Annotated in this window: 87 protein-coding genes and 1 riboswitch (2 of these 88 running past the window's edge); of the genes, 42 read left to right on the top strand and 45 right to left on the bottom strand. The window is 67.1% G+C overall.

Going from position 1 to position 115343, the window contains the following annotated elements; translation table 11 throughout:
• Both AAF481_01745 and AAF481_01740 read right to left on the bottom strand, forming a co-directional pair.
• Positions 1-929, bottom strand: the 5' portion of a protein-coding gene (locus AAF481_01745) for an outer membrane protein transport protein (GenBank protein MEM7479871.1). Its footprint begins 367 nt before the window's first position; only the first 929 of its 1296 coding nucleotides appear in the window; the start codon lies at positions 927-929; the stop codon falls past the left edge of the window.
• Between the two features lie 43 nt (positions 930-972).
• Positions 973-1431: a metallophosphoesterase family protein gene (locus tag AAF481_01740; protein ID MEM7479870.1), complete on the bottom strand. Its 459-nt coding sequence runs from the start codon at positions 1429-1431 to the stop codon at positions 973-975.
• Between the two features lie 196 nt (positions 1432-1627).
• Between AAF481_01740 and AAF481_01735 the strand changes: the two genes are divergently transcribed.
• The 3 genes from AAF481_01735 to AAF481_01725 all read left to right on the top strand — a co-directional run bounded on the left by AAF481_01735 (position 1628) and on the right by AAF481_01725 (position 5034).
• A complete protein-coding gene (locus AAF481_01735) occupies positions 1628-2680 on the top strand; it encodes an asparaginase (GenBank protein ID MEM7479869.1) in 1053 nt (350 codons plus the stop codon).
• 105 nt (positions 2681-2785) lie between these two features.
• On the top strand, positions 2786-4240 hold the full coding sequence (locus tag AAF481_01730; GenBank protein ID MEM7479868.1) for an FAD-binding protein: 1455 nt from the start codon (positions 2786-2788) through the stop codon (positions 4238-4240).
• Between the two features lie 254 nt (positions 4241-4494).
• Positions 4495-5034: a DUF2911 domain-containing protein gene (locus AAF481_01725; protein ID MEM7479867.1), complete on the top strand. Its 540-nt coding sequence runs from the start codon at positions 4495-4497 to the stop codon at positions 5032-5034.
• Here AAF481_01725 and AAF481_01720 read toward each other — a convergent pair.
• The 6 genes from AAF481_01720 to AAF481_01695 form a co-directional block, all read right to left on the bottom strand.
• Positions 5031-9461, bottom strand: coding sequence for an efflux RND transporter permease subunit (locus tag AAF481_01720; GenBank protein ID MEM7479866.1), 4431 nt, complete (start codon positions 9459-9461; stop codon positions 5031-5033). The genes AAF481_01725 and AAF481_01720 overlap by 4 nt on opposite strands.
• A complete protein-coding gene (locus tag AAF481_01715; GenBank protein ID MEM7479865.1) occupies positions 9458-10558 on the bottom strand; it encodes an efflux RND transporter periplasmic adaptor subunit in 1101 nt (366 codons plus the stop codon). Before AAF481_01715 ends, AAF481_01720 begins: the two co-directional genes overlap by 4 nt.
• Positions 10555-11160, bottom strand: coding sequence for a TetR family transcriptional regulator (locus tag AAF481_01710; protein ID MEM7479864.1), 606 nt, complete (start codon positions 11158-11160; stop codon positions 10555-10557). Before AAF481_01710 ends, AAF481_01715 begins: the two co-directional genes overlap by 4 nt.
• A gap of 141 nt (positions 11161-11301) precedes the next feature.
• The gene (locus AAF481_01705) at positions 11302-12513 is read right to left on the bottom strand and encodes a hypothetical protein (GenBank protein MEM7479863.1); all 1212 of its coding nucleotides are present in this window, start codon (positions 12511-12513) and stop codon (positions 11302-11304) included.
• Positions 12514-12653: 140 nt separating this feature from the next.
• Positions 12654-13886, bottom strand: a complete 1233-nt coding sequence (locus AAF481_01700; GenBank protein MEM7479862.1) for an MFS transporter — start codon at positions 13884-13886, stop codon at positions 12654-12656.
• A 189-nt stretch (positions 13887-14075) separates the two neighbouring features.
• Positions 14076-15155 carry a DUF1028 domain-containing protein gene (locus tag AAF481_01695; protein MEM7479861.1) on the bottom strand — a complete coding sequence of 360 codons (1080 nt, stop codon included), beginning with the start codon at positions 15153-15155 and terminating at the stop codon, positions 14076-14078.
• A gap of 101 nt (positions 15156-15256) precedes the next feature.
• On the opposite strand from AAF481_01695, the gene AAF481_01690 reads away from it, so the two are divergent.
• The gene (locus AAF481_01690) at positions 15257-16129 is read left to right on the top strand and encodes an MqnA/MqnD/SBP family protein (protein MEM7479860.1); all 873 of its coding nucleotides are present in this window, start codon (positions 15257-15259) and stop codon (positions 16127-16129) included.
• On the opposite strand, the gene AAF481_01685 is transcribed toward AAF481_01690, so the two are convergent.
• Positions 16116-17381, bottom strand: a complete 1266-nt coding sequence (locus tag AAF481_01685; GenBank protein MEM7479859.1) for a hypothetical protein — start codon at positions 17379-17381, stop codon at positions 16116-16118. The two genes, AAF481_01690 and AAF481_01685, sit on opposite strands and share 14 nt — an antisense overlap.
• 220 nt (positions 17382-17601) lie before the next feature.
• Here AAF481_01685 and AAF481_01680 point away from each other — a divergent pair, with 220 nt between their 5' ends.
• Positions 17602-19353 (top strand): N-acetylmuramoyl-L-alanine amidase, encoded by a 1752-nt coding sequence (locus AAF481_01680; protein ID MEM7479858.1) that lies wholly within the window; start codon positions 17602-17604, stop codon positions 19351-19353.
• A gap of 16 nt (positions 19354-19369) precedes the next feature.
• On the opposite strand, the gene AAF481_01675 is transcribed toward AAF481_01680, so the two are convergent.
• From AAF481_01675 to AAF481_01665, 3 genes are all read right to left on the bottom strand, one after another.
• Positions 19370-22549 (bottom strand): error-prone DNA polymerase, encoded by a 3180-nt coding sequence (locus AAF481_01675; protein MEM7479857.1) that lies wholly within the window; start codon positions 22547-22549, stop codon positions 19370-19372.
• Positions 22550-22613: 64 nt separating this feature from the next.
• Complete coding sequence (locus AAF481_01670; GenBank protein ID MEM7479856.1) at positions 22614-23144, bottom strand: DUF3465 domain-containing protein; 531 nt, start codon at positions 23142-23144, stop codon at positions 22614-22616.
• A gap of 6 nt (positions 23145-23150) precedes the next feature.
• Positions 23151-25613: a prolyl oligopeptidase family serine peptidase gene (locus AAF481_01665; protein ID MEM7479855.1), complete on the bottom strand. Its 2463-nt coding sequence runs from the start codon at positions 25611-25613 to the stop codon at positions 23151-23153.
• A gap of 155 nt (positions 25614-25768) precedes the next feature.
• On the opposite strand from AAF481_01665, the gene AAF481_01660 reads away from it, so the two are divergent.
• Positions 25769-26152, top strand: a complete 384-nt coding sequence (locus AAF481_01660) for a RidA family protein (protein ID MEM7479854.1) — start codon at positions 25769-25771, stop codon at positions 26150-26152.
• A gap of 6 nt (positions 26153-26158) precedes the next feature.
• On the opposite strand, the gene AAF481_01655 is transcribed toward AAF481_01660, so the two are convergent.
• From AAF481_01655 to AAF481_01645, 3 genes are read right to left on the bottom strand one after another with little or no spacing between them, the layout of a single operon-like run.
• Positions 26159-26620 (bottom strand): GNAT family N-acetyltransferase, encoded by a 462-nt coding sequence (locus AAF481_01655; protein ID MEM7479853.1) that lies wholly within the window; start codon positions 26618-26620, stop codon positions 26159-26161.
• Positions 26617-27291: a class I SAM-dependent methyltransferase gene (locus AAF481_01650; GenBank protein MEM7479852.1), complete on the bottom strand. Its 675-nt coding sequence runs from the start codon at positions 27289-27291 to the stop codon at positions 26617-26619. Before AAF481_01650 ends, AAF481_01655 begins: the two co-directional genes overlap by 4 nt.
• A 45-nt stretch (positions 27292-27336) precedes the next feature.
• Complete coding sequence (locus AAF481_01645) at positions 27337-27993, bottom strand: alpha/beta hydrolase-fold protein (GenBank protein ID MEM7479851.1); 657 nt, start codon at positions 27991-27993, stop codon at positions 27337-27339.
• Positions 27994-28051: 58 nt separating this feature from the next.
• On the opposite strand from AAF481_01645, the gene AAF481_01640 reads away from it, so the two are divergent.
• Positions 28052-28507 carry a hypothetical protein gene (locus AAF481_01640; GenBank protein MEM7479850.1) on the top strand — a complete coding sequence of 152 codons (456 nt, stop codon included), beginning with the start codon at positions 28052-28054 and terminating at the stop codon, positions 28505-28507.
• Positions 28508-28544: 37 nt separating this feature from the next.
• Positions 28545-29063, top strand: a complete 519-nt coding sequence (locus tag AAF481_01635; GenBank protein MEM7479849.1) for an ankyrin repeat domain-containing protein — start codon at positions 28545-28547, stop codon at positions 29061-29063.
• Here AAF481_01635 and AAF481_01630 read toward each other — a convergent pair.
• Positions 29038-30369, bottom strand: a complete 1332-nt coding sequence (locus AAF481_01630; GenBank protein MEM7479848.1) for a saccharopine dehydrogenase C-terminal domain-containing protein — start codon at positions 30367-30369, stop codon at positions 29038-29040. The genes AAF481_01635 and AAF481_01630 overlap by 26 nt on opposite strands.
• Before the next feature lie 109 nt (positions 30370-30478).
• On the opposite strand from AAF481_01630, the gene AAF481_01625 reads away from it, so the two are divergent.
• Complete coding sequence (locus AAF481_01625) at positions 30479-31072, top strand: outer membrane beta-barrel protein (protein ID MEM7479847.1); 594 nt, start codon at positions 30479-30481, stop codon at positions 31070-31072.
• A gap of 47 nt (positions 31073-31119) precedes the next feature.
• Here the strand turns inward: AAF481_01625 and AAF481_01620 are convergent, their stop codons facing one another.
• From AAF481_01620 to AAF481_01610, 3 genes are all read right to left on the bottom strand, one after another.
• Positions 31120-31848 (bottom strand): energy transducer TonB, encoded by a 729-nt coding sequence (locus AAF481_01620; protein MEM7479846.1) that lies wholly within the window; start codon positions 31846-31848, stop codon positions 31120-31122.
• 305 nt (positions 31849-32153) lie between these two features.
• Positions 32154-33644, bottom strand: a complete 1491-nt coding sequence (gene thiC / locus AAF481_01615) for a phosphomethylpyrimidine synthase ThiC (protein MEM7479845.1) — start codon at positions 33642-33644, stop codon at positions 32154-32156.
• A 30-nt stretch (positions 33645-33674) separates the two neighbouring features.
• Positions 33675-33792, bottom strand: a riboswitch (TPP riboswitch).
• Between the two features lie 34 nt (positions 33793-33826).
• Positions 33827-34954 (bottom strand): bifunctional chorismate mutase/prephenate dehydrogenase, encoded by a 1128-nt coding sequence (locus tag AAF481_01610; GenBank protein ID MEM7479844.1) that lies wholly within the window; start codon positions 34952-34954, stop codon positions 33827-33829.
• Positions 34955-35100: 146 nt separating this feature from the next.
• Here AAF481_01610 and AAF481_01605 point away from each other — a divergent pair, with 146 nt between their 5' ends.
• The gene (locus tag AAF481_01605) at positions 35101-37005 is read left to right on the top strand and encodes an ATP-binding cassette domain-containing protein (GenBank protein ID MEM7479843.1); all 1905 of its coding nucleotides are present in this window, start codon (positions 35101-35103) and stop codon (positions 37003-37005) included.
• 171 nt (positions 37006-37176) lie between these two features.
• On the opposite strand, the gene AAF481_01600 is transcribed toward AAF481_01605, so the two are convergent.
• Positions 37177-38619 (bottom strand): heme peroxidase family protein, encoded by a 1443-nt coding sequence (locus AAF481_01600; GenBank protein ID MEM7479842.1) that lies wholly within the window; start codon positions 38617-38619, stop codon positions 37177-37179.
• A gap of 252 nt (positions 38620-38871) precedes the next feature.
• On the opposite strand from AAF481_01600, the gene AAF481_01595 reads away from it, so the two are divergent.
• The 4 genes from AAF481_01595 to AAF481_01580 all read left to right on the top strand — a co-directional run bounded on the left by AAF481_01595 (position 38872) and on the right by AAF481_01580 (position 41086).
• The gene (locus AAF481_01595) at positions 38872-39324 is read left to right on the top strand and encodes a hypothetical protein (protein MEM7479841.1); all 453 of its coding nucleotides are present in this window, start codon (positions 38872-38874) and stop codon (positions 39322-39324) included.
• A gap of 254 nt (positions 39325-39578) precedes the next feature.
• Entirely contained in the window at positions 39579-39980 is a 402-nt protein-coding gene (locus AAF481_01590) for a thioredoxin family protein (protein ID MEM7479840.1), read from the top strand.
• Between the two features lie 60 nt (positions 39981-40040).
• Complete coding sequence (locus tag AAF481_01585; GenBank protein MEM7479839.1) at positions 40041-40505, top strand: RNA polymerase sigma factor; 465 nt, start codon at positions 40041-40043, stop codon at positions 40503-40505.
• Entirely contained in the window at positions 40502-41086 is a 585-nt protein-coding gene (locus AAF481_01580) for a hypothetical protein (GenBank protein ID MEM7479838.1), read from the top strand. The genes AAF481_01585 and AAF481_01580 overlap by 4 nt, the downstream gene beginning before the upstream one ends.
• Here the strand turns inward: AAF481_01580 and AAF481_01575 are convergent.
• From AAF481_01575 to AAF481_01565, 3 genes are all read right to left on the bottom strand, one after another.
• The gene (locus AAF481_01575; GenBank protein ID MEM7479837.1) at positions 41072-43726 is read right to left on the bottom strand and encodes a serine/threonine-protein kinase; all 2655 of its coding nucleotides are present in this window, start codon (positions 43724-43726) and stop codon (positions 41072-41074) included. The genes AAF481_01580 and AAF481_01575 overlap by 15 nt on opposite strands.
• A 7-nt stretch (positions 43727-43733) precedes the next feature.
• Positions 43734-44297, bottom strand: coding sequence for a sigma-70 family RNA polymerase sigma factor (locus AAF481_01570; GenBank protein ID MEM7479836.1), 564 nt, complete (start codon positions 44295-44297; stop codon positions 43734-43736).
• A gap of 167 nt (positions 44298-44464) precedes the next feature.
• Complete coding sequence (locus AAF481_01565; protein MEM7479835.1) at positions 44465-46669, bottom strand: Rne/Rng family ribonuclease; 2205 nt, start codon at positions 46667-46669, stop codon at positions 44465-44467.
• A gap of 241 nt (positions 46670-46910) precedes the next feature.
• Here AAF481_01565 and AAF481_01560 point away from each other — a divergent pair, with 241 nt between their 5' ends.
• Positions 46911-47675: a 5-formyltetrahydrofolate cyclo-ligase gene (locus AAF481_01560; GenBank protein MEM7479834.1), complete on the top strand. Its 765-nt coding sequence runs from the start codon at positions 46911-46913 to the stop codon at positions 47673-47675.
• Between the two features lie 349 nt (positions 47676-48024).
• Positions 48025-48699 carry a lipoyl(octanoyl) transferase LipB gene (gene lipB / locus AAF481_01555; GenBank protein ID MEM7479833.1) on the top strand — a complete coding sequence of 225 codons (675 nt, stop codon included), beginning with the start codon at positions 48025-48027 and terminating at the stop codon, positions 48697-48699.
• A 1-nt stretch (position 48700) separates the two neighbouring features.
• On the opposite strand, the gene AAF481_01550 is transcribed toward lipB, so the two are convergent.
• Both AAF481_01550 and AAF481_01545 read right to left on the bottom strand, forming a co-directional pair.
• Entirely contained in the window at positions 48701-49123 is a 423-nt protein-coding gene (locus tag AAF481_01550) for a hypothetical protein (GenBank protein ID MEM7479832.1), read from the bottom strand.
• Positions 49120-49404, bottom strand: coding sequence for a hypothetical protein (locus AAF481_01545; protein ID MEM7479831.1), 285 nt, complete (start codon positions 49402-49404; stop codon positions 49120-49122). The genes AAF481_01550 and AAF481_01545 overlap by 4 nt, the downstream gene beginning before the upstream one ends.
• A gap of 109 nt (positions 49405-49513) precedes the next feature.
• On the opposite strand from AAF481_01545, the gene AAF481_01540 reads away from it, so the two are divergent.
• On the top strand, positions 49514-50476 hold the full coding sequence (locus AAF481_01540; GenBank protein ID MEM7479830.1) for an NUDIX domain-containing protein: 963 nt from the start codon (positions 49514-49516) through the stop codon (positions 50474-50476).
• Between the two features lie 10 nt (positions 50477-50486).
• Here the strand turns inward: AAF481_01540 and AAF481_01535 are convergent, their stop codons facing one another.
• Together AAF481_01535 and AAF481_01530 are read right to left on the bottom strand one after the other, a co-directional pair.
• Positions 50487-51584, bottom strand: coding sequence for a hypothetical protein (locus tag AAF481_01535; GenBank protein MEM7479829.1), 1098 nt, complete (start codon positions 51582-51584; stop codon positions 50487-50489).
• A gap of 10 nt (positions 51585-51594) precedes the next feature.
• Complete coding sequence (locus tag AAF481_01530) at positions 51595-53694, bottom strand: M1 family metallopeptidase (protein ID MEM7479828.1); 2100 nt, start codon at positions 53692-53694, stop codon at positions 51595-51597.
• A gap of 93 nt (positions 53695-53787) precedes the next feature.
• On the opposite strand from AAF481_01530, the gene AAF481_01525 reads away from it, so the two are divergent.
• From AAF481_01525 to AAF481_01490, 8 genes are all read left to right on the top strand, one after another.
• Positions 53788-55233, top strand: coding sequence for a nodulation protein NfeD (locus tag AAF481_01525; GenBank protein MEM7479827.1), 1446 nt, complete (start codon positions 53788-53790; stop codon positions 55231-55233).
• On the top strand, positions 55230-55994 hold the full coding sequence (locus tag AAF481_01520; GenBank protein MEM7479826.1) for a slipin family protein: 765 nt from the start codon (positions 55230-55232) through the stop codon (positions 55992-55994). Before AAF481_01525 ends, AAF481_01520 begins: the two co-directional genes overlap by 4 nt.
• A 52-nt stretch (positions 55995-56046) precedes the next feature.
• Positions 56047-56760 carry an SPOR domain-containing protein gene (locus tag AAF481_01515; GenBank protein ID MEM7479825.1) on the top strand — a complete coding sequence of 238 codons (714 nt, stop codon included), beginning with the start codon at positions 56047-56049 and terminating at the stop codon, positions 56758-56760.
• A gap of 226 nt (positions 56761-56986) precedes the next feature.
• Positions 56987-58534 (top strand): apolipoprotein N-acyltransferase, encoded by a 1548-nt coding sequence (gene lnt, locus AAF481_01510; GenBank protein MEM7479824.1) that lies wholly within the window; start codon positions 56987-56989, stop codon positions 58532-58534.
• An 86-nt stretch (positions 58535-58620) separates the two neighbouring features.
• A protein-coding gene (gene prfB / locus AAF481_01505) for a peptide chain release factor 2 (protein MEM7479823.1) occupies positions 58621-59731 on the top strand; the annotation gives its coding sequence in 2 pieces (ribosomal slippage) (positions 58621-58689 and positions 58691-59731; 1110 coding nt in all).
• 203 nt (positions 59732-59934) lie between these two features.
• Positions 59935-61524, top strand: a complete 1590-nt coding sequence (locus AAF481_01500) for a glycosyltransferase family 4 protein (protein ID MEM7479822.1) — start codon at positions 59935-59937, stop codon at positions 61522-61524.
• 17 nt (positions 61525-61541) lie between these two features.
• A complete protein-coding gene (locus AAF481_01495) occupies positions 61542-63341 on the top strand; it encodes a hypothetical protein (GenBank protein MEM7479821.1) in 1800 nt (599 codons plus the stop codon).
• A gap of 2 nt (positions 63342-63343) precedes the next feature.
• Entirely contained in the window at positions 63344-63904 is a 561-nt protein-coding gene (locus tag AAF481_01490; GenBank protein MEM7479820.1) for an NUDIX domain-containing protein, read from the top strand.
• A gap of 239 nt (positions 63905-64143) precedes the next feature.
• Here the strand turns inward: AAF481_01490 and AAF481_01485 are convergent, their stop codons facing one another.
• Positions 64144-65061, bottom strand: a complete 918-nt coding sequence (locus AAF481_01485; GenBank protein ID MEM7479819.1) for a zinc metalloprotease — start codon at positions 65059-65061, stop codon at positions 64144-64146.
• A 157-nt stretch (positions 65062-65218) separates the two neighbouring features.
• Positions 65219-66388 (bottom strand): aminotransferase, encoded by a 1170-nt coding sequence (locus tag AAF481_01480; protein ID MEM7479818.1) that lies wholly within the window; start codon positions 66386-66388, stop codon positions 65219-65221.
• A 118-nt stretch (positions 66389-66506) separates the two neighbouring features.
• On the opposite strand from AAF481_01480, the gene AAF481_01475 reads away from it, so the two are divergent.
• Positions 66507-68075 (top strand): benzoate-CoA ligase family protein, encoded by a 1569-nt coding sequence (locus AAF481_01475; protein ID MEM7479817.1) that lies wholly within the window; start codon positions 66507-66509, stop codon positions 68073-68075.
• A 200-nt stretch (positions 68076-68275) separates the two neighbouring features.
• Here the strand turns inward: AAF481_01475 and AAF481_01470 are convergent, their stop codons facing one another.
• The 4 genes from AAF481_01470 to AAF481_01455 form a co-directional block, all read right to left on the bottom strand.
• Positions 68276-69454 (bottom strand): VWA domain-containing protein, encoded by a 1179-nt coding sequence (locus AAF481_01470; protein ID MEM7479816.1) that lies wholly within the window; start codon positions 69452-69454, stop codon positions 68276-68278.
• Positions 69455-69492: 38 nt separating this feature from the next.
• Positions 69493-71628, bottom strand: a complete 2136-nt coding sequence (locus AAF481_01465; protein MEM7479815.1) for a tetratricopeptide repeat protein — start codon at positions 71626-71628, stop codon at positions 69493-69495.
• A complete protein-coding gene (locus tag AAF481_01460) occupies positions 71625-73397 on the bottom strand; it encodes a VWA domain-containing protein (GenBank protein ID MEM7479814.1) in 1773 nt (590 codons plus the stop codon). Before AAF481_01460 ends, AAF481_01465 begins: the two co-directional genes overlap by 4 nt.
• A gap of 193 nt (positions 73398-73590) precedes the next feature.
• Positions 73591-76596 (bottom strand): TonB-dependent receptor, encoded by a 3006-nt coding sequence (locus AAF481_01455; GenBank protein ID MEM7479813.1) that lies wholly within the window; start codon positions 76594-76596, stop codon positions 73591-73593.
• 649 nt (positions 76597-77245) lie between these two features.
• On the opposite strand from AAF481_01455, the gene AAF481_01450 reads away from it, so the two are divergent.
• The 3 genes from AAF481_01450 to AAF481_01440 are packed head-to-tail and all read left to right on the top strand — an operon-like array spanning position 77246 to position 82793.
• The gene (locus AAF481_01450) at positions 77246-79042 is read left to right on the top strand and encodes a CRTAC1 family protein (protein MEM7479812.1); all 1797 of its coding nucleotides are present in this window, start codon (positions 77246-77248) and stop codon (positions 79040-79042) included.
• Positions 79039-80769 carry a CRTAC1 family protein gene (locus AAF481_01445; GenBank protein MEM7479811.1) on the top strand — a complete coding sequence of 577 codons (1731 nt, stop codon included), beginning with the start codon at positions 79039-79041 and terminating at the stop codon, positions 80767-80769. Before AAF481_01450 ends, AAF481_01445 begins: the two co-directional genes overlap by 4 nt.
• Positions 80766-82793 carry a tetratricopeptide repeat protein gene (locus tag AAF481_01440; GenBank protein MEM7479810.1) on the top strand — a complete coding sequence of 676 codons (2028 nt, stop codon included), beginning with the start codon at positions 80766-80768 and terminating at the stop codon, positions 82791-82793. The genes AAF481_01445 and AAF481_01440 overlap by 4 nt, the downstream gene beginning before the upstream one ends.
• A 16-nt stretch (positions 82794-82809) precedes the next feature.
• Here AAF481_01440 and AAF481_01435 read toward each other — a convergent pair whose 3' ends face one another.
• A complete protein-coding gene (locus AAF481_01435) occupies positions 82810-83643 on the bottom strand; it encodes a tetratricopeptide repeat protein (GenBank protein MEM7479809.1) in 834 nt (277 codons plus the stop codon).
• A gap of 62 nt (positions 83644-83705) precedes the next feature.
• Between AAF481_01435 and AAF481_01430 the strand changes: the two genes are divergently transcribed.
• Positions 83706-85457 (top strand): VWA domain-containing protein, encoded by a 1752-nt coding sequence (locus tag AAF481_01430; GenBank protein ID MEM7479808.1) that lies wholly within the window; start codon positions 83706-83708, stop codon positions 85455-85457.
• Positions 85458-85598: 141 nt separating this feature from the next.
• Positions 85599-86438 (top strand): PDZ domain-containing protein, encoded by an 840-nt coding sequence (locus tag AAF481_01425; protein ID MEM7479807.1) that lies wholly within the window; start codon positions 85599-85601, stop codon positions 86436-86438.
• A gap of 302 nt (positions 86439-86740) precedes the next feature.
• Here the strand turns inward: AAF481_01425 and AAF481_01420 are convergent, their stop codons facing one another.
• The 3 genes from AAF481_01420 to AAF481_01410 all read right to left on the bottom strand — a co-directional run bounded on the left by AAF481_01420 (position 86741) and on the right by AAF481_01410 (position 89795).
• A complete protein-coding gene (locus AAF481_01420) occupies positions 86741-87403 on the bottom strand; it encodes a spondin domain-containing protein (protein MEM7479806.1) in 663 nt (220 codons plus the stop codon).
• Positions 87404-87579: 176 nt separating this feature from the next.
• Positions 87580-89043: an ATP-binding protein gene (locus tag AAF481_01415; GenBank protein MEM7479805.1), complete on the bottom strand. Its 1464-nt coding sequence runs from the start codon at positions 89041-89043 to the stop codon at positions 87580-87582.
• Positions 89040-89795: a response regulator transcription factor gene (locus AAF481_01410; GenBank protein MEM7479804.1), complete on the bottom strand. Its 756-nt coding sequence runs from the start codon at positions 89793-89795 to the stop codon at positions 89040-89042. The genes AAF481_01415 and AAF481_01410 overlap by 4 nt, the downstream gene beginning before the upstream one ends.
• Positions 89796-89911: 116 nt before the next feature.
• Between AAF481_01410 and AAF481_01405 the strand changes: the two genes are divergently transcribed.
• A complete protein-coding gene (locus AAF481_01405; protein MEM7479803.1) occupies positions 89912-90661 on the top strand; it encodes an alpha/beta fold hydrolase in 750 nt (249 codons plus the stop codon).
• 63 nt (positions 90662-90724) lie between these two features.
• Entirely contained in the window at positions 90725-91135 is a 411-nt protein-coding gene (arfB, locus tag AAF481_01400; protein MEM7479802.1) for an alternative ribosome rescue aminoacyl-tRNA hydrolase ArfB, read from the top strand.
• A gap of 50 nt (positions 91136-91185) precedes the next feature.
• Here arfB and AAF481_01395 read toward each other — a convergent pair whose 3' ends face one another.
• Genes AAF481_01395 through AAF481_01385 form a run of 3 tightly spaced genes read right to left on the bottom strand, consistent with a single transcriptional unit; the run spans position 91186 to position 94719 of the window.
• Complete coding sequence (locus tag AAF481_01395; protein ID MEM7479801.1) at positions 91186-91776, bottom strand: hypothetical protein; 591 nt, start codon at positions 91774-91776, stop codon at positions 91186-91188.
• Positions 91773-93350 carry a HAMP domain-containing sensor histidine kinase gene (locus AAF481_01390; GenBank protein ID MEM7479800.1) on the bottom strand — a complete coding sequence of 526 codons (1578 nt, stop codon included), beginning with the start codon at positions 93348-93350 and terminating at the stop codon, positions 91773-91775. The genes AAF481_01395 and AAF481_01390 overlap by 4 nt, the downstream gene beginning before the upstream one ends.
• A gap of 7 nt (positions 93351-93357) precedes the next feature.
• Positions 93358-94719 carry a sigma-54 dependent transcriptional regulator gene (locus AAF481_01385; GenBank protein ID MEM7479799.1) on the bottom strand — a complete coding sequence of 454 codons (1362 nt, stop codon included), beginning with the start codon at positions 94717-94719 and terminating at the stop codon, positions 93358-93360.
• A gap of 316 nt (positions 94720-95035) precedes the next feature.
• On the opposite strand from AAF481_01385, the gene AAF481_01380 reads away from it, so the two are divergent.
• Positions 95036-95416: a hypothetical protein gene (locus AAF481_01380; protein MEM7479798.1), complete on the top strand. Its 381-nt coding sequence runs from the start codon at positions 95036-95038 to the stop codon at positions 95414-95416.
• 596 nt (positions 95417-96012) lie between these two features.
• Positions 96013-97725 carry an RICIN domain-containing protein gene (locus tag AAF481_01375; GenBank protein ID MEM7479797.1) on the top strand — a complete coding sequence of 571 codons (1713 nt, stop codon included), beginning with the start codon at positions 96013-96015 and terminating at the stop codon, positions 97723-97725.
• Here AAF481_01375 and AAF481_01370 read toward each other — a convergent pair whose 3' ends face one another.
• Both AAF481_01370 and AAF481_01365 read right to left on the bottom strand, forming a co-directional pair.
• Complete coding sequence (locus AAF481_01370; protein MEM7479796.1) at positions 97726-98619, bottom strand: alpha/beta fold hydrolase; 894 nt, start codon at positions 98617-98619, stop codon at positions 97726-97728.
• A 4-nt stretch (positions 98620-98623) separates the two neighbouring features.
• Positions 98624-103051: a DEAD/DEAH box helicase gene (locus tag AAF481_01365; protein MEM7479795.1), complete on the bottom strand. Its 4428-nt coding sequence runs from the start codon at positions 103049-103051 to the stop codon at positions 98624-98626.
• A 138-nt stretch (positions 103052-103189) separates the two neighbouring features.
• Between AAF481_01365 and AAF481_01360 the strand changes: the two genes are divergently transcribed.
• The 6 genes from AAF481_01360 to AAF481_01335 all read left to right on the top strand — a co-directional run bounded on the left by AAF481_01360 (position 103190) and on the right by AAF481_01335 (position 110502).
• Positions 103190-104347 carry a GGDEF domain-containing protein gene (locus tag AAF481_01360; protein ID MEM7479794.1) on the top strand — a complete coding sequence of 386 codons (1158 nt, stop codon included), beginning with the start codon at positions 103190-103192 and terminating at the stop codon, positions 104345-104347.
• Positions 104348-104413: 66 nt separating this feature from the next.
• Positions 104414-106720, top strand: coding sequence for a hydantoinase/oxoprolinase family protein (locus AAF481_01355; protein ID MEM7479793.1), 2307 nt, complete (start codon positions 104414-104416; stop codon positions 106718-106720).
• Positions 106717-108270 carry a hydantoinase B/oxoprolinase family protein gene (locus tag AAF481_01350; GenBank protein ID MEM7479792.1) on the top strand — a complete coding sequence of 518 codons (1554 nt, stop codon included), beginning with the start codon at positions 106717-106719 and terminating at the stop codon, positions 108268-108270. Before AAF481_01355 ends, AAF481_01350 begins: the two co-directional genes overlap by 4 nt.
• Positions 108267-109571 (top strand): divalent metal cation transporter, encoded by a 1305-nt coding sequence (locus AAF481_01345; protein ID MEM7479791.1) that lies wholly within the window; start codon positions 108267-108269, stop codon positions 109569-109571. Before AAF481_01350 ends, AAF481_01345 begins: the two co-directional genes overlap by 4 nt.
• Before the next feature lie 186 nt (positions 109572-109757).
• Positions 109758-110036: a hypothetical protein gene (locus AAF481_01340; protein MEM7479790.1), complete on the top strand. Its 279-nt coding sequence runs from the start codon at positions 109758-109760 to the stop codon at positions 110034-110036.
• Positions 110026-110502: a PIN domain-containing protein gene (locus tag AAF481_01335; protein MEM7479789.1), complete on the top strand. Its 477-nt coding sequence runs from the start codon at positions 110026-110028 to the stop codon at positions 110500-110502. Before AAF481_01340 ends, AAF481_01335 begins: the two co-directional genes overlap by 11 nt.
• Positions 110503-110514: 12 nt before the next feature.
• Here AAF481_01335 and AAF481_01330 read toward each other — a convergent pair whose 3' ends face one another.
• The gene (locus AAF481_01330) at positions 110515-112605 is read right to left on the bottom strand and encodes an NAD(+) synthase (GenBank protein ID MEM7479788.1); all 2091 of its coding nucleotides are present in this window, start codon (positions 112603-112605) and stop codon (positions 110515-110517) included.
• A 146-nt stretch (positions 112606-112751) separates the two neighbouring features.
• On the opposite strand from AAF481_01330, the gene AAF481_01325 reads away from it, so the two are divergent.
• Entirely contained in the window at positions 112752-114023 is a 1272-nt protein-coding gene (locus AAF481_01325) for a DUF418 domain-containing protein (GenBank protein MEM7479787.1), read from the top strand.
• A gap of 65 nt (positions 114024-114088) precedes the next feature.
• Here AAF481_01325 and AAF481_01320 read toward each other — a convergent pair whose 3' ends face one another.
• Together AAF481_01320 and AAF481_01315 are read right to left on the bottom strand one after the other, a co-directional pair.
• A complete protein-coding gene (locus tag AAF481_01320) occupies positions 114089-115195 on the bottom strand; it encodes a hypothetical protein (GenBank protein ID MEM7479786.1) in 1107 nt (368 codons plus the stop codon).
• A 2-nt stretch (positions 115196-115197) separates the two neighbouring features.
• Positions 115198-115343 carry the 3' portion of a hypothetical protein gene (locus AAF481_01315; protein MEM7479785.1) on the bottom strand. 535 nt of this gene lie beyond the right edge of the window, so 146 of the gene's 681 nt are visible here — the last part of the coding sequence; its start codon lies beyond the right edge, outside the window; the stop codon is at positions 115198-115200.

The raw sequence follows: 115343 nt of genomic DNA, 5'->3' as shown, positions 1-115343 counted from the left end.
TCAAAGCGCTGTTCGAAATCCGACCAGGCCTGATACGAGGCGTTGATCTCGACCTTCAATTCCGGATACGGGGCGAACCACACGCCGCCGCGCAGCTCCGCCGGCAGGTCGAGGGTCTGGCGGAAGCTCTCGCCGCCGAAGTCGTCGAGGAGGATCGCGAGAAGGGCTTGAGCGTCCGGTGAAAACGGCTGGTCGCGCACGGCTCGGCTCACGCGGTCGTCGCCCTCGAGTTCGATGGCGCTGCGGTAGACGGCGCCCCAACCCCACAGGTTGGAGGTCCAGTGCGCGGCGAGATCGAAGCCCAGGCCGTCCACGCTCGCCTCGGCGTCGGCGGTGATCTCGGCGGGATCGAGGGTGCCCGGTTCCTCGTCGTCGCCGAACACGATGCGGGTATTGGCCCCTTGGTCGAAGGAGCCGAACTGGTAGCGAATTCCACCGCCGACGCTGAACGCTTCGTTGACCTTCCAGGCGACCACCGGATGGACCTCCCACAGGCGCAGCTCGGTGAGCCGGTTGCGGAAGCGCGGCTCGAAGAACACCGGATCCCAATCCACCCGGTACCAGTAGGCGGTGTCGATGCCCAGGCCGAAGGACAGGTTGGCAAAGCGCGAGCGGTCCGTCCAGGTGGCATAGATCGCCGGCGGAAAATTGATCACGTGATCCGCCGACTGGATGCCGGAGGTCGCGCTCGAATAGTCGTCCGTGGCGTTGTTGAAGTCGAGGCCGCCGAGGAGTTGGAAACCGTCGAGCTGGGTGATGCCGGCAGGGTTGTAGAACACCGCCGAGGGGTCGTCGGCGCGGGCGGTCATGGCGCCCACCTGAGCGGTGGCGCGGCCGCCGTGTTGAAAACGGTAGAAGCCCGACGCGAAGGCCGGCGCGGTGGTGGTGATGAGCACGAGAACAACGATCAAGGCGCGGGCGATGGGCATGAAGTCTCCGGCAGGTGGATTTTCACGGGGTTTTTCGGTTGGATCAGGCGTCCGGCACGGTGCGGAATTCCGGTTCGATCCGGCCGTCCTCGATGTGCAGGATAGCGAGAGTGAGCGGAAGCTGAAAGCGCCGCCGCCCGCAGGCCCCCGGATTGAGCAGCAGGCAGGAGCCGCGCCACTCCATCTCCGGCCGGTGGGAGTGGCCGAAGACAATCAGCCGGGCGGATCGGGTCCAGACCTCCTCGACGTCCTGCCGGCGATGGACCATGCGGTAGGCCAGGCCGTCGAACTCGCCGGTCAAGACGTCCGGCAGGGAAGCCCAGGCCGGCCCGCGATCGTTGTTGCCGCGCACCGCCGCTACCGGCGCGATCTGCCGCAAACGCTCCAGGATCTCCGCCTCGCCGATATCCCCAGCGTGCAAGATTTGGTCGCAGCCGGCCAGCAGCTCCGGAACTTCCGGGCGGAGCAGGCCGTGGGTGTCGGAGAGGACGCCGATCTTCATGGCCCCGGCGGCGCCAGCGGGCGCTCCCCCTCTCGTTCCTGCGGCTCGGAGCCCGCGGTTCGGGAGAATTTCCCGATAGGGACCGGGTCTTTATTCTTCGCCTTCATAACGCGCCAAGCATAGCGTTGAACCGAATCGAACCGGCGAAGCTCCGTGCTACGCTCCCGGCGCCCCGTTTCGTTGTGGGATCTCTGCCATGGAAACTTCCTCTCTCGACCTTGTGCTCTGTGCCCGGACGCTGCGCGGTGGGTTGGTGGAGTCCATGCACTTCGGCGCGGCGGCGGCGATGACGGCGGACGGTACCCGCCTGGGCGCGGCCGGCGATCCCCGCTGGACCACCTTCGCCCGCTCCTCGGCCAAGCCCTTTCAGGCGCTGCCGCTGGTGCTGGCCGGCGGGATCGAAGCGTTCGATCTCTCGGCGGAAGATCTAGCGCTGATCTGCGCCTCCCACGGCGGTTTCCCGGAGCACGAAGAGCGGGCGCGGGAGCTGCTGGCGCGGGCCGGCTGCGGGTTGGAAGATTTAGAATGCGGTGCCCATTCGCCCCTCGACCGCCGGGCCGCCCGGGACCTGCGGGCCGGCGGCGGCGAACCCGGCCCGGCCCACAACAACTGCTCCGGCAAGCACGCCGGCATGCTGATGACCTGCCGTCTCAAGAACTGGCCGACGGCAGGCTACTCGCGGCCGGAGCATCCGCTTCAGCAGGAGATCCTGCGCTGGATGGCGACCTTCTGCCGGGTCGGCGCGGCGGATCTCGGTCTCGCCGTCGATGGCTGTAGTGTGCCGACCTTCCACCTGCCGCTGGAGGCGCTGGCGGTGGGCTACGCCACCCTGGTGGAGCCGGAAACCGCCGGCCTGGCGCCGAAGGTGGCGCGGGCCGCCCACCGGATTCTCTCCGCCATGGCCGGGGCACCGGCGATGGTGGCCGGGCCGGGGCGCTTCACCACCCGCCTGATCGAGGTCACCGGTGGGCGGGTGATCGGCAAAGAGGGAGCCGAAGGGATGTACGCCATGGCCGTTCGGCAGCCTTCCGACCAGTCTCCGGCCTGCGGCATCGCCCTCAAGGTTGTCGACGGTGCGGATCGGGCGTGGGCCGGCGTGGCGATCGAGTTGCTCCTGGCCCATGGCTTCCTTTCCGCAGCCGAGGTGGAAGCGCTTTCCGCGTTCCGCTGGCCGGTGCTCTCCAACCATCGCAATCTCGAAGTAGGGCACATCGTTCCGGAGCCCCAGCCGGCCTTCGCGATGCGTTAGAATCGAGGTTCCGGCCGGCTTCTTCGGCCAGCAGATGCATGACTTCGGCAGCCGTCCGTTCCGGTCGCCATTTCCGAGTAGATTCCCCGACGTAGGGAGGTTCCCATGGCCGTTCATTCACCCATCGACAAGACCGAGGCTCTGCTCGAGCTGAAAGAGAAGCTGGGCGATGCCCTGCTTCTCGACGAGGAAGTGCGGCGCGAATTCGATACCGATTTCGGCCGCGTCGTGCGCCAGATGCCCGGTGCTGTCGCCCGCTGCGCCTCGGCCGAAGAAGTGGCGGAGATCGTGCGCTTCTGCCGCGACCACGGCATCGTGGTGGTGGCCCGCGGCCAAGGCCACACCCAGACCGGCCAATCCACCACCGACGGCGGCGTGGTGATCGACACCGCCTCCATGCAGCGCATCCATGAGATTTCCCACGAGGGCAACTACGCCGACTGCGACGGCGGGCTGGTGTGGCGCGAACTGGTGGCGGCGACGGTGCCCTTGGGCCTCGTGCCGCGGGTGCTGACCAACAATCTCGGCGTGTCCCTGGCGGGCACCATCTCGGTGGCCGGCCTGGGGGTGGCGAGCTATCGCTACGGCACCCAGGCGGACAACGTCATCGAACTCGAAGTGGTCACCGGCACTGGTGAGATCGTGGTCTGCTCGCGGCAGGAGAACACCGATCTGTTCAACGCCGTGCGCTGCGGCTTCGGCCAGTTCGGCATCATCACCCGCGCCAAGGTGATGCTCCGCCGCTGCAAAGAGAAGGTGCGCATGTACCACCTTCTCTACGACGACCTGGAGACCTTCATGGAGGATGCCTCCTTCGTGATGGAGCCGGAGAACCACGACCGCTTCCACACCCTGGAGTCACGCTGCGCGCCGTGTCCCATCTTCACCCAGCGCATCGGCGAGGGCCTGACCCTCGGTGAGGGCATGCAGCTCTATGCCCACTGGATGTATCCGATGTTCCTGACGGTGGAATACAACGAAGGCGAAGATCCGGACGACGCGGCGATTCTCGACGGCCTCAAGTACTACAAGCACCTGCGGGACGAGGAGTACACGCAGCTCGAGTTCTGCAACCGCCTGGTGCCGATTTTCGATCTCTGGCACCGCTCCGGCAACTGGGAAATGCACCACCCGTGGGTGGAGACCACCCTCACCTGGGACGTCGCCAAGGAGCTCATTCCGACGGTGCTTTCGGGCTTCCCGCCGCAGGCTCTAGGGCCCGGCGGCCACATCCTGCTGTGGCCGGCGCGCAACGACAACTCCGATGTGCCGCTCTTTATGTATCCGGAGAGCGAGTCGAAGAACCTGATGGGCTTCGGCATCCTGCCGGCGGTGCCGACTCAGTTCCTCGACCAGGCCCTCTCCCAGCTCGAGATGTTCCACGAACTCACCGTCGCCTACGGCGGCAAGCGGTACCTCTCCGGCTGGATCAGCTTCAAGACCGTCGAGGAGTGGGAGAACCACTTCGGCAGTGAATTGTGGGGGACCATCAAAGAGGCGAAGAAGCGCTTCGATCCGGACGGCATCTTGAATCCGGGCTTCTTCATGCTGGACGCCTAACCCTCCGGCATCGGAGCCACCAAGGCCGGTCCCCCCCGCGGGTGACCGGCCTTTTCTTCTTGGTGCAGGCTGTCGCTCCCGGCCCGAGGATTGCAAGCGTTTGCGCCTGGTCGTCTCCAGGCGACTCCGTAGGGGAGTCACCGTAGATCCGGAAGGGTTTGGGGGATCTACTATGATTGTAGGAGACGTATTGCAATAGAACCCTACGCATCCCGACTCTCGGGAGCGAGACAACACCCGGAGGAGATTCTGAAATGAACTTCAAGCTTTCGAAGAGCACCTTTGCGCTGATCGCCTGTCTGTTGATGGTGCTGGTGGCGGTGGCGCCGGCCTTCGCCGAACGCGGCGACGACAGCAGCCGCAAGAGCAAGAACGGCAAGGTCGAAGGCACCGTCGACGGCGTGGCGGTGACCGTGGAGTACGGCAGTCCGCAGGTGCGCGATCGCGAGATCTGGGGCGCTCTGGTGCCCTACGGCAAGGTGTGGCGCACCGGCGCCGACGAGGCCACCACGGTGACCTTCGGTTCCGCTGCGAAGGTCGGCGGCAAGGCCGTTGCGGCGGGCACGTACTCGCTGTTCACCATCCCCGGCGAGGGCTCCTGGACGGTGATCCTCAACAAGGTGGCGGAGCAGTGGGGCGCCTACGACTATGCGGAGGCGGAGGACGTGGTGCGGTTCGAGGTCGAGCCGCGCGGCGGCGACCACGTGGAAGCGATGGACTTCGTGATCGAAGGCGACGAACTGGTGCTGCGCTGGGTCAAGACCCAGGTGCCGGTCACCATTTCGGCGGGCTAACCGTCGCCGAAGCGCTCACGATAGATCTCCAGGGGGCTCTTCGGGGCTCCCTGGAGCAGTTCCCCTCCCCGCAGCACCAGTTCCGGATCCCCTACGGCAAGTCCCAGCAGCACCCAGCCGCGGACGATGTCCAGCCGCGCAAGTTCCTCCCTCGTCCGCTGATCGCGGAGCGCCGCCTCCGCCTCCAGCAGGTCGTTGGTGGTGGAACGGCCGGCCTCCTGGCGCCGCCGCTCCACCCGCAGCGTCTCGCCCGCTTGATCGACCCCGGTGATGGCGGTGGCGAGGGCCTGGTCCGCCACTCGGATGGCCGCCAGCGCCTGGCGAATGTCGATCTCCACCACCCGCTCCGCTTCCCTGCGCTCCGCCTGGATGGACGCCAGGCGGCTCTCGGCGGCCACCCGCCGCGGGCCGCGGGTGGCGCGGTCGAAGGGGGTCCAGCGGATCTGGAGGCCGCCTTCGACCTGATCCTTTGGATCGAAGGGACTGCCGCTGTCCCAACTCCACCGACCGTAGCCGTTCAAACGGGGGAGCAGCTCCGCCCGTACCGCCTCGCGGCGCAGGGTGGCGCCTCGCTCCCGCTCCGTGTAGGTGCGGTAGTCCGGGCGGTGGGCCAGCCCCGCTTCGAAGAGGACTTCGAAGGAGGCCGGTGACGGCAGTTCCGGCACGCCATCCCACGCCGCTGCGACGCCGCCCTGGTAAGCGATGGCGCGGCCCAATTCAAAGCGCAGCACCTCTTGCTGTGCCTCTAGGGCGACGCGATCCTGAAGGGCGCTGTCGAGGGCGAGGCGGACCTTGAGTACATCGCTCTCGAGGGCTCGTCCCCGGTCGAAACGGGCGTTCGCTTCTGCCAGGCGGTTCTCCAGGCTGTCGATGAACGTTGCCGTGGTCTCGAGGCGGGCGGCCACTCCTTGGAGATCGACAAACACCAGTCCCGCCTGGGCCACCGCCTGATGGCCGATGCGCAGAGCGTCGAAACCGAGAGACTCGGCGTCGGTGCGGGCGGCCGGCGCCAGAAAGCGGCGCCGGCGCAGGTCGAGCAGCGGCTGGCTCACCACCACCTCTGCCGTTTCGTTGCTGCGCTCGACAAAGGTCAGCTCGCCGATCGGCGTGTCGAAGGCCAGGGCCTGGCTGCGGGTGACCGCCGAGGCGAAGACGTCAAGGAGCGGCAGCCATCCTTCGCGGCGCTCCGCTTCGGCGTTCCAGCCGGCGGCGATGGCCTGCTCCATGGCCGCCTCGGCGCCCGGCCGGGAGAAGGCTTGGTCCATCGCCTCGGCTAGGGTGACTTCGATCGGCGAGGCGACAACGGTCGGGTCCGTCCGCGGATCGTCGTCGGTCTCCTCCGCCCGCAGGGCCGGAGCGGCGAGGACCGCCGACAGCGCGAGCACCAGGGTGGTCGCGGTGGCGGCGCGCCGGAAGGGCAGATCGTTCCAGCGCGAGAACAGCAGGGTGTAGAGGGCCGGCACCACCAACAGGGTGAGGAGCGTCGACGCGAGCAGGCCGGAGATCATCGACCAGGCCATCGGCGGCCACAGAGAGGTGGACGAAAAGGCCAGCGGCAGCAAACCGGCGATGGTAGTGCCGGTGGTCAGCAGGATGGGCCGGGTGCGCCGCTCGACGGCGGAGGCGAGGGCCTCTGCGATGGGCGCCCCGGCGCGGCGGCGTTTCTCCACCACGTCGAGCAGTACGATGGCATTGTTGACCACGATGCCCACCAGGGCGATCAGCCCGAGGGTCGAGGTGAAGCCGAAGGGTTGGCCACCGATCAGCAGCCCAGGCACCACGCCGGCCGCCGCCAGCGGCACCGTCACCATCACGATGGCGATGCGCCGGAAGGAGTTGAACTCCGCCAGCAGGATGCCCATCAGCAGCAGCAGGCCGAGGGGCACCATCCGCACCAGGGCGGCGTTGGCGTCGCCGGAGCCTTCGCTTTCGCCGCCGAGTGCCCATTCGACCCCCGGCGGCAGGGTCATTTCGGCGAGAGCCGGCTGCAGCTCGGCGAGCACCTGATTGTAGGAGGCACCGAAGGCGAGCTGCGAGGTGACCGAGACGACCCGCCGGCCGTTGCGGTGGTAGATCGCCGCCGGCCGCCACTCCAGACCGACGGTGGCGACCTGCTCTAGCGGTACGGTGTCGCCGTCGGCGGTGGCGATCTGCAGTCCGCCGAGGGAGTCCACCGGCAGGTCCTCGCCGGCCGACGAACGCACCACGATTGGCACCGGATCCTCGCCGGCCCGGTACTCGCCGGCGGGTAGGCCGCGGGTGCGCCCGAACAGGGCGTGGGCGACGTCGGCGCGGCTGATCCCCCGGCGGGCGGCGGCTGCGTCGTCGATTCGGAAGTCCACCGTCGGCGAGCCGAGGGAGAGATCGTGGCGTACGTCAACGGCCTGCGGAATGCCCCGCAGCTCGGCGACCACCCGGCCGACGGCCTCCTCCAGGTGCTCTGGGTCTTCACCGAACAGGCGTACCTCGATGGGCGCCTTCACCGGCGGCCCCTGCTCCAGCCGCCGGGCGGTGATCTCCACCGCCGGCATCTCCTGGGCAACGAACTCCCGGCTCCAGGTGAGGACTGTCTCCACGTCGTCCAGATTGCGCGTCTCGACGGCGAGCTGAGCGAAGTTCGGGGCCAGGGGAATGCGCGGCAGGTTGTAGTAGAAGTGCGGGCTCGAGCGCCCCACCAGGGTGGTTACGCCGGCCACCTCCGGCCGCGCCAACAGGGCGCGCTCATAGCGAGCGGTGATCTCGTTGGTCGCTTCGAGGTGGGCGCCTTCCGGCAGCTTCAGGTCGACCATCAACTGGTTGCGGTCCGACTGCGGGAAGAACCCCCGCCGCACGAAGCTCGAGGCATAGAAGGACAGCCCGACGAGCAGCGCGGCACAGGCCAGCACCAGTAGCGGCCGGCCGACGGCCAGGGCGCCGAAGCGGTGGCTGATCGACTGCAGCCAGGGAGGCTTCTGGGTCTCGCGCCGGCGGAGCACCATCTGCGAAAGGATCGGGGTCACGAACACCGCGTACAAGTAGCTCATGGCGAGGGTGAGCATCACCAACTGGGGGATGGCGCGGGTGAACTCCGCCGTCGGCCCGGCGGCGGCGAGCATCGGCACGAAGGCCGCCAGGGTGGTGCCGGTGGCGCCGGCCAGGGGAACGGCGAGGGCGCGGATGGCGGAGGGTGCCGCCACCGCCGCCGGCTCGCCGCGGTCGAGGCGATCCTGGACGTTCTCGGCCACCACGATGGCGTTGTCCACCAGCATGCCGAGGGCGATCACCAGGGCGGCGATGGAGATCTGGTGGAGCTGGCCGCCCAGCAGCGCATAGAGAGCGAGGGACGAGAACACCACCAGCGGCACGATCACCGTTACCACCGCGCCGAGCCGGGCGCCCATGGCGCCGATCAGGAAACAGGCGACGATCACCATCGATAGGAGCAGCGACCGGCCGAGATCGGAAATGCGCCAGGCCACTCGATCCGGCTGGAAGATCGCCTCGTGCAGCTCCAGCGGAGCGATGTCCGCTTGGATCCCCGCCAGTCGCTCGCGCACCGCCTCACCGAATTTCACCACGTTGATCCCCTTGCGCGGCACCACGCCGAGACCGACGGCGGTTTCACCGTTGAAGCGCATGCGGTTGGGGGTGGGTTCCTTGGCGCCGTAACGCACCGTGGCGACCTCGGACAGGGGAATGGCCGCGCCGGAGACCAGAAGAATGGGGGTGGCGGCGATCTCGTCGAGATCGCGGAAATCCGTGTGAGGTCGCAGAGTGACCTGCTGGTCGCCCACCTTGAGGGTGCCGCCGGCGAGGATGCCGTTGCGCGCCTGGAGCTGCCGGGCGAGGTACCCCGGAGCCAGGCCGAGGCGTGCGGCGGCGGCATCGTCCAGCTCCACCGTCACCTGCTCTTCCGGGTCGCCCACGATCTCCACCCGGGAGACCGAAGGCAGTCCTAGAAGGGAATCCTTCACCCGCTCGGCGGCGCGGGCGAGGGCCCAGCGATCAGAGCTGCCGGTGATCGCCACCACCACCGACTCCTGGTCCGTCGTGTCGTCCTTGAAGGTCGGCTCCAAGACGCCGGCGGGAAAGTCTCGCCGCGCTTCGGCGATCACTTCCCGGGTGTCGTCCCAGGCTTCGTCGACGTCCTTGACGTTCGGCCGCAGCTCCAGCTCGAAGACGGCGATTTCGGCGCGGGCGAAGGACTCGATCAGGTAGAGGTCGTTCACCTCCGCCAAATGCTCCTCCAGGGGCTCCACCACCAGCCGTTCGACGGTGCGCGCGTCGGCCCCGGGGAAAGGCACGATGATCTGTCCCCAGTAGGAGAGAAACTCCGGATCCTCTTGCCGCGGCATGGTGCCCCAGGCGAGGCCGCCGGCGAGCGCCAGCAGCGCGACGGAAGTGAGAATCATCCGTCGCCGGCCGAGGAGATCGAGCAGGAAGCTCACGGCGCGACCTCGCTAGGGCGCACGCCGTCACCGTCCCGCAGGGATCCCTGGCCGCCGACCACCACCCGGTCGGCGAGGGCGAGCGGCGGTTTCGCGGATGCGACGATCACTCGGTCGCCCACTAGGCCTCCCACTTCCAGGGTGACCCGCTCGGCGACCTCGTTGCGCACCCGGAAGAGGGCCGGGCGGCCGCCGCTGGGGTCGATCACCGACGCCAGCGGTACCGAAAGGGCTTGCGGGTCGCCCGCTTCCACCACCAGTTCGGCGGTCACTCCGGGCAGCACCCCGGGGCCCGGCGGCAGGTCCACCCGCACCGGGAACAGTCCCGAGCTGCCGGCAGCGGTGCCGACGGACAGCACTTCGCCGACTACCCGGCGCCCCTGGAGGGGCAGCTCCACGGTCACCTCCTGGCCGGCGGCAAAGTAGGGCAGCAGCGTCTCCGGCGCCTCGGCGCGCAGCTCTACGGCGCCCTCACCGTCGAGGGTCACCACCGGCGAGCCGGCGCCGATCTGCTCGCCAGCGGACGCTTTGACGGCGCTCACCACGCCATCGAAGGGGGCGGTGAGAACCGTCTCGCGCTGCGCCCGCCGGGCGTTTTCGAGGGCCGTCTTGGCGGCGTCGCGGGCCGCCGTTAGGGCCGCCGCTCCGGCGGTGACCTGCTCGACCTCCTCGCGCGTCGCGGCGCCGTCGGCGGCCAATTCCTCGCTCCGCTGGCGGTCGCGCTGGAGCTGCGTCAGCCTTTCTTCCGCCTCCACCAGCCGGGCGGCGGCGGCGCTGACGGCCAGTTCGAAGGGACTCGCGTCGAGGCGGGCCACCACCTGGCCGCGGCGCACCGCATCGCCCAGATCGACCCGGCGTTCGACGATCCGGCCGCTCGATTCGAAGGCCAGGTGAGCCCGCCGGCCGGCGCGGGTGGTGCCGGGCAGATGCACCGCCCGGGCGGCCGAGAGGGTCTCCACCGGCGCGGTGAGCACTCGGGCGGCTCCGCTACCGGGCCGCTCGCTCAGGGCCGGAGTGGCGGCCGGGTCGGCGAGAAAGATAGCGGCGGCCACGGCGGCCACCAGGATGGCGAAGGGAATCCAAAGTCTAGGCTTCATCGCGGCAGCACTCCTTCGAAGAAAATCTTGAGCATGTCTTGCAGGTAGCGCTCGTCTTCGGAGCCGTCCGCCGGCGAGCAGCACAGAGCGGTCAGGTAAGGGTCTCGGGCCTGGAACCAGTGCTCCGAGGCGGCGAGGAAGAGAAACAGGATGGAACGAGCGGAGACATCCGAGCGCAGCTCGCCCGCCTCCTGCGACGCCTCGATGGTGCGCACGCCGGCCTGGGTCATTTGCTCGAAGGTCTCGGCGGTCGGATCGCGCTCCAGGTGCCGCCACAACATCAGCCGCACCAGCTCCGGGTTGTCTTGGAGAAAGCGAAAGTAGAACTCCAGGGACTGCCGCAGCAGTTCGGCGCTCGGGCTCGATCTCTCGATCATCGCGTGCTGCTCTTCGGCGTAGCGCGAGAAGCGGCGGGTCTTGATCTCCTCCCACAGCGCCTCCTTCGAGCCGAAGTGGTGGTGGATCAAGCTCTTGGTCACCCCCGCCTGGCGGGCGATGGCGGAGGTGGCGGTGTCGGCGAAGCCCTTCTCCACGAACACCGCCTCGGCGGCGTCGAGAATGGCGGCGCGGGTGGCTTCGGGATCGCGTTTGGCGGCGGACATCGAGGGCTCTCCTTCTCCGGCAGAAGTTATGAACTGGCCGGCCGGTCAATTATTGAGAAGAGAGCGAATCCTGTCAAGCAAGAAGTCCGAGAAGTCGCCGACTCCTCCTCTCGGAGGGATGCCCAGGAAGGCTGATAGCGGCTAGGGTCGCGAGGGGGAGGCCGGTTCGAGGTCCCGGCGCTCGACCTGAATCTGAGGGTAGTGTTCGGCGGCCAACTCTAGGTATTTACGCAGCTTTCCCTTCCAGATCCAGAAAAAGGCGAGGCCGTACAGATAAACCTTGAAGACGAGCGCGAAGATCAAGAGCGGCGCCGAGAGCTGAGGATCTTCTCCGATGCTGCCCCAGCTCATTTGGATGACGGCATAAGCGTAAAGCGGCGCCAGCGTGAGCAGGTTGGTTCCCAGGTAATGGCTGTCCAGACGACCGAAGAAGTAGCACATGCTGACGGCGACGAAGGACGACTGGATGAAGAGCCCCAAGATGCCGACGATGGTCGGCTCCGAATCGACGCTGGCGGTCCAGATCCGACCGAGGATCGAGAACCCGGCGACGAACAGGCTAACCAGCAGTACAACGGACCGGTGGTGGTAGTACCGCCGGCTGCGGTGCTTGTCGCGGTCCGTGTCGACGCTGGGGAACTGGAGGGCGAGAAAGAGATAGAAGAAAGCTGTGCCGGTGGCGATGTTGATCAGGTCGGCCACGGACCAGAAGAGAACACCTGGGATCTCGAATCCCCGGAACTTGCAGAGGACGGCAACGGTGAACCAGCCGTAGAGCGCGAGCCACAACAGCCACACTCCCAGCCAGCCCTTGGTGAGCTGGGCGACGGTGCCGATGTACTCGGCGTCTCGATCCTCTTTCTTCACCAGAGAAATCTTCGAGGTCGAGGCCAGCAGAATGATGATGACGCCGACGTGGGCGATGGACAACCAGAGAGTGCGGGTGCCGAAGAACTCCTGTGGCGCGGCGTCTGTGCCGACCGCCACGTCCGCAGTGAGGGTCATCAGCACACCGATGACGCCGACGATCATCGAGAACGTGGCGACGGCGCTGTAGACCGGCGAAGGGGAGCGACCGTTCTGTAGCTCGAGGGCGCGCCGGAGCTCGAACTTTCGGCCGGCTTCGCAGAGGGAAACGACCAGAGCGCGGATTCTGGCGCTCGAACTCTTCTTCTGAAGCGCTTGCTGGAGGTTCTTGGTCGAATCTCGGACATCCCAGTCTGGATGGAGATTCTGAATCGCCGGAAAGACCCAGGGATTCGAGTCGAGGATTTCGACCAGAGCGTCGTCGTCGGGCTCTTTCTCGGCGCGAGACGCGATGAACTCGACAGCGGTTCTCGGCTTTCCTTCCATCGCCCTTCCCTCCCAAATGACCGTCCATCATGCCGCTGCCGAAGCGCTGGCCCAGTATTCCCAAGTTGCTTCAAATGAACAGCTTGTGGTCTCTCTTTTAAGTAGTGAGTCGAAGGGAAAGATCCGAGACGAGGGAGACCTCAGGCCCGTTCCTTCGGCGCGATGACCAACCACCAGGCGATGCCGGTGACGATCTGCACCGCGGCGAAAGCGAGGATCGCCTGGCGGAGGGTGACGAGATCGGCTTCGAGGAGGAGAGAGGCGAGGAGGATGACGACGGTGTCGACCAGGGTGAGGATCAACCACTCGGTGGCGAAAACGCGGCCGCGAAAGCGGTCTTCGGTGCGCTGCTGGAGGAGGACCGTCGAGAGCACCCAGTTGGCGCCGGAGGGGGTGTGGGCGAGAAACACCGGAATCAGGATCCACAGGGTCCAGGGCAGGTAGGCGAAGGCGGTGTAGACCAGTCCTGAGGCGATGATGCCGACGGCGATCGCCGTCGGCCAGGTGCGCTCGTTGGGCAGGAAGCGCCGGGCGGCGATGGGGCCGGCGCCGGTGCCCAGCCCGCGGGCGGCGTAGAGCAGGCCGATGCCCACCGCCGGGGCCGCCGGCATCAGCTCTTCTCCGACCAGCGCCAGCGAGTAAACGATGCCGGCGCCGCCCAGCGCCCAGGCGGGCTTGGTCAAGGCGATGCGGCCGATGCGCGGCCGATGCCGCATGTGCCGCCAGCCGGCGGCGATGTCCTTCAAGGCGGTGCGAATCACCGGGCCGACGGCCGCCGCTTCGGTCTTTTGCGGGATCACCGTGCGGAAGATGAAGAAGGCCGAGATCAGGTAGGTGGCCGCGTCGAGCAGGAACACCGTGTCGGTCCCCAGGCGGTCGGTGGCGAAGCCGCCGAGGGCGGCGCCCAGGGCCAACAGCGTCGACCAGGTAGCGGACGACAGGGCATTGGCCGTCAGCAGCTCCTTCGGCGTGGTGATGTTGGGGAGGGCCGCCGAGCGAGCCGGTATGAAGAAGGCACCGATCATCACCTGCAGGGCCGATAGGGCGAAGAGAAGGGGCAGATCCTCCGGCCCGTCGACCAGCAGGAAGCCGCACACTACCGCCGCCCGCGAGAGATCCGCGCCGATCATCAGCCGCCGGCGATTCCAGCGATCCGTCAACAGCCCGGCGACCGGCGACATCAAGGCGAAGGGCAGCATCTTGGTGACGAACACGAGCCCTAGGGCGAGGGTCGAGCCGGTCAGCTCTCGCACCAAGGTGTACTGGGCGATGGTGTTGAACCAGTCGCCCAGCAGCGAGGCGATCTCGCCACACCACAGCCGCCGGAAATTGCGGTTGCTGCGGAGGAGCCGGAGGTAGGGGTTGCGGAGCATGGCGGCGGAGGGGCGGATTTCTGTTGACGACTTGGTCCGGAGAAGCGGCGATCTGCTCTTTCCAGCAGATCGCAACGGAGGTCGAAGACCGAGGCGGCGGGCGTAGCCCGCCGAGGGTGGGGTGAGTCGCCAAGAATGGCACTTCTTGGCGACGAGGGGGCGCCTGCGCGGCCCGGCCTAGCCCCCCTGCTAGTTCCGGCCGCCTGCTCCACCTACACGAGAGGTGGCCTGCGACAGGATCTCCTCCAGCACCTCCGGGTCGTCCGGCAGCAATCCGGCGGCCGGCAGGCGGCGCACCACCTCGGCCCAGCGCGACTCGGCGGCGAACACCTGGCGGAAGATCGGCAGGGCCTCCTCGCGGCGTCCGGAGTCGTAGAGGGTGACCGCCTGCCAGAAGGGCAGCTCGACGATGTCCGGCGCCATCTTCGCGGCGGCGGTGTAGTGCTTCACCGCCTCTTCGACCTTGTCCTCGGCCATCTTTTCGTCGCCGGCGTTCATCTCCTCGTAGGCCAGATGGAGGTTGTATAGGCGGCGCATTTCACCGAGCGGGTCTGCGTGGTCGTCTATCCGCAGGTCGACCAGCCGGTCCTTCCAGACGTCGCCGGTGGCCTCGGCGGCCACCACCAGCAGGGCGGCGCTCTGCTGGCCGCGGATGTCGCCGCCTTGCTTTTCGGCCGCTTCCAGGGCGATCAGCAAGCGCTCCGCGAAGGGCTTGTCGGCAGAGTCCTCGTAGGCCGCCGCCATCGCCGGCCATACGGTCTTCCGGTCCATCAAGTTGGCTTGCACCGAGTAGCCCTCGCCCATCTTGTGACCGGCCTCGGCGATGCAGCGCTCGCCGGTCCAGGCGACGACGGTGCCCTTGGCGTCCACCATGGCGACCTGCCGCACCCCCTGCTGGCTGTCGAGGCCGAGGAGCTCGTTGAGCGCCTGGCGGGCGGTCTTGCCCTGCTTCATCAGCGCCAAGCCCTTCGGTCCGTAGCCCGGATCGACGAAGGACTGGGTGGCGACGGCGCCCACGCCCGCCTCCGCCCAGGGCACGATCGGTCCCACCTGGAACCAGTGGCTCTGGACGGCGACGCCGAGCTGGCCGGTGGCCGGGTCGCGAGCGACGATGGAGTAAGTGTGGGCGAGGGAGCCCAGTTCGGCGCGCGAGGGAGAGGCTGCTGCGTCGGTCTCGTGGGCGGTCGGTGTCGCCAGGGTCGGAAGCGAGCCGAAAATGATGAGGAAGGCGGCGAAGGCGAGGGCGAGGCGATACCGGGTGGTATTCATGATCGTTCCTCCAGGGCAAAGGTGGAAGGCTCATTCTACGGCCAACGCTGGGTGGTTCTCTTTCGCCGGGTGGGGAGAACGGTGATACCCTGCCCGGCGCCATGAACAAGCCTCAGAACGCCGCCGCGAGCGGCTTGCAGACCATCCGTATCGCCCACAGTCCGGACTCGGACGATGCCTTTATGTTCTACGCCCTCACCCAGGGGCTGCTCGATGTGGAGGGCCTCGACATCCAGCACGTCTTGCGGGATATCGAAACCCTCAACCAGGCCGCCAAGGAGAGCAAGTACGACATCACCGCCATCTCCTTCCACGGCTACGCCTATCTCCACGACCGCTACCGGCTGATGCCCTCCGGCGCCAGCTTCGGCGACAACTACGGCCCCATCGTGGTGTCTAAGGAGCCGCTCTCCCGCGACGACCTCGACGGCGTGACGGTGGCGATCCCCGGCGAGCTGACCACCGCCCATCTCGCCCTGAAGCTTTGGAACCCAAAGGTCGAGACGACGCTGGTGTCCTTCGACAAGATCCTCGATGTGGTGGCCGCCGGCGAAGTGGCGGCCGGGGTGGTGATCCACGAGGGCCAGCTCACCTACGGCGACGACGGCCTTCACTCGGTGGTCGATCTCGGGGTGTGGTGGCACGGGGAAACCGGTGGCCCGTTGCCGCTGGGTGCCAATGCCCTGCGCAAGGACATCGGCCCGGCCCTCGCCCAGCGCCTGTGCAACCTGCTGACGGAAAGCATCGCCTACGGCCTGGACCATCGCGAAGAGGCCCTGGCCTACGCCATCCGCTACGCCCGCGGCATCGAGGACGACCCGGAGCGCTCGGACCGCTTCGTGGGCATGTATGTCAACGAGTGGACCCGCGGCTACGGCGAGGCCGGCCGCAAGGCGGTGCAGCAGCTTCTCGACCGCGGCTACGAGGCCGGCCTGCTGCCGGAGCGGGTGGTGGCGGATTTCATCGACGTGTAGAGCGCCCGGCCCGCAGCAGTCCTTTCGCCTCCTCGGCGGTTCGGATCTCGCCGTCCACCTGCGCTTGGCGGATGAGGCGCATCGCTTCGCCCACTGCGGGGCCGGGGCTCACTCCCAACAGTTCTTGCACCTCAATCCCGTCGAGCAGTGTCGGCGGGTCGATGAGGGTGTCGCCGTCTTGCGCGACGAGCTGCAGCAGGCCCTTCACCCGCTCCCTCCACTCATCCCGCGCGGCGGCCCGGGCGCCGATCCTGGCCGCGGCGGTGGGCCAGGCGTCGCCCTGACGGTGGACAAAGCGGCGCAGGGCAAGCGGCTCGGCGGGGATCTCGTCGTCGGCCAGCAGAATCCGCAGGCGATCCCGCAGCCGGACGGTGAGGAAGCCGGCCTGGTGGAAGGCGTCGAGGGCTGCGGTGTCGCTCGGTTCTTCGGGGTCCGGGGCAAAGGTAGGGACCCAGCGCGCCGCCGGCAAATCGGCTCCCGGCGCGCCTTGGGCGGTCAGCTCATCGGCGACCTCCGGTAGGGCCTCGATCTGGCGAACGGCCGCGGCCGCAAGAGCTTGGGGTCGCTCGCTCTCTCCCAGCCACAGCCGAGGGTAGACACCGGTCTTCCCCAGTACCTCGACGCCGCGGCCTGCGCCGGGGAGATGGAACAAGCGGGTCAGCTCGTCGCGGATCCGCTCGCGGGCCACCGCGGTCAGCTTCGGGGCGGCGGCGCGGGCGCGGTCGAGGGTGTCGGGATCCACCCGGAAATCCGGCAACTTCGCCGCCAAACGCCCAAGGCGCAGCACCCGCAGAGGGTCCTCCGCGAAGACACCCCCGGTGGTGGCCCGCAGGATTTTCTGTTCGATGTCCCGCCGGCCGCCGAAGGGATCGACCCAGCGGTCGGCCTCCGGAAGGTCCGGCCGCAGGTCGAGGGCGATGGCGTTGACGGTCAGGTCGCGCCGTGCCAGGTCGTCCCGCCGGGGCATCCCCACGCGGTCCCAGAGGTCGATTTCGTACCCGTCTCCGATCAGCCGATAGGCGGCGAAGTCCTTTCCTCCCAGAAGGATGAGGCGGGCGCCGGTGCGTTCCGCGAAGGCTTCGGCGATTCTCCCTCCATCGCCGGCCACGACCACGTCGAGGTCGTGCACGGGAAGGCCGAGGAGCTGGTCGCGGACGGCGCCACCCACCAGGTGGATTTCATCCTCGTCGGCGGCTTCGGCGAGGGCCTTCAGCCAGGGGAGACGCAGAATCTCGGGAGTGGACGAGTCCATGGCGGCGCGACGTTTGCTCTTGTGGCAGACGAGAAGCTAAACTGAGCCCTGAGGAAAAAGGTGCTAACTGTTGACGAGGTAAGGAAAAACGCTCCCTTTCGGCCTGTGGCGAATCGCCATCTCGGCTTCCCATGTCTTACGATCTAGAGTACCTCGATTCCCGCTCCCTCCGCCGCTGTCCGACGGCGGTCCCCCAACCCCACCCCGCGGGAACTTCGCAATGACCCGGCGAGCCTGGCGACTCGGATGGTGCGTCGCCCTACTTTGTGCCTGTGCCCTCTTCGGCTTGGCGAAGGCCTCCGCTGCCGAGCGCTTCGCGGCGGGGGACGGCTTTGTCGCCCTGGTGGACAAGGATCGCCTGTACCTGGAGGCACAGCCCGAGAAAGGAGAGGGCCTCCTCGCCTTCAGCCGGCGGCTGTGCGGTAGCTCGGAGGCCGCTTCGGCCATTGCCGAAGCCAATGACGGCCGCCGGGAGCTGAAAGCGGGTGTGCGCTACCGGGTGCCCTTCGATCTCCTTTCCCCTGAGTTCCAGGAGCGGCTGGCGGCGCATCTCTTCCCGCAGGATGTGGTGCGGCCGGACGGTTGGGAGCATCACGTCCGCGGCTACGGCGAAATGCGTCGCGAGAGCCTGTGGCACATCGCCGAGTGGTTCACTGGCACCGGCGAGAACTTCCGGGAGATCCGCCGCCACAACGGGCTCTCCGACACAGAGTTGGCCGCCGGTCAGACGGTGACCATCCCGGCGGAGCTGCTGCGGCCGCCGTTCGATGCCGTCCTGCCGGCGATTGAGCAGCGCTCGCCGGAGGACTTCGGCTTGACCTTCGGTGCCGACAGCAAGGGGAGCTACGCCGTCTATCGGCTGCAGCCGGGCGAGGCGCTCTACTCGAGCGTGGTGGTGCGTTTCACCGGCCGCCTGCTCGCCGCCGACGTCAACGCCCTGGCGGAGGACATCGCCCGCCGCAGCGGCATCGCCGACGTCACCGACATTCCGGTGGACTACGCGGTGAAGATTCCCACCGACCTCCTGCTGCCGGAATTCCTGCCGGCGGACGACCCGCGGCGCCGCGAGTACGAAGCGGGATTGCGGGCCAGTGCGCGGTTCAGCAACCGGGTGCGAGCGCGGGATCTTCAGGGCATTACCGTGATCCTCGATCCGGGCCACGGCGGCGGCGACCCGGGGGCCTCGCTCCACGGCGTGTGGGAGAGCCTCTATGTCTACGACATCTCCTTGCGGGTGCGGCGGCTGCTCGAAGAGCGCACCGCCGCCAAGGTGGAGCTCACTACCCGCGACGGCGAGCACTTCCACATCCACAATAAAGATGTGCTGCCTTTTTCGCGCTCCCACGCGGTGCAGACCAGCCCGCCCTACAAAATCGTTGACTCGCGGGTGAGCGCCAATCTGCGCTGGTACCTGGCGAACAGCATCCACCGCCGGGCGATCAAAGCGACCGGCGATGCCGACAAGACCATCTTCTTGTCGATCCACGCGGACTCGCTCCACCCTTCGCTGCGCGGCGCCACGGTGTACATTCCGGCGGCCTCGATGACCGGCGGCACTTTCGGCAAGAGAGGTGAGGTCTACAAGGCGCGCCGCGAATACCGCGAGAAGCCGCGGTTGTCCTTCTCCAGCCGTGAGCGGGTGCGCAGCGAGGGCCTGTCCCGGCAGCTCGCCGAGGCGGTACTGGAGCAGTTCCGGCGGAGTGATCTGGCGATCCACCCAACCAAGCCGATCCGCGAAAAGATCATCCGCAAGCGCAGTTCCTTCGTGCCGGCGGTGCTGCGCTACAACTCCGTGCCGGGAAAGATCCTGCTCGAGGTGGGCAACCTCGCCAACGCCCAGGACCGCAAGCTCCTCCAGACCCGCGCCTTCCGCCAGACCGTGGCCGAAGCGATCGTCCAGGGCATCCTCGACTACTACGATTCCGGAGAATCCGGCGGCTCGACGGTGCGGGTGGCGAAGCGGGCGGAGTAGGCCAGCGGCAACCTCCTCAGCGAAAATCATGGCTCGGCGCCGCCACCAGTTTCGGCTCGCCCTCGCCCTGCCGCTGCATCTCCCGTAGGGACGACAGCGGCCGGAAGGTCTCGGCTTTGACGGAGACGGAGCCGTCCCGCTGCTGCAGGATGCCTTCGACGATCAGGCCTGTGGAGCCGACGATCAGGGAGCGGTATTCCTCCAGCAGGTCTGGACTGATGATCGCCTGGGACATGCCCGTTTCGTCCTCTAGGGTCATGAACAGCAGCCCCTTGGCGGTGCCCGGCCGCTGGCGGACAATGATCGAGCCGGCGGTGGTGACGCGGGTGGCGTCTTGCCGTTTCGGCAATTCTGCGGCGGCGACGATGCCGGCGCGGTCGAGGAGCGGCCGCAGGTGTTTCATCGGGTGCGGCCCGGTGGTGACCCGGGCGATGCGGAAGTCCTCGAAGGTTTCCTCGACAGCGGTCATCTCCGGTAGCGGCGAGGGCGCATCGTCCGGCAGGGCGGTCAACAGCGGTCCGGCGTCGCGGCTCGCCCGGGCGGCTTGCCACAGGGCCTGGCGGCGGGTGAGGCCGAAGACGCTGAGCGCTCCGACGGCGGCGAGGGCCGCCAGCTCGCCCTTCCGCAGGGCGGCGCGGCGGGCGAGATCCTCGGTGTCCCGGAAGGGTTGCTCCGCCTCGATGGCCTCCGCCGACTCGCGCCGCAGCCCCTTGACATAGCAGAGGCCAAGGCGGATGGCGCCGTCCTCCCAGCGGCAGCGGACGCCGGAGCGGTCAACCTCGACCGGCCGGGTCTCCACCCCGTGGCGCTCGGCGTCGCGGATCAGCGTCGCCGGGTGGTAAAAGCCCATCGGCCAGGCATTCAAGAGCGACAGGAAGAAGGCCACCGGGTGGTGGGCCTTCAAGTAGGCGCTGGCGTAGGCGATCAAGGCGAAGCTGGCGGCGTGGGACTCCGGGAAGCCGTAGAGGGCGAAGGAGGTGATCGCCTGGACGATCTGTTCCTGCGCCTGCCCGGTGATGCCGCGGGCGGTCATGCCGTCGCGCAGGCGCCGCTCGATGGGCTCCATCGCCTCCACCGAGCGCTTGAAGCCCATCGCCCGCCGCAGCTCTTCCGCCTCGCCGCCGGAGAAGCCCGCCGCCACCATCGCCATGCGCAGGATTTGCTCCTGGAAGATCGGCACTCCCAGGGTGCGCTCGAGAATCGGTTCGAGGTCCGGGTGCGGATAGGTCACCGCCTGGCGCCCCTGGCGCCGCTCGAAGAAGGGGTTCGCCAGATTGCCGGCGATCGGCCCCGGGCGGATGATGCCCACCTGGATCACCAGGTCGTAGAAGGTGGCGGGGGCGTTGCGCGGCAGGGAGGCCATCTGCGCCCGGCTCTCGATCTGGAACACCCCCACCGTGTCGGCGTCGCGGATCATCCGGTAGGTCTTCGGGTCGTCCGGCGGCAGGTGGGCGAGGTCCAAGTGCACGCCTTCTTCCCGCAGGATGGTCGGCACCGCCTCTTCCAGCGCGTTGAGCATCCCCAGGCCCAGAAGATCGATTTTGATGATGCCGAGGTCGGCGCAGTCCTCCTTGTCCCACTGCACCACGACGCGACCGGGCATCGCCGCCGGCTCCAGGGGCACCACCTCGTCGAGGCGGCCGGCGGCGATCACCATGCCGCCGGAGTGCTGGCCGAGGTGGCGGGGGAGGTTCTGGATGCGCTGCCAGAGGTCCGCGAAGAGCCGCACCCGGTGTTCGTCCGGATCGAGGCCGGCGGCGCGGATTTCCTCGGCCAGCACCTTCGGCTGACCGGCGTGGACGTCCCGCCGCCAGCTCCCGAGGCGGCGCGCCAGGCGATCCTCCTGGGCCGGCGAGAAGCCCAGCGCCTTGGCCACCTCGCGCGCCGCCGAGCGCTCCCGGTAGGTGATGACGTTGGCGGTCATGGCGGCGCCGTGGGCGCCGTAGCGCTGGTAGACGTACTGGATCACCCGCTCCCGGCGCTCGCCGGAGGGCAGGTCGAGGTCGATGTCCGGCCATTCGCCGCGCTCTTCCGACAAAAAACGCTCGAACAGCAGCTCCATCTTCACCGGATCGACGGCGGTGATCGACAGGGCGTAGCACACGGCACTGTTGGCCGCCGAGCCGCGCCCCTGGGCGAGGATCCCTTCGCGTTGGCAGAAGCGCACGATGTCCCACACGATCAGGAAGTAGCCGGCGAGGTCGAGCTTCTCGATCAGCGCCAGCTCGTGGGCGATCTGGTCCTGAGCGCGGCCGGTCAGGGGTTGGAAGCGCGCCCGGGCGGCGTTCCAGGTGACCTGGCGCAGGTAGCTGGCCAGGCTCTCGCCGGGGGGCAGCGGATAGTTGGGGAAGCGGTAGCCGAGATCGCGGAGAGTAAAGCTCATCTCGGCGGCGAGGGCGGCGCTCTCTGCCACCGCCGCCGGCCGGTCGGCGAAGCGCCGCGCCATCTCCGCCGGCCCCACCACCTGGCGCTCCCGCTGCGCCGCCAGGCGGCGGCCGGCGGCATCGAGCGGGGTGCGCAGGCGAATGGCCGTTTGCACATCGTGCAGCGCCTTGTCCCGGCGCCGCGCGTAGCGCACGCCGTTGGTGGCGACCAGCGGCAACCGCAGCCGCCGGGCGAGATCGACGGCCGCTTCGTTGCGGTGCTCTTCGTCGCGCTGGAAGTGGCGCTGGAGTTCAACGTGCAGGCGGCCGTCGAAGATGCCGGCGACTTTCTCCAGCACTCGGCGGCCGCCGTCCCGCCCGCCGTCCGCACCGCGCGCCGCCAGCGCTCGCTGGAAGGGTCCCTCCTCGCCGCCGGAGAGGGCGTGGAGGCCGCCCGAGTGCTCGGCGACCAGGTCCCAGCTCGCCCGCGCCTGGCCCTTCGGCCGATCCCGCGCCGCCGCCGTCAGCAGGCGGCAGAGGTTGCGGTAGCCGGCGCGGTCCTTGACCAGGAGGGTGAGCCGCGGCGGATCGTCCTCCCTCTCCGTGGTTCCCTCGTCGAGGGCGATCTCCGCTCCCACCAGGGCGCGCAGGCCGGCTTGCCGCGCCGCCTTGTGGAAGCGCGGCGCACCGTAGACGCCGTTCTTGTCCACCAGCGCCATGGTGCCCAAACCCACCTCCGCCGCCCGGGCGACGAGATCCTCCGGCGGCGAAGCGCCATCCAGAAAAGAGAAGCTGGAAGCGGCCCGCAGTTCGGCGTAGGGGAAGGCCTTCATTGCCCGATATTAGCGTAAATAGGGCGTAAATTGAAGTTCTGCTACCTCTCCACTGCGGGTCCGCCTACTCCACCCGCACCCAGCCGCCGCCGTGACGCCCCTGGGGGTCCGGGTGGGTCCAGTGGATCACACCGCCGCGGTCGTTCCACTCGTAGCGGCCACGGAAGACGAGGGAGTCGCCGACCCCCGCGTCGAGGGGCGGTTCGAGGTCGATATTGTGGCTCAAGAGAACGGTGTGGCCGGGCCGGACCTCCACGATGAAACGCTGGTGGCGGGAGCCGTCGTTATCGTCCGGCAGGTGGCGGACGATGAGGCCGGCGGCCTCCACCCACACGCCGGACTCCCGTGAGGCAAAGGCTTCGACGATCCGCGCCGCGCCGGCCCGCCGCTCCGGCACGCTCATCGATGCGGTCGGATCCGCCGGTTGCCGGGTGCCCGGCGGCGGGGCTTCGAGCGGCTCCGGGGCCGGTGCGGGAGCCGAGCGACCCTTCCAAAGCGAGCCGGCCTCCGATATCAGCCAGACAACGCCGATGATCAGCAGCAGAACGAAATAGCGCTTGCGGCCGAGTCGACGCCGCGGGTAGAGCGGTTTCACGGGGTGCTACCGCGCCGCTTCCTTCGCTTCGCCTTCCGCCGCCGGCCGTTCCTTGACGTAGGTGTCGAGCCAGCGGTGGGTTTCCCACAGCATGTGCAGGATCGACTCCCGGGCCCGGTAGCCGTGGCTCTCGTGCGGCAGCATGACCAGCCGGGCGGTGGCGCCCAGTCCTTTCAGGGCGTTGTAGAAGCGCTCACTCTGCATCGGGAAGGTGCCGGAGTTGTTGTCCGCCTCGCCGTGGATCATCAGAATCGGCTCGTTCACTTTTTCGGCGTGCATGAAGGGCGACATGGCGAAGTAGATCTCCGGCGCTTGCCACACCGTGCGCTCTTCGGCCTGGAAGCCGAAGGGTGTCAAGGTGCGGTTGTAGGCGCCGCTCCTGGCGATGCCGGCGGCGAAGAGATCCGAGTGGGCGAGCAGGTTGGCGGTCATGAAGGCGCCGTAGGAGTGGCCGCCGATGGCCATCCGGTCCGGATCGCCGACGCCGCGCCGCGCCAGCTCCTCGATCGCCGCCTCGGCACCGGCCACCAGTTGCTCGACATAGGTGTCGTTGGGCTCCTCGTCGCCCTCGCCGATGATCGGCAGGGTGGGGTCGTCGAGCACCGCGTAGCCCTGGGTGAGCCAGAGGAGCGGCGACCACCACCCGATGCGCACGAAGCGGTGGGGCGAGTCCGTCACCTGGCCGGCGGCGTCGGCGCTTTTGAACTCCTGCGGGTAGGCCCACAGCACCGCCGGCAGCGGGCCGTCGCGCTCGGCGTCATAGCCGGCCGGCAGGTAGAGGGTGCCGGTCAAGGTGACGCCGTCGGCCCGTGAGTATCGGATCTGTTCCTTGCGGATGCCCTTGAGCTGCGGCGTCGGGTGCGGGAAGCGGGTGATCTGCCGCGGCCGGGCGCGGTCACCTTCCGGATCGCGCACATAGATGTTGGGCGGTTCCTCGACGGCCTCCCGCAGGGTCAACAGCAGGCCGAGGCCGTCGCCCTCGGGCTCGCCCAGCAGATCCATCGGGCGCTCGTACCAGGGCGCCTCCGAATGGAAGATCCGTTCGGTTTCCTTCGACTCCAGGTCGAACAGGTCGAGGAACGGCCGGTCACCCTCCGGCGAAGCCCCGACGCCGATCAGCACCAGCGAGCCGCGGCGCACGGCGAGCCGTGCTCGGCCGCGCGCATCGGTTTCCATCAGCGGGTTGCCGGGATCGTTGTAGCGATCCTCCCAGGAGTAGTCGAAGAGCTTTTCCCGCTCCCGCTCCGGGTGGTCCGGGGCCACCCGCCAGGCGCGGTTGTTGCGGGTCTTCCACCACCAGGACGACACCAGGGCGAGGTCGCCGTCGTGCCACTGGATCTGCGCCAGCCGCTGACTCAGGGTCACCAGCGGTACCGGCTCGCCGTTGAAGGGCGCCGCCAGGGTGAAGATGCGATCGCGCTCTTCCGCCTCGGCTCCGGCGTCGCCGCCGTCGAGGGCCTCGGCCCAGGCGATGGTGGCGTCCGCATCGGCTCGCCACTGGAAGGCCCGCCGGCCGGTGGGGACACTGCCGAAGGCGGTGGGCACCTTTTCCTGGAGCGGCTGGTCGGCCAGGCGTTCGACCAGCTCGCCGGCGGCGTTCCAGATCTCCGTGCGGCGCGGAAAGCGGCTCGCCAGAACCAGGTAGGAGTACGGTCGATGCAGCGTTTCGACCATCAAGTAGCGCCCGTCCGGCGATGGCGCAGCGTTCCAGATCACCGCCGGCTCACCCAGCCGCGTCACTTCACCGTCGCGGCCGATGCGGGCCATCTGGGCCGTGAAGTAGTGGTCAAAGAGCGCTTCATCGTGGGGAGTTTCGAGCAGGTCCTGGTACGTGCGTGCGGGCGCTTTCTCGCCGATGTTCTCCTGAATGATCGGTCCCTCGGGGACCCTCGGCGGCAGCGGCGCGTCGCCGCGGGACTCGGCCAGCACGGGGGTCACCACCGCCGAGCTGTCTGCTAGCCAGCGGGGTTCCGCCCGCATGGTGAGGTTGAGAATCGGTCCGGTGACGGCCTGGGCCGAGGCGTCTGCCAAGGAGCCGATCCACAGCTCGACGCCGGTCTCCGCCGTGTGGGTGAAAGCGAAGTGCTCGCCGTTCGGCGACCAGGTGAAGTGCTCGATGCGCGCCGCCGCCGGCAGCCCGCTGACCTGCCGCTCGGTGCCGTCGTCGACCTTGAGGAGGGTGACGCTGGTGGCGTGCCGGCTGCGGCTCGGGGCGTTGGTACGGGGCTTGATGCGGTTGCCCGCCAGCCGCAGTTCGGGTTCCGCCAACTCCGCGATGGAGGGTTGGCTCGGCCGTTCGAGGAGCGCCAACCAGGTGCCGTCCGGATGGGTCCGGACGGCCGGCGGTAGCGGCGCGTCGAGCAGGTCGACCAGCACCTGCGGCGGTAGCTGATAGCCCTCGTCCTGGGCCAGGCCGGCGGTTGCGAATAGAAGGACAGTCAGGGTGACGAGCAGGGTGCGTCGAAACATGCGAGGAGCCTCCCGAAGTATGAGAACTGTTCGGTCGTGCTGATTGTATAGGCCGTCCTTCAGGTTTCCCCCGCCGCCTCCGGCTGCCGGCGTCCTGGAGGGGTTGGCCGGATATGATTTCAGTGTCTTTGAACGGCCGAGGACGGATGTTGATCATGGAACGGGTTTACTCGCACGCACCCTGGGAAGAGATCGTGGGCTACTGCCGCGCGGTCAAGGCCGGCCCCCACATCTACGTGACCGGCACCGCGCCGGTGGCCGAGGGCGGCGGTGTCCACGCGCCGGGCGATGCCTACGAGCAGGCTCGCCGTTCGATCGAGCTGATCGCCAGAGCCCTCCAGGGCTTCGAGGCCGATCTCTCGTCGGTGGTGCGCACCCGCATGTTCGTCACCGACATCCGCCGCTGGGAAGAGTACGGCCGGGCGCATCGGGAAGCCTTTGGAGACCATCCTCCGGCGACCACCATGGTGGAGGTGAAGGCACTGATCGATCCGGCGATGCTGATCGAGATCGAGGCCGATGCGGTGGTCGGCGGCTGAGAGATCCTACCCCGCCAAAACCATCTTGAGGTGGGGGATGCCCGCTTCCTCGAACTCCTCGCCCTGCGGTTCGAATCCATAGGAGCCGTAAAGGCCGGCCAGGTGCGATTGCGCGTGCAGCACCATTCGCCGGTGGCCGAGGCGCCGGGCGTCGGCGATCAGGTGCTCGACCATCCGGCGGCCGAGGCCGTGGCCGCGGAACTCCTTCAGCACCGCGAAGCGTTCGAGTTTGGCGGCTGCTCCGTCGGCCGTCTCCACCCGGCGCCAGCGGGCGGTTGCCGCCGGTTGGCCTTGGACTCGAGCGACGAACTGGCGGGCGAGTTCCTCGAACTCGTCGAATTCTTCCTCCGGCGGGCAGTCCTGGCCGATGACGAACACCTGGCGGCGAATCTCCAAGGCCTCTTCCAGCTCAGCGGGCGTCCGAACCTCGCGCACTTCGACCTCGGCGACCGTCGACGCTTCGGTCATTCGGTTCGCCTCAGGAGCAGGCAGTAGACGTCATCACGGCCGTTCCAGGGCGTGATCACCTCGACTTCCTCGAAGCCAAACTCCGCCGTTTCGCGAACGACGATGTCCGGCCGCACGCTGTGGGATTCGCGGTTCTCCGGCACCCCGGCAACGCTGGCACCGTCGTAGGTGCTGTAGTCCACCACCGCCAGCAAGCCGCCGGGGCGGAGCGCCCGGCGTAGGCTCAGGTTCATCGCCGTCGGGTCCACGAAGTGGTGGTATACCCGGCGGAGAAGCACCACATCGCAGCACCCGGCCGGCAGGCCGGTTTCGCGGTCCGTGCCGCGCAGCACCTCGCCGTTGCGGATTCCCGCTGCCACGAAGCGGCGCCGGATGCCGTGGAGCTGCTCGTCGTCGAGCTCCGTCGCGTACACCCGGCCGGTGGGGCCGACATGTTGCGCCAGGGCCTCGGCCCACTCACCCCAGCCGGCACCCACGTCGGCGACCACGTCGCCTTCTTTCAGGCCCAAGGCCGACACCAGAAGGTGGACCTCCGCGGCATCGGCCTGCTTGAACTCGGCGCTGCGGCAGCCGGCGAGGGGTATCAGAAGACCCAAAAGCAGGCACAGCGCCAGGCCGCCGGCGGTCCGGTGACGGAGGTGCGATCCGAAGGTGACGAGAGGTACGTTCATACTGCTCTATTGTACGGCCCGCCCTGGGGCGGCGTTCAAGGCAGGCTAGACCTGCCCGAAGGCCCGCCGGATCAGCCAATCGCCGATCAGCGTCAGCGCTTCCGGCCGGATCTCGTGCTCCATCTCGAACTCACGGTAGGTGAGGCTCACTTCGAAGCGGCGGAGGGTCTCTCGCGATTCGCGGGCGCGTTCGATATCAATCACCGCGTCGCCGATGCCGTGCACCAGCAGAGTCGGCAGCTCGCGGTGCTCCGGCCGGGGCGCCACCGCCTCGGCCAGCGGCTCCGGCAGCCAGGACGACAAGGCCGCCAGGCCGCTGAACTCCTCCGGCGAACGCAGCACCAGGTCGTAGGCCATCACCCCTCCCTGGGAGAAGCCGAGGACGGCGGTGCGCTCCGGATCCATTGGGTAACGGTCGCGCGCTTCGGTGACGAAGGTGTGCAGAGCTTGCCGGGCCTGATCGAAGACCTCCTCAGACGGCGGCTGGCCGGGGACGAGGGGAAACCAGCCGTAGCCTTCGACGCCCCCTCCGAGGGGCAGCGTGACCTGGCCCTGGGGGCAGAGAACTAGCGCTTTGCCGCCGGCCAGCCAGGGGGCCAAACCGAGGAGGTCGTGAGCGCTCGCACCCCAACCGTGGAGGGCGATAAGGGTGGGAAACGGACCGGAACCGGCGGGGATATGGGATGTATGCAAGAGATTCATGGCGGGGATGATAGCCCAGCGGGACGCGTCGATTTGACGAGCCGGGTAGACTCTGCGAATGAAGAATTCTGGTGTTTCCCCATCCTTCAACCGGTTGACCGTCGCCGCGGGCCTGGCGCTGTGGCTCGGCCTATCCGTCGCCTGTGGCGGGGTCTCCCGGGCAGCGCCTCGGGCCGATGAGTCGGAGTCCGCCTCGTCGAACCCGCCTTCCGAAGCCTCGGTCGCGCAGCAGGCCGCCGCCTTGGACGACTGCGAAGCCGTGGCCATGTCCTACGGCGAGCTGATGGAGGAGCAATCCGCCTGTTCGGCGGACGAAGATTGCCACGTTGTGGCCGGCGACTGCGCCGTGGGCCTGGGCGGTTGCTACTACGCGGTGTCCGTCGAGGTCACCGAAGCGGTGAAGCGGCCGCTGGTCGATCGGTTTCGGGACCTCGAATGCTCCGGCGGCGTCTGCCGCTGCGCCGCGCCGCCGGAATCGGCGGTCTGTGAAGCGGGGCGCTGCGTGACGCCGTAGTCGAGGGGAAGCCAAAGTCATGTCAGAGAAAACGAGCATGAAGGACAACGCCCATGCGTTTCGCGCTGCGCTGATCGGCGATCGCATGAAGGCTGAACGTTTGCTCAAGAGGTATCCGGGATTGATCGACTATCCCGTCTACGGCGATTCGGAGTCCGCCCTGCATTTCTTTGCCGTGGAGAACCAGATTGATGTCGTGAACTGGCTCCTTGCTCGCGGCGCGAACCCTCAAGGAGTTGCGGGCGACGATTCACCACTACACAACGCGGCGCAGCTCGGGCACGAGGACGTTTGTCGCGCCTTGCTGAAAGCCGGGTCCGATCCCAATCGGCCGGACGACGGGGGCGAAACCGCCTTGCACAAGGCCTCGGCGCACGGCTACGTCAGGGTGATTGAGCTTCTCCTGGCCTACGGCGCCGATCCGGCGGTTGCCGAGGCGTGCGGTCAACTTCCGGTCGACATGGCCTTACCCAGGAAGCGAGACGAGGTGCGCGCAGTCTTCGTTCGGCACGCGGACCGGGAGCCGCACACTAGCCCGACTCGCTCTTCTCCGTGAATTGAATCCCGGCCTTGTCCAGCTCCGCCAGCACCGGCTCGTAGAAGGCCGGCGTCGTCGGGATGTGAACCCCCGTCTCGGTGAGCTGCCCGGTCAACACCAGCCGCGCCGCGATCGCCGCCGGCAGGCCGACGGTGCGGGCCATGGCGGTGATGCCGCCGGGTTCGCCGTGCTCCACCATCCAGGAGGTGATGCGCTCACGACGGCCGTCTTCACGGCGGACGCCGAGCTGGTGCTGCAAGATCACCATGTCCCGGCCGCCCTCCGGCAGTTTGAACTTGCGGTAAAGGAGCGCCACCAGAGCGTCGACGGCGGTGCCGTCCACCGCCACCGGCTCGTCGGACGAAAACAGCCCCAGCCACCTTAGGCCGGCCATTTCGCCGCCGTCGGGGTCGAGTCGGAGGTAGGCGGCGGCGCGCTCCTCGACACTGCGGCCGGGCAGGCCGTCGGGCAGGAACATGTCCGTCAGCTCTCGGAAGCTCAGCTCCGCTAGTCCCGGAATCTCCAGGGCGTCGTTCGCCAGGCCGATGCGGACCACGTGGCGCCACAGGGCACAGTAGCCGGCGTGGCGCAGGGTGCCGCGGATCAAGGTGCGGGCGTCGCCCAAGCGGAAAATCTCGCGATAGGCCAGGGAGTCGCGGTTGGGGTAGGCGTCCATCGGGCCGACGCCGGGTACCTCCACGGTCCACGACTCCTCGAAGATGCGCATCCAGGGCGCCACCTGCACTCGGCCGCCGCGCAGGAACTGCGCGCCGTCGCGTGCCGCCAGCACCACGTTCCTGGGGTTCCAGGTGATGGCGTAGCCGAAGGGGTTGTCCACCGAGTCCGTCGCCGGCACGCCGCTGCCGTAGGACTCGAAGCTCTCCACCACGGCTCCTTCCCGGGCTAGGCGGTCGAGCAGTTCCATGGTGGACATGTGGTCGATGCCCGGGTCGAGGCCCATTTCGGTGAGGATCAGCACCCCGCGCTCCCGGGCCGCGGCGTCCAATTCGCGCGTTGCCGGTGCCGTATAGGAGGCGGAGATCATCGGCCGGCCGGCCGCCACGCACTGCTCGGCGATCGGCGCCTGGAAGCTCGGCGGCAGCAGATTCACCACCAGGTCCGCCGCGGTGATCTCGTCACCCCCCGCCTCGGCGTCGAAGGTGATGGCGCGACCGCGCGGATTCCCCTCCAGCCGCGCCGCCGCGGCCTCGCGGTTCAAATCGGCTACGGTCACCCGCCAGTCATGCTCCCCGGCGTGGTGGAGAAGGTCGCGAATCAGGAGCGGCGCGCTCTGCCCGGCGCCGAGGATGAGGATGTTTTTCATGGAGAGTCCGAAGGGGTGGTGATAAGGATTGCGCGAATAAGATTGTAGCTCGGAAGAAGGCGGAGTTCCTTCCGGTAGACTCCGCTCGCACTGTCAACGGAGACCCACGATGAAAAAGACCCTTCTGATCGCACTCACGGCCCTGGTGGGCCTGTCCTTCGTTTCCTTGCCGGCCGAAGCCGGCGGCATCTCGATCTACGGTTCCTACTGGGACACGGAGGACACCGGTGAGAACCTCGGCGCCGGTATTCGCTTTGGCTTCGGCTTGACGCAGGCGGTCGACATCGACCTGCGGGTGACCTATTACGAGGAGACGGCGGACGATCCCTTCGACCTGATTCTCGACGGCGAGGACCCGACCCTCGACAACGGCATCCAGGTGGTTCCCGTCGAGGCCGGCTTGCGTTTCAATCTCGGCCGGCCCTCGGGATTGCGCCCCTATTTGGGCGCTGGGGTGAGCTATTACCTGTTGGAGACGGACGTCGGCGAGCTCGACGACGAGGGCGGCTATTACGGCGTCTTCGGCTTCGAGATCGGGGACGAGTCCGGTGGCCGCTTTTTCGCCGAGGCGATGTACCGCACCGTCGAGGCGACGGTGGAATTCGACCGTGACGATTTCCCGGATGTCGAGATCGATGAGGACCAGTTCGACGTCGACCTGGGCGGCCTGGCGGTCAACGCCGGCTTCGCCTTCAGTTTCTAGGCGCCAGCCGGGTGCTGGGATTCCTTCAGCACCCGGCCAATCGCCCCTCAGGGAATGTAGTTGACCTGGAGGTTGTAGTACGAGGCGACGGGTTTGCCGTCGACTTCAGCCGGCTTGAAGCCCCATGTCGCCTTCATCGCCTCGAGGGCGTTCAGGGTGAGGGCGGGATTCGGCAGACTCTCGAGAATCTTCGGATTGGACAACGCGCCGTCCTCCTCGATCGTCACCAGGACCATCACCTGACCGGCCTGCTGATCCCACCGGGCGCCGCGTGGGAACTTGACCGGTGCCTTGCTCACCTTGGGGGGCGTGAACTCCCTCACCTCCTGCGCCTCCTCGTTGGCGCTCTCGTCGCTCTCGCCTTCGGATTCCTCCGTCGGCACGATTCGGTGCTGTGACAGCAGTTCGCTGGGGGAGCCGAACTCGGACAGGTCCACCCGCGCCAGGTTGGGCTCGAACTGCTGGGCGAGGTGCCAGGACCACAGGGCGTCCGTCTGCTGATCCTGCCCGGCCTCCGCCAGCGCCCGCAGCGTGAGCAGCAGGCCGATCATTCGGCTCGCCTCGTCGCCGCCGGTCAGTGCGTTGCAGACTTCATCGATGGTCTGCCCGAGGGTTTGGTCCGCCTTTCGGTACTTGCCGGCGCGGATGGATTCCTTGGCCCGTTCGATGGTCTGCTGCCATTGGGCGACCCTGTGATCGACCGATGGATCCGGAGCTGTGGCGAACAGCGGGGCGGTTAACAGAAAGCAAACGAGGGCACTCAACAGTTTCTTCATGCTGTTCTCCCGGACGCGGTGGCCGCGTCACTGGTTGTTGGGCCGTTCGATGTCTCGGAACGAGCCTGTTGGGTGTTGATTCGATCTCGGAAACGTCTCCGGGATGAAACATATTCCGAGACGTTTCGGCCCACAGGATGCCGTTCGACCTTCTCGCTAGTGAAGCGTCCTACTTCGCTCTACGGGAGAGCCCGTGATTTAGTCCCGCGCCAGTGGGCATCGTCCGGCGGGGGAGTCCTGAAAACCGAGGCGGAAAAAAATGGCCTCTCCCTCGCCGGCTCCAGCCGGATCGGTCCAGGCCTTTTTTACCGGCCGTGCACCCCCGCCAAGCCTCGCGCCAAGCGCTCTTCTCGGTACTGCTTCGCCTTGTCGGCGAGGCCGACCTCGACCGCGCTCGACAACTCCAGTCGCTGCCCAGCGGCGTATTCGCGCAGCTTGTGGGTGATCTCCATGGAACAGAATTTCGGCCCGCACATGGAGCAGAAGTGGGCTACCTTGGCGGTGTCCTGGGGCAGCGTTTCGTCGTGGTAGGCGCGGGCCGTTTCGGGGTCGAGGGAGAGATTGAACTGGTCCTCCCAGCGAAACTCGAAGCGTGCCTTGGACAGGGCGTCGTCGCGCTCCTGGGCGCCCGGGTGGCCTTTGGCGAGGTCCGCCGCGTGGGCGGCGATCTTGTAGGCGATGAGTCCCTGTTTGACGTCCTCCTTGTCCGGCAAGCCGAGGTGCTCCTTGGGAGTGACGTAGCAGAGCATGGCGGTGCCGAACCAGCCGATCATGGCGGCGCCTATGGCGCTGGTGATGTGGTCGTAGCCGGGGGCGATATCCGTCACCAGCGGCCCCAGGGTGTAGAAGGGCGCTTCCTGGCACACCTCCATCTGGCGGTCGACGTTCTCCTTGATCAGGTGCATAGGGACATGCCCCGGCCCCTCGATCATCACCTGCACGTTGTGGTGCCAGGCGATCTCCGTCAGCTCGCCCAGTGCGTCCAACTCGGCGAACTGGGCCTCGTCATTGGCGTCGGCGATGGAGCCGGGCCGCAGGCCGTCCCCCAGGGAGAAGGACACGTCGTACCGCGCCATCAACTCGCAGATCTCTTCGAAGCGGGTGTAGAGAAAACTCTCCCGGTGGTGCGCCAGGCACCAGCTCGCCATGATCGATCCGCCGCGGGAGACGATGCCGGTGACTCTTTTTGCGGTCAGCGGAATGTAGGGCAGCCGCACTCCGGCGTGGATGGTGAAGTAGTCCACTCCCTGGCGAGCCTGTTCTTCGAGGGTCTCCATGAAGATGTCGAAGTTCAATTCCTCCGGCCGGCCGCCGACCTTTTCGAGCGCCTGGTAGATCGGCACCGTGCCGATGGGCACCGTCGAGTGGCGCAGGTTGGCCTCGCGGGTCTCGTGGATCTGCTTGCCGGTGGAGAGATCCATCACCGTGTCGGCCCCCCACTTCATCGCCCACCGGAGTTTTTCCACCTCTTCCGGAATCGACGAGGTGGTGGCCGAGTTGCCGATGTTGGCGTTGACCTTCACGCGAAACTTGCGGCCGATGATCATCGGTTCGAGTTCCGGATGGTGGATGTTGGCGGGGATGATCGCTCGGCCGCGGGCGACCTCCGAGCGCACCAGCTCAGGGGTGCAGCGCTCGCGCTGGGCAATGTGTTCCATCTCTTCGGTGACGATGCCGTGGCGGGCGTAGTAGAGCTGCGTGGGGGTGGAATCTCCCCGTCGACCTGCGATCCAAGCTTGGCGCATGGCGAAAGAACTCCTCGGACGAGGCGGGGGAGGGCGCGAGATACCTCCCACGCCGCGGGGACTTTGGAGTCCCCGTGCAGGTGACGGCTCCGTTTCGCCTTCCCTCCGCCGGTATCAACCGGATCAGGTTCCAGTGGGTGTGATCTCAGTCCGCCCTGGTGCTCAAAGCACGCTGCCGCGGACACCCCCGCGAAACGCTGTCGAAGCCGAGGGGGAGCCTATCAAGGGTCCGTTCATTGCGTCGGCGGAGCCGGACGGGTGTGGCGGCGCCCTTCGGACATCAGCTCGGTGAAGGCTCCAGCGTCGCGCGCGCGCACCACCTCGACGATGCGCGCTACCGCCTGCGCCAGGCGCTCGACGGCGACGGTGGAGTGCGGGTTGTCCGCCTGGATCTCGAAATACACCTCCGGGCTCTCCCGCACCACTTCCGAGGCGAGGGCCTCGAAGGCCTGGAAGGTAGTGCTCTTCACCGGATGGTCGTCCTCCGGCAGGGCGAGGGCGAAGGCGATGGCGGCGGCGTGGGAGAGGGAGAGGAGGTCGCCCATCAATCGGTCATGCTCGTCCAGCGGCAAACGCACCCGATGGGCGGTGGTGGGAGCGAAGAGCGCCGACACCTGGTCCGTCGCCTCCTCGTCGCCGGTGTCGCAGATCACCACATCGGCGCCGCGCAGGAGAGTGCGCGACGGCCCGAACATCGGGTGGAGGGAGGCCACCCGGGCGCCGGCCTGCTGGAGTCGGCGGATGGGCTCGATGAGGGGGGTCTTGATCGAGGCGATGTCCACCACCAGGCCGCGCGGCGGCTCCTCGGTCCACTGGCGGTACCACTCCACGGCCACCCGCGGCGGCGCCGCACACACCACCAGATCCGCCAGCGGCAGCAGCTCCCGGCCGCGGGCGTCCTCTTCCGCATGGGCCGCCGGATCGATCGCCCAGGTGGCGAAGCCCTGGGCCTGTAGAAAGCGGCTCATCCAGCGGCCCATGCGGCCGGCGCCGCCCACCAGCACTGCGATGCGGCCGGCGCCGGTGGCGGCGGTGCGCAGATTGTCTTCTTCCTGGGCGGTGACCGAGGCTTCGATCAGCCGCAGCACGAGATCCTCTGCCACCTCGGTGGCGAGACCCTGCCGTCGAGCCTCCGAGGTGGCCCGCTCCAGGACCTTCTTCTCTTGGCGGTAGTCCACCGTCGCCCGGCCGGCGGCGCGCTTGATCGCCGCCACTTCGCCGGACAGTCGCACCCGCTCGGCGGCCAGGCGGATCAACTCGCGGTCGATCTCCGCCAGGCGCTGCCGGACCGGTGCCAGATCCGGTTCGGAGCCGGGAGTCGAAGAGGCTGTCGCGCCGGGTCCTGCGTTTTCCTGATTCATCGCTCGGCCCTCCGGGCGGAGGGATCCGCCGCAGGGCCGAAGCCTAGCAGTCCATTGAGGAATGGCGATGTTCTTCCGGCGCAGTCGCCACCGATGGAGTTCACGCGTGCATCACCGGAGAGCGAGTGGCGAGTAGGATCGGCGCCATGGCCGAGACCAAGCGCATCGGGGTTCGCAAAGTCACCGTCGCCTTCGGCGGTGCGCCGGTGCTCGACGGCGCGACCTTCCACGCCGAGGTCGGCGAGCGGATCGCCCTGGTGGGCCGGAACGGTTCGGGCAAGTCCACCTTGCTCAAGGTGTTGGCCGAGGAGCTGCCGCCGGACGAAGGCGAGGTGCTGCGGACCGCCGGGCTGCGGGTCGCCCGCCTGACCCAGGAGGTGCCGCAGGACCTGACCGGTGAGATCTACGAACTGGTGGCCTCCGGCGTGGCGGAGTTGGGCGCCCTGCTGGCGGAGTATCACCGGCTGAGCCTCGAACTGGAGGGCGGCGCCGGCGATTTACACCGCATGGAGCAGGTGCAGAATCGGCTCGAGGCGGCCGGAGGCTGGGAGATCAAGCGCCGCGTGAAAACGGTGATCACCCGCCTCAACCTACCGCACTCGGGCCGGTTCGAGACCCTCTCCGGTGGCCTCAAGCGGCGGGTGCTCCTGGCCCGCGCGCTGGTGGCGGAACCGGATGTCCTGCTCCTCGACGAGCCCACCAACCACTTCGACATTCCCGCTATCGAGTGGCTCGAAGAGGGCCTGTTGGCCTTTGCTGGAGCGCTGATTTTCGTTACCCACGACCGCGCTTTCCTGCGGCGGCTGGCGACCCGCATCGTCGAACTCGACCGCGGCCGGCTGACCGACTCACCGGGGGACTGGGGGCACTTTCTGGAGCAGCGTCGGCAGCGACTGGAGGTGGAGGCGCGCCACGCCGACAAGTTCGACAAAAAGCTGGCGCAGGAAGAAGCGTGGATTCGCCAGGGCCTCAAGGCGCGGCGCACCCGCAACGAAGGGCGGGTGCGGGCCCTCGAACGGCTGCGCGAAGAGCGTCGGGCGCGCCGCGCGACGACCGGCACGGCGCGTCTACGGGTGGAGGCCGGCGGCCGCTCCGGCAAGATCGTCTTCGAGGCGGAGGGCGTGACCTTTACCTACGGCTCCGGCGCAACCGCCGAGCCGGTGGTGCGTGATGTCTCCACCACCATCCTCTCCGGCGACAAGGTGGGGATTCTCGGCCCCAACGGCTCCGGCAAGAGCACCCTGCTGAAGCTGCTGCTGGGCGACCTCGAGCCGGCCACCGGCCGGGTGCGGCGGGGTACCCGCCTCGACGTGGCCTACTTCGACCAGCATCGCGAACAGCTCGACGACGAGGAAAGCGTGGCGGACAACGTCGCCGAGGGAAGCGACAAGGTCACCGTTGGCGGCAAGACACGGCACATCATCAGCTATCTGGCGGATTTTCTATTCACTCCGGAGCAAACTCGTGGGCCGGTCAAGGCACTCTCCGGCGGCGAGCGCAACCGGTTGCTGCTGGCGCGCCTTTTCACCCGGCCGGCCAACGTCCTGGTGCTCGACGAGCCGACCAACGACCTCGACATCGAGACGCTGGAGCTGCTCGAAGCCCTGCTGGTGGAATTTTCGGGCACCCTGTTGGTGGTGAGTCACGACCGCGCTTTCCTAGACAACGTGGTCACCAGCACTCTGGTGATGGAGGGCGACGGCCGGGTGGGGGAGTACGCCGGCGGCTACAGCGATTGGCTGCGCCAGCGGGCGCCGCAGGTGGTGGAGGCGAAACCTGCGGAAAAGACCGCCGCCCGTCCGCCGGGGCCGCCGCCCGGCGGGCGACGCAAGCTGAGCAATCGCGAGCGCGAAGACCTCGCCACGGCGCCGGCCCGCATCGAGGCGCTGGAGCAGGAACAGCGCCAGATCCACGCCGATCTGGCGAGCCCTGAGACCTACAAAGAAGGCGGCGATCGCGTTACCGCCCTCCAGAACCGCCTGGCTGAGATTGAGCCGGAGCTCGAACGCCTCTATGAGCGATGGGCCGAGCTGGAGGAGCTAGCAGGGTGATGAAGACGGCTTCGCCGATCTTTTCATCACTCCAGCTAGCTCTTTTTCCTTTCCAGGGGGCTAGGCGCCCCCTCGCCCGAAAGGCAGGTCTTTCGGGCTCACCCCATCCTCGGCAGCTTCGCCGCCGCTTCGCCCTTCGTGACTCGTTGCGAGCAGCCCAAACACGGGTGGCTAGAAGGTCAGCAATCGGTAGAGGTTGTCGACGCCCTCGGCGCCGAGGTTGTGCGCCTCTTCCGCCGGTGACCAGCTACGGTTCGAGCTGAGGAATGACCGCGGATCCTCCTCCATCAGGCCGATGAGGGTCTCCGCCACCAGACGGGCGCCCACCGGTCCGAGGCCTTCGCCTTTCTCCGCTGCGCCGGCGTTGCGCTGGCGGCCGATCCAGCGGCCTTCGATGAGGCAGTAGATCCATAGCGGGGTGGCCTTCGGAAGCCCCATGGCCTCGGCCCGCTTGCGCACCTCCTCGATGCCGTCCTCTTCCACCTCGTCGGCGCCGCCTTCGCGCAGGTGCCGCGCCACCTGCTCGCCGGAGGGCAGCAGGAAACTCTGGCCGAGGAGCAGGTTGCGGGTGGCGAGGGAGCGCAGGAAGGGCGGGGTCGTGGGCGGCATGAAGGGCAGATCGAGGAGCGAACTGGCGAGCTTTGGTTCCACCTTGCCGGCGCGCTCGAAGCTGTCGCTGCCGCTCCGATCGTCGAGCAGCGCCGCCCACTCGACCACCTCGTCTTTGCTCAGGACCGGCCGGAATCCGCCGCCGAGAACCGGACCGAAGAGGTTGTGCTGCGGCCCGTTCGTCTGCACCCGCATCTTCGGTGGCACCATGGTGTAGCCGAAGCCGTAGGCGGCGACGGAGAACTCGATGGGGATGAAGGGCAAGGCGTTGCACTGGGCCGGGCGATAAATCTTGCGGCCGTTGGACAAGATGTCGTCGACGATCCAGTCGCCACAGATCGCCGGCAGGAAATCGAACAGCACCACCCAGTGGTAGTGCCAGGTGACGATCCGCCGCGCCTCCTCGAACAGCTCCGCGCCGGAGTACTTGTCCGAGATCGCCTCCACCACCTTGTTGTGGAGGCGCAGAAAGCCGAGCTGGAGCTGTGACACCACGCGGTTTTCGTCGTTGCGCGGATCGCCGATGATCGCCGTGCCGGTGGGTGTTCGGGGCAGATCCTGGCGCGCCAGGTCGTTGGGATTGATCGGCTCGGCATAGTCCTCGCCGGTCAACAGCTTGCCGGCGCCGTTGTAGAGATGCGGCGAAGCCTTCGGGCCGTCGCCGTAGATGCCGTCGAGATCGAGAGTGGGCGTGCGCACATTCTCGATCTTGGTGGGGTCGTGGATCCCGGTCAGCGAGGAGGTGACGTCCAGTGTGATGTCGTGATCCAAGAACTGCCCGAAGAAGATCAGGCCGGCGGGCACCGTTTTGGTGAGATTGGGAGCCCCCTTGTCCTCCATCGGCCCGCCTTTGGCGCCGAGGGTGTGGAGATCCTCCGGATCAAGATAGAGCGGCGGCAGCTCCGCCAGCAGCCGCGCAAAGCGGCCCGGCACGAACTCCCGCCGATATCGGCAAAGGTGCTCCTGGTCCTCGAAGGCCATCATTCCGTGATGCTTGTCGCTCATGAATCCTCCCAGAATCGATGGATCGGCTCAAAGTTGCCCCGGCGGCGCTGGGAAATTGTGCGATGGGCCGCTGACGGTACAGACGGGCCGAAAGGATATTTTATTCATTTCATAATTATTTGCTAATTAGCATATTGCGAGACAATTCGGAAGCCGCCTCGAGGAACAAACGACGGCGAGAAGCCGTATGGGAGGTGAGCGCAATCACCGAACGCTCAAGGTTCACTCAGTTCATCGACGGAGGATTGCACCATGACCGATCACGCCATCCTCGAGCCCTTTGTCGATCCCTCCATGCCGAAGAGTTCTTCGCTAGGGGTCCGATGGAGCGCGAAAAAGAGACGCCTGCTGGAGCGCAGGAGAATGACTTGGCTCTCGGGAGTTTGGATTCTGGCCGGTGTCGAGATTCTGGTGGCTCTATGGCTGCGGGCGGTTTTGCCCTGGACGGTCGATCACTTCGGCTTGGTGGCTCTCGAACCCTTGCCGCTGGTCTCGGTGGCGAAAGTCCTGTGCCTCGTCCACTTGATGGCGATCTTCGCGCTGTGGCTCGGTTATCGCGCCCACCGTCGCCACCCCATCCCCTACCTCGCCGCCGCTCTGGTGCTGGTCGCCACCGCTGCGATGGTGGTGACCCTGGCGCCTCATTTCGCGGGGGACTCTATGGCATGGCGTGAAGTGGTGATGGACGACGGATCACCCCCTTGATTCGGTGGAATCTGTAGGAATCGGTGAGCGATCTGCTGGACCGCAGATGCCATCAACTGAGGACCTAGTGCATGGCCTATCGCTCCATTTCCAAGCCCTCTCGGTCCGCGGTGCCCTCTACCGTCTGGCCAAACACGAGCTGCTTCCTGTGAAGATCTTGCGGCAGCGGTATCTTGCAATCAAACGGCGCCTCGGTTCGTTTTGCCGAAGAGGGGATCATCCCTCGCCCAACTCGGCATTGCCAGGAGGCTGTCATGGCTAAATCGATTCTTCTTTCCCTCTTGTTGCTGGTGGCTGCAGTCCCGGTAGGCGCGGCCGATGGACCGGCTGAGCCCAAGCTTGTGGCGGTCAAATTCCATGCCGATTGGTGCGGTAGCTGCAAGAAGATGGGACCACTGTTCGAGGATCTGAGCAACAAGTACGACGGCAAGTCGGTGCTCTTTGTAACCCTCGATCTGACCAATGGCACCACCCGCGCCCAGGCGGAGTTTTTGGCCGCGGCCCTTGGATTTGGGGACGCCTATGCGGCGCACCCCGGTACCGGTTTTGTTCTGCTGCTCGACGGCGCGACCCGCAAGCCGCTGGTCAAGCTGACAGCAGATCAGTCGATCAAGGAGATGGGTGCCGAGCTGCTGCGCCAGCTCGAGGCGAGCTAGCCACGATTCCGTAATCTGCGGCAACGCTCTGACCGTGTTGGACACAGGGGAACACGCACGATGAACGACCAGGATTTGTTGCAGCGAGGCTACCGCTATGCACTTTCCCTGTGTGGAGAGCCTGCTGAGGCGGAAGACCTCGTGCAGCAAGCCTGGCTGCAGATCTACCAGCGGTACGGCAAAGGTCGTCGTCTGGCGGCGTTGTTCCCGACCCTGCGCCACCTGTTCATCGATCGCTATCGCCGCGACCGGGTGGTTGAGTTCGTGCCCCTCGAGGAGGCTGTCGAGGAACCGGAATCCTTCGCGGTGCCGGTTCTGGCGCGGGTCGACCTCGAACGCCATCTCGCGAGCCTGCGAGGGGCCGAACGGGAGGCCCTCTTCCTGCAGGTGGTTGAAGGCTGGACGGCGGCTGAGATTGCGACTCTGACGGAGCAGAGTCGGGGGACTGTGCTCAGCTTGTTGTTCCGCGCCCGTCGCAAGCTGTCAGCGGCTGCCGATTCACCGATGCGAGGGGAGGCGCGATGAAGGAGCGGCAGTCGATAGACCATCAGGTGCGCCGCTATTACCGCGTCCAGAAGCTCGACGACGAGCGACTCGCTGCCATGGTAAGGGGCGGCCGAAGTCGGCGCCGCCGTCGCGTTCTCCGGTTGGCCGCAGCCGCCGCGGTGACCGCTGTGGTCACCAGTCTGCTGTGGTGGTTCCCGGGGATTGACCGGGCGGATGCGGTGGCCGCCGAAGTGCTCCTCAACCACCAGAAGAATCTCGCCTCGGACTTCGAGGCGACCACCTGGGCGGCTCTCGATCAAGGCCTCGACCGGCTGCCCTTTACCCTCGAAGGTCCGCGGGCACCGGGGAACCGTCTGGCCGGATTCGGACTCCTCGGGGGGCGCTATTGCTCCATTCAGGCGCAGCTCGCGGCACAGGTGAAGCTGGTCGATGGGCGTGGGAAGCGGGCCACTCTGTACGTCACGGAGCGCTCCGAGACTCTCGACCCGCTCGCTGGCCAACGCCGTCCGCGCGAAGGAACGGTGATCGAGTTTTGGGTCCAGGAAGATCTCTTCTTCGCCCTCGCCATCGACACTGCCGAGGAGTTACCGGCCTTCTAGAGTCTTGGCCCAGCGCTCGGCGAGGGCTTCGGCTTCGGCTGTTTTGTCCGCTGCCGCGAGGGTCTCCTGGGCTTGCCGGTAGAGGGCTTCGGCGCCGGGCATCTGATCCCTTGCGGCGAGACCCACCGCTAACGAACCTGCTGCTACGGCCGTTTGCCAAGCGCCTTTTGGTAGGCCGTTTTCTCGCAACTCGTAGGCTTCCCGCAGCAGCGGCTCGGCGTCTTCAGAGTTCCCTTGCTCCAGCGCGACTTCCCCCAGGCGCAGAAGAGGATAGGAGGTCTGCCAGTGGCCTGCGGGCAGGATTCGCCGGCGGATTTCGAGGGCTTGCTCGAAGAAGTCAGTGGCTCCCGCCCAGTCCCTTTGTTCGGCTCGCAGGTCGCCCAGGTTGTTGAGAAAGACCGGCCCATAGGGATGGTCCGGGCCGAGGGTGCGGCGGCTGAAGGCCAGGGCTTCGCGGAACAGGGTTTCAGCTTCCTCGAGGCGGCCTTGGGCTTGGCGGACCGAAGCGAGATTGTTGAGGCTGCCGGCGAGGGCCGGGTGGTCGGGGCCGAGGACTCGGGGCTGCCGGTCGAGGACCGTTTCGAGAGCCTCCGCCGCCGCATCGAGTTCGCCGTGGTTCCAGTAGACGACCCCTAGGTTCGAGAGGGTGTCGATGGTCACCGGGTGGTCTTCGCCGAGCACCCGTTCGCGGATCGTCCAGGCCTGGAGGAGCAGGTCTTCGGCGGCGGCGAGGTCGCCCTGGTCGCGGCGGATGGCGGCGAGGTTGTTGAGGCTCTCGGGCAGGTCTGGGTGGTCTTCTCCGAGCACCCGGCGGCGCAGGGCGAGGGCTTCCGTCAACAGCGGCGCGGCGGTTTCGAGGTCGCCCCGGCGATAGTGCAGGGCGCCTAGATCATTGAGCGTTTCGGCGACCTTGGGATGCTCTTCGCCGAGCACCTCGCGGCGTAGCACGAGGGCTTCTTCGAATAGCGGAACGGCTTGATCGAAGGCCCCCGTTTGGTCGTAGAGCACCGCCAGCTCGTTGAGGCTTGTGGCGAGGTCCGCGGGGTCCGTGTCCGGCACCTCTCGTCGCAGGGTCAGCGCCTCTTGGAGCTGAACTTCGGACTCCGCGTAAAGGCCGAGGTTGCGGTAGACCCGGCCCATCACCGCGGCGAGGTCCGCCCGCTGGGCGGGGAGGGCCTGCAGTTCGCGGCCTACCCGTTCGGCGCCCTGGTCGAGGATTTGGCGGGCGGAAATATCTTTTCCCTGAGCAACTTCCGGGTCCGAGACCTTGAACAGCCCCTCAAGAAAGTCCTGCATGCGCACCGCTTGGGCGCGCTGGCGCTCGGCTTCCGCCAGGTTGGCCCGGGCGACCCGCGCTTGCCAGGTTGTGGCGGCGATGCCCGCGACCAACGCTAGGAAGATCAGCCCCGCGGCCAAGACTCCGGCCTTGTGGCGTCCGATGAACTTGGTGGCGCGATAGGCCAGGGTGTCCGGCCGGGCGCTGACCGGCTGGGAGGTGAGGTGGCGCTCGATGTCCCGGGAGAACTGCTCGACGGATCCGTAGCGTCGCGCCGGCTCCTTGCGCAGCGCCATGCCGACGATGTTGTCGAGATCGCCGGCCAGGTGTCGGGCCAGGCGCTCCGGCGGCTCCGGTGGGGTGATCGCCTTCGGATCTTCCAGCGAGGCTTCCGCTTGCCGCACGGCGACACTCGGCTTGGGAACCTCGTCGCGGCACACGATCTCTTCGACCACCTGCGGCCGCCGGCTGGTCAGAAGGTAGGGCGGTTTGCCGGTGATCATGCGGTAGAGCAGAACCCCGAGGGAGTAGATGTCCGTCGCCGTGGTGAGCGTTTCGCCGCGCACCTGTTCCGGGCTGGCGTACTCCGGCGTGAGCAGCCGCAGGCCGGGATGGGTGGGCGCGAAGGTACGGGTGGTGGCGGATTCCGGGTCGAGCAGCTTGGCGATGCCGAAGTCGAGGAGCTTGGGGGTGCCGTCCTCCGTGACCAGCAGGTTGCTGGGCTTCAAGTCGCGGTGGATCACCAGGTTCTGATGGGCGTAGGCGACCGCTCCGGCGACGGTGCGGAAAAGCTCTAGCCGGGCTTTGAGGGGCAGCTTCTTGCGTTCGCAGTAGTGGTCGATGTGCTCGCCGGCGACGTACTCCATGGCGAGGTAGGGCAGCCCGTCTTCGGTGGTGCCACCGTCGAGCAGGCGGGCGATATTGGGGTGGTTCAGGTTGGCGAGGATCTGCCGCTCGCGGCGTAGCCGGCGCAGGATGTCTTGAGTGTCCAGGCCGCGGCGCACCAGCTTGATGGCGACCTGCATGCGGTATTGGTCGTCGGCCCGTTCCGCCAGGAAGACGGTGGAGAGGCCGCCCCGCCCGATCTCTTGCAGGATGCGGTACGGGCCGATGGCTGCTCGCACCTCCTGTTCTTCGTTCCGGGCCTCTTCGAGGGCGCCGCGGATCACCCGGTGGATGCCTTCGTCCGTCGGTTCGTCGTGGGCGAGGAGCGACTGGACTTCGGAGCGGAGTTCGGTGTCGCCACCGCAGGCGGTTTCGATGTAAGCCGCACGCTCGGCCTTGGGCAGTTCCGAGGCGGCGAGAAAGATCTCTTCGACGCGCTGCCAGCGTTCGCGCTCCGGCGTTCTCTCCGGCGGCTTCACGGGTTCCTCAGGCAGGATGCATCTCCCTCGATAGCCACGCCTTGGCGACCTTCAGGTCGCGTTCGACGGTGGCGTGGGAAATGTCCAGATAGGTCGCCGTTTCGTCGATGGTCATGCCGCCGAAGAAGCGCAGCTCGACTACCTGGGCCTTGCGCGGATCGAGATCCGCCAGAGCGCGCAGCGCGTCGTCAAGGGCTTCGACGCTGGGGGGCGGCTGGCTCGGGAGGTCGATCTCGGCGAGGGTGACCGGTTGCCCGCCACCGCCGCGCTTGGCCGCCGAGCGGCGGCGGGAGTAGTCCACCAGGACCCGCCGCATGAGGGTGGCGGCGACGGCGTAGAAGTGGAGTCGGTCCTGCCACTGGATCTCGGCATCGAGCAGGCGGATGTACGCTTCGTGGACTAAGGCCGTCGTTTGCAGCACCTGGTTCGAGCGCTCGTTGCGCATGTAGCGATGGGCCAGCCGCCGGAGTTCCTCGTAGACGATCGGAGTCAGCTCGTCGAGGGCTTCGTGGCTACCGTGGCGCCACTCGATCAGCAGCTCCGTGACTCCGCTATTCGGTCCTTCCGACATTTCGGTAAAAGGAACTCTTCAAAGGGTTTGTGTAGCCAAGGACTATAACAGCCGGATGTCCTGTGGGGCGACACGGCGGTGCCGGTCGTCGATTGTCGAGCAGGTGCTTTGGATGGCCTCAAAACACCTCGACCCCGAGCGCAACGCTCGGGGTCGAAGGGATGAGGTCAGTCGTGGTGTAGAAACTCGCTGGGCGGCGGGGGATCCGGCGCCGGGGCCGGGGGCGCGACGTTGCCATTGACCTCCTTGTCGCTGGCGACGCGCGGCGGCGCCTCGTTGCCCCGTTCCACGCCGGGCGGACGTCGCCCGCGGCGGCGTGAGCGTCGACGCCGCGGCCGGCGGTTCTCCTGGCCGGCATCGCTGACGTTGCTCCCTTGAGCCTTGGAGGGCTGGCCGTTGGCCGCCGGGTCGCCGCCGGCCGGCGGGTCGTTGCCGTGCGCCATCCCGCCCTCCTTCGCCGAGGTGGCGGCCAGGGGCTGCTGTGGCCCGCTGGAGTCGGCACTGCGGCGGCGACGTCGCCCGCGGGAGCGGCTGCGCCGGGGCGGCTTGGAGTCGCTAGCCGGGCCGTCGTTGCCCTGGCCGTCGCGTCCTGGCCCCTGATTTTCCTGCACGGCGTCCTGGTCCTGGGTTTCGGTCTTCGCCCCGGAAGCCCGCCGGCGCCCGCGCCCCCGGCTCCGCTTGGCGGTCGGCTCGGCGGCGGCCTGGTTGCCGTCGGCGTCGGCCGCCTTTCGCCGCCGCCGCGGTTTGGCGGCCTTGTCCTGCGCTGTCTCGCCGTTGTCAGCCTTCGGGCTGCGGCGGCGTCCACGGCTCCGCTTTGGAGACGGTTTCGAGTCCGCATCGCTGGCCCGCGGGGCCTGCGACGGACGTGGATCCACCGGCGCAGAGGCGTCGCGCTGCATCCACTCGACCTCCTGCTCGTGGCGATGCAGATGGGTGGCGGCGATCACCTCGATGCGGATTGCGAATTCGCGCTCGAGGTCGGTGATCTGGTGGCGGCGACCGTTCTGGAAGGCGTCCGCCAGCTCCGGGTGGAGGGAGATGACCACCCGCTTGAGGGGGCCGGAAGCGGCCCGCGCCTCGATCCGGCGCAGCAGGTTGAGACCGACCATCTCCGGGCTGGCAATGCGGCCGGTGCCGTCGCAGGTCGGGCAAGTGCGGTGGGTGCGCATGTCGAGGGCCTGGTGGATGCGCTGGCGGTTGATCTCCAGTAGGCCGTTACGGCTGATTCGGCCCAGGCTGACCCGCGCCTTGTCCGCCTTCATCTCGTCGCGCAGGGCCTTCTCCACCTTGCGCTGATTGCGCGAGGCGCGCATGTCGATGAAGTCGACCACCAGCAGGCCGCCGATATCCCGCAGGCGGAGCTGCCGGGCGACCTCGGCGGCGGCCTCCAAGTTGGTGTGGAGGGCCGTCTCTTCCTGGGTCGCCGCCCGGGTGGAGCGCCCGGAGTTGACGTCGATGGCGGTCAGTGCCTCGGTGCGATCGATGACGATCGAGCCGCCGCTCGGCAGGTCGACCTTGCGGTCGTAGATGCGGTCGATCTGGCGTTCGAGCTTGTAGCCGGAAAACAGCGGCGCGCGCTCTTTGTAGCGAATCAGCTTGGTTCGGCTGCGCGGCATGAAGGCCTTCATGTAGCTGCTGGCCTTGTCGTATACCGCGTCGTCGTCCACCAGCACTTCCTGGATGCTGCTGTCGAGGTAGTCCCGCAGCGCCTGCACCACGATGTCCTGGTCGCTGTAAAGCAGCTTGGCCTGGCGGTTGCGCTGGCCGCCGGCCCGGGCATCGGAGCGAATGCGCTTCCATAGCCGCGCCAGGGCGGAGAAGTCCCGGTTGAGGGCGGTCTTGTTTTGTTCCAGCGCGTTGGTGCGCACGATCACCCCACAGCCGGCGGGGATGTCGAGTTTGGCGACCTGCTGTTTGAGGGCTTTGCGGGTGTCTTCGTCTTCGACCTTGCGGGAGATGCCGCGGGTTTCGTCGAACGGTGTGAGCACCAGGTAGCGCCCGGCCAGGCTGAGATTGGTGGTCAGCGCGCCGCCTTTTTGTCCTTCCGGCTCGCGGGTGACCTGAACGACGATGGGCTTGCCGCGTTCGAGCACTTCGTCGATGCGCGGCCGTCCCTTGCCGTTGGGTTTTCGGTAATAGGCTTCGGGGACGACGTCCTGGATGGCCAGGAACCCGTGTCGTTCTTCACCGTAGTCGATGAAGGCGGCGTTCAGGCTCGGCTGGATGCTGGCGATGACGCCTCGATAGATGTTTCCGCGGGTCAATCCGCGCTCGGCGACCTGCACCTGGTAGTTCTCCAGGGCCTCGTCGCTGACGATAGCGATGCGCAGTTCTTCCGGCTTCTGCGCATTGATGAGCATTCTTCGGGTCACAAAATGTCTCCGTCTCGGTACGACCGTTCACCGGGCTTCTTCAGAACGAACTGCGGAAAACCGTACTGCCCCAAAAAGTCGTTTTCTGGCCGTTTCCCGACCGTGTTCTGGCGCCTCGGGTGATGTGTGGGAGCGGGCGGTCGCGATTCTGGACCGCCTAGGGGGATCCGGGCGGTTTCATGGGTCATCGGCGGCGCGTAGGCGCTCTGCCGGTCCGCTCGGGACGCTAGTATACCACGCCGTGAGGTCTCACCGACATGATCGCGACGCCGGCGGCTCGCCGGCCGTTCTGGAGCGAAAAGCCGCCCTCCGCCAGCGGATCTGGCGCCGGCTCGATGTCGCCGGGATCCGCCGCTTCCCCAATCCCGAAAACCGCATCCCGAATTTCGTTGGTGCCGAGCAAGCGGCCGAGCGACTGCGCGATACGGCCCCTTGGCAGCGCGCGGCCACCCTCAAGGCGAATCCCGACTCCCCGCAATGGCCGGTGCGCCAGCGGGCTCTGGAGGACGGCAAGGTGCTGTTCATGGCGGTGCCGCGCTTGGCCGAGGAGAATCCGTTCTTCCTGCTCGATCCGGAAGATCTCGCGGATACGCCGCGGCGGGCGTCGTCCATCAAGGGGGCGAGCGCTTCGGCCCGCACGGTGCCCTTGGCGGAGATGTCGCCGGTGGATCTGGTGGTCACCGGCTGCGTGGCGGTGGAGGAGAGCGGGGCGCGCCTGGGCAAGGGGGGCGGTTTCTCCGACCTTGAATTCGCCCTGGCCTCCGCCGCCGGGCTGATCGGTCCCCGGACGATGATCGCCACGACCGTGCACGAAAAGCAGGTTCTTCCGACCGGCGAGATTCCGATGACCGATCACGATGTGCCGCTCGACTGGATCGTCACGCCGGAGCGAACGATCGAGTGTCGACCGGGCGCCCTTCGACGACCGCGGGGAATTCGCTGGCAGGAGCTGACGGAGGAGAAAATCGCCTCGATTCCGCTGCTCACCCGCCTCCGGCGGCGGTAGTGCTTCGGGAAGTATGTCCGCGAGTGCGTTATAATATAGATGAAATGGAATGTATAAATTAACCTTCGAGCCCGCCGAGGGGTCGAAGCCGGTTGTGAGGCGGAGTCCGAACTTCTTCCCCTTCGGCGGGCACGAAGACTTCCTCGGCGTCGGCGATGGGGCTTCGCCGGTGCCGATGGCCCGGCGCGCATCACGCCGAGCCTCATTCTGAGGGGAGTCCAGAACCGATGTCGCTCCCTTTACAGGGATGGTTGCCGCGATCTCCGTTTTCGAGACACCGATCGAGAATCTTTTTTCGATGGCGCTATGGGTCCATTGGGGGACGGAGGGTTGGAGGTAGACTTTCCGTATGTCCCGGCGCGAACTCCACTGGCGGTTTCTCGGCTCCGTTTCCTATGGCGACGCGGTGGAGCAGCAGCATGAAGTGCGCGCTGCGGTGAAGGCCGGCAGCGGGCCGGAGCGACTGTTGCTGCTGGAACATCCGCACGTCTACACCCTGGGGCGCAACGCCGAAGAAAAGGACGTCCTGCTGGCGCCGGAGGCCCTCGCCGCCTGCGGTATCGAGCTGTGGGAATCGAATCGCGGCGGTCAGGTGACCTACCACGGCCCGGGGCAGTTGATGGGCTATCCGATCCTCAATTTGAGTCCTGATCGGCGGGACGTTCGGCGCTACGTGCGGGATCTTCAGGAGGTGCTGGTCACCACCCTGGCGGAGTTCGGGGTGACCGGCGAAGTCCGCGACGGTCAGGATTTCGTCGGCGTGTGGGCGGGCGGCGGCAAGATCGCTTCCATCGGCGTGCATCTGAGTCGCTGGATCACCACCCACGGCTTCGCCCTGAATGTCGCGCCGGATCTGTCGTTTTTTTCCGGCATCGTGCCCTGTGGGCTCGAGGGAGTACGGATGACCTCGATCGAATCCCTCACCGGCGAAGCGCCGCCGCTGGCCCTCGTAGCCGAGACCTGCGCCCACCATCTGGCGGCGCGCTTTGATCGACGATTGGTGGCGGCTTCGGAGGCAGCGTAGGTCAGGTGCCTCGGTCCGGCAGCACGAAGGTTTGACGGGCGAGAGGGGCGGCCAGGGTTTCCGGACGGTAGTAGCGCTCGAGAACCTTCACGCCCTCGCTCACCAGGTCGCCGTTGCGGCGCAGGAAGGCCGGAAAGTCGGCCGATTCTTCCTCGTCGGCTGTCTTTTCCACCTGCATCCGCTGATGGATCAGCGCGACGAAGGCCCAGGTGATGGTTTCATGGTAGTGCTCCGCGTGGCCTGCCGCCCGAGCGAACTCCCGCAGCCCGGAAGTCAGTTGGTCGAGCACCTGCAGGAGGGAGCCTTCCTTCAGCAACAGCCAGGTGAGGCGGAGATGATCGCGATGATGGAAGCTGCCCGGCTCGATCGTTCCGTCGCCAAACGCATCCAGCAATTGCCGATCGGTCATCGCCGAGGACGTCACGGCTCGCTCTCCCGCAGACGATGGCTCGCGGTGGCGTCGAGGTCCAGGCCGTAGACCTCCTTCAACTGCCGGATCTTGCGCAGGGTGCCCTGTTCGAAGGGGGTCTTGCCGTCGAAGGCGTGCAGCACGATGCCTTCGAGCAAGTCCCCCAGGGTCATATCCAAGGCTTCGGCCAGGCCCTTGAGGACCTTGAGAAGTCGCTTCTCCAGGCGGACGCCGGTCTGGACTCGCTCGACAACGTGGCGGGTGGGGTGGGACTTCTTGGGATTTTTCTCACTCACGGCTCTATTGTACCAAGGTACATAGATACCATCAAGTCGCTTGCGGGGTCGGTCGTGGGCGACCTCTCGGTAAGATCTCGCCGATGAGTGAGCGACAGGAGCAGGAGAGATGACCCGGGCGACCTTCGACATCGGCCTCAATGCAGTGATCGCGGCGGTGACCGAAGAGGAGCCGCGGGTGCTGCTGGTGCGTTCCCCGGGCTCGGGATCGGAAAAGGAACCGCACCCCGGGCCGGCTCTCCCGGTGGGCCTGCTCGATCCGCTGAAGGATCGCACTCTGGAACTGGCCCTGCGGCGGCGCGTTCGGGAGCAAACGGGTTTGGCCTTGGGCTATGTGGAACAGCTCTACACCTTTGGCGACCGGGATCGCGATCCGGGAGTAATCGAGGAAGGATTGCGGGCGTTGTCCGTCGCCTATCTCGCGCTGGTGCGGGAAGCGGTGCCTTCTGGCGAGCGGGAAGCCGGCTGGCTGGGAATCTACGACTTCTTCCCTTGGGAAGACTGGCGCGGCGGGCGTCCGTCGGTGCTCGACCGGCGGTTGCTGCCGGCCCTCGAAGGCTGGGTGGATGCGGCGCCTGTCGGCAACGCCCGCGGCGAACGGCGGGAGCGGGCGGACATCACCTTTGGACTGGGCGGCGTCGCGTGGAACGGTGAACGGGTGCTCGAGCGCTACGAGCTGCTCTACGAGGCGGGGCTGGTCTCCGAAGCCGTGCGCGATCGCGGGACGGCTCCGGTCGATGGCAGCGGCCGCTCGATGGCGCTAGACCACCGGCGCATTCTGGCGACCGCCCTCGGCCGCCTGCGCGGCAAGCTGCGCTACCGGCCGGTGGTGTTCGAGCTGCTGTCCGAGACCTTCACCCTATTGCGCCTGCAGCGGGTGGTGGAGGCCCTGGCCGGCGTGCGGTTGCACAAGCAGAATTTTCGGCGTCTGGTGGAAACCGCTGGCTTGGTGGAGGGCACCGGAGAACTCGACACGCAAACCGGCGGCCGCCCGGCGGAGCGTTTCCGCTTCCGCCGGGAAGTGCTGCGCGAACGTCCGGCACCGGGGGTTGGGCTACCGGCCAGCCGGTAGAAGAGGGTCGCTAGGTCTTGCGCTCATCCGGGTCCGGTGCCGCAGTGCCGTCTAATGGGCGTTCGTCGAGCGTTGCCGAAGGTGCCTGCGGCAGTAGATCCTCCGCCAGAACCCGTCGAGGGGGCTCTGCCGGTGCGGGATCCGAGGGCTGCCCTGTCACCGGAATCAGCGGCATGGTCTCGGTTTCGCCCTCCTCGTTGACCTCCGCCGTCTTTTTCTTCTTCTGCTTTTTGGCACACCAGTGGGGTTCGCCGATCGCTTGGTAGTAGGCGATTTCGGATCCCCACAGGCCCACCCGCAGGTACGCCCGGAAGAGCAGCAGGAGTTGCTGAACGATCAGCATGCCGAAGATGGCGCCCATCGAGGCCGGAATCCAGGCGTCGCGTAGGGCCATCGAGCCGACGAAGACCGCCAGCGCCAGCAGGGCGAAGACCAGGTACAGCGGAAATAGCGCCAGCGGATTGCGCAGGACGTGGGCGAGGGCGCGGAAGAAGCCCTTGAAGGTGCTGCCCTCGTGATGCGCCGCCGCCGCCACTCGGCTGAGGTCGTAGGCCAGCTTGAGCGGAATGAACAGCAGGAATCCGACGAGGAGGGTGACAATCCAGCCGGTGAGCTGGAAACCGCCGTCGCGGATGTCGGCACCGTGCTCCGTCAACCTACCCATCAACGCCGCCAGCAGTGCGACGAGAACGCCCACGGCGAGGAGAAACCAGAAGGCGCTTCGGAAGAAGCGCCAGAAGTGGCGGCCCATGCCCAGGAAGAAGGGGCGCTGGTCGCGCGGGGTGCGGCCGAGGAGCACTTCGACGATGCCTGCGGACACCAGGATCTGCAGCAGCAGCACGAGGAGGAAACGGGTGCCGATGGCGCCCTGGATCGGCTGCAGATCGCTCGCCGGCGAGCTGGTGAAGTCGATCCACACTCCCATGCCGTTGTGGGCGTACTGGCTCTGGGCGAAAAGACTGCGATCCAGGCTCTCGCCCAGGTCAGCGGCGAACAGCGACGACAGGAGCAGGGCAGGCACCAGCGACGCCAGCCAGGCGATGATCACCAGGCCCTTGGACCGGTGGGTGCGGTGGAATCCGTGACGGATCGCGGTGAGAAATTTCATCGTCGCCTCCCTAGGCCAGCACCGAGGCGGTCTGGAAGAGATTCTGGAGCCAATAGAGAATCGAAGCGAAGAACGAGGTCGCCGGTGCCGAGTCGGGCTCGCGGCTGCGGCCGTTGTTCAAGCGGTTGACGTCGAGGGCGAGGACCTGGTCCGGGTCCACCTCGGCGCTTTCGATCTTCGAGCGGTCGGTGAAGGTGAAACGCGCCCAGCGGCGATCACCGTCCCACTCGCGGCGCTCGACGCGCCCTCCCTCGAAACGGAACTCGACGGTCACCGGGTGGATGAACTCACCCCAACGGTAGACCACCACCGTGGAGCGGTAGAGGGCGTGGTCGTCTTCTTCGGAGACGGACTCCCCGTCGTCGCCCATCCCCAGTTCCGTGCGCTCACCGTCGCGCCAGAAGAAGCCCGCTCTATCGCTCACTCGGGCGACCTCGAGCGAGCGGATGCCGTAGTCCAGAGGACGGCTCGAGTGGAGTGCCTGGGACAGAACCCAGTCGAGGTCCTGGCCGCTCGACTCTTCGAGGGCCCGCTCGAAGTCGGCGGTGGTGGGGTGTTGGAACTGGTAGGTCTGGAAGAAATAGCGCATCGCCCGGTGGAAGGTCTCTTCTCCCATCACCCCCGACAGGTGACGCAGGGTCACCGCCGGCCGCGGATAGCTATTGCGCCCGTAGCGGCCGCGGTTCATGTAGCGCCAGGCCGGAGCGGCCATGATGTCGCTGAAGTCGCCGCCGGCGACGGAGGAGTGGTTCATCTCGAAGGCCGAGGCCCGGAACACGCCGGGGAGGTGGGCGTTCCAGGGGTACTCGTCTTCCATCACTTCCATTTCGTAGTAGGAGTTGATGCCCTCGTCGATCCACGCCTCTTCGAATTCGTTGTTGGCGATCATCCCCTGGAAGTACTGATGGCCGAACTCGTGGACGGTGACCAGCTCCGGCGCCAGGATGCCGCGGAAGGGCGCCACGTTGAGGATGGGATGGGTGCCCAGGGTGATGAAGGTGGGGTACTCCATGCCACCGGAGCCCCCGGCACCGGCTGCCGGATCGACCAGCGTCAGGGTGTCGTAGGGATAGGCGCCGAGGCGGATGCCGTAGCCGCGGATGCCGGCTTTGGCGGATTCGATGTAGCGATCCGCCTGGGTCAGGTTCTCCGGGTGGATGAAGAGCTCGATATCGACCGGGGTGAGCGCCAACTCGCTCTCCGGCAGGCCGAGAATGTCGCTCCACTCGGCGAGCATTGCCGCCGGCACGTCGGCCGCCGGATCGAAGCGGGCTTCGACCACTTCGTAGAGCGGGTCGGCGGTCCAGGCGAAGTCGTGCACTCCGCGCTGCACGTAGCGCTCGGTGACTTTGCCATCGGCGACGTCGGCGCTCTGCCGGCGGCCCGTCGCGCCGATCTTGCCGGCGTAGCGCTCCGGCAAGGTGAGGGTGACGTCCCAATCTCCGAAGTCAGCGTAGAACTCACTGTTGAGATGAAACTGGTGGGCGTTCCAGCCGGGCATCTTGCGGCCGCGGTCGCCGGTGTCTTCGAATACCGCGATCTTCGGAAACCACTGGCCGGCCAGCACATATTCGCCGTGCATGCCGGTGCGGGCGAAGATGTCCGGTAGGCGGCTCAGGAAGTCGATCTCCAGGCGAATCTGAGCCCCCGGCGCCAGCGGCTCCGGCAGCGGGTAGCGCACCACCGTGCGGTCGTAGACGTTGCCGTCGTCCGGCGCCAAGAACTCCTGGCCGGGCAGCAGGTCGACTCCGTCGGCGGTGATCGCGAGCACTTCGCAGAAGCCGAACTCCTGGTCGTCGAACTCCGAGCTGCGGTGCCGCCCGCCGGACTCGATCATGAAGGTCGATCGGTTGTTGGCGAAGGCGTTCAGGTAGAGGTGAAACTGCAGGTCCGTCAACGGCACGCTCGCCCGGTTGGTCCACACCAACGACTTGCTGCCGCGAACCTCGCGCGAGTCCGGGTCGAGTTCGGCTTCCATCACCACCGTGTAGACCGGCTCCGGTAGGGTCTGGGCGGCGCCCGGCGTCGCGAGGATCGCCATCGAGACCATCAGGGACAGCGAGAGGGTGGATAGGATCAGGTGTTGACGCCACGGTTGGGTACTTGCCACGGGAATTCTCCAGGGAGTGAACGCGTAGCTACGTCTCAGATGGATCTCGAAATTGACAGGAGTAGCACGCCGATTATACTGCCGGAAGAGAGCATGTACGAAGGACACCAGCCACATTCGCCCCCTCTACTACGCGCCTTCGGGTGGGTTGTTTCGCTGCTCGTCGCCGGTACTCTGGCGGCGCAGGAGGCTCCGAACGATTCGCCTGCCGAACCGGTGGCAACGCCGCCGGCCATCGCCGAGGTGCTCCATATCCGGTTCGACTCGGCGGTGCATCCGGTGTCGGCGGAATTCGTCGAGGACGCCGTGGCCGAAGCGGACCGCGTCCGCGCCCAGCTTCTGGTGATCGAGCTGGCGACCCCCGGCGGCCTTTTGACCTCCACACGCGACATCACCACGGCGGTCCTCAATGCCGACACACCGGTGGCGATCTATGTCTCGCCCGCCGGTTCCCAGGCGGCTTCCGCCGGCTTTTTCATGTTGATGTCCGCGGATATCGCGGCGATGGCGCCGGGCACCAACACCGGGGCGGCGCACCCGGTGGCGGGTGGCGGCGAGGACATCGAAGGCGATTTGGGGGACAAGGCCGAGGAGGACGCCGCGGCCACCATCCGCTCCTTGGCGGAGCGCCACGGCCGCAACGTCGAAGCCGCCGAAGCGGCGGTGCTCGAGAGCACGTCGTTTTCGGCGGACGAGGCCCTGGCGGAGAACCTAATCGACCTGATCGCTCCCAGTCTGCCGGCACTCCTGGATGAGATCGATGGTCGGGAAGTCGAAAAGAACGACCGCCAGTTCACCCTAGCGACCGCCGCGGCACCGGTGCGTGAGGTGACGATGAGCCCGATGCGCCGCGCCCTCTCGGTACTGGCCGATCCAAACATCGCTTCGATTCTGATGACCCTGGGCTTTCTGGGGCTGTACTTCGAGTTGATGAACCCCGGTTCGATCTTCCCCGGCGTGGTCGGTGCCCTGTGCTTGATCCTGGCGTTCTTCGGCCTGTCGGTGTTGCCCTTCAATGCCGCCGGCCTGGCGCTGATCGTTCTGGCGGTGATCTTGTTTGTCGCCGAGGTCAAAGTGGTGAGCTTCGGCATGTTGACCGTCGCCGGGGTGATCTCCCTGGTTCTAGGCTTCATGATGCTTTTCAAGGACGCCGGCCCGGCCCTTCAGGTGAGCACCGAGGTGCTGGTGGCGGTGGCGGTCACCGCCCTCGCAATCGTCGGCTTTCTGATGCTGCTGGTGATCCGCACCCACCGGCAGCCGCCGCGCACTGGCCGCGAAGGCCTGGTCGGTGCCAGCGGCAGGGTGCTGGCACCGCTGGCGCCGCGGGGCTGTGCGGCGGCCGGCAAGGTCTTCGTGCAGGGTGAGATCTGGGATGCCGTGTGGGATGGTGCGCCGGCCGCGGCGGCATCTGCTCGGGGACCTTTGGCTGAGGACGAACCGATCGAAGTAGTCGGAGTGGAGGGCATGCTGCTGCACGTCCGACCGCTGCGGTATACATCTTCTGAAACGACTACGGGCACCGCCCGGGAGGACTCATGATCGCTCCAATCGCATTCGCCGTTGTCATTGCCCTGGTGCTGATCTCACGCTGGGTCCACATCCTGAATGAGTACGAGCGCGCCGTGGTCTTCCGCTTGGGTCGTTTGCTCCAGGACGTCAAGGGGCCCGGCGTGGTGTTTATCTTCTGGCCCTTCGACCGGCTGATCCGCATCTCCCAACGGGTGATGGTGCACGACGTACCGCCGCAGGACATCATCACCCGCGACAATGTTTCGGTGAAGGTCAATGCCGTCGTGTATTTCCGCGTGATCGATCCGAACAAGGCGGTCAACGAGGTGGAGAACTACCTGTTCGCCACCAGCCAGCTCGCCCAGACCACCCTGCGCTCGGTGCTCGGCCAGGCGGAACTCGACGAGCTGCTGTCGGAGCGCGATCGCCTCAACACCAAGCTGCAGGAGATCATCGACTCCCAGACGGACCCCTGGGGCATCAAGGTGTCGATGGTCGAGGTCAAGCACGTCGACCTGCCGCACGAGATGCAGCGGGCGATGGCGCGCCAGGCGGAGGCGGAGCGCGAGAAGCGGGCCAAGATCATCCACGCCCAGGGTGAGTTGATGGCCTCCGAGCAGCTCGCCGAGGCGGCGGAGAAGATCTCGCAGAACCCGACCACCCTCCAGCTTCGTTATCTCCAGACCCTGTCGGAGATCTCGTCGGAGCAGAACTCCACCATCATTTTCCCGATCCCCATCGAGATGCTGCGGGCGCTGTCGGCCTTCGGCGATTCGTCCGCCGAGCGGTAGCGGCGGAATGGCACCGCACTGCTGGTAAGATTCGGTCCGGAGGTCCGCCGACGTGAGCCAATCCCCCGAGCCCAGCTACTACGAGATCGCCCTCACCAACCGCCAGGTGGTGGTGGCCTTTGTCATCCTGTTGGCGTGCCTGGTGTCCGCCTTCCTGTCGGGTATCTGGTTGGGCCGCGGCGGTGAGGTTCGTGCCGCTGCCGGCGCTGCCGACGACACCGTGACCATGGCGACCCTCGACGTGGAAAGCGACGGCCCAGCGGCGGACGCCCCGGACCGTCTCAGTTTCTTCGACCGGGACGAGACGGAGAACGTGGCCGCCGGCGCGACGCCCCCGGACCGCAACACCACCTTGCAGGAAGATCTGAACGCGCCGGCCCCCCGGCGTCCGGCGCCCGCGCCCCGCCAGGCGGAGCCCGAACCGCAACAGGCTCCGCCGCCGCGGCAGACGCCGCCGCCGGCCGCTCAGCAACCTGCGCCTCGGCCGGCCACCTCTCAGCCGGCCGCCGCGCCTCCGCGGCAAGCGCCGGCGCCGGCCGGCAACCTCCACATCCAGGTGTTCTCTTCCGCCGACCAGGCCCAGGCTCAGAAAGTGGTGGACCGGCTGGTGCGCGGCGGCCGCGGCGCCTTCCTGTCGCCGGTGGAGGTGGACGGCCAGGTGATGTACCGCGTGCGCATCGGCCCCTACGCGGACCGCGCCACGGCGACCCAGGTGGCCGATCAGGTGCGTCGCGACTACCGCCTAGACACCTGGATCACTCAGTAGCAGGCTGCTGAAAAACGCTTCGCTGATGTTTTCAGCAGGCCTGCTACTGTTTGTTTTCAGGGGGCTGGCGCCCCCTCACTCGAAAAGGCAGGCCTTTTCGACTTCACCCCATCTTCGGCAGCTTCGCTGCCGCCTCGTCGGGGGCGCCCAGTCCTTTTCGGGCTCGGTCGTAGGCGGGTAGTGTGATGCGTTTCGGTTCCTTCCCGGCCGCCTGCCGAAGCTAGCTATGGCATCTCGCTCTTTTTTTTCGGGATTTCCGGTACGGGCACTGCTGGCCTTCGCCGCTGGTGGCCTTTGGGGTCTGACCTTCGGCCGACTGCCGCTGCCTTGGCTAGCGGGGGTCGCCCTCGTTCCGCTGGTGCTCTTGATGCACGGCCGCCGCTCCGCCTGGTTGGGTTGGATCCACGGTCTCGGTTGCTGGTTCGCAGCGCTGCCGTGGATCGTGCCCACTCTGATCACCTTCGGCGGCATCTCGCGCCCCCTGGCGATTCCCTTGCTCGGCCTGCTGGCGGCCTACCTCGCCCTCTACACGGCGGCCTTTGCGGGCTTCGGTGCGGTCATCCTGCGCCGGGCGCCGCGGTCCCTGGCGCTATTTGCTTTGCCGGCCCTGTGGGTAGCCTTGGAGTGGATCCGCACTTTTCTCGGTAGCGGCTTTCCGTGGAACCTGGCGGCCTACGCCTGGACGGACTGGCCCGGCACCTTGCCGATTTCCGCCTGGATCGGCGCCTACGGCGTGTCGTTTCTGTTGGTGATGACCAATGTCGCCATCGCCCTGGTCTGGCTGGGCTGGCTGCAGACGAGGGCGTCCGGCCACGAATTCGTACCGAGGAAGACACTGGTGTTCCTCCTCGTTCCGCTGGTAGTGGAGTTGCTGCTGAGCGTCGCGTACTGGAGCGCACCGAAGAGTGGTGGCGGTGGCGAAGAGGCTCCTTCCGTCGTCCTGGTGCAGCCGAACATCCCCAACTACCTGGAGCCGGACTTCGAAGTGATCGAGCAGGATTATCGAGGCCTGTTGGCGATGACCGAAGAAGTCTGCGCGCCGGAAACCCTGGTGATCTGGCCGGAAAGCGCCGGTTGGCCCCACATCTACGCCGAGAGCCGGCGCCTGCGGCAGGATCTCGCAGCGCTGAGGGCGCGGGGCGGTTGTTCGCTGATCATCAACTCGCTCCATCCGACCGGCGAGTCGTACTTCAATTCCGCACTTCTCCTGACTCCCGGCGGCGCGCCTCCGGCGCGCTACGACAAGCGCCACCTGGTGCCTTTCGGCGAGTATGTGCCGTGGTCGGGAGTGTTCTCTTTTCTCGATTCCCTGGCCCGCAATGCCGGTGCTCTGGAGGCGGCCAGGGAGGTGCGCCTGCTGCCCTGGAGCGGGGAACGGCTGGGAATGGCGATCTGCTTTGAGGTGGTGTTTCCGGGGGAGGTGGCGAAGCTGGTCCAAGCTGGCGCGACCTCGCTGGTGACGGTGACCAACGATGCCTGGTACGGCGACACGGCGGCGCCCTGGCAGCACCTGCGGGCGGCGCGCTTCCGGGCCGCCGAGACCCGCCGGCCGATGCTGCGGGCGGCGATCACCGGGGTATCGGCGGTGATCGCGGCGGACGGCGGCGTCGCGAGCTCTCTGGGAGTGGGAGAGCGGGGTTTCCTGCACACTCGGCTGAGCGGCCGGAGCGAGCGCACCCTCTATGTGCGCGCGCCGTGGGCCGTCCCCGCCGCCTGCTGCCTGTTGGCGCTCGTTGCGCTATTCTCGAAGTCACGGGCCGCTTCAAAGCCCTAGCGCCTAGCGGCGGCCCAACACAGCAAGAACATTCAGGTTTCTCCCTCCGGGGAGAGCCCTCAATCTTCCGTTTCCCGGAGTCGAGAATGAGTCTAGAGATACAGCAGAGAATCGAAGAGCTTTCCGAACGGCTGGTCAGTGTCCGGGGGTATCTTTGAAGCGCCGGACTTCGAGGATCAGCTAGCGGAGATCGACCGCGAAATGGAAAATCCCGACTTCTGGGACGATCCTGCGAAGAGTGCGCCTCTTCTGCGCCAGCGCAAGGCCCTGGAACGGCGGCTGGCGACGCTCGAAAAACTGCGCTCCGATGGCGCCGACCTCGCCGCCTGGAGCGAACTGCTGGCCGAGGGCGAAGCGGATCCGGAACTCGAGCGTTTTCTCGGCCGCCTGGACCACGATCTGCATCGCCTCGATCTCCAGCTCAAGCTCTCCGGCGAGGACGACGACAAGAGCGCCATCATCGAGATCCATCCCGGCGCCGGTGGCGTGGACGCCGCCGACTGGGCCGAGATGCTGCTCCGCATGTACGTGCGGTGGGCTGAGAAGAACGACTTCCAGGCGGATCTGCTCGACCGCCAGGACGCCGAGGAAGCGGGGATCAAGAGCGCCACCCTCGCCATCCGCGGGGAGAACGCCGCCGGCTTTCTGCGCGGCGAGAAAGGGGTCCACCGGTTGGTGCGAATCAGTCCCTTCGATCAGCAGGCGCGGCGTCAGACGTCCTTCGCCTCGGTGGACGTCTATCCGGAGGTGGACGACGAGGTGGAGATCGAAGTGGTCGACAAGGATCTGCGGGTGGATACCTTCCGCGCTTCCGGTGCCGGCGGTCAGCACGTCAACAAGACCGACTCGGCGGTGCGGATCACCCATCTGCCGACGGGCATCGTGGTCTCCTGTCAGAATGAGCGCAGCCAACTGAAGAACCGTGCCACGGCGATGAAACTGTTGCGCGCCCGGCTCTACGACCTCGAGATGCAGAAGCGCGACGAGGAGAAAGCCGAGCGCGAAGGGCAGAAGCTCGATATCGACTTCGGCAGCCAGATCCGCAGCTACGTTCTACAGCCGTACCAGATGGTCAAGGACCATCGCACCCACTTCGAGACCGGCGACGCCGACGGCGTGATCGACGGCGCCATCGACCCCTTCCTGGAGTCCTACCTGTCGCACCAGATGGCGGAACGCGAAGGATCCGCCTCGTAGCCTGCCCTTCTCACCAGCCACCTACTGCGAGGCCGTATGTCACTGAACCTGCTGCGTTATCCGCAGAACCTGCTCCTCGACGTACTACAAGTACGCCTTCGTCACAGAACCCGCGCATGCCTTGCATGTTCAGCACCCTACGGCCTCTCGCTACGGTGGCCTACGAGAAGGGCGGGCTAGCCCCCAAAGGAGCGATGGACTCCGTGGAATCTCAGCTCGCCCTCGACTACGTCTCGCCGCTGCCGCCGGTGCGTTCGGGTATCGCCGACTACAGCGCCGACTTGCTACCCCATCTGGCGCAACGGGTGGATGTGCGCGTGCTGCGGTTGCCGGATCTGCCGGTGTCCGACGAGATCAGAGCCCGCTGGCACCCGGCGGACGTTTCGACCCTCGGCCGCGACGGGCGCTTGCCGCTCTACCAGATGGGCAACAATCCCTACCACGCGGCGGTGCGCGACCTCGCCCTGGCGCAGCCCGGCATCGTCACCCTGCACGATCTGGTGCTCCACCACCTGCTCGCCGAATGCACCCTCGGCGAAGGGGTCTTCGAACCGTATTCCGAGGCTCTGACGGCGGATCACGACTGGGTCGGCGAGGCCGTCGCCCAGCCACGCTGGTGGGGCGGCTACAGCGATGCCGGCCTGTTCGCCCTGCCGGCCCGCCGCACCCTACTGCGCCGCCAGCGGGGAGTTCTGGTGCACAGCGCCTGGGCAGCGGACTGGCTGCGCGAGGAGGATCCGGAGCTGGCCGTGCGAGCGGTTCCGATGGGCATTCCCCTGCCGCCGGAAGCGGATCCCGCCGCCGGCCGGGCGCTGCGGCAGCGCTACGGTATTCCCGCCGATGTTCCGCTCCTCGGCTCCTTTGGCTTCCAGACCCCGATCAAGCGCACCCTGTCGGCGGTGCGCGCCCTCACCGCTCCAGGCCTCGAACGGGTGCATCTGCTGGTGGTGGGGGAGGTGTCGCCGGAACTCGATTTCGAAATGGAGATCCACCGTCTGGGGGTGGCGGAGCGGGTGACGATCACCGGTTTTGTTGGCTTCGATGTGTTCGAGGCGGCGATTGCGGCGGTCGACCTGTGCGTCAACCTGCGCTACCCGTCCGCCGGCGAGACCTCCGCTTCGCTGCTGCGGGTGATGGCCGTCGGGCGGGGCGCGGTGGTGTCCGAGTTCGGCCAGTTCGCGGAACTGCCCCCGGCGGCCACTCTGGCGATTCCCCTCGGACCGGACGAGATCCCCTGCCTGGCGGCCCGTTTGGCGAAGCTTCTGCGGCGTTCCGACCGGCTGCGGGAGTTGGGCCGGGCGGCCCGCGAGCATGTGCGCCGGGTGCACGATCCCGAGGCCGCGGCGATGGCGGTGGCGGCCGCCTGCGAGGCCCTGCGGCACCGGCAACCGCCGGGCGATCGGCGCCGGCGCCTGCCGCCACCGACCACCCTGTGCTGGGGGAAGGTGGCCGGCACCTTGGAGGTGGAGGGAGCCAACCTCCCGTGGCCGGAGGGTGAGCGGCGGTCCCTGCGCCTACGCCTCACCAACACCGGCGAGGCCCGCTGGCTGGCGGCCCGCCACGGGGCCGGCGGCGTGGCCTGTGAAGTTCGGCTCGAGAGCGAGGGGCAGAACCTGCTGTGGAAGGCCCCCTGGGTACCCCTGCCGCGGGATCTAGCCACCGGCGAGGCGCAAGAATTCGACATCGCGATCCGCCGCCCTCCGGGGCCGGCCCGGTTGGTGATCGAACCGCGGGTGATGGGCGGCGATTCCTTTCGTGACCTCGGCGGTCCGATCTGGCGGGGTGAACTGTGAGCGTCGGCGAAGGGTTTGTGCAGCGAGAAGACGCCGCTCTCGGGGGCGGCGAGCGGGGCGGAGCCCTCGGCCGGTGGCTCCTCCGACTGCTGCTGGCGGCCCTGCTCTTTGGCGCGGTCACCTTCGACCGGTCACCCTGGCCGGCGCTGGTGGGGGACGAGGCGACCTATGCCATGCAGGCGGCCAGCCTGGCCTGGGACTTCGACCTGCGCTACCAGGCCGAGGACTACCAGCGCTTCCTTCGGCACTGGGGCCGAAAGCCCGATGGTTTGATCCTGCAGAGCCGCGACGGCGGCGACACCATCACCTTCGGCAAACCCTTGCCCTATGCCCTTGCCGTGGCGCCCTTCGTGCGCCTGGCACCGGTGCGCGGTGCCGGCATCGCCAACGCCCTCTTCCTGGCCCTGGCGGCGATCGCCTCGGCGCGGGTGTTGCGGCGCTATATCGGACCGGCGGCGGACGCTTGGGTGGCGGCCTTCTGCTTCGCCTCGGTCACCTTCGCCTACACCTTTTGGGTGCACGCGGATCTCTTTCTGCTGGCGGCATCGGCCCTCGGCCTGGCCCTCGCCCACGGCGGCGGGCGGATGGGGTCCTCTCTGCCGGAGATTTGGCAGGACGGCGGCGGCGCCCGGAGATATCTGCTGGCGGGCATGCTCCTGGTGCTGCCGGGAACCTTTCGGCCCTTCTACCTGGCCCTGCTGGTGCCGGCGGCCCTCGCCGTGCCGCGCCAGGGCCGACTGCCGCGAATCGCGGCATTGGCCGCCGGAGCGCTGCTCGTCTTCGCCGCCGTCGGGGGCGGTCAGTGGCTAACCGGCGGCTCCTGGACTGGCTACGGTGGGGAACGCCAAGGCTTCTACGAGCGCACCGGCTTTCCGGATATCGATTTTCCGGCCGAGGACTGGTCGCGCTCCGTCGAGCGCTGGGGCAATACCTCGTGGCTTCACGAAGGTGCCCTGGAACGTCCCGTCGACCGTCGTCTGTGGACCTGGAATGGGCTGTACTTCCTGCTCGGCCAGAACGTCGGGGTGTTGCCGTACTTTCTGCCATTGCTGCTGGGGCTCTTCGCCATGCGCGGAGACTTGCGCGGCGCGGCGCTGCTGCTGGCCGTCCTGGCGGCCGTCCTGGTGCTTTTCTATCTGCGCCCGTTCAACTTCTTCGGCGGCGGCGGAGCGCTGGCGAACCGCTACTTCCTACCCGTCTACCCGGCCTTTTGGTACCTGGCCGCCGGTGCTGCCCGGCGCCGGCTCTCGCCCGGTCGTGGTCTGACGGCCGCCGTGGCGGTGGTGCTGCTGGCGGCGCCCTATCTGTATCCGCTATGGACCGCTCCGCGGAGCTTCCCCATCGCTGACGACGGGCGCTACGCCTATCCGTCTGTCATCGCCCGCCGGCTGCTGCCCTACGAAACCACCCAAAGCCACATCCCCGGTGGGCGCGACGTCAGCCACCGCGGCCTATGGGTCAAGTTCTTGAACGGCGACGCTTCGCCCGCTGACGGCGGGGCGAGCCTGCGCCTGACGGGCGGACGGTCCGGAGACCTGCTGATCGGCAGCAGCCAGCGCCTCGAGGGGCTCACCCTCTCCTTCGGTCGGCAAGCGCCGAGCAAGATCGAGGTGGCGGGCGGTTCCCCCGGCGCAGTGCTGCTGCGGGGCACCGGCGGCGTCGCCTTCGATGTGGGGCTCGACAAGCCGCGAGCCGTTCATCCGATGTGGTGGACTTGGGAGGATGTCTACCTGTACCGGCTGCGGATTCGTTTGCCCGGAGCGGCTCCCGTACCCCTCTCCTTCACCGTGACACCCTCAACGAAAGAGACTCCCTGACGATGACCGAACCGCAAAGCTGGATCCTGGAGATCCGCCGCCGCCTCGAAGCGCCTCCCGGCCGTGAGCCGATCGTAGAGGCGACCTCGCGGCGGGCGGTGCTAGTGCCGTTGGCCGCCGATGCCGGCGAGCTGTGGGTGCAGCTCGGCCGCGGTTATGGCGACGACGATGGCGGCGGAGCCTTCCCCGGCGCCGATCTGGAAAAGGGCGAAGATGTGTGGACCGGCGCCCTGCGCGGCGCCGAGGAGCAGATGAAGATCCATCCCAAGGGCGTGCTCCGCCTCGGGGAACTCGATGCGGTGGAGAGTTTCGAGGGCGGCCTGCTCACCCCCTGCATCGGGGCGCTGCCGGCGAAACTCGAAGCGGAGGCCGGCGAAAGCTTCGCCGAGGTCTTTCGGCTACCGCTCTCCGCCTTCGCCAACCCCAGCCTGGTGGAGGAAAAAATTGTCGAAGTGGACGGCCTGCAGCGGCGGGTCAAGAGCTACCACATCGGCAACCGCCGGGTGTGGGGCCTGGCGGCGGACATCCTGGAGGATCTGCTGGAACGGTTGGGCGGAACGTAGTCGGTCAGGGTGAGATGCCAGGATTTCCGATCAGATTCAGAAGGCTAAAGTGGGTGAGGTTGTTGAAGTCTGGAGTCCGATGAAAGTGGACAGCAATGTGCTGGGATTTCACCAGCACACTGCGTCCGAGCCCGACGGGCGAGGCGGCGGCAGTGCCGCCGAAGATGGGGTGTGCCGCCTGCGTGGTCCGGCCAAGAAAGACACTTCTTGGCGGTGAGGGGGGCGCAGCCCCCTAACAACTACAGGCTGGGCTTGTAGGTGGAGACCATGGCGTGCATGCGGCTGGTCTGGCCGGCCGTGAATTCATCCATGCAGGCATCGTCGGTGTAGTCCATGAAATTGAAGATCGGATCCGGGCCACCGCCGGCGCAGGTGTCGCGGCCGATCGGGCAACCGTAAGCCGGGCTAGCCTCCGGCGGCGTATCCGCCACCGCGTCGCCCGGCGAGGAGCAGCCGCCTTGGAAGGTATGGTAAAGGCCCAGGTAGTGACCCACCTCGTGGGTGCCGGTGTCGCCCAGGTTGTAGGGCGCCGCGGAACCGCCCGGCAGGGAGGAGTGGAGGAGCACCACGCCGTGCCAGTAGCTCGACTCCGGATAGGAATCCGGGAAGTAGGCCCAGCCGAGGATGCCGCCGGCCGGGTTGCAGGTGTAGATGTTGAGGGTGGTGGCCGGGCTGACGGTCAGCGCCTGCTTCATGCGGCGCTCCTGGCCGGTGGTGTAGCAGCGGTCGAACCACCGATTGCTGCGGGTACGGTCAACGCTCGCCAGCGTGAAGGAAAAGCCGGTGCCGGCGTATGCGGCGTTGAGCACGTCGATCTGGTCGTCGATCTGCGACTGCGGCACGTTGCCGGTAGTCACTCCGCGGCGGCGCTTGTAGACCACGTGGAAGGCCACCGGAATGTTGATGCTGGCGGCGCTCTCCGGGGTAAAGACGTTGTGGCGGATCCACTCGTCCACCTGCCTCTGGATGCGAGCGACGTGCTCGTCCGTTGGATTCTTCACCGCGCAGCGGGTGCCGCGCACGATGTCGCCCTGGGCGTCGAGCATATGAACGTCCTGCTCCGGGAAAGCCCGCTCGGCTTTCTCGCTGTACGCCTCGGCCCACGCCACAGTAGAACAGAGAGTCACAATCAGTCCGGAAAGCAATATTTTCTTCATGTCTTCTTCCAGAATGTATTTACTAATAGAAATGACGAGCCGCACGAACGCCGCGCCGCTGCGCCTTGAGGCGAGTGCAGGTGAAACCTTTACACTCAAACGAACCTACGCATATTACTCGTTTGCGTAGTCAGGGCAAAGCGCGAAGGCTTACCGGTCAACCGATTCGCTGAAGTACTTCCAGCAGACGATCCACGTCCGCCGGCTCCTGGTAGACGCCGAAACCGAGACGCAGGCGGTCGTCGCGGAAGTCCGTCCCGACGCCGGCGTCGGCGAGGCGGCGGTGGAGATCGCCGGCCTCTGCGGTACGGAAGACCAGGAAATGCCCCCGGTGCGGATTGTCCGGCGGCGGCACCAATTCCGCCGCCGATAGCTCGCCGGCGGACATCTCATGCAGGCCGGCGAGAAACCGCTTCTGTAAGGCAACCACATGGCGGTGGATGTGATCTACCGTCACTTCTGCCCGTTGCAGCAGGCGCTGCACGGCGTTGAAGCGGTAGAGGCCGGTGTGGTCGAAGGTGGCGCCAAAAAATCGGTAGCCGTCCTCGGAGAAGGGCACGCGGTCTGGGTCCCGGCCGGCGGTGAGTTCGCCAAAGGCCGCGAACCAGCCGGTGTCCACCGGCCGCCGGCCGAAGCCGGGCGGGCAGTGCATAAAACAGATGCCCTCGCCGCTCATCGCGTATTTGTAGCCGCCGGCGGTGTAAAAAGCGCGCTCTTCGATCGCCGACAGGTCCGTCGGCAGGGCCATGAACCCGTGGTACCCGTCGATCACCACAAAGGTCTCTGGATCCGGTATCGCCTCCACCAAGGCCGCCGGGTCTGGCACCGCGAAGGCGGAGTTGTAGAACACCTGGCTGAAGTACACCAGATCGTGTCCGCCGGCGGCGATGGCTGCGGCGAACCGTTGCTGGAAGGTCTCGAAGGGCGCGACGGCGACCCGCTCGACGGTCGCGACCCCAGCCTCCTCCCAACGCCTCGCTTGGCGCGAGAAGCTGTGGAATTCGCTGTCCGTCGAGAGAATGCGTACCGGTCGCCGCTGCCCTTCGAAGCAGGTGAAGATACGGGTCACGAAGTCGTGCACACTCGGTGCGACGGCAATGCGTTTTGGGTGCGAAAGACGGAGAAGCCGGGCGATGTGCGCCTGCGCCTCGGGCCACTCTTCGCCGAGCACCTTGTCCCACTTCGAGTCCGCCATCCGGGCGGCATCCAGCCAGTGCTGCTGCTGCGCCTCGAAGGTCACATCCGGCCACAGATGATGGCTGTGAGCGGCAAAGTGGAGGCGGTCCGGATCGTCGGCGAAGGCGTGGGAAAAGTGGCGTTTGAGCATGGCTGGGGCACTCTACCAATCGCTCGTGTTCCCCCAGATGACAGTCGGCGGGTTCCCGAGTACCATTCAGGAGTAGCCGTGTACAAACGACTCGCCCCTTCCGGAGGCTGAATAGAAAATGCCGGTTGATCTCCCAGTGCAGTTGAACATCGCTGAGCGATTTCTCGATCGGCACATCGCCGAGGGGCGCGCGGATCGAGTGGCATTGCGCACGCCGGAGCGCAACTGGAGCTATGGCGAGGTCCATGCCCTGGCCGAAGGCTTCGCCGAGCTGTTGCGGAATCAGAGGGTCGAGCGAGGCGAGCGGATTCTGGTCGCCCTACCGGATGGCGCCGCTTTCGTGGGGGCGATCTTCGGCATCTTGAAGGTCGGCGCGGTGGTGGTGATGGTCAACCCGCGCCTGCAGGCGGAGGCCTTGCGGCATCTGTTCGACGATAGCCGGGCTGCGGTGATCCTGGTCGGAGAGGGCGCGGCTGCGGCCTGCGCCGAGGCCATGACCCTCGGAGAGAGGAATCCCCAACGGGTGGATGCTGCGAAGATCGCGACGCTGGAAGCGACGGCCTTAGAGGCCGTGGGCGAGAGACCGTCCACCACCCTCGGGACGAACCGTGAAGATCCCGCCTTCTGGCTTTTTTCCGGCGGCACGACGGGAAAGCCCAAGGCCGTCGTACAGCCCCACCGCTCTTTCGCCAACACCACCGAACTCTATGCTCGCCGCGCCCTGGGCTATCGGGAAGACGACATCGCCCTGTCGGTGCCGAAGCTCTTCTTCGGCTATGCCACCGGCTCGAATCTGCTGTTTCCCTTTGCCGTCGGCGCCTCGGCGGTGCTCTTCCCGGAACACCCGACAGCGGAGATCCTCTTCGAGCAGGTTCGGCGCCACCGGCCGACTATCCTGATCAATGTACCCACCATGGTCGGCCAGATGGTGGCTCACCCGGCGGCGGTGGAGCAGGATCTCTCCTGCCTACGTTTTGCCACCTCAGCCGGTGAGGCCTTGCCGGTGCCGCTCCACGAGCGGTGGCGGGAAACCTTCGGAGTCGAGTTGCTCGATGGGCTCGGCACCGCCGAGATGTGGCACGTCTTCGTGACCAACCTGCCCGGCGCCGTGCGGCCGGGCACCCTCGGCCAGGCGGTGCCGGGTTTCGAGGTCGAGGTGCGCGGGCCGGATGGCCAGTCGCTGCCGGACGGCGAGATCGGGCGCCTGTGGGTGGGCGGGAACTCGGCGGCGCTGGAATACTGGGGCGATCCGGAGAAGTCGGCGGAGGCCTTCCGGGATGGAGGCTTCTTGGCGGGCGATCTGGTGTGCCGCGACGGGGACGGCTATTTCACCTACTGCGGCCGCGGAGACGACTGCTTGAAGGTGGGCGGCAAGTGGCTGGCGCCGCAGGAGGTGGAGAGCTGCCTGATGCGTCATCCCGCGGTGGTCGAGTGCGCCGTTGTCGGGGTGGAAAACGCCACGGGCCTGGTGAAGCCGTTGGCCGCCGTGCGGGTGAAGGACGGTTCTACCGAGGAGGCCGGCGGCGACGATGCACTGGAACAGGCCTTGAAAGACCACGTTCTGGACGCTCTCGAGCCCTACAAACATCCCCGCCGGGTGATCCGCCTGGAGGAATTCCCCCGCACGCACCTCGGCAAAATCGACCGCGGCGCCTTGAAAAGACGATTGGAAGAGATTCAGGCCTAGCTAGTTGGAGTGAGTGCATGGGCGAAGGATCTGAGCGATCCGCCTCCGAGGTCGAAGACCGAGGCAGCGGGCGTAGCCCGATGAGGACGGGGTGAGCCCGAAAACATTGGTGTTTTCGGGCGAGGGAGCGCCCAGCCCCCTGAAAGAGAAGCTAGCAGGGTAGCTGAAATGACAGGCCGAAGGCCTTTTTCAGCAACCTGCTAGTCGGAAATGTAACCCTCGCGATAGCGCAGGTCCACGCCGGGCCGCGACACCCGCACCGTCAACCGCTGCCAGCGACCGTCTCCGGGGCCGTCCGGCGGATTGAAGCCGAGCACGTACTGCTCCCGCAGCTCCTGGAGGATCTCCCGCACCGCACCGGCGGTTTCCTCGATGCGGTTGAGGGTGATCACCCGGCCGCCGGAATCGCGCACCATCTTGTGCAGAAGGTTCCACTCGTTGCGATAAGTGTCGGCATTCTTCCAGGAGGAGAAACGGGAGGTTTCCTGCTCCCGCGGATCGGTGCGGATCCAGTAGAGCTGAGCCCGGCTGCGGCGGGCCAGCCAGGCGACGTCCCCGAGGTCGACGGCACTATGGGTGTCCACGCCGTCGGAGAGCAGCAGCAAGACCCGTCGGCCGCGGCGTTCTTCGAGTTCCTTGAGGCCCAGATAAAGGTGGTCCGCTAGGGCAGTGCCGCCCACTGGATCCACCCGCTCGAGTCCTGAGAGCACCCGCTCCGGCGATGGATCGAAGGGCGAGCGGAAGAGCAACCGGTCGGAGAACAGGCGTACCGCCGCCTCGTCGTGTTCGCCGTCGAGGCCCTCGACGAAGGTCGAGGCGCCGGAAACGGCGAAGCGCAGCCGCCGCCCGGCCATGCTGGAACTGGCGTCCACCAGGATGCTGGCGGCGATCTCGACATCGCCGCGGGCGAAGGTGACGATCTCCTGCCGCTCGTTGCCGGCATAGAGGGTGAAGTCCTTCGCCTCCAGGTCGAGCAACCGGCCGCCCTGGCGGCTGGCGGTCACGTACACCGGCCGCAGCTTGGCGTCGATCTCGGAGTTCACCTGGAAGGCCGGAAAGTCCGCTACCGTCTCCGCCACCAGGCGGCCGCGGAGCAGCGCGCGGACCACCAGTTGATGGTCGCGGTTGTCGTCTCCGGCGTGGAACGGAATGCGCCAGGGAGGCGCTGTCTTCTCGGCGACGATCTCGCCGTCGAGCTCCACTTCGACCTGGTCGATGGGGAAGTCGCCGACCAGCTCGATCACCGCCTCGTTGGGGCCAAAGAGCGGCTTGCCGCGGGTTGGCTCCAGGAGGAGTAGGTCGACGCCGCGAGACTGCGCCGCCGCCGGCGGGCTGGTGACGATTCCGAACAGCGCACCGGCCAGTGCCAGCACCGCCATCCCACGGGACGCTCGAAAATCTTGCCTCCGACGGCTGCTCATCGCGCCCCTTGACCGTCGTCGAGGGCGGCGAGGAGGAGCGGCTGGGCATTGCGGGCCGCCGCCGCCAGTGCCTGATCGGCGCCGGCGAAGGCTTCCCGCGGCGGCCGGTCATAGCGCATGCGCGGCGATTCCTTGCGATTCGATGGCTGGACTCCCGCCACCAGCGCCTGCGCCTCCGCGGCGTTGCCCAACCGGTCGTGAACGTGCGCTAGCAGGAGGGCGAGGGCGGCGTCCCGGGGCGCTTCGGCGTGGGCGGCGGTGAGCACCGCCAGGGCGTCCCCGACGCGGTTCTGGGAGAGCAGCAGCCGAGTTTGTTCTTGGCGGGCGAGGGACCAGATCCAGGACTCTTCGGTGCGCCCGTCAATGGCCGCCAAGAGTTCCGCCGCGCGCGATCGGTCGCCGGTGCGCAGCAGGTTGACGGCCAGCCGGAGCCGCCCTTCCCGGTGTTGCGGGTGGCTTTCCACAAGCTCCAGCAGCAGGGAGCGCGCCTGGCCGTAGCTGCCGAAGCGCTCGAAAAGTGCGGCCAGGCCGAGGAGCGCCACCGGATGGCCCGGTTCGAGTTCTCGGGCGCGCTGCAGCAGTCGGCTCCCGCTCGACGGCAGATGGACGTCGATCAACACCCCACCGAGGGCGGCGAGGGAATCCGCCGCCACGGACGCTTCGCCGCCGGCCGCCAGGTAGCGCTCCGTCAGCATCTCCACCATCAGGCGGCTGTGGCTGCCGAGGGAGTAGGCGCGGCGGCCCTGGTAGCGGCGATAGAGCCGCTGGTGAAGGACGATCAGCGGCAACAGGATGGCCGGCTCTTCTTCCGCGAGCTTCTCGGCGGCTAAGCTCTCGCCGCTCGACAGCAGGCCGACGCCGCCGCCGAGGGCGGACGATTCGAACTCGAAAAGCGCCTGGAGGGCGGCCTGAAAATCGCCGCTCGAACCGTCGCTTCCCTCCGCCAGGGCGCCCAAGGCTTGCCGATAGCGCTCGGCGATCTGCCGTGCCTGGCGGCGGTCCCGCCGGCGTCCGGAGCGCCGCTCGCCGGGGCTCTCGCCGCCCGCCGCCAGTCGGGACGGACCACCGGCGGTGGGGTCGAGAGACTCCTGCATGCGCCAGCGCAGATCCGTCCACTGCAGTGAGCGTTCACGCTCCGCGTCGGCCAGCACCAGCACCGGCACTTCCGGGGTCCATGGCCCTCCTTCGCCGAGCGAGAGAGCAATGCGGTAGACGCCGGTTTCAACCGCCGGCACGGTGAAGGCCACCCGGCCCTCCTCGGCCAGCTCCGCCTGGCCGAGGGCCGGTTCGTCTTGCGGTGTGTCGACGGCGACCAGCCGCAAGCCCAGGGACATCCCCGGGGCCAGGTCGGCTGCGCCTTGGAGGCGGGCGGCCGCGCTCTCGTCGGCGGCGAGCACCGGTAAGGCGCTGGGGTTCAGGTCGTCCGTTTTGGCCGGGGCTTCGCCGCCCTGTCGCAGACTCCAGGAGCGGATCGGGATCCAGGCGTCGCGGTCCGGCGGCGTCGGCCAGGTCATGGCGACCGGCGCCGGCGCATCCGCCGCCGGTACCGTCAGGGCGCGGCTCAGCAGTCCGAGGGCTTCCGTCGCCCGGTTGCGCACCAGCACCCGTAGGCGGTACTCGCCGGGCGGCAGGGTCAGCTCGCCGCGCAGCTTGAGGCCGCTCTGCCAAACCGCCTCGCCGATGCGGTCAAGATCGACGGCGAAGGCCTCGGCGAAGTGCCCGGCGACACCTCCGGAGGGGGTCAAGGCGTAGACGTAGATCTCACCGCGCAGGCGGCGGCCCTCGATGTTGCCGGCCAGAAAGGTCGGCCCGTCGATCTCCACCCAGACGGAAACCCGGCCGCCCTGCCGCGGCAGGGCGAGGGTCGCGAGCGCGATCGGCCCGCCGTCGTCGGCGCGCAGCAGGTTGCCGGCGATGACCGGCGAGAAGCCGCGCAGGCCGTGCCCCAGAAGGACCGTCTCCGCTCCGAAGGCGTTGGCGAAGGGCGACAGTTCCTCCGCGCCCGAAAGCTCTGCCGGTGGCGGCTTCGGTGCTGGGGACTGGGCGGCGGCGAGGGCCGGCCACAGCAGGGCTGTGCACGCCAAGATTGTCAAGCGTCCCGGGCGCCGCTGCTGCCGATCGGTCTCCCTCACCGGGAGGGTTCCTTGGCGCCGACGGTCATCTCCAGGTTGACGGTCGAGTCGGTCTGCGCGATGCGGTCGCGAACCCCGAGGGAGATACGGTGCGGACCGCCACGCATCTCCAGGCGCATGGGATAGGCGGCGGCGCCGCTCAGGGCGCTCAATACCTGTTCGTTGGGAATCTGGATCGGTAACTCGATCTCCTGGAAGGGGGAGACCCGGCCCTGGTCGTCGCGTACCGCCACCAGCAGGCTCAGCCGGCCCTGGTGGTTCTCTCCCTGCGGCAGCAGGAGAACCTTCTCGAAGGGGATCTTGACCATCACCGCAACCTCATAACGGTCCTTGCCGGTGGCCTCCGCCTCGCCGGGTTCCAACCGCACGCCGAGGATGTTGTCGGTGATGCCGTGGTGTAAGGCCGACAAGGTGCGATCCTGCAGTTTCTCCATCGCGCCCTTCTCGCGAAAGCCCTGCAGGTGGCGCACGTTGAGGTCGCGTCGGCCTTTGATGCGCACCTCGACTTCGTGGTACGCCTGGTCTTCCTCCCGCGTGGGCGAGTAGCCGAGGGAGTAGAAAGTGGTGACGTCCTCCCGGATGCGTTCCATCAGCGCATCGAGGTTCAGAGTGCGGGTGAAAGCCAGGCCGCCGGTCTCGTCCGCCAATCGCATCAGCGAGCTTTCGAGGCTCATCTGCTCCAGTGCCTGCACGGTGCGCGAGTAAGCGCCGGAGCCGTCCGTCGTGCCGCTACCTTGGAACTCGGCGGACAGGCCCGAGGCGGCGGAGCGAGCGCCGGGAGTGATGGGGTAGAACGCCACCCGGTGGGCTGCCGCCTCCTCGACCAGATCATCGATATGGCTGGTGGCGTCGAAATCGAGCGAGCCGAGGGAGGTGAGTTCGCTGAGCATCGAGTTCTGGTCATACTGGACCGCCCAGCTTTCGAACTTGCCCCGCCACGCCTCCACCAGGGGGTCCGCCGGTTGGGTGGGCAGGCCGTCGCTCAGGAACAGCAAGGCCTTGCGCCCGGGGAGGCTCGCCAGGGTGCGCACGAAACTCCCCAGGTGTTCGATGGTGCGGCGGGTTTGGGCGTTGCGCTGCTCGGCGACCAGGCGGATCCGCCGGGCGAGCTGTTCGGCGTTGCGCACGGCGGAGTCGAAGAAAGGGTTGGCCAGGCCATTGGCGACTGGGGTTTCGAGTGCCGCGCGCTGGATTTCGCGCTGCAGGAGGTGGTAGTCGTTCATCACCCGCGAATAGCCGCCGACCCGGCCGTCGAGGGCGTCGATGGCGCCGTGCAGGTCGGCGACGTCGGAGGTGAAGGGCGCCAGGGTGTTCAGCTCGCTGCCGAGGCTCACCATCATCGCCCGGTCTTCGGGCCTCCACTGCTCATCGAGGGTGGTGCGCAGGCGGCCGAAGAGTTGGTTGCGGTTGCGCGGGTCGATGTTGTTTTCGTCGACGAAAATGACGAGCTGAAGCTGGCGGGTGTCCGGCTCGCGGGCATACCCACCCTCTTCGTACCCTTCCGGACCCGTCTCCGACTGGCGCACCTGCCGCTGCTCGACGGCCAGGAAGTTGGTCAGTGCCACCGGCTCGCCGTCCTCCAGCACTTCGAAGTCTTCGCGTTCGAGGCCCGTCACGGTCTCGCCCTGGCGATCGGTGACCATCACCTCGAGGTTGATCACGCGGACGTCGACGGTGTCGAGAAACAGGTCTGCATGTTGTTGCGCGACGGCCGGGAAACCGCTGACCAAGACCAACGTGAGGGCGGAAAGCAGGACGAATCGATTCATGGGGTGCCTCCTGGAGAGTTCGTCGATGAACACCAGTATGTACCGACTTCCTGGACAAGCCAACTTCCGTTAACGGGGCTGTAACTTCGTATAAAAAGAAAACCCCCGACCTTTCGGCCGGGCCGGAAGAACAAATAGAAAAGGCCCCGGTCGAAAGACCGGGGCCTCGATCGCGCTGACTAGGACCTAGATCCTAGAAGCGGAAACCGACCGAGAACCGGAAGGTCCGCGGCGTCTGGAAGTCGTTCTCGTTCAGCGGCTGGCCGAAGTTGGAATTCCGGCGGAAGTTGACACCCTCGACGGGGGTCTCCGTGAACGGGTTGAACGACTCCAGGACGGTCACACCCTCGTTGTTGTCGAGACCGTTGGGATCGATCACTCCATCTTCGTTGAAGATGTTGAGAACCTCCGGCTGCAGGAAGATCTCGACACCGCGCCCGAAGGCGTTGAAGGTAAAGGAGTAATTGAGCGCCAGGTCCGTCCGGGTGATGTCGTCCGTCCGGAAGGCGTCCCGATCGCTGAAGTAGTACGACCGCGACGTCGGCGGCGTCTGGTAGCCCGGGTTGTTGACGAACGGCGAGGGGTTGATGTTCGCGTTCGCCGCGTAGGGCTGACCCGAGAAGAAGTTGAACAGAATCGTACCGTTCAGCTTGTGGTACTGGCTGTTCAGGATGTCGTAGGACGCCCAGGTGCGGATCTTGTGACGCTGATCCGTGCGCAGGTCGCCGTCCGGGTAGTTCCAGCGCGCCTCGGAGTACTCCGGGTAGTTGCGGGTACCGCCGGGGACGGGGCCGGAACGGCCGGTCTCACCGTCGATGTTGCCCGAGGTGTTCGACAACGAGTAGTTGCCGGCCAGGGTGAAGCGGTCCGTGAAGCGATAGCGGAACTGCGTGTGCAGGCCGATGTACTCGCGGTCACGCTCCTCCGAGCCGAAGTTGCCGATGAAGGTCAGATCGGCAGGACCGGACGAAGTCTGGACGGTGCCGTTCTGAAGCTCGGTGCTCTGGCCGTAGAAGTCCTTCCACTCGCGGAAGACGACGTCGGCCCGGAACAGGCCCTTCGAGCCGAGGCGCTTCGTCGCGCCGACGGTGAGCTCGTCCGTGGAGGGCGACTTGAAGGTGCCGCGCACCTGGGTGGTGGCGCCCGGAATGCCCAGCTGGCTCAGCAGGTCGAAGATCGGCGCGTTCTCGTTGATCAGGCTGAGATCGAACACACCGCCCTGGGACACATACCAGTCGAAGACCTCCTGCAAAACCTCCGGAGAGGTCAGACAGTTGACGTTCGGGACGCAGTTGACGTTCAGCGCCGGGCCTTCGTAGTCGAACCGGTAGTTACCGATGGCGCCGCCGTTGGAGGAGCCGTCGGCGATGTTGCCGGTACCGACCAAAGCCGCAACGTAGGTGCCGTAGCTGGCGTTGATCACCAGGTCGCCGTCGCCCTTGACGTCATAGGACATACCCAAGCGAGGGCTGACCTTGTCGTCGTTCGCCACCGTCGCGCCGGCGCTGTTGGTGCCGTCGTTCTCGTCGTAACGCAGACCGATGTTGAAGCTCCACTTGTCGTTGAGCTGCCACGAGTCGTTGACGAACAGCGAGTTGGTCTTGAACTCCGTCGGCTGCGCCAGATCCGCGTTGAACACCGCGAACCAGCGAATCCACGGCTGGGAGGAAGCGTCCGGATCGAAGATTGGGAACGGGCTGCCGAACTGGTTGTCCAGCACGATGTTGCCGGCGCCATCGCGGACGATGTCCGAGGCGTAGACGGTGAAGTCGCTGCCGGTCTGGTGGTTGACCGAGAAAATGCTGTCCTGGAAGGTGTCGTAGCCGACCTTGAGGTCGTGCGTACCGGCACCCTCGGTGGTCAAGAAGTACGACGCGTTGAACAGCGTGTTCTCGTTGTTCCGGGACTGATCCTCGCAGGAGCCGCAGAAGGTCGGCGCCCAGTAGCGGAAGCCCTCACCGCGGGTGCGGATCAGGGTGCCCTCGATCAGGTCCGGCACACCGCCGGAGCCCACACCGATCAAGAACTCGCGCTCCGAGTACTGGCCCTCGACGAAGAAATTCGAGGTCAGAATGCCGGTGTAGTTGAGCGACTGGATCTCCTGCGGATCCTCGCGCATGGCGTTCACGCTGCGCAGGTCGAGGATGACGCCGAAGTCCGTGTTGGTGTTGACCTCGTCGATCTCCAGGTACGAACCGATCACGCTGTGGCTCGGGTGCGGAGTGATCGTCAGCTTACCCTCGAGACGGGTCTCGGTCTGGGTGCGGCCGTAGGAGATGTTGGTGAGGTCGGTGGTGGCCGAGTCGCTGGTCTCGAGATCGCGACCGGCGGCGAAGAACCACAGGTGGTCCTTCCACAGGAAGCCGCCGAGGGTGGCCTCGTAGCTCTGACTGATGTCGTCCACCCGCTCCGGCGACAAATCGTTCGAACTCTGCCAGTCGTCGTTGGTGAAGTTCACCCGGAAGGAGCCCTCGAACTCGTTACCACCGGACTTGGTGATCGAGTTCACCACGCCGCCGGTGAAGCGGCCGTACTCGGCCGAAATGCCGGAGGTTGCGACGGTGGTCTCCTGAATGGCGTCCTCGATGAAGAGCGGCAGGATCGAGCCGCGGACGTTCTCGTTGATGACAACGCCGTTGATCAGCCACAGGTTTTCGAAGGTCATCGCGCCGGAAATGGAGGGTGCGCTGCTCGGACCGGAGTTCGCCACGCCCGGCGCCAGATTCACAGCGGAACCGAGGGTACGGGAGACGGGCAGGTTCTCCAACTCGTCGAGGGTGATGTTCGAAGCGCCGGTGCGGCCCTCGGAGATCGCCGCCTGGGCGGCCGTCACGACGATTTCCTCGTTCACTGCGCCGAGCTCCATCTCGATATTCGAGAGGGTGGCGTTGGCGGCGGAGATCTTCGCTTCCTGGGTGACGCTCTTAAAGCCTTCGAGCTCGTAGGTGACCTGGTAGTCGCCCGGGGGCAGGAAGGCGACTTTGTAGTCGCCGTTCACGCCGGTGGTGGTGACTCGCGTTCCCTGAAGGTTCGGCGAAGTCGCCGTGATGGTCACGCCCGGAAGGCCAGCGCCATCCTGGTCAGTGATACGGCCGGACAGGGTGCCTGTGGGGTTCTGGGCCAGCACAGGCATGGCCGTCAGCAAGACGAGCACGCTCACAAAGATGAGCCGTACCGTCCAGTTGCCAGTCGTCCTCATACGATTGACTCCTTTCAAGTGCTCCCTTCCGCGGGAAGCAGCGTTTAACAACTCATACCCGAAACCTGAGGGCCTCGGGCAGAACTCCAAAGCAGAAAGATCCGTTCGTTTTCTAGCGAAACTTGCGGACTCTCCTCGATCACTTTCGAGGACCTCAAGGCTGCAAGCCATAGGCCATTGGCCTCGAAGAGCGGAAGAGGGAGTTAAATCATTCTCCCTCAGTACTTTAGACTCGAATTGGCGTAGGTCGAGTGTGTTTTGTCGAGATGTGCGCTTAAGTCTTTTTCTTCGTGACGTTTAGGCGTCTCTCAACCGAATCTGTTCCGCCGCCTTCATCCAAGAGATTGAATTCAACGTTTTGGATCCAATGGGGTCGCACGACCCGTACCAAATCCTCCATATACATCGATGATCCCCTCATTCTACACCGGAGAAATCGCCGTGGATCAACTGGCGGTCGAAGATCCGGTGACGGTGGGTCCTTTCGGTGCGAGGATGGAGGCCAACTCCCGATACCGATGCGGGCACGATGGTCGGTGGGTTGCACCTTCTTGAGCACGAACGCAAGTGGGTGGCACCTTCCAAACGCAAGTGGGTGGCACCTTCTGGTTTTGGGGATGCCGTGCTCCTGCTACGATCTGTCCCCGCCATGGCCGCCCTGTTTTTCTTCCGCCGCGCCGCGGTTCCGGTGACGATCGTCTCAGCCGCTTTCTGGGCCTGTGCTCCGGCACCCGTTCCCGGGCCGGCGGCGGACTCTTCGCCTTCTTGGGTGCGCGATGTCGCCACCGCCACGGGCCTCGACTTCGTCCACTTCAACGGCATGTCCGGGGAGTTGTTCTTGGCCGAGATCACCTGCGGTGGCGTCGCCCTGGCGGACTTCGACGGCGATGGCGACCTCGACGTGTACTTCCCGCAGGGCGCAATGGTGGGGGAGGGGCTGACTTTGGAGCGGGCCTCGGCGCCGCCGTCCGATCCAGGGCCGCCGCGCGATCGACTGTTCGTCAACCGCCTCAACGAAACCGGAGCGCTCTCCTTCGACGACGGGACGGACGGGATGGGCGTCGAGATCGTGGAGTACGGCTGTGGAGTGGCGACCGGCGACTACGACGGCGACGGCCGGATCGACCTCTACCTCGCCAACCTGGGCGAGAACCGGCTGTTGCGGAATCTCGGTGGCGGCGCTTTCGAAGATGTGACCGCCGCCAGCGGGGCCGGCGATGGCCGGTCGAGCGTGACGGCGACCTTCGTCGATCTCGATGCCGATGGCGATCTCGACCTCTTTGTCGGCAACAACGTCGAGTTCGACAACAGCGGCGGCACCGTCTGCCGCAGCCTCTCCGGGGCGCCGGACTACTGCGGCCCCGGCGCCTATCCCTCGCAGCCGGACCGTCTGCTGGAGAATCGCGGCGACGGCACTTTCGAGGACATCACCGCCGGTAGTGGGCTGGCGGGGGTCGCCTTGCCGACGCTCGGGGTGGTCAGTGCCGATCTGAACGGCGACCGCCGGCCGGATCTCTACGTCGCCAACGATGGCCAGGCGAACGGCCTGTGGATCAACGGCGGCGACGGCACCTTGCGGGACGACGCGCTCCTCGCCGGCAGCGCCCTGAACGAGAGCGGTGCCGCCGAGGCGAGCATGGGCGTCGATGCCGGCGACTACGACAACGACGGCGATCTCGACCTCTTCCTGGCCCACCTGATCAAGGAGACCAACACCCTCTACCGCAACGATGGCGCCGGCCGCTTCGAGGACGGAACCCGTGGTGCCGGCCTGGGCGCCAGCAGCTTGCCCTACACCGCCTTCGGTAGCGGCTGGGCGGACTTCGACAACGACGGCTGGCTCGATCTGCTGGTGGTCAACGGCGCGGTGACCTTGGTCCCCGAGCAGGTGGCGGCGGGAGATCCCTTCCCCCTCCACCAGCCGAATCAGTTATTCCGCAACCTCGGGAACGGTCGTTTCGAGGATCTTTCCGCCGCCGCCGGGGAGGACCTTCTGCGGTCCGAGGTGAGCCGCGGCGCCGCCTTTGGCGATCTCGACAACGATGGCGATCCGGACGCGGTGATCGTCAACAACAGCGGCGCCACGCGATTGCTCGAAAACCTCATCGGCCAGGACCGGCGATGGATCGGCTTGCGCATGGTCTTGCCGCTGGCCGGCGACGCGGTACGCGACGCCCTCGGCGCGGAGGTGTACCTGGACTTCGAGGGGAGGCCGGTCGCCATGCGGCGGGTGCACACCGACGGCAGCTACAACGCCGCCCACGATCCGCGGGTGATCTTCGGTTTGGGAGCGGTGGGCGATCCGCCGGACGACGCCATGCGCTACGACCGGATCCGGGTTCGCTGGCCGGACGGCACCGAAGAGACCTTCCCGCCGGCTCCCTTGGGCGAATACTCGACCCTCGTCGCGGGCGCCGGCTCGCCGGTGTCCGCGGTGGAACCTTGATCAGCGCGCGTGGAACTTCGATTCTCGGCGTTGGCCTCCTGTGGCTGGCCGGTTGCGCTCGTTCCCCGAGTGCCCCGGAAGTTGCCGCGCCGTCACCCGCCCTCGGCCTCTACGAAGACGTCACCGAGAAGGTCGGCCTCGATTTTGTTTACGACAACGGCATGACCGGTGACTTCCACATCGCCGAGACGATGGGCGGTGGTGGAGCGTTCCTCGACTACGACGGCGACGGCGATCTCGATCTCTTCCTGGTCCAGGGAGGGGCCCTGCCTAACGGTGCCGGCGCCCGGCCCTCGGACCGTCTGCTGCGCAACGAATGGCTGGAGAGCGGTCGCTTGTACTTCACGGACGTCACCGCCGGCTCCGGCGTCGAGGCTTCGAACGGCTACGGCATGGGGGTGGCGACCGGCGACTTCGATGGCGACGGCCAGCCGGATCTGTACGTCACCAATCTCGGCGCCAACCGGCTGCTCCGCAACCTGGGTGGCGGCCGATTCGCCGACGTCACCTCGCGGGCGGGAGTGGACGACCCGCGCTGGAGCGTGCCGGCGCTGTTCTTCGACTTCGATGGCGACGGTCGCCAGGATCTCTTCGTCGGCAACTATCTGACATACGATGCCGCCACGGCGCCGCGCTGTGCGACCTCCGCCGGCCGGCGGGATTACTGCGGCGCCGGACGGTTTCCGCCGCAGGGTGACCGACTGCTTCGCAACCTCGGCGACGGCACCTTCGAAGACGCCACCGCCGAGGCCGGCCTCGAAATTCCACCGGCACCGGCCCTGGGCGCCTTGGCGGCGGACCTCGACGGTGACGGCCGCCTCGATCTCTACGTCGCCAACGACGCCGAACCGAACCACTTCTGGCGGAACCTTGGCGACGGCACCTTCGAGGAGGCGGCGCTGCTGGCCGGGTTGGCGGTCAACGGCGCCGGCAAGGCAGAGGCGAGCATGGGCATCGCCCCGGGCGACGTGGACGGAGACGGAGAACTGGATTTGCTGCTGACCCACCTGATCGTCGAAACCCACACCCTCTACCGGTCCGAGGGCGGCGGCCGCTACTCCGACGCGACGAATCGTGCGGCCCTGGCTGGACCGAGCCGTTCCCACACGGGCTTCGGGGCGGTGTTCGTCGATCCCGACGAGGACGGCGATCTCGATCTGATGGTCGCCAACGGTGCCGTCCAGAGCCGGGAAGAACTGGTCCAGGCCGGGGACCCTTATCCGCTGCACGAAGTCAACCAGTTGTTCCTACAGGCGGAGGGCCGTTTCGAGGCCTTCGATCTGGAGCCATCGGAAGTCAGCCGTGCCCTGGTCGCCGGCGACGTCGACAACGACGGCGATCTCGACATTCTGGTCACCAACAGTCGAGGTGCCACCCGAATGTTGCTCGACCGAGGTTCGCCCCGCCGCTGGACCGGGGTGCGGCTGGTGGACGGGGAACTGGACCCCCACGGCTCCCGGGTCGAGGGAGCGACGCCGGAGGGCGCTCCCCGGCGCGCCTGGTCGGTGGCCGGCGGTAGCTACCTGGCGGCCCACGATCCCCGCTTGATCCTGCAGGGGGTGGCCGGGGGCCCGGTCCAGGTGACCTGGCCGGACGGTGACGTCGAGCGCTGGAGGGACCTACCCGCCGGCCGCTACAGCACCCTGCGCCGAGGGGGCGGCGAGGCGGTTCCGGCGGGCAACGGTGGCGGCGCCAACGCCGCTGCCGAGGAGGGAATGGCACCGTGACCAAACCATCGGTGGGTCCTATCCTCGCCGCCCTGCTTTCGGCCTGCGCGCTGCTCGGCCTGGCGGCCTGCGGTGGTAGGCCGTCGGCGAAATGGCCGGATCTCCAGCCGACGCCGGACCTCGACCTGAGCGGTGCCGAGGCCGGAGCCCGCGACCAGCTCGAGTCTCAGCGGGCGGAAATCGAAGCCTTGCTGGCGCAGCCGGCGACGGCCGACGCCCAAGCCGAGGCGGCGGAGTCCTTCGGCGCCCTCGGTTTGCTCTATGTCGCCTATGAGTTCCTCGCCGCGGCGGAGGTCTGCCTGGACAATGCCGCCACCCTGCAGCCGGAGGACTACCGCTGGACCTACCTGCGCGGCTATCTGGCGGGGGTGCAGGGACGATTGCCGGAGGCGGTGGCGCGCTACGAAGAGACCCTCGAGCGTGAGGAAGCCTTGTTGCCGGCATGGCTGCGACTGGGCCGGGCGCATCTCGAACTGGGGGAGTCGGCGGCGGCGCGGCGGGCTTTCGAAGAGGCGCTGCGTCTTGCGCCGGAGGTCGCGGCGGCACACGAGGGGTTGGGCCGGGTGGCGGCGGCGGAAGGCGATCCGGCGGCTGCCGTGGAAGCCTTCGAGCGCGCTCTGGCCCTCGAACCCCGGGCGACGGGTGTCTACTACGCCCTCGGGCAGGCGCATCGGGATCTCGGCGATGGAGAGGCCGCCGCGGCCGCTCTGGCCCGCCGCGGCGACGTCGCGACGCGCATTCCGGATCCGCTGATCAGCTCCCTGGCGAATGTCGCCGAGAGCGCCCAGTTCTACCTGATGCAGGGCGCCGAAGCGCTGGAGGACGAGCGCTTCGAGGATGCCGCCGCGGCCTACCGCGAGGCGATCGAGCGCGACCCCGGCCAGCTTGCCGCGGCGCGCGGCCTGGCCTTCGCCCTGGAGGCCCTCGGCGACGCGGAGGGTGCCATCGGAGTGCTCGAAGAGGGTTTGGAGTGGGTTGCGCCGGACGCTCCCGACGATGATCTCGCCGAGGTACTGCGCCTGCTCGGCGGTCTGCACCTTCGTTTGGGGCGCCACAGCGAGGGGATTGAACGACTGCGCGAGTCCCTCGCCCTCAATCCGGATCGCCCCACTCTCCGGGCGGCCTTGGCGAACGCTCTGGCGCGTACCGAACGTTTCGACGAAGCGCTGGTCGAATTCGATCGCCTGGTCGATGAAATGGACGACTCCGACCCGGCGATACCCGCCCTGTGGGAAAAGCGCGGCACTGTCCGGATGGCCCTCGGCCAGCGGCGCGGGGCGCTGGCGGACTTCCGGGCCGCTGCCGCCGCCGAACCGGCGGATTCTGAGCTGCGGCGGCGGCTGGCGGCGGCTCTCGACAGGCTGGGCGATTCGGCCGCCGCGGCCCGCGAGCGCGCCGCAGCGGAGCGCCTGGCCGGCGGCTCCGACGGGGTGGCCCGCTTGCGGGTTGCCGAGAGCCGGGTGCGGGCCGGTCGCTACGAAGAGGCGATCGCCCTCTATCGGGAAACCCTGCGGCAGGATCCGACCCTCCAGCCGGCACGTTTCGGTCTCGCCTCGGTGCTCGGCCACCTCGGGCGTTTCGACCAGGCGGTGGCCGAGTTCGAAGCCTTGCTCGAATCCTCGCCCCGTTCCGGGGTGGCGCACCGCGGACGGGTGGTGTCGCTGCTGTTGGCGGAGCGCTGGGGCGAAGCGCGCCTGGCGCTGCGCGATGCCCTGTCGGCGCTGCCGCGGGATCGCGACCTGGCGCTGACGCAGATTCGCCTCTTGGCGACGGCGCCGGATCCCCGGGTGCGCGACGGCGCTCTGGCCGAGGAGGTGGCCCGCCGCGTGGCGCAGGTCTCCGACTCCGCCTCCAGCCGCGAGGCCCTCGCTCTGGCACTGGCGGAGCAGGGGCTTTTTCCTCCAGCCATCGAACTCCAGCGCAGCTTGTCGGGAGCGCTTGCCGCCGAGCGGCTGGCGGCCTTCGAGGCGGGTCGCGCATGGACCGCCCGCGGGGCGGATGAGATTCTGGTCGACCTACGGTAGGAAATACGGAAGAAACCTAGCCGTCTGCCGGCGCCGCGGCCCGCGGCGCGCAGCAGCTCTCACCGCCTTGGTAGCGGGCGAGGTTCGCCTGCCAGATTTCGATGATCGCCGGGTCGATCGGATCCGGGGCGTTTTCGATCAGGAGTTCTTGCATCGCCACCGCGTCCGCGAAGCGCCCGGCCTCGGCGTAGGCCATGGCCAGGGTCTCCCGGCTCTGCGGAGTGGGAGCGCCTTCGAACAACACCTCCGCCAGTTCCACCGCCCGTGCCCCTTCGCGGATCGCCGGATCCGGGCAGGCGGCGAGGTGGCGGGCCAGCACGTCGATCAGGTCGAGGTTTCCGGGCACCGCCTGGAGGCCTCGTTCGAGGGAGTTCCGGGCCGGCGCGTGCTCGCCGGCGAAGATCAGGGCGGTAACCTGTGCCAAGCGCACCGGAACGTTGTCCGGCGTGTCGTCGAGCAGCAGCTCGTAGGTGCCGGCGGCCTCTTGGTAGCGGCCGGTCTGGCCGAGCAGGGAGGCAAGGCCGTCGAGGGCGATGCGGTGGCTCGGAGACAGGCGGATGGCCTCGCGGTACCGCTCCTCGGCGGTGTCTAGGTTGCCCAGGCGGCGTGCCACCATGGCCAGTCCAAGGTGAGCATCGGCCTGTTGGCGCCGGCTGCCGCCGATCTCGATGACCCGGCGCATGCGCTCCTGGGCGTCCTCGATCCGCCCTTCTTCGAGGTTTTTTTGGGCTTCTTCCAGCAAGCGACCGGAGCGTTCGGTGGCCGTCTGGGCCTTGGCCGGAGGGGCAAACGCCAGCCCCACGGCGAGGGGGAAGGCAAGGCACGCGACTCGCAAGATCAAGCTCTTCATCGCCGGCATCGTAGCAAATGAAGGCTGCTACGATGACCTCTGCAACGAGGAGATAACACCCGATGAATAAACAGCCTACCAATCTGCAATGGAACCTTCTGCTGGCGGCCTTCTTGGTGGTGGCCGGCAGCCTTTCCGGTCAGCAACCCACCGCGGCGCAGGGCACCTCCGCCGCGGAGTCTCCCGGTGGCGAAGGCGCTGAGGAAGTCTTCTTCGAGACTCTCGATGTCAATCTGGTCAACCTCGACGTCTACGTGACCGACAAGGCGGGCAATCCGGTGACCGACTTGACGGTGGAAGACTTCGAAGTGTTCGAAGACGGTCGGCGGCAGAAGATCTCGAACTTTTCGGCGGTTGCCGGCGGCCGGCGGCTCGGTTCTTCGTCCGCCGCGGTGCCGTCGCTCCCGGTACCCGGGGAGGAGGCTCCTCGACCCATCGCCGTGCCCGACACGGTTCCCGAAGACGAGCGTTTGCGGCTGATCCTCTACTTCGACAATGTCTTCTTGAAGCCCTTCGACCGCAACAAGGTCACCCTGGAAGCGCGCTCCTTCCTCGATGGCTTTCTGGGGCCCGAGGACCGGGCTTTGGTGGCAACCTTCGAGCGTCGGCTCATCATCCGCCAGCCGTTCACCGCGGACCGCGCCACCCTCGACAACGCTCTGCTGGGCCTCGAGAAACTCTCCGGCTTCGCGGTGCAGGCGGAGCAGGAGCGCCGGCAGGTGATCCAGCAGATCGAGGCCACGCAGCTGCTCGAAGACGCCGAGCCGCTGGTTGAGGCTTATGCCCGGCAGCGATACCACGCGCTGCAAAATAGCGTCAATGGCTTGAGAGACCTCATCAGCTCGTTGGGCGGCCTGCCCGGACGCAAGGCGGTGCTCTACGTCAGCAACGGCATCCCGATGACCGCCGGAGAGGATCTCTACCGTCTGCTCGACCTCGAATTCGGTCAGGGCGAAGGGGTGGGCGGCCAGCTGCGAGCGATGCGCTTCAACGCCCGCAGTCAGTTCCGTGAGCTGATCGCCCACGCCAACGCCAACCGGGTGACCTTCTACACCCTCCAGGCGTCGGGCCTGGTAGGCCGGTCGTCCGCCTCGGCGGCCAGCCGCGGCAGCTCCCGCGGCGGTTCCCAGGTCGAGCTCGACTTCATCGAGCAGTCGAACACCACCGAGCCCCTCCAGATGATGGCCGAGGACACCGGCGGCCAGTCCCTGTTCAACACCAACAATCTCAAGCTCGCCTTCGAGCGCATGGCGACGGACTTCAACGATCACTACAGCCTGGGCTATGCGCCGGCTCACAGCGGCGACGGCCGCTACCACAAGATCAAAGTCAAGGTGAAGCGCAAGGGAGTCAAGGTACGTCACCGGGCTGGCTATCGCGACAAGACCCTGGAGAGCCGTCTCAACGAGGGCATCCTCGCCTCGCTGCTGCACGGCGTCTCGACCAACCCCCTCGGCCTGCGCCTGGACGTCCTGACCCCCCAGCCGCGCGAAGACCGCTACTTCCTGGTGCCGGTGGAGGTACACATTCCCCTGGCACAGCTCGCCATGGTGCCGCAGCAGGGCGCCCGCCACGCTCGGCTGCGGGTTGCCGTGTCGGTGATCAACAGCGATGGCGACACCTCGGTCCCGGAACAAACGGTGGTTCCGGTGACGGTGCCGGATGCCGACTGGGAGACGGCGCAGCGGCAAAACTTCGTTTATGAAGCTCAGCTCTTGATGCGCCGCGGCACCCACGAGGTGGCCATCGGGCTGCGTGACGAGCTGGCCGGCGAGTCCTCCTTCGTGCGGCGAAGCGTGAGCGTAGGCCGGTGAGGTGTGCCCGGCGGAACGCTCACTAGCGAGGTCTTCGGTCGGAGACCGGGAACCTTTCGCGGACCCGCGAGTTGTAGGGAGCGAAGGAGGGCGCGAGCGCGACCCTTCGGCTCTCACAGTGACAAGGTTGGAGGAATGAGCATGACCAAGAAAGTCCTGGTGTATCTGGTGATGGTATTCGCCGTGGCGGGTTTCGTGTGGGCGGCGCAGGGTGGCGAAGACGGGGAAGTCGAAAAGCGGGTGCGGGTGCACAAGATCGTGGCCGACTGCGATGGAGAGGATTGCACCGAACACGCGGTGGTGAGCCACAGTGGACGGCACGCGATCTTCATCGGTGAGGATGGCGAGGCCACCGTCGTCGGGGACGGCCCGATGGTTTGGTCCGGTGGTGGTGGTGGATTTCTCGGCGTGGGGTTGACCGAACTCACGCCGGAACTGCGGGAGCACTTCGGTCTGTCGGCGGATGCCGGCGTGATGGTCTCCAAGGTGGTCGCCGGCGGTCCCGCCGACAATGCCGGCATCGAGGTTGGGGACATCATCACCGCCCTCGACGGCGCGGCGGTGAAGTCCGGTGGATCGCTGGCGATGCGGGTGCGAAAGCTCGACGAGAACGAAACCGCCGCGGTCGAGCTGTGGCGTGACGGTCGCTTGCAGACGGCCTCGGTGCAGGTCGAGGAGCGGGTCGCCCCGCGCGCCCACCGCATGGCTTTCCGCTGTGACGACGGCGACTGCGAGTCCCTCCTCTCCGGCGACGCCAACGCCCTCTTCCTGCACTGCGACGGAGGCGATTGCGGCTCCGTCGAGAAGCGGGTGGTGCGGATCGAGTGCGACGGCGACGACTGCGCACCGGGCGACATGAACTTCGACTTCGACTTCAACTGCGGCGAGGAGAACTGCCAAGTGCAGGTCATGTGCGACGGTGAGGACTGCAACTGCACCGTCAACGGCGAATCCGCCGACTGCGCCGCCTTCGGCCATTGACCCGCCATCCGGTGCCACCCGAAGGTCCGTAGGCCACCGACCGGTGCTACGCGCCTGTCGGTCGTCGGCATGGAAGGTGGCTCCGATTCCCCCGAACTGAAGGCGAACGCACCGACTCGCCCTTCGCCGCAGTCAGGGAGGGTTCGCTCTGCCTTCGGACTCTCCGAGTTTCACCTGGAAGAAAATATGCTCCTCCCGCCGTGACGGGAGGAGCATCTGTTTTGTTGGGGAGCCCTGCGCTCCACTGGAGCCGGGTCAAATAGCTGCTAGCCCGTGCCGGGGCGAGCGTCCAATCGAAAGTCCTACGGTGCGAGCTGGATCGTCACTCGGGCCGAGGGGTTGAGCCAAGTGAACTCGCTCGGTTCCAAATCACCGATGCCGGTGATGCCGTTATTGATGTAGATGAATCCTTCGGCACCGGCGGTCGCTCGCACTCCACCGGAGCCGCAGGGAGGTCCCGGGATGAAAGCGCAAAGTTCGTTGTTCTCTTCGCTGCCGGCATCGTAGGCCGGCACCAAGTGCGTCTCGCGCATGCGACGGAAGGGCGTTTCGACGGAGTTCAATCCGAAGAACGCGTCATTGGTCTGGATCAACATACCCACGGCGCTGATGCGATCATAGGGGAAACGCGCGTCCACCAGCACCGTCACGGATTCGCCCGGCGGCACCGGTCCAGCTGCCACGCCAGTGTCGAAGACTTCCGGTACGGTTTCGAGAAGGTCCCTCAGCGGTGCAGGATTTCCGTCTTCCGCCAGAATCGCAAGCTCTGCCAGGGCGGGCTCGCCGGCCTGGAACACCCGAACATCGGCGCTGTGTGCAACCACCAACGGAGGGCTGAAGATCTGTGCCTTGGTTATGTTGGTGATGGTGACCTTGTAGGTAGCGCCGGGCTGCGAGAAGGCCGGCGCGGCGAAGAGCGAAAGGGCCAGCAGGAGCGAGAGGGTGAAAGCAAGGCGAGTTCTCATGGTCGGTCTCCGTAGGATGACGGTTAACGCGGAATGCGCAGAGTTAAGGGTGATGCGAAGAGGCTTGACAATCCCTTCGACAGGCAGACCCTCTCGAACCCGCTTCACGCAGCCCTCACGCAATTCTCACGCTTTTCTCACAGTGTGTCGGTTGGGGCTGTCCGTTGCGTTTTTCTTCAGGGGTGGGTGGGGAGTTCGAAGCGGAAGGTTGATCCGCGGCCCTCTTGGCTCTGCACTTGGATGGGACCGTCGTGGAGGTCGAGGATGCGCTTTGCGATGGCGAGGCCGAGGCCGGTGCCGTCGCGAGATCCGGCCGGATTGTTGTCGCCGCGGTAGAAACGATCGAAGACGCGGGGCAGGTCACCCTGCGGGATGCCGCGGCCGGTGTCGACCACCCGCACCGCGACCCGACCGTCGCGTTCGTCGAGGGCGACGTGGATGCGGCCGCCGTCCGGGGTATAGCGCAATGCGTTTTGCAGCAGGTTCTCCAATACCCTTTCGATCAGCCGGAGATCGGCTTCGACGAAGGGTAGATCCCAGGGCAGGGCGGAGGTGATCTCGATGTTCCGCTGGCGAGCTTCGATCTCGAACTTCTGCACGATGTCCTGGACCAGTTCCGGCAGCGAGAAGCGCTCCCGGTTGAGATGGGTTTCACCGGAATCGAGGCGCGAGAGTTCAAAGAGGTCGTCGATCAACTTTCCGAGGCGCTCGCTTTGGGCAAGGGCGATTTGCAGGTATTCCCGTCGGTCCGCCGCGGAGATCGTAGCTTCCTTGAGCAATAGGGTCTCGAGGAATCCCCGCAGCGACGCCAAGGGGGTGCGCAGGTCGTGAGACACCCCCACCACCAACTCCCGCCGCAGTCGATCCGCCGCCTCCAGTTCGTACATCTGGCGCGCCAGGCGTTCGGCCATCTGCTGAAAGGTGCCGTCAAGACGGTCGATTTCGTCTCCACTTCGACGGACGAGATCCGCTCCGTCCTGTAGTTCCTCGGCAGCGAAGGTGCGCATCCGCCGGTCGAGACGCCGCAGCCGGCGGGTGAGCAATCGGAACGCGAGCAGGCCCGCCGCGATGGCCGCGATGAGGGCACCGAGAACGCCCCACAATCCGAGTCGCAGAATGTAGCTGTCGGCGAGGAGGGTCGCCACGGAGTCGTAGCGCTCACCGCCCAGCACCACGTACAGGTAGCCGAGAAGCTCGCCCTCGTCCTCTACCGGTGCTGCCGAGAACACCTTGCCCCGCTCCGGGTGGCGCGGGTCGTCACCGCGGATCGGCAGGGGCACATCGCCCGCTAGGAGCCTGTGCACCGGAGCGAGGTCGACCGCTTGACGCACCACCTTGCCCGGCGGCGCGTCATACCCGACGATGCGACCCCCCGGATCGAGTAGGTAGACCTCGATGCGCGGGTTGATCACCATCAACATGTGGAAGATGTGCTTCAGCCCTTCCTCGCGCAAGCGGCCCTCGGCGACTAGCTCCGAGTCCTTCACCAGGTGGGCGGCGAGGTCGCGATTGAGGCGCTGCGAAACCTCGGCCAGGTAGAGGCGCAGGCTGAAGAAGGCCGCCGTTGCCCCGGTGGCACCGCCGACGACCAGCAGGAGGAGAAAGACGCCGGCGATCTTGCCGTAGAGGGTGCGGCTCATGATCGTGCCTCCACGACGTTCTCGGCTCCCTCTTCGCGATCGGCCAGTTCCGAGGCCTCGACAAAGCGATAGCCCACCCCCCAGACGGTCTGCACGTAGAGCGGCCGGGCTGGATCGCGTTCGATTTTGGATCGCAGGCGATTGATGTGTGAGTTGACGGTGTGCTCGTAGCCGTCGTGGCCGTAGCCCCATACCTGATCGAGCAGCTCCGGCCGGGTGTAGACGCGGCCCGGATGCTGCGCGAAGTGGACGAGCAGATCGAATTCTCGGGCGGTGAGATGTACCGCCTTGCCACCTACGGTGACTCGTCGCCGGCTCGGTTCGATCGCCAGATCTCCCATCTCCAAACGCTCGGTTTTGAATTCCGATGGCACCGACAGCGCGTCGAGGCGGCGGAAGAGAGCTTTGACCCGAGCGATGAGTTCGCGGATGGAGAAGGGCTTGGTCAGGTAGTCATCCGCCCCCATTTCGAGACCGAGAACCCGGTCCACTTCGCCGGAGCGGGCGGTCAGCATCAAGATGGGTGTGTAAGCGGCGCCGTCGGCCCGCAGGCGGCGACAGATCTCCAGGCCGTCCACGCCGGGCAGCATGAGGTCTAGAATCACCAGATGATAGGCGCCCGTCGTCGCTTCCCGCAGACCCCGCAGGCCGTCTGGAGCGACCGTTACCTCGCAGCCAAGATCCACTAGGTGCATCTCCGCCAGACGGGCGATCTCCGGTTCGTCTTCGATCACGAGCACTCGTTTGTCCATCACGGTCCTTGGCCTCCCGTAGGGGAGTCTAGCGGGCGCATCTCACGAAAGGATCACGAAGGAATGAAGGGCTGGTCGAGAACGGCGGTGGTCTTCGGGGATAGGATCTAGGGGTGATGATCCTGCCGTTGTTGTTGAGCTTGTTGCTGCCGGTGGAGTCTACGGCGACGCTGCCGGAGCAGGCGCCGCCGAAGAGTTGTGTGATTCTCCTCCACGGCCTGGCGCGGACCGCCGGTTCCATGGAAACCATGGCCGCCGGCTTGGTCAAGGGGGGCCACGCGGTGGTCAATGTGGACTATCCGTCGCGCGATGCCGAGATTGCCCCGCTTGCGGCGGCGGCGATCACCGGAGGTGTGAAGCGGTGTGAGGCGCATGCTCCGGAAGTGCCGATCGACTTCGTGACTCATTCCCTGGGCGGCATTCTGGTGCGTTTCTATCTGACGCAGGACGACATCCCGCGGCTCGGCCGGGTCGTGATGCTGGCGCCGCCCAACCAGGGTAGCGAGGTGGTGGACAACCTGCGGGACGTGCCGGGATTCGAGCTGATCAACGGCCCGGCGGGCCTCCAGTTGGGAACCGGGGAGGACAGCGTGCCGCGGCAACTCGGTCCGGTGGCATTCACTCTCGGCGTGATCGCCGGCAGCGAGACCTTCAACCCCATTCTCTCGCAATGGCTTCCCAATCCGGATGACGGCAAGGTCTCCGTCGAGAGCACCAAGGTCGAGGGCATGAGCGACTTCCTGATCGTCGCAGCGTCCCACCCGTTCATCATGGGCGATGACGAGGTGATCTCTCAGGTGCTCTATTTTCTGGAGAAGGGTGTGTTCCGGCGGGAGTCCGAGTCGCTAGAGGCCCAGGGGTTCTAGGGCGTCCCTCGGCGGCATACTGACGTTCGGGTGGCACCTTCAAGAGGGCAGGAGGATGGGTGGATGAGCGCCGCGATGGTGATTCCCGAAGACGAGCTGGAGTTCCGGTTTTCGCGCAGTTCGGGCCCTGGTGGCCAGAACGTGAACAAGGTGGAGAGCCGGGTGGAGGTGATGTGGGATGTGGCATCGACCTCTGCTCTGGACGAGGACCAGCGGGTGCTGCTCATGGAGCGGCTCGCTACCCGCATCACCAAGGCGGGGATTCTGCGGGTGGTCTCTCAGAAGCACCGCACTCAGGCCGCCAATCGCGATGCCGCCCGTCTCAAGCTCGAGGAACTGGTCGCCGGAGCGTTGGTGCGCCGGCCTCGGCGCAAGCGGGTGCGGGTGTCGAAGGCGGCCAAGCGGCGACGTCTCGAGAACAAACGCCGGCGCAGTCAGATCAAGAGGAGTAGGGGGCGGGTCGACGACCACTGAGGCGGTCCGACGGCGACCCGGTGCGGTCCGGCCGGCCCCGCGAGCCGTTTCTAGGGCGGCGAGGCTAGGTCGATTTCTTTTAATCGCTCCAGTTCCAGGGACAGCCGATCGGCTGCTTCTCGATGCTCGGTCAGGCGGTTGCGCAGGGTGGCGAGGTTGGCTTCGAGCTGCTCGACGGTCTGGTCCAGTCGCTGGTTTTCTTCCAGCTTTTCGCCGAGTCGGTTCTCGTACTCGGCCAGTTCGACCATCAGGTCGGTCAGTTCACCGTGCAGCCGGCTGATCCGCTCCCGCCGCTCCGTCAAACTGCGCCGCAGGCGCTGGATGCGCTGCCGGTCGCTGAGCATCTGCTGGGCCTGCCGCCCGTAGGGCGTTTCCGGCTGGGCGGCCAGTTGCTCCAGCAGTTGCCGGCTGCGCGCCGGGTCGTGGGCCGGACCGCTGGGCATGTCGTAGATCAGCGCCAGCCGGAACAGGGCGCGATTCCGCTCCGCCCCGGCCGGCAGGTCGGCGAGGGTGGACTCGTAGGCGGTAACCGCCGCCGACAGGTCGCCCTGCTCGAAGAGGTCGTCCGGGGTCGGGGCCAGGGTGCAGCCGGCGAGGGCCAGCGCGAAGGCGAGGAGCAGCACGCTGAGTCGAGTGCTCATCCCGCTCTCCGAGCCGCCATCGGCCGCAAACCCAGGGAGGCGACGCCGTCCCGCGCCGGGTGCAGCAGCAGATGGAAGACGCTGCCCGGCGGCCGTCGGTCGTTCTCCGGCCCGTCGGACACCCAGATCGCTCCCCGGTGCGCCGCGACCACTTCCCGGCAGATCGCCAGGCCGAGGCCGACGCCGGTGCCGGATCCGGCGCGGCGGTTGGCCTGATGGAACTTCTCGAAGATGGCGACCTTGTGTTCGTCCGGTACCCCCGGTCCCTGGTCGCCAAAGGTGAGGTGGATCCACTCGCCGTCTTCCGGCGTTTCGGTGAGCGTCCGGTCCCAGGCCGCCGGCAGGTGGTCCGGCGTCCGGTCGGTGGCCGTCGCGCGGATCACCACGGTGCTGCCGCGGGGGGAGAATTTGATGGCGTTTTCGAGCAGGTTTTCGAACACCTGGTAGAGACGGTCCCCGTCGCACTGGGCGATGAGCGGCCGCGGGCCGAGATCGAGATCGAAGGTGATGTCGCGCTCCCGGGCGGGACCTTCGAATTGGTCGACGGCGAGGTACAGCAGGTCCGTCAGGTCCCGGGCCTTGAGGTCGTACTGGACGATGCCCGTTTCGAGAGTCGACAGATCGAGCAGCTTGACGATCATGCCGGAAAGGCGCCGGCCGCTCTGCAGGTTGAGTTCGACCAGCCGCCGCTGCCGAGGGGTCAACTCACCGGGCAGGCCGTCGAGCAGGAGCTGGTTGGTCTCCTGCATCGCCACCAGGGGGGTCTTGAGTTCGTGCGAGACCCGCGACAGAAACTCTTTCTTGAGCTGATCGAGCTGCGACAGGGCCGACACCATGCGGTTGAAGTCCGTCGCCAGGTCGGCGAACTCGTCGTCTTCGTCCACTTCGAGACGCACCGAAAGGCGGCCGCCGCGCACCTTGCGAGTGACCTCCCCGAGGCGCTTCAAGGGCTCGTTGATGGCGCGGACGGTACCCAGCAGGACGATCAGCGAAAGGACCAGCGAAATTCCCAACACTGTCCAGGACACCCGCTGTGCCCGCAGACTGGCCGCCACATAGAGCCGTGACTCCTCGTTGATAGCGTACTGGGTGATGTCCTTGACCGCCTGGGCGGCCGCCTGCAGGGCGCCGATCTGCTGCAGGTACTCGTCCTGGAGCTCGGCTTGCCGGGGCGGCGGCAGGTCGAGCAGGCCTTCCGGACGGCCCTGGTCGCTGGCGAGCGGGAAGGCACTCCACAGGCGGACTAGACTCTCCACCCGCTCGGTGACGTCGGCCGATGCCGGGGTGCGGCCTTTGAGGTCCGCCAGGCGCTCGTCGACACCGACCGCCGCCAGCTTGAGGTTCTCGCCATAGCGGGGATCCTGTACGGCGAGCATGCCCCGCAGCAGCTCCTCCATCCGTTCGAGGTGGCGGATGGTCTCGAGGGAGTCGATGGCGACCTGAAAGTAGTCCGAGGACACCCGGTCGCTCTTGCCGGCAAGGCGCCGCCCGAAAGACACCTGGTAGATCAGCGCGACGCCCAGCAGCAGGATCAGGAGCCCTGAGCCGGTGGCGACTTTGCTCGCGATCCGCACGGCGTATCTACCTCTTGGAACCGAAGGCCCGCAGCTTGTTGCGGATGGTCTTGACGTCGAGGCCGAGGCGGCGCGCGGCTTCGGCCTTGTTGTTGCCGGCGCGCTTCAAGGTTTCGGTGATCAGGATCTCTTCTGCCTCGGCGAAGGTCACCTCCCGGGGCAACACGATCTCTTCGCCGCGGTCGGCATTGGGGTCCTGGATGTGCGGCGGCAAGTGGGGCGGCTCCACCCATCCCTCGCGGGCGAGGATCACGCCTCGCTCCACCACGTTGCGCAGTTCCCGCACGTTGCCCGGCCAGGAGTAGGCATCGAGCAGTTCGCCCGCTGCCTCGCCGATCCCTTGCACCGCGATGCCGTACTTGTCGTTGAAGCGGCGGATGAAGCTCTGGGCGAGGAGCGGTATGTCCTCCCGTCGCTGCCGCAGCGGCGGCAGGAACAGGGTGAATACGTTGAGGCGGTAGTAGAGATCTTGCCGCAGCAGACCGTCGCGCACAGCCTGCTCCGGCTCCCGGTTGGTGGCCGCCAGCAGGCGCACGTCGAAGGCGAATTCCTTGCTCGCCGCCAGGCGCCGCACCCGGCCGTCTTCCAGTACGCGCAGGAGCTTGGGCTGTAGGTTGATCGGCATCTCGGCGATCTCGTCGAGGAACAGGGGTCCCCGGTGGGCCATCTCGAAACAGCCGGGGCGCGCCGAGGCGGCGCCGGTGAAGGCGCCCTTTTCGTGGCCGAAGAGTTCGCTCTCGGTCAGCCCTTCGGGAATGGCGGCGCTATTGAGGGCGATGAACGGTCCCTCCCGGCGGGTACTCAAGCTGTGCAACGTCCGAGCCACCAGCTCTTTGCCGGTGCCGCTCTCGCCGGTGATGATCGCCGCCGCGTCGCTTTTGGCCAACACCCGGATGAGGTCAAAGAGTTCCCGCATCGGTTTGCTCGCGCCGATCATTGCGCCCTGGCCGGGCGCTCCGTCGAGGCGTTTTTCGAGCTGCCGGGTGGAGGCGCGGGTGGCGAGATCACCTTCCGCGTCGGCCAGGATGCCGCGCAATTTGGGGTAGTCGATGGGTTTGGTCAGGAAGTCCCTGGCGCCTAGTTTCATCGCCTCCACCGCCGCGTCGACGGTGCCGTAGGCGGTGATCAGGATCACCGGCCGGTCGCGGTTGCCGGCTTTCAGGGATGCCAGGAGGTCGAGGCCCGTCAGGTCCGGCAACACGACGTCGGAGATCACCACTCCCGGATCGAGGGACTCGGCCAGGCGCCTCGCCTCGTCGCCGTCTTCCGCCAGGGAAACGTCAAAACCCCACTCGGCGAGGCGCATCTCCAGCACCTCGCGCATCGCTGCATCGTCGTCCACCACCAGCACCTTGGTCGCATCGGTCATCGTGCATTCCATTGTAATGGCTCGATACGCTATCGACCCGGTGACCGCGGAGCCCGCGGGGGGCCGCTCTCAGGCGCCCTTCGGTCGCCGATCGGGGAATCGGGGAAACCTTCCCCGCTCATCCCCGCCCTCTGGAAGACCCTCGAGAATCTTCGGCGGGTGCCGAAAAGCCCTGTCTCATGGGTGCTAGGCCCGCTCTGCCCGGCTTGGCACGGCCGTTGCTCTAGAGGGTTGGCGTCTGCCGGCCTTGCTTCGACACCAATGCTGGCGGCCATTTAACGCAGGACGCATGAACCGACTGCCAAGGAGGTACACCATGCGAAAGTTGTTCTCGATGCTGATGACCTGTGGACTCGCCCTCGCCGTACTGGCGGTGGGCAGCATGGCCACGGCTCAGGACGAGCAGGTCGACGACCCGACCTGCGAGGTGCTCTTCGAAACCGGCGAGGTGGAAACGAAGGGTGAAGCGGTGCAAATCGCCATCGCCCTGACCGAGCCCGTCGGGGCCGTGGAGACGATCGAGATCGATCCGGACAGTGGCGTGACCATCTCTTCGATGGACGCCGAGGACGGACTTCACCTGCGCCTCGAGGCCGACACGACCGCCGCCAAGGGCGGCGTCTGGTCCCTCTGGGTGGTGGGTGAAACGGGGACCTGCACGGGCCAGTTGTCCGTGGCGGAAACCGACCAGGCCTAACTTCCGTAGTCCGAAGATAGGCGTAGTGCTTTGAAAACACGGCTCTTGCGGAGAACACTGCGGTTCGCACTGTCCAGCTATTCGGCCATGTCTGCTTCACAGAGCGAGGTGTTTCGCCTCGAGAGCCTTACTTCTCCCTCCTCCCCTCCCTCGGCCCCCTCCGCGCTGCCCTAACCGGCGGCGCGGAGGGGGTCCCCTCCTTTTTTGGAGTCTTAGGTTCGCGGTGAGTTCTGCTGCGAGGGCGGCTGCGGCTGCATCTGCGGCGTCACGCAACCTCTGCGCTCCTCGACGTACTTCCAGTACGCCTGCGGTGCTCGATGCCGCATCCTTGCAGCTACAGCCACATCCACCCTCTCGCGACGAACTCACCGCGAACCTAAGACTCCTGGAGTTCGATGGAAGGCTGCACTCGCTGGGGATCAGTGGTTGGCGCCTGTCGCAGAGGGGATGACTCCTGGATCGAAAGGTGGTCGGTTAAAGGGTTGAAGTGAGTGTTTTGACGCTTCGATTCGTCTCGGAGGGTGTACCGACGTTCCACAGCCCGCCCAGTGGCTGTGCGAGACGTCTCCACCGCTTTCGTTCTGAGGAGAATCGAGATGCCCAATGACCAACAGCCCGAAGACGCTGTCCTGTTTCCTCCACTGCCGGAAGAGTTTGCCAGCGCTTTGGAAGGGATGCCCGAGGCGATTCGCCGGGGCGATGTCTACCCGACCTTTCTGGAATCCCAGTGCGGTGCCACGGACGATTCGCAGCCCGTCGAGCAATACGACGGCACCCTCGGCGTCACCCGAGCCTTCGTCGATGCCCACCAGGGACCCGTCGGTCAACTGCAGTGGAACGACAATCTGGGGGCTCTCTACGACAACCCCGGCAACGTCGCCGGCGTGCGGTGGTGTACCGGCACGCTGATCAGCGACAACCTCTTTCTGACCGCCGGACACTGTTTCGACCGGACGGGGGGCGGTTGGCAGCGGCCGCGGGTGAATGGTTCGAACGACATCATCTCGAGTGCGGAAATCGCGCGCCGCATGCACGTCAACTTCAACTACCAGGTGGATCCCAACGGCGACCTGCGAACCGCGTCGATTTTCGCCATCGAGGAGTTGACCGAGTACCGGCTCGGCGGTCTCGACTTCGCCATCGTGCGCCTCGAAGGTGCGCCGGGCCGGATTTTCGGCACCGGGAAGGTCGCTCAGCAGGACGCCGCTGTCGACGACATGATTTGCGTCATCGGCCATCCTGCCGGCGTTCCGAAACGGATCGAGGCGGGGCCGCTCACGTCCTTTGACGATTTCAGGATCCGGTACAACGACATCGATACCCTCGGTGGCAACTCCGGCTCGGCGATCTGGCGATCGCTCACCGGAGACATCGTCGGGGTGCATACGAACGGCGGTTGCCGGACGGACGGCTCGGGTTCGAACTTCGGTGTCCGCATCGGTCGGCTGCTCGAAGCATCGCCCACTCTCCAGAACATCGCTCAGCCGGCATTGGAAGGGCTGTTCACCCTCCAGCAGAAGGCCAACCATCGATTCCTGGACGCCTACCAGTCCTCAAACCGGGATTTCTCGGTCGTCACGCGGACCTCCCAGAACAACCATACGCAGCGCTGGGTGATCACGCCGGTGGGTGGGGTGTACACCGTCCAGCAGGTGATCAATGGCCGTTTCGTCGATGCCTACGAATCACAGTCCAACAACTACTCGGTAACGACCAGGAGAGCGCAGAACAACGACACCCAGCGTTGGGTCCTTCGGCCGGTGGCGGACCGATTGTCCACCTACACGATCCAGCAGTTGAGCACTTCTCGTTTCTTGGACGCCTACACCTCGGGCAACGATTTTCTGGCGGTGACCCGAACGGAGCAGAACAATGACACCCAGCGTTGGGTGCTCCATCCTCTCGGTGGCAACACCTACACCCTGCAGCAGGAAGTCAACGGTCGTTTCTTGGACGCCTACACCTCGGGCAACGATTTTCTGGCGGTGACCCGAACGGAGCAGAACAATGACACCCAGCGTTGGGTGCTGACGCCGGTCGGCCAGGTGTGCACCATCCAACAGCGGAGCAACGGTCGTCACCTCGACGCCTACACCTCGGACAACGACCATTCGGCGGTCACCCGAATCGTCCAGAACAACGACACGCAGCGTTGGATCCTCATGCCGTTGGGCAACGAGACCTACACCGTCCAGCAGTTGACTACGGGTCGTTTCATGGACGCCTACACCTCGAGTAACAATCACCAGGTAGCCACCCGGAGGGCGCAGAACAACGACACTCAGCGCTGGATCATCAAGCCGGCATAGCTAGCCTGCAAGGGCTTTCTCGAAGGTTCTGAGGGCGAGGTCGATGACCTCGTCCTCGGCGATTTTGATCGCTCCCAGGTGGCCGGCTTTGGGGATGATCCGATGGTCGCCGCCGGCGGCTTGGGCAAGGGACTGGGTGTCTCCGGGGCGCACACCGGGGTCGCGTTTGCCGGTGAGGTAGGCGACCGCCTGGACGCCCAGGTGCGGGGCGTGGAGGCGCAGGTCGAGGAAACGGTAGGAGCGCCGGAAGACGGAGGCGAAAAAGCGGTAGGCCGGCTTGCCCAGGGGCGCCATGCGGGTGGACCATTCGAGGAGGTGTGGCGAGACGTCCTCGAAGAAGGCGCCGCGGGCGGCCTGGGTGCGGGACAGGGCCGCGTGGGCCCAGTAGCCGCCGGAACTGACCCCCCACACGAAGATCGGATCATCCGGCCAGCGCCGCTGGACTGACCTGAGCATATCCTCGGTGGCGAGGTCATAGAGGCCGGTGGGGCCGTTGGTGCCGTCAAACCCCGGCAGGTCGGCGGTCAATACGCGATAGCCGGCGGCGCGCAGCGCCGGGATGCGCCTGCGCCGGTGGAAGTAGGCGCGGCCCCACTCCAGCCAGGGAGCGAGGAGCAACACGGTGCCCCGGGCGTTGTCGACCGGAAAGAGGGTTGCCGTCAGATGACCGCGATCGCGGCGCGGCAGGGAGCTGTGCTCGAAGGGCGCGAGTTCCGGTGGCGGTTCCGGCAGGGCGCGCCGCGGCAGACGCGGGGCGAGCCAGCGGAAGAGGCGGCTGGAGAAGGCCTCTTCGAGGGCGCCCGGCCGCGGCGGCGCGTGCGTCGCTTCGTCTTCGGCCCGATCCCTCGCCGAGACGGCGAGCGGTTCGGGAAGGGCGTCTTCCTCGGGTGGCAATGTTTCAGATCCTCGATCTTCCAGCGTTCAGGGCGGCATCCGAGTGTTCCGGAATGGGCTGCCGGAGAAGGATGCGTTCCTGGCGGACCCGTTCCGGCGGCGCCGGGTCGTCGGCGGCGGACAGAAAGCGGGTTCTTCCGGCCTCGTGAAAGGCGTTCGGCAGGCCGTTTTGTAACAGCAGGCGGTTGGTCGCTACCGCCGGCAGGCGCTCGCCGGGGGTGATGATGCCGGCGAGATTGAGTGGGTCGGCGGCGGAGAGAGACACCGGGCCGAGTTCGCTCTTGCGGGCGGAGCGCAGGGCGGGAATCGCCTTCGGCAGGGCGAACTGCTCGCCGGAAAAGCCGGCGACGAAACGGCCGCCGCGCAGCTCTCCTCGGGCTTCCCGGCGACGCAGCACCCGCAGCAGGTCGCGCCACGGCGGCGAGATGGTCTCTCGCGCGAGGAGTGAACGGAAGATCACGCCGTAGCGTTTGAGCAGACTGTCCGCCACCGCTTCGAAGTCGTCGTCTGTCGGTGCCTCGGGGGCCTGTGGCAGAAGGGACCAGCGGCCGCCGCCTTCGAGGGCCGAGACGTTGCCTGCTCGCATCGCCGTGCGGTACGCCGCCGGCCGCCGGGACGCCGGCACCAGCAGGGCCCGGAGGCCGGCGAAGGCGTCGGAGGTCACCCGGCCGGCGGCGGCGAGTTCCGCCAGTCCCTCTTCGGCCTGCACCGGCAGCAAACCGGAGTGGCGCAGGAGATCCGAGAAGAACGAAGCGCCGAGGTCTTCGAGGCTGCGGCGGATGGCGTCGGCATTGGCGGTCAGATCCTGCCCCTTGCAAGGCGAGACCAGGGCGCGCAGGGCCGGGAGATTCTCCCTGCGCAGCAGGGCGATCGGCGCTTGGGCGAGATTCATCGGCCGGCGCCCTGCCGCCGCCGGCGCCAGGCGGCACCACATCCACCGGCCGGACAGGAACAGCGTGTCGAGCCAGGCCGGATCGAAGTCCGCCACCCGCGCCGGCAGGAGATCCCGTTCCCAGGCCGCCGCCGGCGCGGCGAAGCCTTCGAGGCGCTCTAGGGCGGCGGTGAGGCTGGCCTGCCCGCGGCCGCGGTCTTCGCCCGGCGCCGCTTGCTGCCAGCAGAGGAGGTATCGCCCGAGGGTGCCGCGATCCACCAGTTCGATCTCGCTGCGCAGGCGGCGCAGGGTGTAGCGGTGGATGCGGGCCAGCAGACGCCGCTCGCACCACTCCTCCTCGCCGCCGTCGGTGAAGCAGCCGCGCAGCACGAAGCCCTCGCCTTCCAGGGCGGTGAGCGCCGCTTCCACTTCGCCGGGGGTCCATCCCGACTCGCCGGCCAGGGCGTCCACCGTCACCGGCCCCAAAGCCTCCAGGCGGCTCCGCAGCAGCTCGACCCGGGCTTCTTCGGCTCTCCATTCCCGCCGCTCCAAGCGCTCCGGAAAGGGAATCGGCGGCTCGAGGGTCCGGTGCCGGAAGGCCCCTTGGACCTGGTCCAGCCGTTCCGCCGCCACCCACAGGTGGGCAGGACCCGCCAGCCGCGTGGCCCGGCCGGCGGCGGCCAGCTCCGTTTGCCAGAGGTGCGCCGCGTCGCCCCAATCGTCGGCCGGCAGGTAGCCGTAGATGACCATCGCGTCGTGCAGTTCTTCCGCACTGTCCGCCGTCGGCCGGGCTTCGGTCCGTACCCGCTCGACGGCCGCCGCGTCGAGAACTCCGAGGTCGTCGGCACTTTCCGGATCGATCCACCGGCGAGCCGATACGGCGTGGCTGCGGCGCTCTTCGAGGGGGGCGTCGTCCAGGAAGGCGTAGGGCATGGCGTTCAGAATCTCGTGCGCCAGGGGCGACGGCTCCGTCAGATCCCGCGCGACGGTGGTGAGGTTGCCGGCCAGGAGCTCTTCGAGGATCGCGATCAGCCGTTCCAGGTCCATGGCGTCCTGCAGGCAGTCCTGGAGGGTCTCGGCAACCAGCGGGTGGTCCGGCACCTGGCGATCGCCCTCGATGGTTTCGAGGCAGGCAAGCTGGTCCGGAAAGACCACCGCCACCAGATCCTCGGCGGCCTGCCGCTGGAGCGGCGGCGGCACCCGGCGACCGCCCCGGAAGCGCGGCAGGGCGAGGGCGCGGGAGGCGTTCCAGCGCCAGCGCACGCCGAACATGGGAGAGTCGAGGAGGGCCTGCACCAGCACATCCCGCACGCTCGCCGGGTGGAGGTAGCGGAATACTTCTTCGAGCGGAAAGCTGTGGCTCGGGCCGAGGGACAGGAGGATGGCGTTGTCGTTGGCCGCCGCCTGGAGTTCGAAGTTGAACTGGCGGCAGAACCGCTTGCGCAGCGCTAGGCCCCAGGCACGGTTGACCCGGGTACCGAAGGGCGAGTGGAGTACCAAATGCATGTCGCCAGCGCGATCGAAGAACCGTTCCATCACCAGGGTGCGCTGGGTCGGCATGGCGCCGAGGCAGGCGAGGGAGACGGCCAGGTACTCGACCAATTGTCCCGCCGCCGCCGGTGGGAGATGGAGTTCTGCGGACAGCTCGTCGGCTACCCGGTGGCGGTCCTCCGCGGTGGGCGAGTCGCCGAGCGCTTCGGCGATCCCCTGCCGTAGGCGGGTCACCGCCAGGGACAGCTCCTCCGTCCGTCCCGGCATCTCGCCGAACCAGAAGGGGATGTTCGGCGCCTCGCCGCGGGCATCCTCCACCCGTACCCGGCCCTGCTCGATGCGCAGGATGCGCCAGGAGAGGTTGCCGAGCTGGAAGACGTCTCCAGGCAAGCTCTCGACGGCGAAGTCTTCGTCGACGCTGCCCAGCCGCACGCCTTCCGGTTCGAGGACGACGTCGAAGTCTGCCGTGTCGGGGATTGCGCCGCCGGAGGTCAGCGCGGTCAGCCGGGCGCCCTTGCGGGCGCGCAGCTTGCCGTGCACGGCATCGCGATGCAGATAGGCGCTCCGCCGGCCACGCTGGGTGGAAAAGCCGTCGCCGAGCATGGCGAGGACCTCTTCGAAGCGCTCCCGGGTGAGCTCGCGATAGGGATGGGCGCGGCGGACCAGGCGCCACAGGTCGTCTTCTCGCCAGTCCTCGACGGAGACGGCGGCGACCATCTGTTGCGCCAACACGTCGAGCGGGGCCCGGGGCCAGACGAGACGGTCCAGCTCCCGGCGGCGAACCGCATCGAGCAGCGCGGCGGACTCGACCAATTCATCGCGGGTGAGGGGGTAGATGCGCCCCTTGGGAGTGCCGGCGACCTGGTGGCCGGAGCGGCCCACCCGCTGCAGGAGGGTGGCGATGGAGCGCGGCGAGGCGATCTGGCACACCAGGTCGATGCTGCCGATGTCGATGCCCATTTCGAGCGACGCGGTGGCGACCAGGGCCTTCAGTTCGCCGCCTTTGAGGCGGCGCTCGGCATCGAGCCGGCGCTCCCTGGCGAGGCTGCCGTGGTGCGAGGTGACCGCGTCCTCGCCGAGGCGCGTCGCCAGATGACGGGTGACCCGCTCCGCCAACCGCCGGGTGTTGACGAACACCAGGGTGGTGGTGTGGGCCTCGATCTGCCTCGCCAGGCGGTCGTAGATCTCCTCCCAGACCTCATTCGACAGCACCGCTTCGAGAGGCGAGTCCGGCACCTCGATCGCCAGGTCGAGGGGCCGGCTGTGGCCGGTGTCGACAATTCTGCAGTGCGGATGCCGGCCGTTTTCCCCGCCGCCGGTGAGGAAGCGGGCGACCTCTGCGATGGGCTTCTGGGTGGCCGACAGGCCGATGCGTCGTAGAGTGCCGCCCTCTTTCTCCACCGCCTCTTTTTCAACCAAGTCGCGCAGCCGTTCGAGGGAAAGCGCGAGGTGGCTACCGCGCTTGTCGCCGGCCATCGCGTGGATCTCGTCCACGATCACCGTGCGGACGGTCTTCAGCAGTCCCCGACCGCCGAGACTGGTGAGCAGCAGGTAGCAGGATTCCGGGGTGGTGACCAGCAGGTGCGGCGGTTCCTTGAGCATTTTGCCGCGGGCGCTCTGCGGCGTGTCGCCGGTGCGCACTGCCCGGCGGATGGCGACCGGCGGCCGGCCCATCGCCGCCAATTCTTTGGCGATGCCCGCCAGGGGAGCTTCGAGGTTGCGCTCGATGTCGTTCGACAGAGCCTTGAGCGGCGAAATGTAGAGCACCCGCGTCTCGTCCGGCAGTCCGCCGTCCGATTCGCTGCCCTCACGCACCAGCTCATCGAGGGCACAGAGGAAGGCCGCCAGGGTCTTGCCGGAGCCGGTGGGTGCGGCGACGAGAGTGTGTTCGCCGGCGCGGATGGCCCGCCAGGCGTCGACCTGGGCGCCTGTCGGGCGGTCGAAAGCGGAGCGAAACCACCTTCTGACGGCCGGATGGAACATGGCCAAGGGATCCCCCTGGGCGGAGTCCTCTTGTGCGCTTCCGGTCTGTTTGGGGCGGCCGTCGACGGCCGCTTGCGGCTCTGCCATCAGGCAGCGACGATATCGCAGGGCGGGGCCCTGGCCGGCGCGGAACCGTTGCGGCAAGGGAACCTGCTACTCTTATGGCTCTATTTGCATCGAGGGTGTCGGTAGAGCGAAGCCGGTGACCCCCAGGAGGCATGCGGTTTGTTTTCTTCCATGGCGCTGGTTGCGGGACGAACGGCGGACCTGTGGGAGCGCCTTTGGGTGGCTCCGGATTTTGCCTACGCGCACGTCGGCGCGGCGGGTGAACTGTTGGTCGCCCGCGTGCGGGCGGTCATCGGCCTGCTGATCCTGATCATTCCGGCGGTGGGGGTGGTTCTCCAGCCGACCGTGGTTCTGCGCGTCGCTTTTGTGCTCGTTGCCCTGACCCTGCTGCAAACCCTGATCGTCTATCAGGTGCTGCGGCGCAATGGTCACCTGCCGGGATTGGGATTCGTCAGTAGCCTGCTCGACGTGACCTTGGTCAGCGCCGGCCTGGTGGTGGCCGCCCGCAGCGATGCGGTGACCGGCGGTAGTGCTGAGGGTATTGCCTTCCTGATCTACTTCCTCGCCATCTTCGCCACCTCCCTGCGCTTCGATGCGCGGGTCTGTCTGGTCACCGGCGCAGCGGCGGTGGTGCAGTACACCCTGCTGGCGGTGTTCTTGCCGAGCATGAGCCTCGCGTCCGCCGCCGATTCCAGCCTCTTCGGCTCCTGGTTGGTCCACGTGGCCCGTGGGGTGCTGTTGACCGCCGCTACTTTCCTCGCTTCGGCCCTGGTGCTGCGCGGCCGGGCGCTCCGCCGCCTGTCGATCCGCGACCCGCTGACCGGCGTGATGAGCCGGGGCTTCTTCGAAGAGCGCCTGGCGGAGGACGCTCCGCGCATCGAACAGCGACGCGACGTCGCCGTTTGCGCGATGCTCGACATCGATCATTTCAAGGCCTTCAACGATCAGCACGGCCACAGCGCCGGGGATCAGGCTCTGCGGGTGATCGGTTCGGTGTTGCGCGCTTCCTTCCGTTCGTCGGACATTGTGGCGCGCTATGGCGGTGAGGAATTCACGGTGATCGTGGTCGGCCTCGATCCGGTACTCGCCCTCGGTCGCATGGAGGCGATTCGCCGTACCGTCGCCGAGTCGCCGGTCTCCCTGCGCGGCGGCCGGTCGGCACCGATGACCGTCAGCATCGGGGTCGCCTGCTTCCCGGTCGACGGCTCCAGCCTGCAAGCGGTGCTGGCGCAGGCGGACGACCGCCTCTACCAGGCGAAGGCGGCTGGTCGCAATCGGGTCGAAGGCCCCACCTTGGACACCCTGCGGTCGCTATAATTCTCCCATCGCTCAGACCACGACTTGCAGCAGCCGTTGCCGAGCCGGCGCGGGAGTCCTTGCGCAGTGAATCGGACTTCGGAGCCGGTGGCCCGGTGGCGTCTGTGGATCGACACCGGCGGGACCTTTACGGACTGCCTGGCCCGCGCGCCGGACGGCCGCTGGCGGCGCGCCAAGGTGCTCAGTTCGAGCACCCTCCGCGGCCGGATCGAAGGTCGCGTGGGCGACCGAACGCTTCACCTGGGCGGTCTCGCCGGGGCGCCGCAGGGTCTGTTCGATAACTGCACTCTCGCACTCCTCGCCGGCGCCTCGCCGGCTGCCGAAGGCGGCGCCGATGAGATTGCGGTCACCGGTCACCGGAGCGTCGCCGGCGAGTCCGATCTGCAACGAATCGAACTGGCGTCGCCGGCACCCACCTCCTGGCGAAAAGGGGTGCCGATCAGCCTGCGCTCGCCGGAGGAGGCGCCGATTCTGGCGGCGCGCTGGGTCACCGGAACGGCCGCGCGGCAGCCGCTGCCACCGATCGCCCTGCGCCTCGCCACCACCCGCGGCACAAACGCTCTGCTCGAACGCCGCGGCGCCCGCACGGCGCTCCTGGTGACGCGTGGTTTCGCCGATTTGCTGGTGATCGGCGACCAGCGCCGGCCGGACCTCTTCGCCCTCGCGATCGACCGCCCGGCGCCGCTCTATTCTCGAGTTTTCGAGATCGACGAGCGGATGGCTCTGCGACGGGACGACGAGGGAGGGGTGGCCGCCGGGGAAGCCTTGCGTCCGCTACCGGACGACCGCCTCCGAGAGCTGGCGTCTACCCTGGCCGGGCAGGGATTCGAGGCGGTTGCGATTTCGTTGCTGCACTCGGATCGCTATCCGGATCACGAGCGCCGGGCGGTCGAACTCCTGTCTTCTGCGGGATTGCCGATTTCAGCCTCCGCCGAGCTGGCGCCGATGATCGGCTATCAGGCGCGCACCGAAACGGCGGTGGTCAATGCCTACCTGTCGCCGGTGATCGATTCCTATCTGGACGGAGTGGAGGAGGCCCTGGCGCCTGCCGGAGGCTCGCTCCGCATCATGACCAGTGCCGGCCACCTGATGGGTCGCAACAGGTTTCATCCCAAGGACAGCCTGCTGTCCGGTCCGGCCGGTGGCGTGGTGGGGGCCGCTGCTGCTGGGCGGGCGGCGGGCTGCGAGCGGATCATCGCCTTCGATATGGGCGGAACCAGCAGCGACGTGGCCCGCTGGGACGGCGAGTTCGACTTGCGGTTCGAACACCGGGTGGGCACGGCGCGGCTGCTGGCGCCGGCCCTGGCGATCGAGAGCGTCGCCGCCGGTGGCGGCTCGATTTGCCACTTCGATGGGGTAGCCCTGGGGGTGGGGCCGGAGAGCGCCGGGGCGATGCCCGGGCCGGCCTGCTACGGCGCCGGGGGACCGCTCACCCTGACCGATGTCCACTTGCTCCTCGGTCGCCTCGATGCGGCGCGCTTCGGCATCCCGATCGATCCGCCCGCGGCCCTTGAAGCGTTCCGGTCCGTCGAGAATCAGGTGCGAGAAGCGCTGGGCGAGGTACCTCCTCCGGAACGCCTGCTCGCCGGAATGCTGGCCATCGCCAATGAGCGCATGGCCGAAGCGATTCGCCGGATTTCCGTTCGCGAAGGGAAGGATCCGGCGGACTACGCAATGGTGGCCTTTGGCGGCGCCGGTGGGCTGCACGCCTGTTCCCTGGCGGTGAAGCTCGGCATCCGCACGGTGGTGATTCCGGCGGATGCCGGCCTGCTGAGCGCCCGGGGCTTGGGGGCGGCGGCGATCGAGCGCATCGCCCGGCGACAGGTGCTGGCGCCGCTGACCCGGTGCGGTGGGGAACTCCCGGCCCTGCTCGCCGCCCTCGAAGACGAGGCGCGCCGGGAGGTGACGGTCGGCGAGTCGGCGGCGAGTCCGCGGATTCATCGCCGCGAAGCGGAACTCCGGCTCGTCGGTCAGGAGTCGTCGTTGGCCATCGCGAGTCCGCCGGCGGTCACGGTCGAGGAAGTGCTGAAGGAGGGGTTCGCGGCGGCCTATGAAGGGCGCTTCGGCTACCGGCCGGAAGGGGAGCTGGAGGTGGTCTCGCTGATGGCCGCGGCGGTGGTGGGTGAGGATCGCTCGCTGCCGGGGGTACGGAGCGTACCGCGCGCCGCGGGTGCTTCCCACCGGCGGGATCTGGTGGGCGCTCTGGGTACTGTTCCGGTGGTCGAACGGACAGCCTTGGTGGCCGGAGTGGACCTCGCCGGACCGCTGGTGGTCGCCGAGGCCCACAGCACCACGATGATCGAAGACGGCTGGCGGGGGCACCTGCACGAGTCCGGCGCGTTGGTTTTGGAGCGACCGGAGGCGGAGCGATGATCGGTCCCGTCGAGTTGGAACTCTTCACCCACCGCTTCGAGGCCATCGCCCGGGAAATGGGCGAGATGCTTCAGCGGACGGCGGTCTCGACCAATATCCGGGAACGCCTGGACTTCTCCTGCGCGGTGCTCGACGCGGACGGTCGCCTGGTGGCCAACGCGCCGCATATTCCGGTGCATCTGGGGGCCCTGGGCTTATGCGTGCGCAAGCTGATGGCGGGGGGCTTTGCGGACGACGGACTCCGGCCGGGGGACGCCATCGTCACCAATCATCCGGCTTGGGGAGGCTCCCACCTGCCGGATGTGACGGTGGTGAGTCCGGTGTTCGCCGCCGACGAGCGGATCGGCTTCGTGGCGAATCGGGCGCACCATGCGGAGATCGGCGGGTCGCGGCCCGGTTCGATGCCGCCGGACGCCCGTTGCCTCGCCGAGGAGGGTGTGGTCCTCGAACCCTTTGCCCTGGTGCGCGACGGCATCTCCCGCTGGCCGGAACTGCGCCGTCGCATGACCTCAGGGCCGTTTCCCACCCGTTCCTACACCGAGAACGTCGCCGATCTCCACGCCGCCCTGGCGGCCAATGGGCGCGGTGCGGCGGTGCTCGCCGGACTGGCCGCGATCCACGGAAACCCGGTGATCCGGGCGGCGATGACGGCGCTGGCGTCGCGCTCGGGAACGCTGGTGGAGCGCGCCCTGGCGAGCCGACCGGCGGGCCGCTACGAAGCGCTCCACCGCCTCGACGACGGAGCGCCGATCCGAGTGGCCGTCGACCTCGAAGGGGGTCGGGCTCGGATCGACTTCACCGGCACCGGGCCGGTCCACCGGGGTAACCTCAACGCGCCGCCGGCGGTGGTGCAGAGCGCCGTGCTCTACGTTCTGCGACTGCTGGTGGACGAGCCGCTGCCGCTCAACGAAGGGCTGATGAAGCCGGTACGGTTGATCGTTCCCGAGGGCATGCTCAATCCGCCGTTCCCGGCGGACCCGTTGGCGGCACCGGCGGTGGTCGGCGGCAATGTCGAAACCAGCCAGCGGGTGGTGGACACCTTGATCGAGGCCCTGAGCTTGGCCGCCGGCAGCCAGGGGACGATGAACAATGTGCTGTTCGGCAACGAGCGCTTTGGTTACTACGAGACCGTCGGCGGAGGTGCCGGTGCCGGGCCGGGCTTTGCCGGTGCCGATGCGGTACACAGCCACATGACCAACACCCGGATCACCGATCCGGAAATCCTCGAACACCGCTATCCGGTGCGCCTGGAGCGTTTCGCGGTCCGGCGTGGCTCCGGTGGTGCCGGCCGCTTTCGGGGCGGCGACGGGATCGTGCGCGAGATGACTTTCTTGCAGCCGGTAGAACTCTCGCTGCTCTCCCAACGCCGATCCGAGGGACCCGCCGGCGCCGCCGGCGGAGGGCCCGGCAGCCCGGGCCGGCAGCGGCTCCGGCGGGCCGACGGCAGCGGCGAGGACCTGCCGGGCATCGCCGGACGGTCCGTGATGCCCGGCGATCGCCTGGTGCTCGAAACCCCCGGCGGAGGAGGCTGGGGAGGGGAGAACGAATGAAACGTCTACTCTCGGTCCTGTTGTGGTCCGCCATCGCCGCCGCCTTCATCGGTCCCGGCACCGTCACCGCCGCCGCTTCCGCTGGCGCTGCGCACCGCTATGCCCTGCTCTGGGCATTGGTGTTCTCGACCCTGACGACCTTCGTCCTGCAGGAGGCGAGCGGCCGTTTGGCTCTCCATTCCGGGGAAGATCTGGCCGCCGCCCTTGGGCGGTGGGCCGGCGGCCGTTGGATGGCGGTACTGGTGGCCGGCGCGGTGATTCTCGGCTGTGCCGCCTACCAGGCGGGGAATCTCCTCGGCGCGGTAGCCGGCGCGGATCTGGCCTTCGTCCGGGGCGATGCCTCCGGAGGGACGGTGCCGTGGCTGGTCGCCTTGGCGGTGGCGGCCGCCTGTTTGCTCTTCCTCGGTTCGCCGCGCGCGGTGGCCCGGGCCTTGAGCGCCCTGGTGGCGCTGATGGGTGTCGCCTTCGCGATCGCGGCCTGGCGGCTGGCGCCGCCCTGGGGAGAGGTGGCGCGGGGTGCCCTGGTGCCGGATCTGCCGGCGGGAGCGGGCTTGCTCGTGTTGGGCCTGGTCGGCACGACGGTGGTGCCCTACAACCTGTTTCTCGGATCGAGCCTGGCCCGTGGTCAGAGCCTGGCAGAAATGCGCTTTGGTCTCGCCGTGGCGATCGGCCTCGGCGGTTTGATCTCCCTGGCGGTCATGGTCACCGGCGCCGCCGTGACCGGCGAGTTCTCCTTCGCCGCCATCGGCGCAGTGTTGGGTGAACGCCTCGGCGCAGGGGCTCGCCGGTTGTTTTACCTCGGGTTGCTCGGTGCCGGGTTGTCGTCCGCCGTCACCGCACCCCTGGCAGCGGCGATCACCGCCCGGGGGCTCGCACGCCGCAAAGATGGCGACCTCTGGAATCCCCGGAGGTTGCGGTTTCGAGCCGTATGGGCGGGAGTGCTCGCAGCCGGCTTGATGGTGGGCCTGACCGGCCTCCAGCCGGTGCCGGTGATCCTTCTGGCGCAGGCCCTCAACGGCGTTCTGTTGCCGATCGTGACGGTCTTCTTGCTTCTGGCGGTCAACGATCGCGCGGCTCTCGGGTCCGAGGGCATCAATGGCCCCTGGGGAAACGCCGCGCTGGCCGTCGTCTCGGCGGTGACGGTGCTCCTCGGGGTGCGCCTCGTCGCTCTCGCCGTCGCCAAGGCCCTGGGCCTACCGCAGCCGCCAGGGCTCGCGATGGTCGTCCTCGCCGGGGTCCTCGGTCTCCTTCTCGCGGTTCCCCTGGCGCGCCGCATTCGGTCCCTTCGAGAGAATCGCTAGCAGGGCAGCTGAAAGACTAGGCCGAAGGCCTTTTTCAGCAACCTGCTAGCTCCCGACGAGCGATCCTCGCCGCCTTCCGCGTCTCCCCTATCGATCCCCCCCGAGCACGGGGATGAAACACCCTGAAACGGTGCGGAAGGAGGACGAGGATTGATTGCAAAGGTAAAATGCACTACACTGAAGTGCATGAAGAAGTCGGAAGTCTACAGTTGGCGCCTCGACGCTCGCCTCAAGGCCGAGCTGGAAGCCGCCGCCCGGGAGGAGGAAACCAGCATGTCCCATCTGCTCGAAGGAATCGTCACTCGCTGGCTTGCCGGACGCTCCGGCGAAGGCGCCGCGGTCGAAGAACGCATGCGCCGGGAGGCGCGGGCTTGCTTCGGCGTGCTGCGGGGCGGAGATCCAGATCGCTCCAGCCGGGTGCGCGAGCGGGTGCGCGAGCGCCTGCGGCAAAATCATGGTTCCTAGGTCACCGGCGGAGGGCGGGCTCGGCCGCGGCGAAATGCGTCCCAAGGCGCTGGCCGATACCGGCGCTCTGCTGGCCCTGCTGGATGCGGACGATCGATGGCACCGTGCCTGTGTGACAGCTTTCGAGGAGCTTCCGTTGCCGCTGGCGACGACCTCGGCGGTGCTCTGCGAGCTGTTTCACCTGCTGGGCGACTCGGAGCCCGGCCAGGCCGCCGTCTGGCGCCTGCTGACCACCGGTGCGCTGGTGCTGGAGCCGATGGCCGGCGAGGATTTGCGACCTCTCGAGGACTTGATGGTGCGCTATGCGGACCGGCCGATGGACTTCGCCGATGCCACCTTGGTGCGCCTGGCCGAGCGAGCGGGCCTGTCGACGGTGTTCACCGTCGATCACGCGGACTTCGAGACCTATCGCTTCGCCGGCCGCCGGACCTTCGGGATTCGGCCGCTCCGGCAACCGGTAGGTTAGCAGGTTGCTGAACTAGGCCTTCGGCCTAGCGTCGGGAACGCTGGCCAGCTCGTCGAGCCAGACTTCGGCCTCGCCGTCGCTCGGCGCCCGCCAGTCGCCACGCGGCGAAAGGGAGCCGCCGGATCCGACCTTGGGGCCGTTGGGGCTGGCCGACCGCTTGAACTGGGAGAGCTTGAAAAAGCGGTAGAGGAAGACCCCCAGCCACTTCTTGATGGTGGCGAGGTCATACTCGTTGCGGCGGTCTTCGGGCAACGTCTCGGGCCACGGACCGCGTTTGCGATCGCCCCAGGCGTGGTGGGCGAGGAAGGCCACCTTCGATGGCCGGAAGCCGTAGCGGGTGACGAAATAGAGGTGGAAGTCCTGCAGTTCGTAGGGGCCGATCACCTCTTCCGTGCGTTGTGCCGGACCGTCCGGGTCGGCTTCGTCGCCGTTGCCGGGAATGAGTTCCGGCGAGATCTCCGTGTCCAGGATGGACTGCAGGACTTCCGATGCCTCGCCTTCGAAGCGGCCGCTTTGGATCTCCCAGCGGATCAGATGCTGGATCAGGGTCTTGGGCACAGAGGTGTTGACGTTGTAGTGCGACATCTGGTCGCCCACGCCGTAGGTTGTCCAGCCGAGGGCGAGTTCCGAGAGATCGCCGGTGCCGAGGACCAGGGCGCCGTGGAAGTTCGCCAGCCGGAAGAGGTGCGAGGTACGCTCCCCGGCCTGTACGTTCTCGAAGGTGACGTCGTGGATCGGTTCGCCGTCGGCGAAGGGGTGCTCGAGATCCTCCAGCATCTGCCGGGCCGACGGGCGGATGTCGATCTCTTCGGCGCTGACGCCGAAGACCTTCATCAAGGCGCGAGCGCTTTCCAGCGTTCGTTCGCTGGTGGCGAAGCCCGGCAGGGTGTAGGCCAGGATGTTCGCGCGCGGCAGGCCGAGGCGATCGAAAGTCTTGATCGCCACCAGCAGGGCTTGGGTGGAATCCAGGCCGCCGGAGATACCGACCACCACCTTGTCAATACCGGTGGCTTCGAGGCGCTTCATCAAGCCGTGGATCTGGATTTCGTAGGCTTCGTAGCAGCGCTCGTCCCGCAGCGTCCGGTCGGAGGGAACGTAGGGGAAGCGATCGACCTCCCGCTTGAGCGGCAAGGCGTCCTCCGGTCCGTCCAGCTCCGGTGGGGCGAGATCGAAGGGAATGCGCCGGAAGGTCGCCAGACGCTGCCGCAAATCGCCGATCGAGTCGCCGAAGCTGGTGAGCCGAAGGCGTTCCTGACGCAGCCGTTCGAGGTCGATGTCGGCCACCAGCAGATCGCCGTCCCGCGGGAATCGTTCGGCTTCGGCCAGCAACTCGGCGTTCTCGTAAATCAAGGCCTGGCCGTCCCAGGCCATGTCGGTAGTGGACTCGCCGGGTCCGGCGGCGGCGAACAGATAGGCCGCCGCACAACGACCGGACTGCGCGGCGCAGAGCGCACGGCGGAAGTCCGCCTTGCCGATGGTGACGTTGCTGGCGGAGAGATTGGTCAGCACCGTGGCGCCGGCCAGGGCGGCGTAGGTCGACGGCGGAATGGGTACCCAGAGGTCTTCGCAGATCTCCGTGTGGATCACCAGGTTGCGGATGCCCGTCGCCTCGAAGATCAGGTCTGTGCCGAAGGGTACCTCCCGGCCGAGGAGCCGGCACGACGGGCCGATGGCCTGTCGTGCCGAAGCGAAATGACGCTTTTCGTAAAACTCCCGATAGTTGGGCAAGAAGCTCTTCGGCACCACTCCGAGGATGTCGCCGCGATAGATCGCGACGGCGCAGTTGAACAGGCGGTCCTCATGGCGCATCGGCAAGCCCACCAGCAACAGCGGCATGAGGTCGCGGCTCGCTTCGCACAGCCGGTCGAGGGCCTGCTCGCTGGCGTCGAGCAGGGCGTCCTGATGAAACAGGTCGTCGCAGGTGTAGGCCGTCAGGCCGAGTTCCGGGAACAGCACCACGGCCGCCCGCTGCTCCGAGGCCTGCCGGGCCAGGGTGAGAGTTTCGTCACCGTTGAAGGCGGGAGTGCCTACCTTGACGCGTGGAATTCCGACCGCCACCCGGGCGAATCCATGGGAGTAGAGGGAGCGGAAAGAGCTGTTCATCGGCGGGATTTCCTCGCCGGGACCCTACCAGATCGAAGGGCGCGGAGGTTCACCTACCGGTATTTCCCCAGCCCTTCCTTCGCACCAGCCTCCTATTGCGAGGCCCGATGCGCCTGCATCGGGAAAGAAGGGCTAAACTCACCGCCATGATGACCGAATCTGATCAGTCGTTGGAGTCCGAGGCCGGCGAACCTACTCCCACGCCGGCGGCCGCTCGGCCGGTAACCAAAGCGCAGCGGATCGTCACTCTGGACGTCCTGCGCGGTTTCGCGGTGTTGGGCATCTTGGTGATGAATATCCAGAGCTTCGCCATGCCCAATGCCGCCTACGTGAACCCCACCGCCTACGGCGACCTGAGCGGTGCGAACCTCGTTGTCTGGCTGGTGAGCCACGTGCTGGCGGACCAAAAGTTCATGACCATCTTTTCGCTGCTTTTCGGGGCCGGCATTGCCCTGATGGCGGGCCGCATGAAGGCGCGAGGAACCAGTGGGTGGTACCTGCATCTGCGGCGGATGGGCGGGCTGCTGGTGATCGGGATGATCCATGCCTACGGCATTTGGGGTGGCGACATCTTGGTGACCTATGCGGTGTGCGGTGTGGTGGTCTTCTCCTGCCGGAACTGGTCACCGCGATCGCTGGTGGTGACCGCAGTCGCTGTGCTGTGTGTGCCGATGTTGTTCTCCACTCTCGGTGCTGTTTCGATTCCCGATTGGCCGGCGGCGGCGGTGGCGGAGACCGATGCCGATTGGCAACCGGATGCTCAGCTCCTCGCCGATGAAATCGCCGCCTATCGCGGCTCTTGGTGGCAGCAGATGGAGTATCGCAAGGAACTGGCTCGGTTCTTCCAAGGGCCGGCCTTCCTGTTGTGGACCTTGTGGCGGGCCGGAGGACTGATGCTCTTGGGCATGGCCGCCTTCAAGCTGGGCATTCTCTCAGGCGAGCGCTCCCGGCGCTTCTACCGCAACCTCACCGCGGGTGGCCTGGGCTTGGGCATTCCGATCGTGGCCGTTGGGGTGGTGTTGCACTTCGAGCACGGATGGGATTGGCGATGGTCCTATTTCATCGGCTCCTTTCCCAACTACCTCGGGAGTCTGCTGATCGCCGCCGGCTACGTCGGCTGGGTGGTGGGCGCCAGCGCCGCCGGCAGAATGTTCCTTCAGAAGTCTCTCGCCGCGGCCGGGCAGATGGCCTTCACCAACTATCTTGGGCAGTCGATCCTCTGCACGCTGCTCCACTATGGCCACGGGTTGGGGTGGTTCGGTTCGGTGGAGCGGACCGGGCAGGCGGCGGTGGTGATCGCGGTGTGGATTTTCCAGCTCCTGGTGTCGAACTGGTGGTTGGCGCGCTTCCGCTTCGGACCGGCCGAATGGCTGTGGCGGTCGATGAGCTACGGTCGCCTCCAGCCGATGCGCAGGTAGTCGGCCAAAGGAAAACGCCCGAGGCCGTCCGGCGCTCGGGCGTTTGTGATCGCGCTGGAAGCGCGTTACGGCGTTTCCGACGACCACCGGATGGTGTCGCCGGTCTCGAAGCCGTCCTCGAAGCCCTCGATCACCCGCAGGGTCGGCCCGGCATCGGTGCAGCGCATGTTGTTGCCGCCCGGCTGCGACTCGTGGAAGCTGCCGGCGTGGACCCACAGAACGATGTCCGTGCCGTTGACGTTTTCGCCGTTGGTGAAGTTCGCCAAATTTGCGCGGCAAACGGCGGGGTCCGTGGAGAAGCCTGTGAAGTCCGTCAACTCGTTGCTCTTGTAGGCGAGTAGCCAGCCGTCCGCCATCGGAAAATCGTTGGGAACGATCGGCGGATCGCCGGCGGCCTGGTCCCCGGCGTTGCGGGTGACCTCGACCATGTACGGAGAGCTGTTGCTGCCGACCAACCACTGGGAGCGGGCGGGGCTGGTGTCGATCCACTCGGTCTCGGTGGTGACCCGAGTGCCGACGCCGCCGACCACCTTATCGACCCAGTTGTCCGCTGAATCGCCGATGTCGAAGTCGAAGCGCCAGTAGGCGTGGTGGTTGTGGTCCTCCTGCTCACAGGGGTGATCTACGGCGGTGAAACTGGTGCGCGCCTGGATGGTGCCGTCGGCGAAGAACTCCCAGGTCGGAATGTAGCGATACCAGCCGGCGGAGGTCTGGGCGGTCAGCTTGAGGCTGGTGCCGAAGTCCTCGACGGCGACACCGGTGAAGCTGCCGGCGTCACTGCCCGGATGGTCACACACGGTGCTCGCCGGCGTGGTGGCGCCGGTGCACTCGCCGCCGGACCCCGGGGCGCATTCGAATCGTTGGTTCTCGTCGAACCAGTCGCGGTAGCAGGGGTCGCTGAAGCAGGTGCCGTCGTAGCGCACGTTCAGGATGGGAATGTGGGCCTGCTTCAGGATGGTGGTGCCCTTCCACTTCACGTCGTAGATTTCGAGGCCGGAGCCGTTACCCGAAGGCTGACTCTGGTTGGGAGAGCGATAGCAGAACTCCCACAGCGGCACGTCCGACGGCCAGCTCACGGCATTGGCGCAGCCGCCCGCCTGGGCCGGGGCTGCCGCGAAGACTCCGAGGGTCGCGACCAACGCCACGGCGGAAAGAATCGTCTTGGCTTTCATGGTCACTTGCCCTCCGCGTTGAAGTTCTTGACGTACTGGGTGTCCCAGATCGAACCGTAGTCGAAGCGGTTGGGAACCACCTCGCCTCGGGTCAGGTCAACGAGCACCCGGCGCGCCGAGCGGCTGTGGGTGCCGCTGGTGTCGACGA

It is taken from the genome of Acidobacteriota bacterium, from assembly GCA_039030395.1.
Lineage (GTDB): Bacteria > Acidobacteriota > Thermoanaerobaculia > Multivoradales > JBCCEF01 > JBCCEF01.
This window is presented reverse-complemented; position numbering and strand designations above follow the sequence as displayed.

Excerpts from the sequence above, each read along its gene's own strand:
- AAF481_01700 (MEM7479862.1), bottom strand. The coding sequence starts at position 13,886 with ATGCTCCGCAACCCCTACCTCCGGCTCCTCCGCAGCAACCGCAATTTC.
- AAF481_01380 (MEM7479798.1), top strand. The coding sequence starts at position 95,036 with ATGCGAAAGTTGTTCTCGATGCTGATGACCTGTGGACTCGCCCTCGCC.
- AAF481_01570 (MEM7479836.1), bottom strand. The coding sequence starts at position 44,297 with ATGTCGGAAGGACCGAATAGCGGAGTCACGGAGCTGCTGATCGAGTGG.
- AAF481_01635 (MEM7479849.1), top strand. The coding sequence starts at position 28,545 with ATGAAGGACAACGCCCATGCGTTTCGCGCTGCGCTGATCGGCGATCGC.
- AAF481_01385 (MEM7479799.1), bottom strand. The coding sequence starts at position 94,719 with ATGACCGATGCGACCAAGGTGCTGGTGGTGGACGACGATGCAGCGATG.
- AAF481_01595 (MEM7479841.1), top strand. The coding sequence starts at position 38,872 with ATGACCGATCACGCCATCCTCGAGCCCTTTGTCGATCCCTCCATGCCG.
- AAF481_01485 (MEM7479819.1), bottom strand. The coding sequence starts at position 65,061 with ATGAAGAAAATATTGCTTTCCGGACTGATTGTGACTCTCTGTTCTACT.
- AAF481_01470 (MEM7479816.1), bottom strand. The coding sequence starts at position 69,454 with ATGGCGGTGCTGGCACTGGCCGGTGCGCTGTTCGGAATCGTCACCAGC.
- AAF481_01420 (MEM7479806.1), bottom strand. The coding sequence starts at position 87,403 with ATGAGAACTCGCCTTGCTTTCACCCTCTCGCTCCTGCTGGCCCTTTCG.
- AAF481_01540 (MEM7479830.1), top strand. The coding sequence starts at position 49,514 with ATGACCCGGGCGACCTTCGACATCGGCCTCAATGCAGTGATCGCGGCG.
- AAF481_01590 (MEM7479840.1), top strand. The coding sequence starts at position 39,579 with ATGGCTAAATCGATTCTTCTTTCCCTCTTGTTGCTGGTGGCTGCAGTC.
- AAF481_01375 (MEM7479797.1), top strand. The coding sequence starts at position 96,013 with ATGCCCAATGACCAACAGCCCGAAGACGCTGTCCTGTTTCCTCCACTG.
- AAF481_01415 (MEM7479805.1), bottom strand. The coding sequence starts at position 89,043 with ATGAGCCGCACCCTCTACGGCAAGATCGCCGGCGTCTTTCTCCTCCTG.
- AAF481_01330 (MEM7479788.1), bottom strand. The coding sequence starts at position 112,605 with ATGAACAGCTCTTTCCGCTCCCTCTACTCCCATGGATTCGCCCGGGTG.
- AAF481_01710 (MEM7479864.1), bottom strand. The coding sequence starts at position 11,160 with ATGTCCGCCGCCAAACGCGATCCCGAAGCCACCCGCGCCGCCATTCTC.
- AAF481_01625 (MEM7479847.1), top strand. The coding sequence starts at position 30,479 with ATGAAAAAGACCCTTCTGATCGCACTCACGGCCCTGGTGGGCCTGTCC.
- AAF481_01660 (MEM7479854.1), top strand. The coding sequence starts at position 25,769 with ATGGAACGGGTTTACTCGCACGCACCCTGGGAAGAGATCGTGGGCTAC.
- AAF481_01655 (MEM7479853.1), bottom strand. The coding sequence starts at position 26,620 with ATGACCGAAGCGTCGACGGTCGCCGAGGTCGAAGTGCGCGAGGTTCGG.
- AAF481_01585 (MEM7479839.1), top strand. The coding sequence starts at position 40,041 with ATGAACGACCAGGATTTGTTGCAGCGAGGCTACCGCTATGCACTTTCC.
- AAF481_01340 (MEM7479790.1), top strand. The coding sequence starts at position 109,758 with ATGAAGAAGTCGGAAGTCTACAGTTGGCGCCTCGACGCTCGCCTCAAG.
- AAF481_01320 (MEM7479786.1), bottom strand. The coding sequence starts at position 115,195 with ATGAAAGCCAAGACGATTCTTTCCGCCGTGGCGTTGGTCGCGACCCTC.
- AAF481_01695 (MEM7479861.1), bottom strand. The coding sequence starts at position 15,155 with ATGAATACCACCCGGTATCGCCTCGCCCTCGCCTTCGCCGCCTTCCTC.
- AAF481_01490 (MEM7479820.1), top strand. The coding sequence starts at position 63,344 with ATGACCGAACCGCAAAGCTGGATCCTGGAGATCCGCCGCCGCCTCGAA.
- AAF481_01680 (MEM7479858.1), top strand. The coding sequence starts at position 17,602 with ATGACCCGGCGAGCCTGGCGACTCGGATGGTGCGTCGCCCTACTTTGT.
- AAF481_01715 (MEM7479865.1), bottom strand. The coding sequence starts at position 10,558 with ATGAAGCCTAGACTTTGGATTCCCTTCGCCATCCTGGTGGCCGCCGTG.
- AAF481_01610 (MEM7479844.1), bottom strand. The coding sequence starts at position 34,954 with ATGAATCAGGAAAACGCAGGACCCGGCGCGACAGCCTCTTCGACTCCC.
- lipB (MEM7479833.1), top strand. The coding sequence starts at position 48,025 with ATGTCCCGGCGCGAACTCCACTGGCGGTTTCTCGGCTCCGTTTCCTAT.
- AAF481_01600 (MEM7479842.1), bottom strand. The coding sequence starts at position 38,619 with ATGAGCGACAAGCATCACGGAATGATGGCCTTCGAGGACCAGGAGCAC.
- AAF481_01450 (MEM7479812.1), top strand. The coding sequence starts at position 77,246 with ATGGCCGCCCTGTTTTTCTTCCGCCGCGCCGCGGTTCCGGTGACGATC.
- arfB (MEM7479802.1), top strand. The coding sequence starts at position 90,725 with ATGAGCGCCGCGATGGTGATTCCCGAAGACGAGCTGGAGTTCCGGTTT.
- AAF481_01350 (MEM7479792.1), top strand. The coding sequence starts at position 106,717 with ATGATCGGTCCCGTCGAGTTGGAACTCTTCACCCACCGCTTCGAGGCC.
- AAF481_01685 (MEM7479859.1), bottom strand. The coding sequence starts at position 17,381 with ATGGACTCGTCCACTCCCGAGATTCTGCGTCTCCCCTGGCTGAAGGCC.
- AAF481_01640 (MEM7479850.1), top strand. The coding sequence starts at position 28,052 with ATGAAGAATTCTGGTGTTTCCCCATCCTTCAACCGGTTGACCGTCGCC.
- AAF481_01605 (MEM7479843.1), top strand. The coding sequence starts at position 35,101 with ATGGCCGAGACCAAGCGCATCGGGGTTCGCAAAGTCACCGTCGCCTTC.
- AAF481_01630 (MEM7479848.1), bottom strand. The coding sequence starts at position 30,369 with ATGAAAAACATCCTCATCCTCGGCGCCGGGCAGAGCGCGCCGCTCCTG.
- AAF481_01405 (MEM7479803.1), top strand. The coding sequence starts at position 89,912 with ATGATCCTGCCGTTGTTGTTGAGCTTGTTGCTGCCGGTGGAGTCTACG.
- AAF481_01475 (MEM7479817.1), top strand. The coding sequence starts at position 66,507 with ATGCCGGTTGATCTCCCAGTGCAGTTGAACATCGCTGAGCGATTTCTC.
- AAF481_01335 (MEM7479789.1), top strand. The coding sequence starts at position 110,026 with ATGGTTCCTAGGTCACCGGCGGAGGGCGGGCTCGGCCGCGGCGAAATG.
- AAF481_01650 (MEM7479852.1), bottom strand. The coding sequence starts at position 27,291 with ATGAACGTACCTCTCGTCACCTTCGGATCGCACCTCCGTCACCGGACC.
- AAF481_01705 (MEM7479863.1), bottom strand. The coding sequence starts at position 12,513 with ATGGAAGGAAAGCCGAGAACCGCTGTCGAGTTCATCGCGTCTCGCGCC.
- AAF481_01645 (MEM7479851.1), bottom strand. The coding sequence starts at position 27,993 with ATGAATCTCTTGCATACATCCCATATCCCCGCCGGTTCCGGTCCGTTT.
- AAF481_01730 (MEM7479868.1), top strand. The coding sequence starts at position 2,786 with ATGGCCGTTCATTCACCCATCGACAAGACCGAGGCTCTGCTCGAGCTG.
- AAF481_01395 (MEM7479801.1), bottom strand. The coding sequence starts at position 91,776 with ATGAGCACTCGACTCAGCGTGCTGCTCCTCGCCTTCGCGCTGGCCCTC.
- AAF481_01425 (MEM7479807.1), top strand. The coding sequence starts at position 85,599 with ATGACCAAGAAAGTCCTGGTGTATCTGGTGATGGTATTCGCCGTGGCG.
- AAF481_01325 (MEM7479787.1), top strand. The coding sequence starts at position 112,752 with ATGATGACCGAATCTGATCAGTCGTTGGAGTCCGAGGCCGGCGAACCT.
- AAF481_01690 (MEM7479860.1), top strand. The coding sequence starts at position 15,257 with ATGAACAAGCCTCAGAACGCCGCCGCGAGCGGCTTGCAGACCATCCGT.
- AAF481_01480 (MEM7479818.1), bottom strand. The coding sequence starts at position 66,388 with ATGCTCAAACGCCACTTTTCCCACGCCTTCGCCGACGATCCGGACCGC.
- AAF481_01725 (MEM7479867.1), top strand. The coding sequence starts at position 4,495 with ATGAACTTCAAGCTTTCGAAGAGCACCTTTGCGCTGATCGCCTGTCTG.
- AAF481_01410 (MEM7479804.1), bottom strand. The coding sequence starts at position 89,795 with ATGGACAAACGAGTGCTCGTGATCGAAGACGAACCGGAGATCGCCCGT.
- AAF481_01525 (MEM7479827.1), top strand. The coding sequence starts at position 53,788 with ATGTACGAAGGACACCAGCCACATTCGCCCCCTCTACTACGCGCCTTC.
- AAF481_01580 (MEM7479838.1), top strand. The coding sequence starts at position 40,502 with ATGAAGGAGCGGCAGTCGATAGACCATCAGGTGCGCCGCTATTACCGC.
- AAF481_01345 (MEM7479791.1), top strand. The coding sequence starts at position 108,267 with ATGAAACGTCTACTCTCGGTCCTGTTGTGGTCCGCCATCGCCGCCGCC.
- AAF481_01735 (MEM7479869.1), top strand. The coding sequence starts at position 1,628 with ATGGAAACTTCCTCTCTCGACCTTGTGCTCTGTGCCCGGACGCTGCGC.
- AAF481_01665 (MEM7479855.1), bottom strand. The coding sequence starts at position 25,613 with ATGTTTCGACGCACCCTGCTCGTCACCCTGACTGTCCTTCTATTCGCA.
- AAF481_01620 (MEM7479846.1), bottom strand. The coding sequence starts at position 31,848 with ATGAAGAAACTGTTGAGTGCCCTCGTTTGCTTTCTGTTAACCGCCCCG.
- AAF481_01435 (MEM7479809.1), bottom strand. The coding sequence starts at position 83,643 with ATGAAGAGCTTGATCTTGCGAGTCGCGTGCCTTGCCTTCCCCCTCGCC.
- AAF481_01460 (MEM7479814.1), bottom strand. The coding sequence starts at position 73,397 with ATGAATCGATTCGTCCTGCTTTCCGCCCTCACGTTGGTCTTGGTCAGC.
- AAF481_01430 (MEM7479808.1), top strand. The coding sequence starts at position 83,706 with ATGAATAAACAGCCTACCAATCTGCAATGGAACCTTCTGCTGGCGGCC.
- AAF481_01455 (MEM7479813.1), bottom strand. The coding sequence starts at position 76,596 with ATGAGGACGACTGGCAACTGGACGGTACGGCTCATCTTTGTGAGCGTG.
- AAF481_01740 (MEM7479870.1), bottom strand. The coding sequence starts at position 1,431 with ATGAAGATCGGCGTCCTCTCCGACACCCACGGCCTGCTCCGCCCGGAA.
- lnt (MEM7479824.1), top strand. The coding sequence starts at position 56,987 with ATGGCATCTCGCTCTTTTTTTTCGGGATTTCCGGTACGGGCACTGCTG.
- AAF481_01675 (MEM7479857.1), bottom strand. The coding sequence starts at position 22,549 with ATGAAGGCCTTCCCCTACGCCGAACTGCGGGCCGCTTCCAGCTTCTCT.
- AAF481_01520 (MEM7479826.1), top strand. The coding sequence starts at position 55,230 with ATGATCGCTCCAATCGCATTCGCCGTTGTCATTGCCCTGGTGCTGATC.
- AAF481_01365 (MEM7479795.1), bottom strand. The coding sequence starts at position 103,051 with ATGGCAGAGCCGCAAGCGGCCGTCGACGGCCGCCCCAAACAGACCGGA.
- AAF481_01535 (MEM7479829.1), bottom strand. The coding sequence starts at position 51,584 with ATGAAATTTCTCACCGCGATCCGTCACGGATTCCACCGCACCCACCGG.